An 89,132-nucleotide genomic window follows, 5' to 3' on the forward strand; every position below is an offset into this window, starting at 1 on the left:
AATACGTGCCCTCCAGCCAAGCGTTGGCCACCACCGCGGGACCCCCGTGGCCAGGGCCGGCGATGAACAGCATCTCCTGCCCGTCCCGGCGGATGACGCGGTTGAGATGGGCGTAGACGAAGTTGAGGCCCGGGGTTGTTCCCCAGTGTCCCAGCAGGCGCGACTTCGTGTCGTCAGCCTGAAGGGGCCTGCGCAGGAGCGGGTTGGACCTCAGGTAGATCTGCCCCACGGACAGGTAGTTCGCAGCCCGCCACCAGCGGTCCACCAGGGCCAACCCGGGGTCGAGCGTCGGCTCCTCCTGCCCGGGTTCCTCGTCAGCAGGGCTGCGCGTTCCGCCGGCTGGCGTGTGGTCCGGGTGGCTCATCAGTAAGTCCTCCGCTTCGTTGGAAACTATCAGGGACACGGTCCGTGACCCATAGCAACACCTCCATCCTGTCAGGGCAAGCGGACCCGACGCCTGAGACAGAGCCGGGCTCCGGTTGTCGCGCTGCCCCTTACCTTTCCGGTGATGCATTGTTAGCGTGAGGGGAACGTTGCCTGCCAAAGAATCTGGAGAAGTCATGAGCGCTGAACAGAACGGGACTGAAGAAGACGTACACGACGGCGTACAGGACGGGGCCCCTCCCGTGCCCAAGGATGCACCGGATGGTGGCGAAACGACGGCGGGCGCACCATCCGGTCCCAGTGACAGTACCGATGCTTCGACCAAGGCCACCGGTCCGGCTGAGGAGCAGGACAAGGAGACTCCGGACTCACGGGGCCTGACCACCGATACTGCCCCCGGCGACTAATGCGCCCGCTCCGCAGCAGACACCATCGTTACGAAAGGGCATGACCATGAATGCGGAACAGCGCGGGAACGGCACCACCGGCGAGCGTTCGTTGGGAGCGTACCTGCACAGTCATTTGATCGCCGCGGCAGCTGGCGAGCGTCTCTTCGAGCAGGCGTCTAAGGCCTGGAAGGACACACCGCACGGCGAGACCCTCACCCGGCTCACGGGAGAAGTGGGCGCGGACAAAGCGGCCCTTTACCGCATCGCCGAGGAGCTTGGCTTGGCCATCCCCGCCTACAAGAAGCCGTTTGCCTGGATCAGCGCGCACCTGGCGTCCCTTGACCCGCTTAACCCGCTGCACGGCAGGAGCGGTGCAGCCGGACATCTTGAGCTCGAGGCCCTCATTACTGCCGTCACCGGCAAGTCACTGCTCTGGAAGACACTCATTATTCTGTCCCGCACCGACAGGCGGATCCCGCAGGACAAGGTCGCCCATCTGCTGGATAGGGCAACGGAACAACTGCGCGCACTCGAGAACCTGCTCCTGGAAACCACGACGGACCGGTTCGCAGACACCGGGGCGTGAGCGGTTCTCAGCGCGCCGCGACGAGGGCCTGGGGTGCGGCCTGTTTCATTCGGGTCTGCAGCCAGCGCAGTTGGGTGGCCGTTTCGGCATCGCATTTCGCCACAACCTCGAGCAATTCCTTATCGCGCAGCGCGGAGCCGGCCTGTTTGACCATCGTCCAGGTGATGTCCACGAGGCTTGCCAGCAGGTAAAGGTCCTGCAGGTCGCGCAGGAGCCCCACGGGCCCCTCGCGGGTGGTGGACAGGCCCTCCGCGTGGAGTCGCTCCGGCTCGTTGTCCTCACGGCTTTCGCCGTAGCGCTGCACGACGGGATGCAGGAGTTCCCCGTGCCGGTCACACTGCCCCGCCAGGGTGCGGCACAGAAAGTGGACGTCCGGTTCGGCGCCGTGGCCCTCGGCAACCTGGCGGAACGATTCGGCCAGGGTCTGTTCCGCTTGGTGGAGCATGCCCAGATAGATCTTCAAATTCATGACTGTCGTCCCTCCCGGGCGTCAGGGAACCGGGGTGCCGGTTCGACGCCGGGCATTTCCGTGGCTTGGGCGTAGGCGCCACCGTGCGTGGCCGGGACCTGGGCCGCGCCGGAAGCCGGGGCGGGCCGGGACGCCGTCGTGGTCGGGGCGGGGGCCGGTCCTGTGGCATCGCCGATCTTTTCCACGGCCACCGCCGCGTTCTTGAACATCGGCTGCTTGGATACTGGGTCCCATTCGGTGAGGGTCAGTTCGTTCGCAGCCGTCGGGTGGGGACCGGGCGTGCCGCCGGTTTCCCAGTAGCCGTAATGGAACGGGGCGAACACTGTCCCCGGGGCGATGCCGCTGACCCGCGCGGGCACCTCGATCCTGCCCCGGCGGGAGGTTACCCGGACCAGGTCGCCTTCGGAGATTCCGAGCCGGTCTGCGTCCTCCCGGGCCAGCTCCACCCAGGCCCGCGGTGCCGCCCTGTTGAGCGGCCGGGAGCGGCCTGTCTTGGTGCGCGTGTGGAAGTGGTACGCCGTGCGGCCGGTCGTATACCGGAGTGGATGGTCCTCGTCGGGCTCCTCGTGGGGAGGGTGGAACGGGGCGGCCTTGAGCAGGGCCCGACCGCCGGGCCCCTGCGCGCGGAAAGCCTGGGCCCCCACCGTTGCACCGGTCAGGAGGTCGTGGCCGTAGCTTTCACAGTAATCCGGATCTGTGGGGAAAACGCCGTCGCCGTAGAGCCGGTCTGTTCCCTCCGGATGCTCGTCATTGCAGGGCCAGGGGATGCCGCTGCCGCCGCGCAGCCGGTCGTAGGTGATGCCGGTGTAGTCGCACGGCCGTCCGCGGGAGCAGTTTTTCCAGGCCTCGAAGGCGTCCTCGGGTCCGGTCCAGTCCAGCAGCGGGCCGCCTGCCAGCGTGGCGAATTCCATTCTGCGGGAGTAGTCCAGGAAGATCTCCAGGTCGCTCCGGGCCTCGCCTGGCGGGTCGACGGCCTTATCCGATAGGTGCACGACGCGGTTGACGTTGGTGAACGTTCCGGTTTTTTCGCCCCAGGCCGCCGCCGGCAACACCACGTCCGCGTATTGTGCGGTTTCGGTGAGGTAGAGGTCTTGGACGACGAGGAAGAGTTCGGGTTTGGACAGGATGTCCCGAATGCGGGGAAGTTGGGGCATGGACACGGCCGGGTTCGTGGCGGAGATCCACAGAAAGTTGATGGATCCCTGTTCGGCGTATCGGAAGATCTGCATGGCGTGGGTGGGCGGTGCCCAGTCCGGGATGGTCATCCGGTCCACGTCCCAGAGCCGGGCCAGTTCCTTGATGTGATCGGGATTTTCCCAGTTGCGGAAGCCCGGCAGGTCGCCGTCGGCGCCGCATTCCCTGTTGTTTTGGGCGGTGGGCTGGCCGTTCATCTGGAGGACCCCGCACCCTGGCCGGCCCAGCATTCCGCGCAGCAGATGCAGGTTGTTGACCTGGCAGGACGCGGCCGTGGCCTGGGAGGACTGGTAGAAGCCCTGCAGCACGGTGGAAACGATCCGGTCCGAGGTGCCGAAGATCCGCGCCGCCTCCCGGATGTCCGCAGCCGGGACCCCGCACGTGGCGGCCGCCGCCTCGGCCGTCCACGGCTCGACTGCCTCCCGGAGATCGTCCAGGCCGCGGGTGTGGTCGCGGATGTAGCCGGCATTCTCCCAGCCCTGGGCGAGGACTTCGCGGACCAGGGCGTGCAGCAGTGCCAGGTTGGTGCCGGGCCGGATGGCGAGGTGGACGTCGGCGTGGCGTGCGACTTCCGTATCGCGCGGATCCACGCACACGATTTTGGGCCGGTCCGGGCCCGCGATTCGGTCCAGGACGCGGGACCAGAGCACGGTCTGTGTCTCGGCCATGTTGTGGCCGTAGAGGAACAGCGCGTCACAGCTGTCGACGTCGGTATAGGATCCGGGCTGCCCGTCAGCGCCGAATGACTCCTTCATGGCCGCCGCCGCCGTGGCGGTGCACAGCCGGGTGTTTCCGTCCATGTGCGGGGTGCCAATCCCTCCCTTTCCAATGATGGCCAGGGCGTAGTACTCCTCGAGGAAAAGCTGTCCGCTGGTGTAGAAGCCGTGGCTGAGCGGGCCACGCTCAGCCAGCAGGCTTCGACTCCGGTCCACGATCCGGCGCATCGCCGTGTCCCAGTCACATTCGACCAGCTGCCCGTTGTCCCGGACCAGGGGCCTTGTCAGGCGGTCCCTGTTGGACACGCCCTGCCTGCTGGCGAAGAGCCCCTTCGGTCCCAGCCGGCCGTGGTTGACCAAGTCTTGCGCACGGCCACGGATTCCGACCATCGCGCCGTCCTTGACGGCGATGTCGCAGGCGCAGCCGTTGCTGCACAGCACACAGGCGGACTGCACCCAGCGGTCGACGTCGGCTTCCGCGACGTCGTCGTCGAGGACTTGGTCCACGCGTACGGGCCACAGGCCGTCGCGGGCGTACGGGGTCCGGGACCCCCAGATGTTTGCTATCCGGTCGACCACGTCACTCCTCTACCTTCGGGGCCCCGGGGGCCTGTGCTTCAAGCTCGGATTAGCCGCGTCCTATGCCGGCGGACGGGTCCTGGTCGCCCTCGGACGGGTCGGCGCGGAGCGAGTCCGGGTCCGGGCTCGGCAGCCCCGGCGCCACTTCCCATCAGTTTGCTCCTTCGCTCGGCCTTGACGGTTCCAGAATTATCAGCATGCTTACAAATAGTCCATAGTCGGCACGACACGGAAGGTTCAACCATGAGCACCTACCACCCCGAAAACGACCCTGCCAACCCTGACCGGCAGGCGGCGGAAGACGCCGCGGAGCAGTCGGATCCGGACCGCACGCGTGAGGAAACAACTGATGCCGCCGGTTCGGCCAACCCGGATCCGCTGAGCGGGAAGATCACCGGGCTGGAGCCCGGCGGCGGAGTGCCGCCCGGGGAGACGCCTCCGGCCGAGGACCAGATGAGCCGGGACCAGGGGCACGACGAATAGCTGCCCGGGCCCGCTTCAGTCCTGCTTCATTTCAGTCCTGCTTCAGTCCTTGTCGAGTTCGGCCAGCAGCGATTTTGCTGCCTCGGCGATGTCGTCGTGGTTGTTCTGGGCGGCGCGGCTTTCGATGGCGATAATCGCACAGCGGTGCAGCCGCTGGAAGTCCCCGAAAGGGAAGCTGTAGCGCCCCTTGGTCTCTTGCGTTTTCTCGCTGTCTTCGCCCAAGTGCCAACTCCCGTATGCGGCGTAGCCGTGCTTGTCGATGTAGGCGTTTTCCCGGTCGCTGCCGGGGGCGTGCTCGCTCCAGTCATCACGGGTATCGCGTGCGAATCTGGAGTCTTTGATGAGCTGACGGGCCTGATTGAGCGCCGTCTTATTGAGCCTGATGGTCATGGTGTTCCTCCTCCTGTCGGCTCGGATACCCCGGGGCTAGTGGCCCAGTCCATTCGTTGCCTGCGGCCCTATAATTCAGTATGGACGCCGCCCAAAGTGTGGAGACTGAACGGAAATTTGATGTCCCCCGGCCAGAGCTGACCCCGCCCCTGCAAAACCTGCGCGGCGTGGGCAGCGTTGATGAGCCGGTGGAGCACTTGCTTGAGGCCCAGTACTTCGATTCATCCGACTTGGTGCTGGCAAGACACCGCATCACGCTGCGGCGCCGCTCGGGCGGCGAAGACGACGGGTGGCACTTGAAACTTCCGCTCGACGACGCCGATTCCCGGCGGGAGCTGCAGGAGCCCCTCGGCACTGGGGACACTCCTCCCGAGGCCCTTGTGCGGCGGATCAGGGTGCATCTGCGCGGGAAGAAGCTCGTCCCGGTGGTCAGGTTGAGCACCCGCCGCGTCGTGCACCGGCTTCGGGGCGCAGATGACACGGTGTTGGCCGAAATCGCTGATGACCACGTGCATGCCGAACCCCTCCTGCCGGGACGGGCAGGGCATGACTGGCGGGAGTGGGAAGTTGAACTGGTCTCCGGCGGCCCGGACCTGCTCGATGCGGTCCAGGACAAGTTCGCCGCCGCCGGCGTGCACCGGGCCGGCCACGCCTCCAAACTTGCCCGCGCGCTGGGACGCTCGAACCCCGAGCCGGCAGCGCCGCCGGACCGGACCCGCGCCGGGACTGGCGGGCGAATGCTGAGGACCTACGTGAACGAACAGGTCCAGGCGCTGCAGGAGCAGGATCCGCAGGTCCGCGACCACGTCCCTGATGCCGTGCACCAGATGCGTGTGGCCACCCGGCGGCTGCGCTCGGCGCTGGCCACGCAACGGCGCCTGCTCGAACCCGAGCCCGCTGCCGCCCTGCGCGCAGAGCTGCGGTGGCTCGCCGGGGTCCTTGGCGAGGTCAGGGACACCGAGGTCATGCAGGAACGCCTCCTTGAGCTGCTGGCCACCGAACCGCAGGAGCTCGTCATGGGTCCGGTCGCCCGCCGCATCAACGAGGAACTCTCGGCGGCCTACGGTGACCATTACCGCACCCTGCTCAAGACGATGGACCAAGAGCGGTACTTCCGGCTGCTGGATTCCCTCGACGAGTTCCGGAACGATCCGCCGATGACGGCCAAGGCCGACAAGAAGCCCAAGTCGGCGGCGGCAGCCATTGGGAAGGACGGGAAGCGCCTTCGCAAAGCGGTGAAGGCGGCCCGGGCCAACCGCGGAACCCCCCACGGCGACGAATCCCTCCACGAGGCCCGCAAGGCCGCCAAACGGCTCCGCTACGCCGCCGAAGCCGCTTCAACAGTCGACGCCAAGCAGGCCCGCCGCCTGGAACAAGCAGCGCACAGCATCCAGAAGGTCTTGGGCCGGCACCAGGACAGCGTCGTTGCGCGCGAGGTCCTGCGCCGGCTGGCCGTGGAGGCCTTTTCGCAAGGCGAAAACGCGTTTTCGTACGGCCGTCTCCACGCCCTCGAACAAAACCTGGCCGCCGAAACCGAGGCAGACTTCTACGGCAGCTGGACGACCTTCCCCGCCAAACTCCTCAAATAGCGGCCGCGGGCCGGCCGAACAAGGCTAGCGGGAGCACCATATGACTGATCCCAAACCGGTCCTCGTCGTCGGCGGCACGGGCCACCTCGGCGGCCAGGTCATTGATGAACTGATGAGCCGGGGCAAGAAGGTCCGGGCCTTGGTCCGCCCCGGATCGGATGCCAGCAAACTCGAGGCCAAGAACGTCGGGATTGCCCGGGGCGACATGCTCGCCCTGGACTCCCTCGTCGCTGCCATGACCGGCGTCGATGCCGTAATCACCACTGCCGCCGGCTACACCCGGCGCGACAAGCAGGCGCGGGAGATCGACACCGTCGGCAACGCCCATCTCGCCCAGGCGGCAGGCCGGACCGGCGTGCGGCGCTTCATCCTGACCAGCATCCTTACCTGCGATGAGACGCCAAACATCCCGCATTTCTGGCACAAGAAGCTGGCGGAAGACAAGCTGGAGGAGCTGGGTGTGCCGTTTGTCGCGCTTCGCCCCGGCGCGTTCCTCGACCAGATTGCCCGGAGGGGCGGAGACCCGTTCGCGAAGAAGCGGCTCATGTGGTTCGGAACCAAGACCGTTCCGCTGACCTTCGTCCTCACCGCCGACCTCGCCGGCTACCTGGCGGCCGCGGTCGACGCGGACGTCGCCGACGGCGAACGCATCGACATCGGCTGGAACCGCCCGGTCAGCATGCAGGACGTGGCCGACATCGCCTCGCGGATCGTGGCGGCGCAGATTCGCGTCCGCGCAGTTCCAGCGAGCCTGGTCCGCGCCCTTGGCCTCACGCTCGGGCGGCTCGACCCGATGGTCAAGGACATGGGCGCGATGTTCGGCTGGTTCGGGACCGGCAGGTACGTCGCCGATACCTCCCGGCAGGCCGAAGTGTTCGGGCCGGTCCCCGCCGCGGAGGAGGCAATCGCCCGCTTCGCCAGGAGCCTGGGGCACTGAGCGGGCCGGCCCTTAAAGCACAAGGCCCCCGGCAGCCGGTGCTGCCGGGGGCCCGATGGAACTGAGGGGTGCCGTGGGCTATGCCGCTTCGGCGGCCGGGGCTTCGGCCAGCGCGTCGAAGACGCCCTTGATCTGCTCGACGACCTCTGCGTCGTCCTTCGGGTGGACCTCGGCGAAGCGGACCATCGAGCCGGGAACTGCCAGTTTGACGTTCTCCAGGACCTGGGCGCCGGCGATGCCGACAGCCTTGCGGGCCTCGTCCTGGGCCCAAACGCCGCCGAACTGGCCAAAAGCGGTGCCGACGACGGCGGTGGGCTTGCCGGACAGGGCGCCGGCGCCGAACGGGCGGGACAGCCAGTCGATGGCGTTCTTCAGGGAGGCCGGGACGGTGCCGTTGTGTTCCGGCGTGACCAGCAGGATGGTGTCGGCGTCGTTGGCTGCGGCGCGCAGGGCGGCGGCCGCTGCGGGCACCTGGCCTTCGACGTCGATGTCCTCGTTGTAGAACGGGATGTTGCCAAGGCTCTCGTGAATGATCACGTCGACCTGCTCCGGCGCGTTGAGCTGGATCGCCTCGGCGAGCTTCTGGTTGGTGGAGCCTGAGCGCAGGCTGCCGACGAGGGCGAGGACGGTCTTCTTGGACATGTGGACTCCTATGCATCGTTGCCGGGGAGGGGTACCGCCGGCTGACTGTCGTGGAGGCTTTTGGGGCCTTCATCCATGCTAAACGGACTGCGGTCCGGTTATATTCCCGGGGGCTAGAATCAGCGGTGTGAGCCTCATTCCCATCCGCCCCGGTGCCCAGTCCGGGGGAAGCCGTGCCGCCGGGCCGGCCGCCGACTCCGAGCGGCGCGACGCCGCGCGGAACCGTGAGCTCCTGCTCTGCGCCGCCCGGGAAATCGTGGAGGAATCCGGCGTCGACGCGCTCACCATGGACCGGCTGGCGCAGCGCGCCGGGGTGGGGAAGGGGACCGTCTTCCGGCGCTTCGGCAGCCGTGCCGGGTTGATGATGGCGCTGCTCAGCGGCGCCGAGGCCGACTTCCAGGGCCGGTTCATGTTTGGCCCGCCCCCCGTGGGCCCCGGGGCACCGCCCCTGGACCGCTTGGTTGCCGTCGGCGCGGCGCGTATTTCCTGGGTCCTGGAATTCGGGGAGCTGGCCCGGGCCGCCGAGGCCTCGGTCTACAACCGCTTCGATGTCCCGCCGGCCGTCCTTTGGCACCGCCACCTCGAGATGCTGCTGCGCGAAGCCGGCGTGACGGCGGACCCGTGGCTGCTGGCGTCGTTCCTCGGCGCGGCGCTGGAACCTGAGCTGCTGCTGCATTCCGTCCGGGTGCACGGGATTTCCCCTGACCGCCTCGCCGACACGTGGCGGGAACTGGTCACGCGGATGGTAGGCCGGGGATAGCCGGACCCGCCCGGCGGCCCGAGCGGTAGCCTAGGCAAATGACCAACGATTCAGCGATCGACCAAACAGGTGGGCCCATTCGCACCGCAGTCGCCGGGTTCGGCCTCTCGGGCAGCGTCTTCCACGCCCCGTTCATCGCCGCAAACCCGGCCTTTTCGCTGGACGTCATCTCCACGTCCGACGCCGCCCGGAAGTCTGCCGCCGCCGGCAGTTACCCCGCCGCCCGGATCGTCGACAGTCCGGCCGACATCCTGTCGCTCGCCGACGGGCTGGACCTGGTGGTGCTCGGCACGCCGCCGGCCACCCACTACCCCCTGGCGAAGGCGGCGCTGGAAGCCGGCCTCGACGTCGTCGTCGACAAACCCTTCGCCGTGCGCAGCGCCGAGGGGCAGGAGCTCATCGATCTCGCCGCGCGCCTTGGCCGGGTACTCACCGTGTTCCAGAACCGGCGCTGGGACGGTGACTTTCTCACGGTGAAATCCCTCGTGGAGACGGGAGCCCTCGGTACCGTGACCCGATTCGAGTCGCGGTTCGAGCGTTGGTCGCCCGAGGTCGCCAAAACCTGGAAGGCGGGCGCGACCGCCGACGAGGGCGGCGGTGTGCTCTTTGACCTTGGCACCCACCTGCTGGACCAGGCGCTGCAGCTCTTCGGCCCGGCCACGGTGACGCACGCGGAGCTGTCGGTCCGGAGGGCGGGGGAGAAGGCCGATGACGACGTCTTCGTGGTCCTGCGGCACAGCGCCGGGGTGACCAGCCACCTCTGGATGAACATGCTCTGCGCCCAGCAGGGGCCGCGCTACCGCATCCTGGGCAGCGGGGGCGGCTTCACCAAGCACGGCGTGGACCCGCAGGAGCCGTACATCGTGGCCGGCGGCGGGCCGCTGGACGAAGATTACGGCGTCGAGGATCCGGACTGGGCGGGCCTGCTGGGGCGCGACGGGCATCTGGACCGGCTGCCCACCGAACGCGGCGCCTACCCGGAGTTCTACCGGATCCTGGCGGCCAAGATCGCCGACGGCGGAGCAATCTCGTCGCTTCCCGTGCCGGTCGACCCCGCGGGGCCGGTTGAAGTGCTGCGGCTCATCGAGCAGGCGAGGTCGCTTTAGGGCACCCATCGCCTTAAACACCCATCGACTGCTCCGTAACCGCCGCTTTGTGGGTCCAAAAGGGCCGGTGGGGAACAGTCGACGGGGTGGAACCTACGCGGAGACCAGCTGGTGCCAGTCGGCGACGAGGGGCAGGTTGTGCGCCTCGGAGACCGATCGGTGCGCCACCTTGCCGCCGGCGATGTTGAGGCCGGATGCGAGGGCCGCGTCGCGCTCGAAGGCGGCCTTGACGCCCAGGTTCGCCAGGGCGACGCCGTAGCGCAGGGTGACGTTCGTCAGGGCGTAGGTGGACGTGTTCGGCACGGCGCCGGGCATGTTGGCCACGCAGTAGAAGATCGTGTTGTGGACCTTGTACGTCGGTTCCTGGTGGGTGGTGGGGTGGGTGTCTTCGAAGCAGCCGCCCTGGTCCACGGCGATGTCCACCAGTACGGAGCCGGGCTTCATCCGGGACACAAGCTCGTTGGTGACGAGCTTGGGGGCCTTGGCGCCGGGGATCAGGACCGAGCCGATGACGAGATCGGCGTCGACGACGGACTTTTCGATTTCGTAGGAGTTGGACGCGACGGTCTTCAGGCGGCCCTGGTACTGGGCGTCGAGCTCACGCAGCCGGTTGATGTTGATGTCCAGGATGGTGACGTCGGCGCCGAGGCCCAAGGCCATGGCGGCGGCGTTGGTGCCGGCGACGCCGGCGCCCAGGACAACGACCTTGGCCGGGCGGACGCCGGGGACGCCGCCAAGCAGCACGCCTTTGCCGCCGGCCGGGGCCATCAGGGAGGTGGCGCCGACCTGGACGGAGAGGCGGCCGGCGACTTCGGACATCGGGGCCAGCAGGGGCAGGGTCCGGCCCTCCTGGACGGTCTCGTAGGCGATGGCGGTGACGCCGGAGTTGATGAGCTCCTGGGTCAGTTCCGGCTCGGCGGCCAGGTGCAGGTAGGTGAAGAGGATCAGGCCCTTGCGGAAGCGGTGGTATTCGGCTTTGACCGGCTCCTTGACCTTCATGATCATGTCGGCTCGGGCCCAGACGTCGTCGGCTTCGGCAACGATCTCGGCGCCGGCGATGGCGTATTCTTCGTCCGTGATGCCCGAGCCCAGGCCAGCGCCACGCTCAACGAGGACCGCGTGGCCGTGGGTGCGGAATTCGTGGACGCCGGCCGCCGTGATGGCGACGCGGAACTCGTTGTTCTTGATCTCTTTGGGTACACCGATGATCATTTGTTGGCTCCAGTGCTGGCGGCCTCGTGGGCCTGGATTAGCGGGGGGATTCGTACTTCCAGAATAAATCCGGCTGTGAGGCAGGCGACACGTGCGTCGGCCGCGCCTGGAGCGTGATTCGCGTCATTCCGCGGTTTTTCAAATCCCCAGATAGACATCTGTCGAGGGCGGGGGCGTCAGGTGTCGGCTCGTGTCCGTCGTGGCGGCATTCGCTGGGCGGCCATCCGGGGAAGTAGTGTTGCAGCATGCAGCAGCAGGACGTGGAGCAGCTTGTGGAGCAGGTGGCGCAGCGGCTGGGCCGCGGCCTCTCCCTCGAGGACCTTGACGGTCTGCTCCTTGCTTACAGCTCGAACCAGTCGCACGCCGACCGCGTCCGCGTGAACTTCCTGCTGAGCAAGCGCGTCCCGGTGGACGTGATTGCCTGGCAGCTCTCCCATGGAATTGCGACGGCGGTCCGGCCCGTCGTGGTGCCGGCCAACGCGGACCTAGGCATGCTGGGCCGGGTGTGCGTGCCGCTGCTGGTGCGCGGCTTCAGGGTGGGGTACTTGTGGGTCCAGCTCGACGCCGGGGAGCCTAGTGCCGCGGCCGTCCTCGCCCAGCTGCCGGACGTGGCGCGTGAGCTGGAGCAGCTGTCCTCCCTGCTGCTGGACTCCAATACGGCCGAGTCCGAATTCCGCCGCAAACGGGAACAGGAATTTTTGGCCGCCTGCGCCGGGGAGACCAACGCCGTCGCGGCCGTGGCCGGCTGGAAAGAGGTCCAAGGCAAGGGGCCGTGGCAGCTGGTGACCGTGCTTGACGCCGATGGCTGGGCGGGCGGTTCGGACCCGATCGCTGACACGCTCATCCACCGCTCCGCTGCGCTGCAGGCCACCATCGGTGTGGACGCGGCGCTCTTCAGCGCCGGCACCGAAACCCACTCCGTGGTGCTGTTCAAGGAATCGACAGGGCGGGCGGACCATGCCCAGGTGCTGGTGCACTACCAGCTGGAGCTCGCCAAACGCTCCGGGCGCCCCGTCCGGCGGATCATCCTGGGCACCAGCGAGGGTTTCGCCAAGCCGCGCGAACTCGCCGAGGCCTACCGGCAATCACGGCAGGCGGCCCAGGCCGCGGCAGTGGACCCGCAGCTGGGCGAACTGGTGGACTGCCGGGCCACCGGCGTCTACCAGCTCCTGGCGTCCGCTGGCGGCGGGGCCGGGGCCTGGGCGGACGCGGGATCGGTGTATTTCCGGCTCCTCGAGGACCACGACCGCAACCACGAGCTGCTGCCCGTGCTGGAGCTGTTTTATGACAACGACGGCTCAGTCCAGGAAGTCGCAACCAAGCTGCACCTGCACCGGAGCAGTATCTATAACCGCCTCGGCCGGATCCGCCAGTTGCTGGGCGTGGACCCGCTGAAGGGAATGGTGCGGCTGGAACTGCATGCCGCGCTCAAGGCGAGGCGCTGGGCGGGCCGGCCCCGGATTTAGCCCTCGCGCTTGGAGGCGTCGCCGTCCAGTGTCAGTCCCGGGTCGTTGCCTGGAGTGTCGCCGGCGTCGTGGCCTGCGCTGCTAACTGCGGCGTTGCCGCCCTTGCGGGCAGCGCTCCGGCGGCGGGAGATCCGGCTGTCCACCCAAAGCGACACCGCAACGAATGCCACCCCGCTGGCCATGAAAGTGCCGGTATTATTCAGGCCCATCGCGGTTCCGATGATGCCGGCAAGCAGCATGGCGGCGAGACCCGCCACGATGTGCCATCCTCTGAATTTACCCACGATGCAAGTTTAACCTGCTGCCCGTCCGTGTCTCCGCGCCCGAGCGCGATCGTTGCTTGATCCTTATCACCGCTTCACGAAGCACGGGGGCCGCCGTCATGCTGGCTGACCGGCGGCGCCGTGACCGTACTATCCTTCGTCGGCGTCTTCGGCGGCGCCTTCCCCTGCGTTGCGGGTCTTTTTCTGCGCTTCGAGCCAGGCCATGACGTCGGCCAGCCGGATCCGCCGGTGCGTTCCCCGGTATTCCACCGGGATTTCGCCGCGGTCGGTCATGTTCCGCAGAAACGTGTGCGAGATCCCCGCCAGTTCCGCTGCCCGGGACGTCGTCAGCATCTCCTCGACGCTGCTGACCGTGACCGCCTCGCCGCGGCTGAAGCGGCCCAGCAAGTCGACGACGGCGTCCCTCGCCCCGTCCGGCAGGCGGTGGACAGTGCCGTCGACGAACACCGTGATGTCATGGCTGCCGTCGAGGGCGTACTTGAGTTTCTGCGCGTCCTCGGCCGGCAAGCCGGCCGTCACCCGGGGAGCTATCAGTGCCATGTGTGCATCCTAGCGGCTACTTCCCACGGGAGGATCAGCCAGGGGTCCGTCGGCGCACCCGCCGACGGACCTCCCGCTCACAGCCCCAGGTCCTCCAGGACCGGCAGTTTCGCCCGGACCCAGGCCCGGGCCTCCGTGGCGCTCGGCGCGGACAGGGCCAGCTTGGCAAGCTCCTGCGCTTCGGCCAAGGTGACCGTTTTCAGCACGGCAGCAACGGCCGCGATGGAGCGCGCCGTCATGGACAGTGTGGTGACACCCAGGCCCGTGAGGACGACGGCGAGGGCCGGGTCCGCCGCCGCCTCGCCGCACACGCCCACGGGCTTGTTGTGGCCCTCGGCCGCCGAGCCTTCCACCGTCAGGCCCACGAGCCGCAGCACGGCGGGCTGCCAGGGGGTGTTCAGGGCCGCGAGAGGGCCGAGCTGGCGGTCGGCGGCCATGGCGTACTGGGTAAGGTCGTTGGTGCCCAGGCTCGCGAAGCCGACCTCGCGCAGGATGGTCTCGGCTGTCAGGGCGGCCGACGGGACCTCCACCATCACGCCGGGGGTCTTAATGCCTGCCGCTTCGCACAGCGAGGCAAAGCGGGCGGCCTCCTCAGCGGTGGAAATCATCGGGGCCATCACCCAGACGTCGGCCTCGGATGCCTGCTCGGCCAGGGCGATCGCCTGCAGCTGGCGCTCCAGGACGCCCGGCGTGGTGAAATCGGTCCGGTAGCCGCGGACGCCCAGGGCGGGGTTGGGCTCGGTGGCATCGGTCAGGAACGGCAGTGGCTTGTCCGCGCCGGCATCGAGCGTTCGCAGGACCACTTTCTTGCCCGGGAAGGCATCGAAGACGCCCTTGTAGGCCGCGGCCTGTTCCTCCACCGTCGGTTCGGTGTCCCGCTCCAGGAAGCAGAACTCGGTCCGGAACAGGCCCACGCCCTGGGCGTTGAGGCCGGCCGCGGCCACGGCATCCTTGGCGCCGCCGACGTTGGCCAGAAGCGGGACGAGGTGCCCGTCCGCCGTCGTGCCCGATCCGTCAAAGGCGGACAACAGTGACGCTGTGGCGGTCCAGTGGGCTGCCGCGGCGCGCTCGGTTTCCCCGGGCTCCGCGGTGATGAGCCCGGCAGCGCCGTCGACGTACACCTCGGTGCCGTCGGCAAGCTCATCGACGCCGGCGGCGGCCACAACGGCGGGCAGGCCGAGGGAACGGGCGATGATAGCGGTGTGGGACTGCGGACCGCCGCCGGCTGTGACCAGCGCCAGGATCTTTTCCGGATCCAAGGTGGCGGTATCGGCCGGGGCCAGATCCTCGGCGATGAGGATGAACGGGGTGGCGGACACGGGAATGCCCGGCGCGGGAACCCCGCGCAGTTCAGCCACGATCCGGGACCGGACGTCCAGGACGTCGGTGGCGCGCTCGGCCATGTAGCCGCCTAGGTTGTGCAGCATTTCCGAGACGGAGGCGCCGGCCTCCCAGATGGCCCGCTGCCCCGAGGTCCCGCGGCCGATCAGCTTGGTGGCCGATTTGAGCAGCATGGTGTCAGTGGCCATGAGGGCCGTGGCCTCGAGGACGGCCTTGCCGTCGCCGGAGACCGTCTCGGAGCGCGCCTTGAGCTCGTCGTGCACCGCCTTCGCCGCGGTCTTTAGTGCCGCCGTCGCCTCCTCCGCCGTGACGCCGGCGGCCAACTGCTCACCGGCGGGCGGCTCGCTGATCGGTTTGGGCATCTGCCGGACGGTGCCGATGATGCGGCCTGGGCTTACGCCAACTCCTGGGAAGTTCTGCACTGAAGGTCCTCATTCTCTGTCGTAGGCCAGTGGCCGGTCAGCCGATAAACCAGGTGCCGTCATTGATCCTGCTTATCCCTTGTGCCTGCCGCTGACGGCTACGTCAGCGGCAGATCGGGCACCTGAAAAAATTGTATGTGATGTAGTTCATATAGCGTTGCTATAGGTGCTAGGGTAGCGGTTATGAGTATCGATGGCCAGCTACCACCTAAGGCCCGGCTGCTGCGCGCGGCCGCCGAGCTGCTGGCCAACTCAGGCGGATCTGCAGTCTCGACCCGCCAGATCACGCAGTTGGCCGGTGTTACGGCTCCGACCCTCTACCACCACTTCGGCGACAAGGAAGGGCTGTTCGACGCCGTCGTCGCAGCAGGTTTTGACGAATACGTCGCGGGAGAACGCGACTTTGCGCCCTCTGGCCAGCCGCTGGAGGACATCCGGAGGATGTGGGACAACCACGTGCAGTTCGGGCTGAAGCAGCCGGAACTGTACCTCGTCATGTTCGGCAATATTCGCCCTGAGAGCCGGCCGGCGATCGTCGCCGACGCCGAGGCCCTCATGGAGGAGATGCTGAACAAGGCGGCCGTCTCCGGCCAGCTCAACGTTCCGCCCAGGGAGGCGGCCAGGTCCATCCTGGCGGCCAACGTGGGCGTGACGCTGATGCTCATCGCGGAAAAAGCGCCCGAGCGCAACCTCGAGCTCTCCGCCATGACCCGCGACGCCATGGTTTTTGCGGTTTCCACGGAACGGGCCCGGAACAACGGATCCGTTGACAGTGGGGCATCCTCTGTGGTTGTGGCGGCCATCGCGTTGAACGCGGCTCTCCAGGCGTCCCACTCCGACCAGCTCTCCAGTTCGGAACTCAAGCTCTTCCTCGAATGGCTCCACCGGATCTCCAACAGCTCCACCAGCTAGCTCGGCGTAAATATCGAATCATCCTGCAAGGCAGCGGGAACGACGGTTAGGAAATCACATGGCAACAGAGACAGTTGCGAAACCACGCACCAGCGCGCGGGTACACGTCCAAAAATTCGGGACGTTCCTGTCCGGGATGATCATGCCCAACATCGGTGCTTTTATCGCCTGGGGCTTCATCACGGCACTCTTCATCCCGGCGGGCTTCTTCCCCAACGAGGAGCTCGGTAAGCTCGTCGGTCCGATGATCACGTACCTCCTTCCGCTCCTGATCGGCTACACCGGCGGCCGCATGGTCCACGGGGTGCGCGGCGGCGTAGTGGGCGCGGTGGCCACCATGGGTGTGATCGTCGGTACGGACATCCCCATGTTCATCGGCGCCATGATCCTGGGCCCGCTCACGGCCTGGCTCATGATGAAGGCCGATAAGATTTGGGAAGGCCGCGTCAAGCCCGGCTTCGAAATGCTGATCGACAACTTCTCCGCCGGCATCCTGGGCGCCATCATGGCGGTGGTCGGCATGCTGGTGGTCGGCCCCGTGGTGAAGGCATTCAGCAACGGCGCCAGCGCCGTGGTCGAATTCCTCGTCATCAACGGCCTGCTGCCCTTTACCAGCATCTTCATTGAGCCTGCCAAGGTCCTGTTCCTGAACAACGCCGTCAACCACGGCATCCTCACGCCCCTGGGCACTCAGCAGGCGCTCGAGCAAGGCAAGTCCATCCTGTTCCTGCTCGAGGCCAACCCCGGCCCGGGCCTCGGCGTCCTGCTCGCCTACTCGTTCTTCGGCAAGGGCCTGGCCAAGGCGTCCGCGCCGGGCGCTGCCATCATCCAGTTCGTCGGCGGCATCCATGAGATCTACTTCCCGTACGTCCTCATGAAGCCGATGATGATCCTCGCCGCAATCGGCGGCGGCATGACCGGCATCTTCACCCTGGTGGTCACCGGCGCCGGCCTGCGGTCCCCGGCCGCCCCTGGCAGCATCATTGCCGTCTACGCCGCAACCGCACGCGACAGCTACGTCGGCGTGACGCTGTCCGTGCTGTTCGCCACCACGGTGTCCTTCCTCATCGGCTCGGTGATCCTGAAGGCCAGCAAGGCGCCCGCCGAAGACGAACTTGACCAGGCCACCCACCGGATGGAAGCCCTGAAAGGCAAGAAGAGCTCGGTTTCCGCAGCCCTGATCGGTGAGGGTGTGGGTGCCAGCGGCGTCGCCGTCCTGGCCAACCCGATCAAGAACATCGTCTTTGCGTGCGACGCCGGCATGGGCTCCAGCGCGATGGGCGCCTCCGTGCTTCGCAACAAGATCAAGGCCGCCGGGTTCCCGGACGTCAAGGTCACGAACTCGGCCATTGCGAACCTCAGTGACACGTACGACGTCGTCATCACGCACCAGGACCTGACCGAGCGGGCTAAGCCCGCCACCAGCAGCGCCGTGCATGTGTCCGTGGACAACTTCATGAACAGCCCGCGCTACGACGAGGTCGTGGAACTGGTCAGGTCGAGCAACGCGGACCAGGATGCCGCCGCCGCCGCTGGTGCGCCTGCCGCCGGCGCCGCACCTGCCGCCGGGGCAGCCGCTGCCGCTGCCGCCGTCGACACTTCGGAGGCCCCCACAGAAGCCGCGGCCGGCCCCGCGGACATCCTGGTGGCCGACAGCGTTGTCCTCACGGGCGCTGCGACCACACGCGACGCCGCGATCGACGAGGCCGGGCAGCTCCTGCTGGCCCGCGGCGCCGTCGACTCCGGCTACGTGGACGCCATGCACGAACGCGAGGAATCCGTCTCCACCTACATGGGCAGCTACCTCGCCATCCCGCATGGAACTAACGCCGCGAAGGACCACATCATGAAGTCCGCGGTCTCGGTGATCCGCTACCCGAACGGCATCGACTGGAACGGCAAGGAAGTGAAGTTCGTGGTCGGCGTCGCCGGTGTCAACAACGAGCACTTGCAGATCCTGGCCTCGATCGCCAAGGTCTTCACCAACAAGGCCCAGGTGGCGCAGCTGGAGGCGGCCACGACGGTCGATGAAGTGCTGGCCCTGTTTGGAAAGGTCAATTCCTAGTGAAGGCTGTTCATTTCGGAGCCGGGAACATCGGGCGCGGGTTTGTGGGCTTGCTGCTGCACGGGGCGGGGTATGAGGTGGTGTTCGCGGACGTCGCGGACGCCCTCATCAGCCAACTGGCCGCCGCGGACCGCTATCAGGTCCACGAGGTGGGGGACAACCCTGCCGTCCTCACGGTCGACAACTTCCGGGCGCTGAACTCCGGCACCCAGGAAGCCGCCGTCGTCGCAGAGATTGCGACGGCGGACATCGTCACCACCGCCGTGGGGCCGCACATCCTGAAGTTCGTGGCGCCGCTGATCGCCAAAGGGATCGCGGCCCGCGCCGCCGGGCTGGCGCCGCTGCAGGTGATGGCGTGCGAGAACGCCATCAATGCGACCGACATCCTGAAGTCCGAGGTCGCTGCCCAGTGGGATCCGGCCGCCGGCTCCCTGGACGCTGCCGCCGTGTTCGCCAATACGGCGGTGGACCGGATTGTGCCCAACCAGGAGGCCGGGCAGGGTCTGGACGTGACGGTGGAGACGTTTCATGAGTGGGTGATTGACCGCACTCCCTTCGCCGGGCAGGAGCCGGTGATCCCGGGAGCGACCTTCGTGGACGACCTCGCGCCGTACATCGAGCGCAAGCTGTTCACGGTGAACACGGGACACGCCGCGGCGGCCTACTTTGGTTTCGAGGCCGGCCTCGGCAAGATCGCCGAGGCCATGGCCGACCAGGACGTCGCGGCCGACGTGCGCGCCGTCCTGGACGAGACCAAGGAGCTCCTGGTGGCCAAGCACGGCTTCAACCGGGCCGAACAGGAGGCCTACGTGCAGAAGATCCTGGGCCGCTTCGCCAACCCGCACCTGCCGGACACCGTCAACCGGGTAGGCCGTGCCCCGTTGCGCAAACTCAGCCGGAACGAACGCTTCATCGGACCCGCCGCAGAGCTGGCCGAGCGCGGCATCGTCCCGGAAGCGCTGCTCGGGGCAATCGCCGCGGCCTTGCGGTTCAACGACCCTGCCGACGCCGAGGCCGTGGAGCTAGCTAAAATCCTGTCCGCGTCCACGCCGGACGAGGCCACGGAAAGGATCACCGGCCTGCCCGCGGGCCACCCGCTGTTCGCCGCCGTCTCCTCCCTCATCGAGGAAGCCAAGGCAGTCGTCTAGCCCTAACCGGAAACGCCGAGCACTGACACCGACGCCGCAGCTCACCTGAGCTGCGGCGTCGCCGTGCTTAAACCCACCACCGAACCCGACGCTCCCTGAGATCCGGCGGGTTTTCCGGTGACGCTCCCGCAGGTCATGAGGGTTTCGGGGTGACGCTCCCGCAGATCCGGCGGGTTTTCTTGTGACGCTCCCGCAGATCCGGCGGGCTTTCTGGCGACGCTCCCGCAGGTCATGGGGTTTTTTTGGTGACGCTCCCGCAGATCATGAGGGAATTGGGGTGACGCTACCGCACGCGACGGACGAACGCGGGTATTCCGTCACCACTGATGAGGGATGGCCTGCGTTCCACGTGCGAAACGTGAGGGAGGGTCTGCCCAATCGGTGCGAAACGTGAGGGAGCGTCGTATCTCGGCGGGTGTCTGGCCCTTGACCATTAGGGCGCCTAACTGTTAGGCTACCTAACTATGAACCCCAGTGCACCGGCAGACCCCGGTCTCCTCGGTCTCGCCCAGGATTTCCGCGAGGCCCTCCGCCACAGCATCTACCTCGTCCGCCGCCTGGACGCGGACGGCGAACTCAGCGCCGCCCAGCTCAGCACCCTGAAGATGCTCATGGACACCGGACCCAGTTCGGACGGCGGCACCGGTGTGCGGGTGGGCGAAATAGCCCGGAACCTCGGCGTTAAAGTTCCCAGCGCCACCGAACAGATCATCAAGCTCGAGCGTGCCGGCCTCGCCCGCCGGGAACCGGACCCCAGCGACTCCCGTGCCGTCCGGGTGACCCTGACCGGGGCAGGCCGCGCCGCCGTCGAAGCCGCCAACGAACGCCGCAACGCTGTCATGGCCGGCATCCTCTCCTCCCTGACGGACGACGACCGCGCCGCCCTCGCGGCCGCCCTGCCCGTCATCGGCAAGATCAACGCGACGCTCCAGGCCTAGGTCTCAACCACGAATTCCCACCATTTTTTCCACTGATTAGGAGTGCCCCCATGCACGGCCAGTCCGCCGACACCCTGCCGGCCGCCGAAGTTACCCTCGAGGCCGAGAAAGCCTCACTGCTCAAACAGCCCAAGGCGGTGTGGGCCACGGCGCTCGCCGCGGTGTTCGCCTTCATGGGCATCGGCCTGGTGGATCCCATCCTGCCAGCGATCGCCAAGAACCTGGACGCCACGCCGAGCCAGGTGTCGCTGCTCTTTACGAGCTACTTCTTGGTCACCGCCGTCGCGATGCTGATCACCGGCTACATCTCGTCCCGGATCGGCGGGAAGCGCACACTGCTGATCGGGCTGGCAGTGATCGTCGTGTTCGCCTCGCTGTCCGGCACGTCGGGCAGCGTGGCTGAGCTGATCGGGTTCCGGGCCGGCTGGGGGCTGGGCAACGCGCTGTTCGTGGCCACGGCGCTGGCCGTGATTGTCGGCGTGGCGAGCGGCGGCGCCGGCACCGCAATCATCCTTTACGAGGCCGCCCTGGGCCTGGGCATCTCCCTCGGCCCGCTCCTGGGCGCAGTGCTCGGCGGCTGGCAGTGGCGCGCACCCTTCTTCGGCACCGCCGTGCTGATGGCCTCCGCGTTCATCGCGCTCATCACCCTCCTGCCCAAGACCCCGCTGCCCGAGCGCAAGGTCCGGCTCCGGGATCCGCTGCTGGCGCTGGGCCACAAGGGGCTCAGGACGACGGCGGCCAGCGGCCTGTTCTACAACTACGGCTTCTTTACCGTCCTCGCCTTCACGCCCTTCATCCTGGGCATGGACGCCTACGGGATCGGCGGTGTGTTCTTCGGCTGGGGCGTCGCCGTCGCCGTCTTCTCGGTGTTTGTTGCCCCCGTGCTGCAGAACCGCTTCGGGGCCGTCCGGGTCCTCACCGGCACCCTGGCCCTGCTGATGCTGGACCTCGTGGGACTGGGCCTGGCCGCCGGGCGCTCGGTGCCCGCCGTCGTCGTCCTCGTCGTCATCTCCGGAGCGCTCCTGGGCATCAACAACACCCTCTACACGGAACTGGCCATGGGGGTTTCGGACTCGCCGCGGCCGGTGGCGTCCGCGGGCTACAACTTCGTGCGCTGGATGGGCGGCGCCCTGGCCCCGTTTGCCGCCGCGCAGCTGGGCGAGCACTTCGGCCCGCAGGTGCCGTTCTACGCCGGGGCGCTGGCCATGGTGGCCGCGATGGCCGTGGTCTTCGGCGGACGCCGCTACCTCGCGGCGCACGAACCGCACGTGGTCTAGCGGCCCCGGCGGGATCCGGGTGCCCGCTCCGGGCACCCGGATCCCGCCGCAGGGTCAGGCCCTGGCCGAACCCTTCGCCGAACCCTTGGGCACGAACAGCGTCTCGGCCTGCTCAAGGGACATGCCGTTGGTCTCGGGCACCTTGAACATCACGAAGAAGAACGACGCCGCCGCAAACAGCGCATACATGGCGTACGTCAGGGGCAGCGAGGCCGCAGCCATGACCGGGAAGCTCAGGGTGATGGCGAAGTTTGCCACCCACTGCGCGGCGGCAGCCAGGCCCAGGGCCCGGGCCCGGATCCGGGACGGGAAGATCTCGCCCAGCAGCACCCACACCAGCGGGCCCCACGAGGCGCCAAAGCTGATGACGAAGACGTTGGCGGCGACCAGCGCCGCAGGCCCCCAGGCGCCGGGCAGGGTAATGGAATCACCGGAGCCGGTGGCCGAGCCGAAGGCCAAGGCCATGGTGCCCAGCGAGAGGGCCATGCCGATGGAACCGGCGAGCAGGATGGGGCGGCGTCCGATCCGGTCCACGAGGGCGATCGCCACCAGCGTCACCAGGATGTTCGTGATGGATGTGGCCACGGAGATCGTGAGCGAATCCTTTTCCTGGAAGCCCACGGCCTTCCACAGGGTGGTGGAGTAGTAGAAGATCACGTTGATGCCGACGAACTGCTGCAGCACCGAGAGAATAATGCCGATCCAGACCACAGGCTTCAGGCCCAGGGCGTCGCCGCGCAGGGACCCCTTCTGGCCCGCGAGCTTGTCCTCCTCGATGGCAGCCTTGATCTCGCGCAGGTGGCGGTCGGAGTCCTCGTCCGGGGCGATCGACTTGAAGACTCTCAGGGCCTCGTCGTCCTTGCCCTTGAAGACTAGGAAACGCGGGGATTCCGGCAGGGTGAACGCGATCCAGCCGTAGATGACGGCGGGGACGGCTCCAGCCAGGAACATCCAACGCCAGGCCTCGATGCCGAGCCACAGGCTCTGGTCCGCGCCGCCGGCGGTGTTGGCGAAGACGGCGTCGGAGAGCAGGGCGGCAAAGATGCCGGTGGTGATGGCAAGCTGCTGGAGCGAGGCCAGGCGTCCGCGGACCTGGCGGGGAGAGATCTCCGAGATGTAGGCGGGTGCGATGACGGAGGCCAGGCCGATGCCCAGGCCGCCGATGAGCCGCCAGAAGATCAGGTCCCAGACGCCGAAGCAGAAGCCGGTGCCGACGGCGCTGGCCAGGAACAGCACGGCGCCCAGCTTCATGGCCGGAATCCGGCCGTAGCGGTCGGCCACCTTGCCTGCGAGGTAGGCTCCCACCGCGCAGCCCAGGAGGGCGACGGCTACGGCGAAGCCCGTCACGGCCTCGCTGAGCGCGAACTCCTCTTTGATGGCGTCGACGGCGCCGTTGACCACCGACGAGTCGAAACCGAAGAGGAAGCCGCCGACGGCACCTGCAACGGCCAGCCAGATGACCCGTTTGGGGATCTTGGCGGTGGTCTGGTCCTGGGTGGTGGTCATGGGGCTCCCTCGGCAACTCGCGGTCCACGGCCTGCGCCGCAGCTACCCAGTCTTACACCGGACGCGGTGCGGCGCCTGTCACACGGCCGGAAAATGTAAGCAAGCTTACACATCTGGCGGTGGCGGCTGCCACGCGGCGCAGGCTTTCAGGCCGACGTCGCAAGTTCGGCCGCGTAGTTCAAAGAAACGGCAACGGCAGCCAGCCCGAAAGACTGACTGCCGTGACGCGTCCGGGCTTGTTGCCGAGAGCGGTTGAGCCTAGTGGGCGGCGGCCGCGGCACCCTCCCTGGCGGCCGTCTTCGGGTCCGTGAGTTTCTTGTTCGGCAGGGCGAACGTGATCAGGAAGGCGATGCCGGTGAGCACTGCGGCAGTAAGCATGACGGCGTCGATCGACTGGGCGAAGCCCTCGGTGATGGGACGGGTCAGCGTGGAGTTGGCGGTGTGCAGCCAGCTGGTGTCATTCAGTGAGTCGTTGTTGGCGCCGTTCTTGAAGAAGTCGTAGAGCTTGGCGTTGGCGGGGTCGGCAGCCACAGCCGGATCCTTGAGCACCTTGAGGTAGTCTGCGTTCTGCGCGGCGTCCTTCATGCCGGCGGCGATCTTGTCCGCGGCGAGGCTGAAGAGCATCGAGATGAACACGGCCGTTCCAACCGCGCCGCCCATGGAGCGGAAGAACGCGGCGGACGACGTGCCGACGCCCATGTCCTTGGACGGAACGGAGACCTGCATGGCCAGCGTCAACGGCTGCATGCAGAAGCCCAGGCCCAGGCCGAAGAACACGGCAATGGCGCCCGGAACCCACAGCGGCGTGTCAACGCCGAGGGAGAGTCCCATGACGACGGCGGCGCCGGTCAGGACCGCGGTGCCCAGGATCGGGAAGATCCGGTACGTGCCGGAGGAAGAGATGGTCCGGCCGGCCGTGATGGAGCCGGTCAGGATGCCCACCGTGAAGGTGATCATCATGAGGCCCGCCTCGGTGGGGGTCAGTCCCTTGACCAGCTGCAGGTACATCGGAAGCATCGCGATGGCGCCGAACATGCCGATGCCGATGATGAAGTTCAGCAGCGACGACAGGCCGAAGGTGGTGTTCCGGAACAGCCGCAGCGGAATCAGCGCGTAGTCGCCGGCGCGCTTTTCGGCCAGCAGGAACGCGATGATGCCCACGACGCCCAGCCCGTAGCAAAGGTAGGAGTTGGTGGAGCTCCAGCCCCAACTGCGGCCCTGTTCGGCGACGAGCAGCAGCGGAACGATCGCCAGGGTGATGGCGGCGGCGCCCCAGTAGTCGATCTTTTGCTTCACGTGCTTGGCCGGGAGGTGCAGGTACATGAACACCACGGCCAGGGCGGCGAGGCCGATCGGCAGGTTAATGAGGAAGACCCAGCGCCAGCCGTCGATCCCGAGGATGGTCTCGGTGCCCGCGAAGGCGCCGCCGATCACCGGCCCCAGGACGGAGGAGATGCCGAACACCGACATGAAGTAGCCCTGGAACTTGGCGCGGTCCTTGAGCGCCACGATGTCGCCGATGATGGTCAGCGCGAGGGCCAGGAGGCCGCCGGCACCCATGCCCTGGATGCCGCGGGCAATGGCGAGTTCGGTCATCGAGTGGACCGACCCGGCGTAGAGCGAGCCGGCCAGGAAGATCAGGATGGCGATGAGGTACAGCGGGCGGCGTCCGAAGATGTCGCTGAGCTTGCCGTAGAGCGGCGTGCTCACTGTGGACGTGATGAGGTAGGCGGTGGTGGCCCAGGCCTGCAGCGACAGGCCGTCGAGGTCGTTGGCGATCGTGTAGATCGAGGTGGACACGATCGTCTGGTCCAGCGACGACAGGAACATGCCGAGCATGAGTCCAACCATGACGGTGACGGTCTGACGGTGGGTCAAGACCTCTCCCGCGGCGCGCACGGAGGTGGTTTTGGACATGACTGCTCCAAGGGAAGTGTGGGGTTTAAGCGGATAGTTGCTTTCAGTAACTATGTTACGGCCAGAAATGGTCCCGCTGGTACCACCAGGAGAAGAAAGACCTCAGCGCTCGAGCAGAATTCCGTCCGGATCGCACCAGATCAGGGCGCCGGGGCGGACGGCCACGCCGTCGAGCTCCAGCGGCACGTCGATTTCGCCGGCGCCGGCCTTGGCACTCTTGCGCGGGTTGCTGCCCAGCGCCTTCACTCCAAGCGGCAACTCGGAAATCGCCACCCGGTCCCGGATGGCGCCATTGATGACGACGCCGGACCAGCCGTTCGCCACGGCGCTCGCCGCAATGAGGTCCCCCATCAGGGCCGTGCGGAGGGAACCCGCGCCGTCCACCACCAGGACGGAGCCGTTGCCGGGAGTGGCCAGCACGGACTTGACCAGGGCATTGTCCTCGAAGCACCGGATGGTCCGGACGGGGCCGCTGAAATGGGTGTGGCCGCCCAGGGACTGGAATTGCAGAGACACGGAGTCGAGCTCCGTGCCGCGCTCGTCGTAGAGGTCGGCGGTATTGACGGCGGAAGCGTTCACGGATTCTCCTAGTTGTTGAAAGCGGAAGGTAGCAGCGGTTTCACCCCCGAGACTCGCACATGTGACTGCATTTTGCCGAGTCTCGGGGCGCAGAAGAATCATTTGGAACTATCTTTTGCTGCACGGCCTCCAGGTCTTTCCGCCGGGCGCATAGCAGCGGGGACCGGTGTACCCCGGATACGGGTTGGGCGCCGGAGCCGGAGCCACGTACACCGGTGGCACGTAGGGGGCCGGCGCCGGGGGTACGTAGGGCGCCGGGGCGGGCGCCGGGGGTACGTAGGGCGCCGGGGCGGGGGGCAGATTGCGGATCCGTTCGGCCTCCGCTGCGGCAGCCTGCGCGGCAGCGGCCGCCGCAGCGGCTTCTCGGGCCTTCCGTGCGGCTTCGGCTGCGGCAGCATCGGCGATTTGCTTCTTCTTTGTGCCAATGGCGGTCTGTCTGGCCGACCCGGCTGCAGTCGCCGCGGCCAGCCTGCTGACGAGCGCCGCCATCTTGGCAGGCTTGTATGCCGACCAGTGGATAAGCTTCTTGGCGCTGGACTCGGCTTTGAGCGCCGCCACGGCTGCGAGAGCCGTAACCAGTGCGGCATGGCCCTTGTCTAGATCTGACACGGAAGTCGTAAGAGGGGCCGCAACTAGGGCATCTACAGCAGCCGCGGCGCTCTCAATCCGCTGCGCCGGCAGGCAAGGGATGCTGGCCGAGTTCAGGCCGACCCCCCGAGTCCGGGCCTCGTCGAAGGCCGCAACCACCGGAGGATAGAACTTCCGGTTGGGTTCGAACAGAACGGGAACTCCCAGGCCCAGCCGGGCGATTTCGGCGTTGACTAGCTTGCCGCTTGAGTCAAAGACCCCGGCCAAGGTGCGTCCGTACTTGTCTAGGGGCTCGGCGTCGAGTTCGAGCCTGACCTGGGCGCCAACCGGCAACAGCTGTTCGAGGCCCTTGGTCGCTTCTGGTCCCATACACTCCACGGGCGCGTTCGGGTCCTTAGTTTCCGGAGTGTCAACGTTCAGAAGCCGAACAGTTTTTTCCTCCCCGTTTATTGAGGCCTTGAAAGTGTCGCCGTCGATGATGCGCACGACAGTGGCCGGGGCTGAGCCAGAGCCGGTGTCTGCCTTTGCGGCAGGTTCTGTCTGGGCAGCGGTGCCGGAGTTGCAGCCGCTGAGTGCCAGAACCGCCGCCAGGGCAAGTCCGGCGGCCTGAGTTCGGGCGCCGTAGCCCGACTTTGGTGACAACAAGATAGATTCCCCCGCGGAATGAGTGATGATGACTTACTCCAAAATTGGAGGTTCATCGATGACCTTACTGTGCCGGAACGGAAATCTGCCCGATTCCCGGCCCCGGCAGAAGGCCTCCCCGCGATAGTCTGGCCGCACTGATACGTATGCCTGAACATGTCCGGTCATCAGTTCCAGGGGGAGCCATGAGCATGTCCGATACCACCGCGCCGGCGCTCGCTGAACCTGAACGCCGCGTCCGCCCCGTCTGGACCGCCGGCGTCGTGCTGGTCAACGTCGGCATCAACGCTGCGTTCTTCGGCCCGCTCCAGGTGCTCCTTGGGCAGCAGGCGGCAGCGTTCAGCGAGCCTGACAAGGAAGCCATCCTTGCCCTCGTGACGGGTGCGGGTGCAGTCGTCTCACTCGTCGCCAACCCGCTCTTTGGCGCCTTCAGCGACCGCACCACGTCCCGCAGGGGCCGCCGGGTGCCGTGGGTGATCTTCGGAGCGGTCCTGGGCGCCGCCGCGCTGAGCGGGCTGGCGGAGGCCCCGAATGTCGCCGTCATGACGCTGCTCTGGTGCCTCGTCCAGGCCGGCTGCAACGGCGCCTACGCGGCCATTACCGCCGCCATTCCGGACCGGGTGCCCGTCGCGCAGCGCGGCACGGTGGGCGGTCTTGCCGCCATGGGGCAGACCATCGGGATCCTGGCGGGGGCACTGATCGCCGCCGCCGTCACCGGAGATTTCGCGGCGGGTTACGTCGTCTGCGCCGTGGCGCTGCTCGCCGGCGTCGTGCTTTATTTCTTCAAGAACGACGACGTCCCGTTGCCTCCGGCGGCCAGGCCGCCGTTCGCTCTGGTGACCTTTCTGCGTGGCTTCTGGATTTCCCCGGTCCGCTACCCCGATTTTGCGTGGGCCTGGCTGACGCGCCTGCTGGTGAACATCGGCAACCACATGGTCACCCTCTACCTGCTCTTCTTCCTCAACGACGCCGTGCGTGTCCAAGAAACCGAGGGGATCAAGCCCGAGGTTGGCGTCTTGATCCTGACCGGGCTGTACGCGGTCATGGTGATCGTCACCAGCGTGATCGGCGGCCGGCTGAGCGACCGCATGGGCCGGCGGAAGCCGCTGGTCATCCTCTCGTCCGCGGTGATCGCCGCCGCCGCCCTGATCCTGGCGTTCGCACCGACCTGGCCGGGTGCGCTGGTTGGCGCGTCGGTGCTGGGCATTGGCTTCGGCTGCTATCTGGCGGTGGATTTCGCCCTCATCACGGAGGTGCTTCCGACGGCGCTGAACCGGGGCAAGGATCTCGGCGTCATCAACATCGCCAACTCGCTGCCGCAAGTGCTGGCCCCACTCATCGCGTTTCCCTTCGTGGCCTTCTGGGGCGGCTATGTCGCCTTGTACGTGGCGGCGGCCCTGATCGGGCTTCTCGGAGCCGTGTTCGTGGTGAAGATCAAGGGGGTGGACTGAGGGCGGCGGGCCCTTCCCGGAGGGTACGGAAGCCCCTGCCGGCCAGCCGTCCGCCCAGTTCGGTGGCGTATAGTGGACGGCAATTGCCGCGGCTGCGCTGTGGGGAGATACCTCCGGCTGCCGAGAAAAACGACATCCGGAACGGTGCTGATGCCTGACTTTCACTCAGATCTTCCACCGATGGCCCCTCCGCCCACTCTGCCCCGGCAGCGTCTCCGCTATTTACGGATTTTGGACGTTGCCGCGGGGTTTGCGCGCAAGGGCCTGGACTCGGTGGTCCTTTCCGAGGTGGCGGCCAAGGCGGATGTTCCGCTGGGGACCCTTTACCGCTACTTTCCCTCGGCCACCCAGCTGGTCCTGGCGCTCTACCGCAAACAACTGGGTGACCTGCACGCGGGGAGCTCGCCCCCGGCCGGAAAAGCCGCGGGCAAAGTTGCGGCCCCGGACCTGGCGGGCGTAACGATGGAGATCTTCCACATGCGCCTGATGCAGCCTGCGGTGGAACAGTGCCTCAGCCGAGCGATGTACGTCAAGGATACGGACACCACGCGGCTGCTGCGGGACATCGATGCCACAGCCGAGAAAGCAGTGACAGCTGCGTGCGGCGACGCCGCCGTTGCCCGGGTCCTGTTGCTGACAGTCACGGGACTGGTCCAGGCCGTCCGCTGCCGCCGGCTCTCCCTGTTCGAAGCGGAAGAAGACTTGAAGAAGGCCTGTTCGCTCCTGCAGCGCGCGCAGGAAGCGGCGTAACTGGTCTAGACCAAAGCTGCCACAAAAGTCCCCATACGCGTGATCTGGCTCACTAATCCTACGGAAAACCTTCCCCTGAGCTGAGGGACGGCCCTGGGGTGGCGCAAGCGGCAGAATTCGTTGCTTACCATTACTGGACCGGAGACGGCTGATCAGCAGCTCCGGGGGTTCCGCCGGCTACCGCCACCTCTGGTTGCCACCGACGCCCCGCCAGACCAACTCGGGCACCCCCTGTGCCCGAGCTTCCCCGAGCCGTGCGCCCACGGTGATTCCCAGGAGACAACGACGTGTCCACTGAAACCATCATTCCTGCCGCTTCCGCTTCCCCGGCCGAGACAGTTGCCGCGCTCAGCGACGAGGAAATCTTCGCATCCCACCAGGGCGGGAAGCTTTCGATTTCCAGCACCGTCCCACTCGCCAGCAAGCGCGACCTCTCCATTGCCTACACGCCAGGCGTCGCCCAGGTGAGCCGGGCCATCCACGCGGATCCGGAGCTCGCCAAGACCCTCACATGGGCCCAGCGCCTGGTGGTCGTCGTCAGTGACGGCACGGCTGTTCTGGGCCTGGGCAACATCGGTGCGAGTGCCTCGCTGCCCGTGATGGAGGGCAAGTCCGCACTCTTCAAGGCCTTCGGAGAGCTCGACTCCATCCCGCTGGTCCTCAACACCACCGACGTCGACGAAATCGTCGAGACGCTCGTGCGGCTGCGCCCGAGCTTCGGTGCCGTCAACCTCGAGGACGTGGCCGCTCCCCGCTGCTTCGAGCTCGAGGAAAAGCTCATCGAGGCCCTGGACTGCCCGGTCATGCACGATGACCAGCACGGCACCGCCGTCGTCGTCCTCGCGGCCCTCACCAACGCCGCCAAGGTCACCGGCCGGACGCTCGACAGCCTGCGCGTGGTTGTCTCCGGCGCCGGGGCCGCGGGCATCGCCGTCGCCGAAATCCTGCTGACCGCAGGGATCGGCGACGTCGTCCTCCTGGACTCGAGGGGCGCGATCAGCAAGGACCGTGCGGACATCGCCGCCGACCCGGCCAGCAAGAAGGCCGAACTCGCCGCCCGCAGCAACCCGCGCGGCGTAACCGGCGGCCCGGGCGAGGCGTTGCTCGGCGCGGACGTGTTCGTTGGCGTCTCCTCCTCCCGACTGGACGAGGAACACCTCAAGCTGATGAACCACAGCTCGATCGTCTTCGCCCTGTCCAACCCCGACCCGGAAGTCCTCCCGGAGGTCGCCAGCAAGTACGCGGCCGTCGTCGCCACCGGCCGCAGCGACTTCCCGAACCAGATCAACAACGTCCTGGCCTTCCCCGGCATTTTCCGCGGAGCCCTCGACGCCGGCGCCCGCCGGATCACGCCGGCCATGAAGCTCGCCGCGGCCCGGGCCATCGCCGAACTGGCGGAGGACGATCTGTCCGCCGACTACATCGTGCCCAGCCCGCTCGACCCGCGCGTGGCCCCCGCGGTCTCCGCAGCGGTTGCGGCGGCGGTCGAGGCCGAGTAGTTCAGCACGGTCAGCGGTCAACAGGCCGGACGACGGCGGCGCTTCCCTTGGGGGCGCCGCCGTTGCCGTTCTGCCGCTCTAATGACCCGGTGGGGTGGCCTGGTGCCATCGCGGATGGGGCCCGGTGCGGCGCGGAGGGATGGCGCGGCCTAGACTGGGGCCATGAACCCCGAGGCTGTCGTCACCGCGCTCTGCGGCCTGGCCATTCTGGTGGGCGTGGCAGGAACGGTCATCCCCGTGCTGCCCGGCAGCATCCTGATCGGGTTGAGCCTGCTCGGTTGGGCGCTGTGGGGCGGCGCCGGGACCACGGGCTGGGTAGTCTTCGGGATCGGCCTGGTATTCGTCCTGGCCGGGATGGCCGCCGGCGCCGTCCTGACCGGCCGGAAACTCAAGCAGCACAGCATCCCGAGCCGTTCCGTGATGGTGGGAATCGTGTTCGGCGTGGTGGGCATGTTCATCATCCCTGTCGTGGGGCTGTTCGCGGGCTTCGCGGCAGGGCTCCTGCTCAGCGAGCTGCAGCGCACGCGGGTGGTCGGTACGGCGGTGGCCTCGAGCTGGGCGGCGCTGAAGGCCACGGGCCTGGGCATGATCGTGGAGTTCGGCCTCGCATGCCTCGCCGCGAGCACCTGGGTGGTCGGCCTCTGGGTTGCCTCGACCGCCTAGCAGCGCGCTGCCGGCCGAACTACCATAAGGGCATGAGCGTCGGACATGGAGACTCCGCCTCCTACATGGCCACTGACCACCTCCCCGGCCCCCTAACCGCCGGCCACTCATGCGCGGGGCACACCGGCAACGGCCAATTCGGCGGGGCTCCGCGGCAGCGCAGGCCGTACACCGACGCCCGCGACCTGACGCCTTTCCGCAAAGCCGTAGTCCGCACGCCCGTCCGCGGCTTGGCCGTCGACGTCGGCGGCGTGGTGAACGGACTCATCGCCGGCCGGATCCCCGGAACGTTGGCTGCCGAAGGCGGAGTGCCACGGCTGGGCAGGATCGGCGGCCGGATGCCAGGCCGGACAACGAAAGCGGTGCACGCCGCCGTCTTCGGCAGCACCGACCCGGACCGCCTCATCACGCTGGCCCGCACCTACCCCGGCTGGGCCGGCGTCTGCTACCTCATGGCCGGGCTGCTGGAGTACTCCCACGGCGGCCACTTGCGCGCCGCCGAGCTCCTGCAGCATGGCCTCAGTCTCCGCAACGACACCGACGCCAACCGTTACGCGTCCGTGTACCTCGCCGGCGTGGTCACCAGGGTAGAAGTGGCAGAGCGGATCGAGGTTCCCGTGCTCTTCAGCGAGGAAGCCGTCTTCCTTGCCCTCTCCCACTCCCTGCGCGAAACCGGCCAGCCGGAAGCGGCGCTCGCTGCACTGGACGGCCTGCCGCCCTCGCTGCCGCTGGCGCTGGCACGGTGCTCCCTCGCCGCCGAACTGGGGCGCGACGTGGAGGTGCTGGCTGACACCGAGGGGCTGATGAATGCTGACGATCTGGCCGCCGCGCTTTTGCTGGTACGCGCCCGGTCCTTGCGCAGAATCGGGGCCTACAGCGCGGCCCGCTCGGACCTGCAGGAGGTACTGCGGCGCCGGAAGACGAGCATTGCCCTGCGCAGCGATGCACTGACGGACCGAGCCCTGCTCCTCTTGGACGCCGGCCGCAAAACCCTCGGCAGGGACTGGCAGCGCCGGAAATCGGCGCAGGTGGACGTGGTGAAGGCCATCCGCAAGGACGCGGAAATGCACGAACTCTGGGACCGCGAATACGGGAGCACGGAGAACGACTGACAGGCTCCCGCACCATCCAGGGGTCAAATACGCGTATTGACTACCCTTGCGGGGCTCCGTGACGGGAGGTACAAACAAGGCATGAGAGATGCGGTGGAGCGCTGGATGCAGCACTACATCACGGCGTGGACGACGAATGATCCCGAGGACATCCGGGCGCTGTTTACGGAGGACGCCGTCTATGCGACGAGTCCCGAGGAACCCGAACCCTGGGAGGGCCGGGACGCCATTGTGGAGCACTGGATCGCCGGGCGCGATGAACCGGACGACTGGACATTCGAGTGGAAGCTTCTGGGCGTCGACGGGGGCCGGGCGTTTGTGCAGGGCCTCACCACGTACCGCGGCAACAGCCGGAGTTATGACAACCTGTGGGTCATCCAGCTGACCGCAGACGGCCGCGCGTCGTCCTTCACCGAGTGGTACATGCAGCGCAAGTAACCGCCATGGTTTTCGGCCTCAGGCGTGCTTCATGGCTGCACTGACGGCCGGCACGATCTGTTCGGCGAGCAGCAGGGCACCCAGGATCACCATGATGATCCCGCTGGCCAGCGTCACCCGACTGGCCAGGCCCGGCCGGGCCTGCAGCAGGTTCCTGGCCAGCAGTGCCACACAGCTGTAGATGACCGCCACCAGCAGCACAAACGTGAGCCCGAGCAGCCCGGACTGGACCGGAACCGGCAATGCGGCGTCAGGGCTGACGAACTGCGGAACCAGGGCAACGAAGAACAGCAGGCCCTTGGGATTGATCCCGCTGATGCCCATGCCCTGGAGGAAGATCCGGAATTGGCTCGCGGGGGCGGCCGCCGGCACACCTGCCGTGCCGCTGCCAAAGCTTGCACCGCGCCAGGACCGCAGGGTGCTGAAGCCCAGCCACAGCAGGTAGAGGGCGCCGGCTGCCGTCAGCCAGTCGAGCAGCCCGGGTAGCCCGGCCAGCAGCGCCGCCAGGCCCAGCACGAGAAGCACGGTATGGAGGGCGTAGCCGCCGCACAAGCCGGCGACGGCGGGAGCGAAGCTGCGCTGCCTCAGCCCGGCAGCGATTGAATACGCCCAGTCGACGCCGGGGGTGCAGGCCAGCGCGACGGCGACAACCAGGAAGGCGAGGAAAAGCTGGGGGTTCATGCCGGGCTCCAGAAGTGAGGCACCTCGTAGTAGGTACAGGGAAAACTCTAGGTAATTTCGGCGCGGAAGTGTTCGCGTATCTACCAGGCAGAAACGGTGTTTGGGTAAGATAATTGCGTGATTGACGGTATTGACAGAAGTATTTTGCGCCATCTCAAAACGGACGGGAGAATGACCGCCACGGCTCTGGCGTCAAAGGTGGGGCTGACCGTGGCGCCGTGCCACCGGCGGCTGCGGGATTTGGAGAGCACCGGGGTCATCCGCGGTTACCGCGCCGACATTGACCCGGCCGCCGTGGGGCTCGGGTTCGAAGCGATCGTGTTCGTGACCTTGCGCCAGGTGGACCGCTCCACAATGGAGGTCTTCGAGCGGCGAGTGGCGGACAATGCCAACATCGTGGAGGCGCAGAGGCTCTTCGGCTCGCCCGACTATCTGCTCAAGGTCATCGCGGAAGACCTTCCGTCCTACCAGCGCTTCTACGACAGCGAGCTGACCTCCCTGCCCGGCGTCGAACGCCTGACGTCCACGCTAGTCATGAAGAACCTGAAGGCCAATGCCGGGCCGCCGGTGTAGGCCTTGTCCGCCAGTGCGGTCAGGCCCCCAGCAGTCCCGTGGTCCGGTAGGAGATGACTTCGCGCAGGAACATGCTCGTTGAGGTCCGGATGATGCCGGGGCAGAGCCGGATTTCCTCGGACACGCGGTAGAGATCGTCCGGGCTTTTCGCCACCACCCGGATCAGGAGATCCGTGTCGCCGGCCGGGGCATGGCATTCGAGCACTTCCGGGATGGTGCGCAGGGCCGCGATCGCCTCGTTCAGGTGGCTCTGGTCCAGCTCGGCGCTCACCACGGCCCCCACGCCGCGGCCCAGGGCGGATGGCAGGACCCGGCTGCTGTTGGGCCGCAGCGCACCCGAGGCCGACATCCGCTCCAAGCGGGACTGGACGGTGCCGCGGGCCAGGCCCAGCTTCTGCGCCAGCACCATGATCGGGACGCGGGGGTCCTCGTCCAGTGCGGCTAGGATCCGTCGGTCCGTCGCGTCCAGCTCCTGCAAAATGATCACTTCCTGCTCGCTGTTCCGGCCCCTGTTGGTCATATTGACCACTCGCAATGCCGACCGTTGCACCAACTGTAGGGCTTCTGCTCAAATAATGGCAACAAAGGGCGCGGCTACCGCCACGGCCCGGAAGGCTACGGGCACCCCGGCACACCAACCGGACCCCGGACGAGGCTCCCGCAAAGAACCCGCCGCTGGTTGACTCTTGTTCACGCATCGTCATTCCACACGGCAAGAGCCCCTGAGCTACCGACGTCGGATTTTCCGAAGTCATCGGTAGCTGAGGGGCTCTTGTGCTGTTCGGCATAGGCTGGTGCCATGACCTCAGCCGGCCGCTTTGCCCCCAGCCCGTCCGGTGAACTGCACGTGGGCAACCTTCGGACAGCAATCCTCGCATGGCTTTTTGCCCGTTCCACCGGCCGGAGATTCCTGATGCGGGTGGAGGATCTGGACCGCGCCCGGGCCGGTGCGGAGGCGGAGCAGCTCCGCGATCTTGCGGCGATCGGCGTGACCTGGGACGGCGGCGTCGTACGCCAGACGGACCGCGAGCACTTGTATGCCGGGGCGATCGCCCGGCTGGCAGCGGCTGGCCTGACGTACGAGTGCTTTTGCACCCGCCGCGAAATTCAGGAGGCGCCGTCCGCGCCGCACGCCCCGCAGGGCGCCTACCCGGGGACGTGCCGGAATCTCTCCGAGGCGGAACGCGAGCTTAAGCGGGCCGTCCGGCCGGCGGCCATCCGCCTTCGTGCCGCCGTGGTGGAGGGGACAGTGCAGGATCTGCTGCATGGGAGTTACACCGGGGTGGTGGACGACTTCGTGCTCCGGCGCAACGATGGCGTGACTGCATACAACTTGGCGGTGGTGGTGGACGACGCCGGGCAGGGGATTGACCAGGTGGTCCGCGGCGATGACCTGCTGCCCTCGACGCCGCGGCAGGCCTATCTGGCCAAACTCCTGAATATGCCGCTTCCGGAATATGCCCACGTGCCGCTCGTGGTCAACACCCACGGGGTCCGGCTGGCCAAACGTGACGGCGCAGTCACGCTCGCGGATCTGGCCCTGGCAGGGGTCGGAAACGACGACGTGCGGGACGCGCTCCTGGCGTCCCTCGGGCTTCCGGCCGGTCCGCTGGAGCATGCCCTGGCCCACTTTGACCCTGCCGCGCTCCCGCGGGGACAGTGGGTGTGGCCCGGCGTGGGCAGCCGCGGCGCGTAGGCTGGATTTATGACCGAGTCCCCGCACGCCCAGCACCGCTTCACTGTCGAGACAGCCAAGGTCCTGGCCGAGGTGGCGCACAACCGCCAGAAAGACAAGCTCAAGCGGCCGTACCGGGAGCATGTGCTCGCCGTCGGGGACGCCTTGGCGGACTTCGACGACGACATCAGGATCGCGGGGTACCTGCACGACATAGCCGAGGACACCCCGATGACGCGGCAGGCGTTGCTGGACATGGGAGTGTCAAAGCGGGCGGCCGACATTATTGAGCGCGTCACGAAGCGCTTCCACGAAAACCCTGACGACTACCAGGCGGGCATCCGCTACATCGCCGAAGACCACGACGCCACCCTGGTCAAAATCGCCGACAACGCCCACAACTCGCTGCCCGAGCGGGTCCAGGCGCTGGCGGAGAAGTGGCCGGACAAGCCGCCCGTCACCCGTTACAACGAGGCCCGACCGGTGCTTTTCGCCGCCGTCCCCGTGGCGGAGACCCGCAAGATCCTGGCGCGGATCAACCCGTGGCTGCTTGAGGAACTCGACGCCCTGAGCGGTGCAGCCGACTAGCGGATGCCTTCCCATAAGGCCAGTTCCCAGGCGCGGGGATCGTTCACCACGCTGCGCCTGACGTCGAAGCGCATGGTGGCCCGGCGGCCGGGTCGGTATTCCGGCCAGCCCGGGTCCCCGGTGGCGGCGAAGGACACCCAGGCCGCGTGCATGGAGTCGGCCAGATCCTGCGGAGGGGCCTCGCCCAGGAGCGGGCCGAACAGCCGTTCATTCTTGTCCAGGGTGTCAAAGACAAACGGCACCTCCAGGCCATGGACCGCGCCGAGGCCCGGAGCGGCCCAGGCAAACTCGTACATATAAGTGCCCGCGCCGTTGCCGAGCGCCGCGTTCGCATGGGCCTCGGCCAGGCGGATGGCCGGGATCCGCACCCACCAGTCGGTCTGCACCGCGGCAAGAAGGTCGCCGGGGCCGGCGCCGGGATAGCGGGCCCGGTAGGCGTCGAGCGCGGCCTGGACCGGGAGGCCGTAGGCGGCCGGCGGCGGAAAGCCCTCAATGCTGTCCGTGCCGCTCAGGCTCTCTTCCGTAACCCTGGCCAGCACGCCGGTGATCGCGAGGAACAGTTTCCAGTCCTCGGTGTTGGTGCCGACGATCACGTCGACGTGCGCGCCGGCGCCAGCGCCGATCCGGTCCATCGGGCGGTGCGGAACAACCTCGCCGTCGATTACCGGCTGCCAAGGCATCAGGCTGGCCGCGACGTCGCGGCCCCAGTGCTCGGGGCCTGGATGTGCCAGCAGTTCCGCCTTCAGCTCCGCCTGCGCCGCCAAGAGCCGCTGGACGGGGACCGCCGCGATGGCCTCGCGCGTCTGCGGAACCCCCAGCTTCACAGCGAGGGACCGGCCGATCCGCTCCGCGGCGGGGGCGGGGAGCACGTGATGGGCTGCCCCGCTCTGCAGGATGGCCCGCCGGAACAAACCTTCCGCCCGGGGCATGGAGAGGAGGACGCCGATGCTCATGGCCCCGGCCGACTCTCCAAAGACTGTGACGTTGCCCGGGTCACCGCCGAAGTCAGCGATGTTGTCCCGGACCCACTCGAGGGCCGCGATCTGGTCGAGCAGGCCGAAGTTGGCGTGCCCGTCTCCGAGGCAGAGAAACCCGTCGGCCCCCACCCGCCAATTGATGACGACGCACACGACGCCGTCCCGGGCGAAGTTCCGGCCGTTATAGGAGGCTGTGGAGCCGAATTCGAAGGCGCCGCCTTGGATCCAGACCATCACCGGGAGGCAGGCGGTTCCTGCACCATTCCCCGTCGCACCGGGCGTCCAGATGTTGAGGTTCAGGCATTCGTCCCCGGTCAGGCCGCTGTCCCAGGCTGAGCCCGCACTCAGCGGCGGAGCAACCTGCGGAGGTGACGCGCCGTAGTGGGTGGCGTCGCGCACACCGGTCCACGGCTCAACCGGCCGCGGCGGGAGGAGCCTGTTGGGCCCCGACGGCGGAGCCGCGAACGGGATGCCTAGGAAGGAACGGATGCCGTCGTTTTTCGTCCCGCGTAGCGTGCCGTGCAAGGTGGTGACTACAGCGTCCATGGTCATAGCCGCCACTCTTCTGGGTGCCGGGGGCGCCGGAAAGGGCCGAAGGTCACCGCCCGGAGGGCTGCGGCCCTGGGCTGCCGAATCCTGCATCCAATGCGGACGCCAGGGGGCGCCGCCCGCGCCACAGCAGTGCAATGTAGGCCAGATCGAAGATGCTGCAGAGGCCGCCGAGCCCCAGGATAAGCGGCGAGTTCCCCAGCCAGCCGAACGCGATGGTGGGGGCCAGCGTGCCGATCCATTTGGCGACGCCGATCAGCAGCGACTGCCCGCGGAGCCCGGCGCGCGCCGCGAACATGGCGATGAACAGCCCGGACATCAGCAGGTTCTGCAGGAAGGCCGAGTACCGGGAAGCCTGTGTCCAGTCGAATTCCACTACGAAGAGCCACTGCACCACGAACGAGGTCAGGCCCAGCAGCAGCGCCCAGCCGATGAAGAGCCTGCGCGTCACCCAGGCCGGCAGTTCCGCACGGCCGAACCTCAGGAACGTGAAGACGATGGCGATATCCGCCAGCCCCCACACGATGTTGAAGACCCCCTGGGCCGAGATTCCGGTGGCGACAGCGCGGGACGCGTACAGGACCTCCCAGGCGAAATTCAGCCCCAGGGCCGCCGCGGGAATGGCGTAGCTACGGTCGCGGAAGCCGATCCGGATGGCATCAATGTACACCGCGGTCCAGGCCACGCCGCTAACGATCGTCAGAAAAAGGATCACTTTACCGTGGCTACACTCGGTTGCCTACACCCGGCCCAGGGCGTCGATGTCCTCGAGGAAGTCCTGGTGCACCTCGTCGCTGACTGTGGTCCGGGTATCGCGGATGGCGTCGAGGTAGTCCTGCGTCGAGGGGCCCTTCCGGACCGCCGCGCGGGAGGTGGCATCACCCCCGGACGCCGCGCCGTCGTCGCTGTCCATTCCGTAAACGGCGCTTTCCAGTGCCCGCTGGGAGGCGCTGCGGGCCGCATACTCGATGTCTGCGGGGGAGAAGCCTTCGGTGCGGTCCACCAGGAGCTCGACGTCGACGTCGTCCACCACGGCGCTGGGGATGAAGCGCTGCCACATGGCCTCGCGGGCCTGCCGGTCCGGCAGGCCGATCGGGATGACGTAGTCGAACCGGCCATGCCGCAGGAACGCTGAATCCAGGGCGCGGATGAAGTTGGTGGCGCAGACCAGGAGCCGGCCGGGCTGTTCGCGGAAGGCGGGAATGATCTTGAGGAGCTCATTGGTGACGCCCTGCAGTGGAGACGGCGGTTCGCCCGAGCGCTGCGCGGCGATTTCCTCGACCTCGTCAATGAAGACCACCGCGTGCTCGAGTTCGGCGATCTCGAGGAACGTTTCCCGTAGCGCCCCGGCCAGGCCCTGCGGGTCCGCGGCCAGCCGGGAAGGGAAGACTTCCACGAACGGCCACTCCAGCCGGGACGCGATCGCCTTGGCAAACGTCGTCTTGCCGGTGCCGGGCGGGCCGAAGAGGACGACGGCGCGCGGTGGCACCACGCCGTATTCATCGGCGAGGTCGGCCTCGGCGAGGGGTAGGACCAGTCGGCGTTCCAGCAGTTCCTTTTCCCGCCGCATGCCGGCCACGTTCTCCCACAGGTCCCGCGCCAGGATGCGGCCGCCCAGCAGGCTGAGCGGTTCCAGCTCCTGGCGCTGGACGGGGATTTTCCGTTCGAAGTAGCGCAGGTTCTTCTTCAGCACGAAGCCGCGGCCCAGGAACGCCTCCACCCGGGTTTCGGACTCCGGCATCAGCGCGGAGAGCTTGTTCAGCCCGTGCGGGGCCATCCGGTTCTCCACGGCGGCCAGCAGTGACGTGCCGATGCCGCGGCCCCGGAACTCGGGCAATGTGGCCAGGAAGACGATCCAGCCCTGGTCATGGGCGGCACGTCCGACGGCGGCGCCCACCACCTGCTCACCCTGCACCGCGACGACGGCATGGTCTTTTTCGCACGAGGCCAGGACCTCGGAGAGCGCGTAGACGGGCTCCACGTTGGATTCCTTGAGGGATTCCCAGAGGTGCAGGATGCCGTCGAGATCGGCCGAGTGGAAGTCCCTGATCCGCCAATTGGTCATGAAGTGTCTCCCGGATGGTTCGTCGCTGAGCCGGCCGGCGTCGGTGCAGGCGCCTCTGCTGAGCATATGCGAACCCTCCGGGGTCGGGGATGCTGCGTGCTGTTCCGTTACGCGGAGGTCCGGTAGCGCGGCGCCAAGCGTTACCGGTACGAACGTGCCGCTTTGGCCCTGTTCAGCGCTGCCCGTCCGCCGTAGACTGGAAAAGTCGGAATAACGGCACGTTCGTGCCTGTAACTGACCGGGCCGCGGGGTCCGGTTGATGATCGGGAGGCGGCCATCCAGACCTCGTTTCCGGAGCAACTCGCCGCCCAGGTCCGGGGCCGGCGCGTAATGCTTCGCCTGAGCCAGCGTGACCTGGCCGAACTGGCGGGCGTCTCCGAACGCTTCGTCCGGTTTGTCGAGCAGGGAAAACGCACCGTGCAGTTGGCGTCCTTGCTCGCGCTCCTGGACACGTTGGGGCTGGAACTGCGTGTGCAGACCCGGGCCAGCGCCGCAGCCCACGCGCTCAACAGCCCGCGTGCGCACGGCGAACCGCCAAGCCAGACCGAACAGCGTCGCCGTCCCGAGGCCGGGCCATGAGGCACCGCATCGCCGATGTATACAAGGCCGGGGTGCTGGCGGCCAGGCTGGAACGGCACGACGGGGGCACGAGGTTCAGCTACCTGCCGGCGTACCTGGCCTCCGGGGGCCCCGCCGTCGCGAGCTCCCTTCCGCTGACTGCCGACCCGGTGCTGTCCGCGGCCGGCGCCGCCCCGCCGTATTTCACCGGGCTCCTGCCGGAGGGCCGTCGGCTGAACGCGCTGCGACGTTCCGTAAAAACCAGCGTGGACGATGAGCTGTCCCTGCTGATCGCCGCGGGCGCCAACCCGGTGGGAAACGTGCAAATCGTGGGCCACGGCGAGAAGCTGGACCCGGACGAGCACGCCGTCGAGCTCGACCCCGGAACGCCCGTGAATTTCGACGCCCTGCTCGGCGACTCCGGTCTGATTGACCCGGTGGCGCTTGCCGGAGTGCAGGACAAGCTGTCCGCGGGCATGATCTCCATGCCGGTGGCCAGCGCCGGCCGGCGGTACATCCTGAAACTCAACGCGCCGGAGTTCCCGCACGTCGTCGAGAACGAATTCGTGATGTTCCGCTACGCGGCCCGGCTGCGGATCCCCCTCAGCCGGGTCCAGCTGATCCGCGACGTCGCCGGCCGGCCGGGGCTGCTGGTGGAGCGCTTCGACCGCGTGCCGCTCTCCGGAGAGCCGGGACCAGAGCCGGCGTCGGGGCCACAGGCTGTGGCCCGGTCACCGCACGCGGTGCAGCGGCTCGCCGTCGAGGACGGGGCGCAGGTGCTGGGGCTCTATCCGGCCGATAAGTACAACATCGGGTACGGGCAGGTGTGCCATGCACTCGCGGCGTACTGCGCGGCGCGGCTGCCGGCACTGCGGAATTTGGCCCTCCAGGCGGCCTTCGCTTGGCTTACGGGCAACGGGGACCTGCACGCTAAGAACGTGTCCATGGTGCAGCTGCCCAGCGGGGAGTGGTCCATCGCCCCGGTGTACGACATCCCCTCCACCGTGGTCTACGGCGACAAGACTCTCGCCCTGACCCTGGACGGCAAGCGGACGGGGATCTCGAGGAAGCACTTCCTGGGCTGGGCCGTGGGGATGGGGCTGACGGAACGCGCCGCCGTCCAAGTGCTGGAGCTGGCGTTGAAGGCCTCCGGGCCGCTGCTCGCGGACTTACAGACCGGGGCGGCGTTCGGTCCCACGCGGCTCGGGTCGGGCCGCCCCGCTGCCGGGGACGACGACGGCGCCTCGCCGTTTTCGGCGCCAGTCACCCGCGACTGGATCAAGGAGCTTAAGCACCGGCGCAGGCTCATGGAGGGGTGATAACCCCGGCGCCGGCTGCTGGCGCGGTGCCCGCGCCGGGCTCGGGTGGCTTAGAGGTGCTGGATGCCGGCCCGCTGCATGGCGTCCTTGTAGACCTCAACGTTCTTGGCGAGAAGCTCCTCCTGCTTGGCAGGGGAGACGGCGAAAGCGCGGCCGCCCAGAGCGGTGGCCTTGTAGATTTTGACGCCATGGTTCTTGAGCGAGGAGTGGTAAGTCTTCTCGAACAACGTCAGGAAGGAGTGGGCGTCGGCGCCGTGCGCAATGACTGCCGAGACGCGCTTGTTGATCTTGAGGAACTGGCGGAAGGGTCGCAGGCCGTCCGTCTTCTCCTGGACATTCAGGGCCGAGGCGGCGTCCGGATCGCGGACCCACGGATAGGCGTTCCACGGCATCACGTAACGCGGGTCCAGCTCCGCGGCCTCGTAGATGGAGGTGGCCCGGCGGGCGGCCTCGTCGTCGTTGAAGTGTGAGACAAAGCCCGACTCCGTGCCCTTCCCCGGGCTGATGTGAAGGCTGACGATCCGGCATTCGTCCTCATCGTGGATGGGGTCGATGTAGGGGACGACGGACCCCGGCTTCTTTTCCATGAGTTCATCGCAGAGCTGCGTCACAGCGGCGATGTTCGGCTCCTGCAGCAGGGTCTTTTTTTCGTCCCAGTCAATCGTCACGATTTCTCCCTCAGCACTCGGCGTCCAGAATCAGGCGGCTTCCTCCACTCTACGCTCCCGCAGAAGGGGGTAGTTCGGGCATGGTCCATATGGTCGGGTTGTGAGGCACTGCGCCTATGGTCAGTCCGGTAGGGCGGGCGTACGCTTAAAGCGCCTGCAGGTAACCATCTGATGACGTTGGGTTGTTCGGGACATGACAGTGTCCGAGCCTTCTCTTTAGCGAGATCGCGAAGGTACCTGCAGGCCTCACCTTTGGGCCGCTGCCCGGGTAGCGGACGTCCTTTTTAGGCTGTTCTTTGGCGCTACACCGCTTCCTGGGCGCGCTATTCATCTTCTTCTCTTCTTCGGCGCGCTATTCCCCCATCTTCGTAGCTGGCGAGCTCTTCTTCATAGCTGGCGAGGCAGCATGGCGGACGCGCGGCCGCTTCCTAAGCCGCGGCTACTGCCGTTTGCTTGCCGCGCTTGCGTGCTTTCGCCCGGTTTCCAGCGCGGCGAGGGTGTGGGGCATTTCGGTCACGAGGGCTTTGGCCAGGCCGAGGAGCCGGCCGCCTTTGGCGGGGGATTCGCGCCGGGCCAGGGCGATCTGCGCCCCGACGCCGGCGCCGAGGTCCGCCGCGGGCGCCCCGGCGGCGGCCTGCTCGCGGCGCTGGGACAGGTCGAAGGCAACCGCGATCCGGGCCTGGCGGGCCGTGGCGGGTGTCGGGCTCCTGATTGCCGTCCATGAACAAGTGTCGATGCGACCTACGACAAAATAAGGACGTCCGGGGGCAGGGCACCTGGCCGGGGCCGTGGTGGTTGGCGGGCAGGGCCATCCGGGCCGAGTCGCGTAGCCGGATTTCGCCGCCGGGTGCATACCCCCATCCGGCTCGTCCGTCGTCCGGAAGTATCGCCCTGTCTCAAACCCCGGCGCGGGTCCATCATGGGTAGAAGGTGTCACTGAGGCGTCCCAGTCGGTATCGGACGGGTGTTGACCATGAAGCAAAGGGAATCATTCGTGATGCGGATCTGCTCCGCACCTTCTGACCGCCGCTCGCTGCTGAAAGCGGTCGGCATTGGGGCCGCGGGCCTGGCAGGCGCGCCCCTTCTGGCCGCCTGCACAGACCAAAGCAATCGTCCCGGGGACGCCGCCTCAGCGACGTCCACCGTGTCCAGTACGCCCTCGGCTTCACTCCTCCCCGCACCGGAGCCACAGGTCAAGCCGCTCCTGGATGACCAGAAGGTCAACGACGCCCTAGCCAAGCTCGACGAGACGGTTGAGGCCGCGATGAACAGCACCGGGGTTCCCGGCATCGCGGTCGCCGTGGTCTACAAGGACCACGTGCTGTACGCCAAAGGGTTCGGCGTCCGGGAGGTAGGCAAGCCCGAGAAGGTCGACGCGGCCACGGTTTTCCAGCTGGCCTCGGTGTCCAAACCGCTGGCCTCCACGGTGGCCGCCGTCGCCGTGGGCCGCAAGGCCCTGACGTGGACAGATCCGGTAATCAAGCACAGCCCGGATTTCGCCCTGAAGGACCCCTTCGTGACGGCCAACGCCACGGTCGCTGACCTCATGTCCCACCAAGGCGGCCTGCACACTGGGGCGGGCGACCTGCTGGAGGATCTCGGGTTCGACCAGTCCTACATTCTCAGCCACCTCAACCAGCAGCCGCTCGATTCCTTCCGTGCCAGCTACAACTACAGCAACTTTGGCTATACGGCTGGAGCCAAGGCGGCGGCCGACGCCATGAAAATGCCCTGGGCCGACTTGGCGGACGAGGTTTTGTTCAAGCCGCTGGGCATGAGCTCCACCAGCTATCGCCACGCCGATTACCAAAAGGCCCCGAACAGGGCCCTGATCCATGTGCCCGCCGGCAACAAGACTTGGGTCGCCAAATACAGCCGCGACGCCGACGCCGAGGCGCCCGCCGGCGGAGCGAGTTCCTCTGCGCGCGACCTCGCCGTCTGGATCCGCCTCCAGCTGGCCAACGGCAGCTTTGACGGCAAGGACGTAATCGCCCCGGATGCCCTCGGCATCACACATGTGCCACACGTCGTGAACGGTCCGCCCCCGACGCCGGCCGCCCGCGCCCGCTTCTACGGGCTCGGCTGGAACGTCTCTTACGACGATCACGCCCGGCTCATGCTTGGCCATTCCGGAGCTTTCAACCTTGGGGCAGCGACCGCCGTTTCCCTGCTCCCGGGCGAGCAGCTGGGCATCGTGGCCCTGACGAACGGCCGGCCACAGGGCATTCCCGAGGCCATCTGCGCCGCATTCTTTGACACGGCCCAGAACGGTGCCCCCACCGTGGACTGGTTCGGCTTCACCGCTGCCGCCTTCCAGAAGATCGATGAGGCGGAGAAGCCAAAAGTCGACTACTCCCACGCGCCGCCGGGCGCCAAACCGGCGCGCGGCAACGACTTCTACACCGGCAACTACTCCAACTCCTACTACGGTCCGCTCCGCGTCGCCGTGGAGAACGGCGCGCTGTCCCTGGAGCTGGGCCCCGCCGGCAGGACCACAAGGTTCCCTCTGACCCACTTCGACGGCGACACCTTCAGCTTCGAATCGATCGGGGAGAACGGCAACGGCCTCGCCGGGGCAATCTTCGCCGCCGCCGACGGCGGTGCTGCCGCCGGCGGCGCTGCGCCGAGCGTCAGGCTCGACTTCTACGATGAATCCGGGCTCGGCACTTTCACCCGCCGCTGAGGCCGGCCTTCCGCAGGCGGACTTCGGCAAGCTCCTTCCGTAGACTTCAAGAGACCGTAAGCTGCCCCGAAGCAAGGAACCCATGCCGATCAACAGACACTCGCTCCGGGAAGACGGGTTCACCGGGTTCAGGGCCCTCGCAGCATTGGAGATCAACCGGATTCCGCAGCGGACCGGGATCTTTGCCGTGCTGCAGCCGGCGGGATACCAGCCCCGGTTCCTGCCCAAAAGCACGGCGGGCGTCTTCAAGAAAAAGGACCCCTCCTTACCGGAGGCAGCGTTGACCGCCGAATGGATCGAGGACGCCGCCGTCCTCTATCTCGGAAAGGCGGGTGCCGGCAGCAAGGGCAACCGCGGGCTTCGCCGGCAGATCCAGGAGTTTATCGACTTCGGCCACGGCAAGCCGCCGGGCCACTGGGACGGGCGGCTCATCTGGCAGCTCGCCGACCCCGGTCCCCTTCTGGTCGCCTGGAAGGAGCTCCCGGCGGAGGCGGTGAACGCGGCCGAGGCCGGATACCACGCCCGGTTCCGGGAGGACCACGGCCGGCTGCCGTTCGCCAACCTCGTCCAGGCCCGGGTCAAAGAAACGCAGGTCAAAGGCAAGCCGGCCGTAGGCCATGCGGGCTAAGAGCCGATAGGCGGCGCCCGTCAGGCGCCACCGTGGGTGAACCGCCCCGCCACCAGTGTCGCCGCGACCGGCATCGCGGCAAAGTCCGCGTCCGAAACCGCCAGCGGGTCGCCGTCGAGCACCGCAATGTCGGCCGGGTCCCCGACCCGAAGCCGTCCCCTGCCGCGGGTTGACGCAGTGAGCGCCTCCTGCCGCGTCAAAGCCTGCTCCGAGTGCCAGGGCCCGCGGCCATCCTGCCGGGCGCGAGCCGTGGCGGCGGACATGGCCGTCCACGGATCCAGCGGAGCCACCGGAGCGTCGGAGCCCAGGGCGAGCCTCGCGCCGCCGGCCACCAGCGAACGCAGCGGGAAGGACCGGTCTGTGCGGCCCGCCCAGTTGGCCTCGGCCGCATCCCGGTCATCGAGGGCATGCGCCGGCTGGACGCTCGCGGTGACGCCAAGCCTGCCGAAGCGGACGAAATCCTCGTTTCGGACAAACTGGGCATGTTCCACCCGTCCGCCAATGCCCGCAGCCTCAAAGGCATCCAGGGCCACACGGTTGGCCGCGTCGCCGATCGCGTGGACGGCCGGCACGAAGCCTGCCTGCCGCGCCCGGACCAGCAGCTCGAGCAACTCCGGTCCGCTCACCGTCAGCAGGCCGTGGCCGCCGTCCGGGTACGGGTCGATGCAGTATGCCGTGCGGGTATTGAGCGCGCCGTCGATCAGCACCTTCAAGGGGCCCACGGTCAGTAGGCCGCCGCCGCCGTCCACCGGCAAGCCTGTCCGCAGCCCCTCGGCCACGGCCCGGTCCAGATCCTGCGGATAGACCCCGGCTTCGATCCGGAGCGCATCGAAGCCGCCGGCTATCCTCCGGAGCCACTCGTCGCGGTTCCACGTCATCTCGAAATCCACAATGCCCACGACGCCCCGCGCGGCAGCGGCCCCGGCCGCCTTCTTCACCCACGGGTCCACCAAGGTGTCCGGAAGCCGACCCAGTTCCCGGGTCAGCTCAAACGCCGGTTCTTCGCGGAGCAGCCCGCTGCGGTCCACCGGCACGCCGTATCTTGCCGCCGCCGCAGAGTTCAGCCAGACGCAGTGGAGGTCGTGGCTGATCAGAGCAGTCGGGTGGCCCTGCGTCACGCCATCCAGGAGCTCCAGGCCGGGAAGGTCTGGCCAGACTGCATCGCGGAAACCGACTCCTACCAGCGTCGGGGCTGCTCCAGATGCGGTGTGCGCGGCGCTGCTGGCGTCAGCCGGGGCCACTGTTCCGGCCAGGTAGGACCCGACGACGGCGGCCGCCGCGCGCGCCGAATTGGCACCCGCGAGGTCAACCCGGTTGGAGGCCAGCGCCCACTGCGTCATATGCACATGCTCATCCCACAGGCCCGGGATGGCGTAGCGGCCGTCGAGGTTCACCACGCGTGCCGCCCCGCGGCCAACACCGGCTAGCCGTTTATGCTGCGACGGAATGATCGCAGCCACCACCCCGTCCCGTATATGAATGTCAGAGCATACTTCTGCCCCGGGCTGCCGTGTCGAAGCCAGCACGAGCTCCGGCACCCCGTGTGAATGAATGCTGCTGGAACGGGGCTGTTCAGACATAGCAACACATTAGGCGTGGAACGCCGAAGGACCTAAGACGCCACAAGGGACTTTGGCCCCTTACGCCCGCATTGCGCGGAACGCCAAGCTTAAACCTACGGCGGTTCTTGCGCGGCCGGGGGGCGTATCGCGGCAGAACGGCTTGTCCGACTGCGGCACTGGTCTCGCCGCGAATTGGGGGAAGGAAATGGCTCTTGCACTTTCCGGCAACAGCCGGAATGACAGGAGACCGCAGCGTAATGAAGACACACAGTGCACCTGCGGGGTTGCCCGCCCAGTCCGGAACCGTCAGGGAGCTCTGACGCTTCATGCACCACCATGGTGGGGACCCAAAGCTCAAAGTTCTTATCCGACTCGATGCCGAGGCTGAATGCGCCCGCATCGAGGTGCACGGCGTTGTGACTGCAGCCAACGTGCGGGCGCTCTACGTTGTGTGCCGCCGGGTCACCAGTAAGCTCCCCGGGTTCGAACTAGTGCTCGACCTTGCGCACGCCCGCGTTTCTGCTCCCGCGATCGAAGAGTTGCGTGAACGTGCCCGCCTTTCGTCCCTGTATTCCGGAATAGACGCCTCGGAGACTCCCTGCCGCCTCCGCCTTGTGGACCCGCTGGTCATTCTCAGAACCAAGGAGCACGCATGAAAGCTCTCGTCTACGGCGGTCCCGGAGAGAAGGCCTGGACCGACGTCCCGGATCCCACGATCCAGAGCCCTAGCGACGTGATCGTGAAAGTGGACACCACCACCATCTGTGGCACGGACCTGCACATCCTCAAAGGCGACGTCCCCGCCGTGGCCAAAGGCCGAATACTGGGCCATGAAGGCGTTGGTACCATCACTAAAGTCGGCGCCTCCGTGACCAGCCTCAGGGTCGGCGACCGGGTCATCATCTCCTGCATCAAGTCCTGCGGGCATTGCGCGAACTGCAAGACCGGCCTGTACTCCCACTGTCTGGGAGAGGAAGGCACTTCCGGCATCGGCTGGGTCTTCGGGCACCTGATAGACGGCACCCAGGCCGAATTCGTCCGCGTGCCGTACGCCGAAAACTCCCTGCACCTGCTGCCGGAGGGAGTCAGCGACCAGCAGGCGGTCATGCTCTCCGACATCCTGCCCACCGGCTTTGAGATCGGCGTGCAGTACGGCCGGGTCAAGCCAGGGGACACGGTGGCCGTTATCGGGGCCGGGCCCGTTGGACTTGCCGCGATCGCCACCGCTGGCCTCTACGGCGCAGCGACGATCATCGCCGTCGATCTCGACACCAACCGCCTAGAGAAATCCCGCGAATTCGGTGCCACCGACGTGGTCCTCTCCAGCGATGCTGACTGGAAGGAGCAGGTGATGCTGCTGACGGACGGGCAGGGCGTCGACGTAGCGATCGAGGCCGTCGGTGTCCCGGCGACTTTCACCATGTGCACAGACATCGTGCGGCCCGGCGGCAACGTGGCCAATGTTGGTGTGCACGGCAAGGCCGTGGAACTGCACGTCGAGGACCTCTGGATCCGCAACATCAACATCAGCATGGGCCTGGTCAACACCAACACCACGCCCATGCTGCTCAAACTCGTCGCCCAGCAAAAAGTCCCCGCGGACAGTTTCGCCACACACCACTTCACCTTTGACGAATTCATCGAGGCCTATGACACCTTCGCCCGCGCGGCGGAGACGAAGGCCCTCAAAGTGGTGATCACGGCTTGATCCTCTGAAAGGAGGTCGGCCATGAAAGCAGGCCGGATGGTCATGCTGGTGCTGGGTGCGCTGTGCGCCTTGATGGGTTTGGGACTGCTGGCCGGTGCCGGCGTCACCGGCTGGGCCAACTACCAGCAGCGCGACGGCAGATACTTCACGACGCCGTCGGAGACATTCACGGGCAATTCCTACGCGCTCACGACCCCCCGTCTGGACGTCATGACCGAAGCCGCCCGGCCCGACGGCGTCCCCGTGGATCTCCCCGGCAGCGTGTTGCTCCGGGGCTCAACCACCGACCCGGGCAAGCATATTTTCATCGGCGTTGCCCCGCGCTCCGACGTCGCGACCTACCTGGCAACAGTCCCACACACGGAGATCGTGGACGTCCGGTTTGACCCGTTCCGTGCCCTCTACCGCGACGTGGCCGGCACGAAAGCGCCCGCCAGCCCGACGCAGCAGACTTTCTGGGCCGCGACTGTCACAGGCCCGGGGGAACAGGAACTCAAGTGGGACCTGCGCTCCGGAGCGTGGGCCGTGGTTGTGATGAATGCCGACGCTTCGGGTCCGGTGGCGGTCAATCTGCAGGCCGGGGCGCGCTCCGATCTGCTTTGGCCGGTCTTCATTGGTTTGCTGATCGGCGGTCTCGTGATGCTGCTGATTGGACTGCCGCTCACCGTGCTTGGCGCCGCGGGACTCGGCCGCGCAGCGGGCCCCGGCCGCCCGGCCCCGGGCTACCCGGTCGCGGGCGTGCCGGACCCCGGCGTGCCGGGTACAGCCGGCGCGGGGAGCGGCACTCCGCCGGGCTACCCGGCCCCGCCCGGATTTGCGTATCCCGCGACGCCGGCGTCAGTGCCGTACGTGTATCCGGCGCGCCTGAACGGTTATCTCGACCCGAACCTGACGCGCTGGATGTGGCTTGTGAAGTGGTTCCTGGCCGTCCCGCACTGCATCGTGCTGTTCTTTCTCTGGTTCGCCTTCGGGGTGGTCACCATCGTGGCGTGGTTTGCGATCCTGTTCACGGGCCGTTTTCCGCGCTCACTGTTCAACTTCAATGTCGGTGTTATCCGTTGGAACTGGCGCGTGGCCTTCTACGCTTTCAGTGCGCTCGGCACAGACGTCTACCCACCGTTCACACTTGCCCGGACCGACTACCCGGCGGACTTCGACGTCGACTATCCCGACCGGCTCTCCAGGGGCTTGGTGCTGGTGAAATCGTGGCTGCTTGCCATCCCGCATCTGCTGATCATCGGCGTGCTGACAGGGACTGCGAGCTCCTGGGAGTTCCGGGACGGTCGCTGGGTAGAGCAAGGAGTGGGCATTTCGCTCTTGGGACTGCTGGTCTTCATCGCCGGGGTCATCCTGCTGTTCACCGGCCGATACTGGCCCGGGCTATTCGAGCTTTTGCTTGGCCTGAACCGCTGGATCTATCGCGTCATCACCTACGTGGGGCTTCTGCGGGACGAATACCCGCCATTCCACCTCGACATGGGCCCTGTGGATCCAGGCGGTGCGCTGGCACCGGCGCACACGGGTCCCGCCGTCGGGCCGCCGCCCGGTCCCGCCGTCGGGCCGCCGCCCGGTCCCGCCGTCGGGCCGCCGCCCGGTCCCGCCGTCGGGCCGCCGGCCCCCGGCGGAGCGGGCCCTGCGGAGCCACCCCGCGGAGGGTCTCCCGTGACCTAGCCGCGGGCCGCGCCGCGCTGTCCTCTTGCCACCGGCACTGTGCAAGAACATAGTTGAGGGAATTCACGAACTCCGCGGCACGAGGCAGGCCACCATGCTGAATTACGGGATTCCGGAGAACGGTTTGCTGCACGGCAAGACCGCCCTGATCTACGGCGGCGGCGGGGCCGTCGGCGGGGCTGTGGCGCGGGCTTTCGCGGCTGAAGGTGCCTCGGTCTACATCGCCGGGAGGACTGAATCGCGGCTGGAAAAGGTGGCCCGCGACATTCGCGAGGCCGGCGGCGTCGCCGAGACCGCCGTCGTCGACGCCCTGGACGAAGAGCAAGTGGATGCCTTCGTGGACCGGGTGGCAAAGAAAAGCAAAAGGATTGACATTTCCTTCAATGTGATCTCGTTCGGAGACGTCCAGCAGCCGCTGATGGACATCGATGTGGATGACTTCACCCGGCCCATCACCCTGGCCGCCCGGACGCACTTTCTCACCACGCGTGCGGCCGCCGCCTATATGGTCAGGCAGCGCTCCGGCGTGGTGCTCATGTTTGGTGGCTCGGGGCCGCAGACCATACCGGGCCTCGGCGGGTTCAAGGTGGCGCTCGACGCGATGGAAGGACTGCGCCGGCAGTGGGCCTTGGAACTGGGAAAGCACGGCATCCGGGTGGTCACCATGGTCACCGGCGGCATCATTGAAACCATTCCGTGGCAGGCCGAAGGCAGGGAAGAAATCGTCGTGGAGATTGCCCGGTCCGCGCACCTGAACCGCACAGCCACGCTGGCCGACGTCGGGAACGTGGCCTCGTTTATCGTCTCGGACAGGGCGGCCGCAATCACCGACGCGACCGTCAACATCTCTGCCGGCGCGATCGTGGACTACTAGGACTGGCTAGCCCACGAGGTTGGCGGCGGCGACGTCCATGTGTTCGCGGATGGTTTTGCGGGCCAGGGAGGCGTCCCCGGTTTCGATGGCGCCGACGATGTCGTTGTGCCGGTCCACGCTCATGTTCCGGACACCCTTTTCGAGCCCGGCGAACATGATGGACATCCGGATGGAACCTTCCAGGGATTCCCACGAATGGAGCAGCGTCTCGTTGCCGGTGAGGCGGCACATGGTGCGGTGGAAGTCGAGGTCGGATTCGACCCGGTCCTCGAGGGTCCCGTGGGTGGCCGCCTCCATGGCCTGGATGGCTGCGCGGAGCGAACCGATGACGTGCTGGCGGTCCGGCAGCTCGCACAGGCTGCGGGCCGCCAAGGATTCCAGCGCGGCCCGGACGGAGTAGATGTCACGGATTTCCTTGGCATCCAGGTGCCGCACGGAGAGCCTGCCGCGGGCGCCGGCGGACACGAGACCTTCCTGTTCGAGTTGCCGCAAAGCCTCCCGGAGCGTGCCCCGGCTGATCTGCAGCATCTCGGACAGCTCGGTTTCCACCAGATGGCGGCCCGGCTCCAGTGCCCCACTCGTGATGGCGGTCCGCAGCGCGGCCAGCGCCTGCTCGCGGAGGCTCTTCTTTTCCAGTCCCAGCAGGGTAGCTGTCGCGGCCATCGGTTTCTCCCAAGGTCAGTGGTCAACTGTCTACAGTCGCCGTGTTAACAATGATGCCACGCCAGGGGCGCGGGGTGGGGTGCCGTCCCCGCGCCCCTGCCGGTGCCCGCCCTGGGCGGGCGGCGGCGGGCGCCGGGCCTAGCCAAGCTCGGCGAGGACCTTGGCCACGATCCGCTGGACGGACAAGCCGTAGCGCTCGTGCAGCGTGGGCAGGGCGCCGGCGTCGAGGAACTCGTCGGGCAGTGCCACCGGAACGACGCGCTTGCCGAGGCCGGCGGTGACGACGGCGGAGCCGACGGTTTCGAACAGGCCGCCGACGACGCTGTGGTTCTCCAGGGTGACCGCGAGACGGTCGGTGTTGATTTCGGCCAGGACGGTTTCGGCGTCGAACGGTTTGATGGTGGGCGTGTGGACGACGGCGACGTCCACGTTGTGCGCCGCCAGGGCCTTGGCTGCCTGGAGCGCCCGCATGGTCATCAGGCCGCTCGAGACGAAAACGACGTCGTTGCCGCCGCGCAGGACCTTGGCCTTGCCGAGTTCGAAGGTGTAGTCGTACTCGTCCAGGACCGTGGGGACATTGCCGCGGAGCAGGCGCAGGTAGGTCGGCCCGTCGCTGGCTGCGAGCTGCGGGACGGCCTGTTCGATGTCGAGGGAGTCGCAGGGGTCCACGATGGTCAGGTTGGGCATGCCGCGGAAGATCGCCATGTCCTCGGTGGCCTGGTGGCTGGGGCCGTAGCCGGTGGTGAGCCCGGGGAGGCCGCCGACGATGTTGACGTTCAGGTTGGGTTCGGCGGCGTCCAGGCAGAGGAAGTCGTAGGCGCGGCGGGCGGCGAACACGGAGTAGGTGGAGGCGAACGGGACCAGGCCGGTTTCGGCGAGGCCGGCTGCTGCGCCGAAGAGGAGCTGTTCGGCCATGCCCATTTGGAAGAAGCGTTCCGGGAAGGCCTGGGCGAAGATGTGCATGTCGGTGTACTTGCCCAGGTCAGCGGTGAGGCCGACGATCTTGTCGTTTTCCTGCGCGGCTTTGACCAGGGCGTGCCCGAACGGCGCGGAGGCGGTCTTCTGGCCCGGGTCCGCGAAGGACGCGATCATCGCCGAGGTCTTCAGCTTCGGGGCCGTGCTTGCCGGAGCTGTGCTGGCGGGGGCGGCGGTGGTGCTCATCGGGCGGCCTTTCCTTCGTATCCTGCGGTCAGCTGCTCGCGGCAGAGCTGCCATTCGTGTTCTTCGATGCGCATGAAGTGCGCCTTTTCCCGTTCCTCCAGCAGCGGCACGCCGCGGCCCACCTTCGTGTCGCACAGGATCACCGAGGGACGTCCGACGGCGGCGGCCTGGGCCGCTGCGTTGTCGAAGGCCTGCAGGAGTGCGGGCATGTCGTTGCCGTCCACCCGCTGGGTGTACCAGCCGGCAGCTTCCCACTTTTCCGTAATCGGTTCGGTGCGGAGCACGGTGTCGGTCTTGCCGTCGGCCTGGAGGGCGTTGATGTCCACCATGGCGGTGAGGTTGCCGAGCTGGTGGTGGTGGGCGCCCATGGCGGCCTCCCAGGTGGAGCCTTCGTCCAGTTCCCCGTCGGAGAGGAAGTTGTACACCCGGGCGTCCGAGCCCTGGTGGCGCAGCCCCAAGGCCATGCCGACGGCGATGGTCAATCCGTGGCCGAGGGAGCCGCCGGAGATTTCCATGCCGGGGGTGTAGGTGGACATTCCGGACATCGGGAGCCGGGAGTCGTCGGAGCCGTAGGTCTCCAGCTCCTCGACCGGGACGATGCCGGCCTCGGCCAGGGCCGCGTAGTGCCCGATCGCGTAGTGCCCGGTGGAGAGCAGGAACCGGTCCCGGTCCTCCCAGTGCGGGTCGTCCGCGCGGAACTTGAGCTGGTCGGCGTAGACGGCGGCGAGCATGTCCGCGGCGCCGAGGGCCTGTCCCACGTAGCCCTGGCCCTGGACCTCGCCCATGTTCAGGGCGTGATGCCGGATCCGGTACGCCGCGGCACTGATTTTTTCGATGCGGCCGTCGGGGCGGTCTGCAGCAGTTTCCTGGGTCATTCGTTCCTTCTGGGGGAATTCGTTGCTGTGCACTTTCTGCGGGCCGACTTCGTGGATGGCGGTCATCGGGCGTTCACCGACTGGGGTGTGCTTTTGGTGGCTTCCTCCGCGAGCCGGCGCTCGCGCTTGCCCCAGGTCTCCCGGGTGACAAGGGCGGCCCAAAGGCCGATGGCAGCGTAGGCGCCGAAAAGCAGAGCCGGGCCCATCCAGCCGAGGCTGACGAAGAGGAGCGTGGTGATGAACGGGGTAAAGCCGGAGACCATGGCCGAGATCTGGTAGGCCAGCGAGGCGCCGGAGGCGCGGGTCTTGGCCTGGAAGAGCTCCGGGAACCATGCACCCTGGGCGCCGGCGAGCGAGTTCTGGCACACGGCGTAGGAGATCACCAGGGTGGCGATGATGAAGATGAACAGGCCGGTGTTGACCAGCAGGAACATCGGTACAGCGAAGAGGACGGCGAAGGCGCAGGACCAGACGTAGACGGGTCGGCGGCCGATCTTGTCCGTCAGGCGGCCCCAGGCCTGGGTGGCGAAAATGCCGATGGCCGACGCGATGCAGAGGGCCACGAGGGTCTGGGTCTTGTCCGCCAGGTGCTGGCTGTTGAGATAGGAAATCATGTACGTGATGGAGACGGCGTAGCCGGCGGTTTCGGCGATGCGCAGGCCGATGCCCTTGATGATGTTGCGCCAGTCGGTCTTGATGACCTCGACGACGGGGGACTTGACGATGTCGCCGTGGTCCTTGACCTCGTCGAAGACGGGGGACTCGGGGACCTTGGAGCGGATGATCAGACCGACCACAACCAGCACGATGCTGGCCAGGAACGGGATGCGCCAGGCGAGTTCGCCGCCAAGCTGGACGCTGCCGAGGAAGACGAGGTTGGCCAGGAGCAGGCCCACCGGGAAGCCGGCCTGGACGATGCCGGTGAATTTGCCCTTGGACTTCCACGGGGCGTGTTCGTAGCTCATAAGGATCGCGCCCCCCCATTCCGCGCCGAAGGCCAGGCCCTGGACGATGCGGACGAACACGAGCAAGCCGGGGGCCAGCAGTCCCACCTGGCTGTAGGTCGGCAGCAATCCGATCAGGAACGTGGCGAGGCCCATCAGGATGAGGGATGCCACGAGGACCGGCTTGCGGCCGACCTTGTCACCGAGGTGGCCGCCGATGATGCCGCCGATGGGGCGGGCCGCAAACCCGACGCCGAGGGTGGCGAACGCCGCCAGCGTTCCCGTCACGGGATCGCCGGTGGGGAAGAACGCCGTGCCGAAGTACAGGGCAGCCGCGGTGCCGAAACCGATGAAGTCGTAGGTTTCGATCACCGCGCCGACGCCGGAGCCGATTGCGACGCGTCGGGCGTCCTTCGTGCCGTGCACCGGGCCCCGCATGGTGAGAGCTTCGTTGCTCATGTCAATCCCTTTCGAAGAGAGCCGCTGACGCTTCCGCGCCACCGCTGTCGACTGTTAACAGATGATACGCCAGTGTGACCCAGACAATAAAGCATTGTCAACAGTCGACTCCGAAGGTTGACTGTTGACAGTTGAATTCGATAATGTGGTCCACATCACCACCGCCCTAAAGGCGCGACCAGAGGATCAATGACGATGTTCAATTACCGACTCGGCTGCTCGTCCATCAGCTTCCGTCACCAGGACCTGCCCACAGCCTTGCGCACCATCGCGGACCTCGGCTTCGAAGAAATCGATCTGGGCGCGCTGCCCGGAGTGTGCGATCACGTCCCCTATGACCTGGACGCAGCAGCCGTCGCCACCGTGACGGCCGATGTCCGCGCCTCCGGGCTGCGGGTCCGATCGGTCAACGGGGACATCGGCGACCTGAACGCCGTGCTCGACGACGACGCACAGTCCGCCCGGGACCGGCACCTCGAGGCCCTCCTTTCCCTGGCCGCCGGCACCGGGGCCAAAGCCCTCGTCCTGCCCTGCGGCGCCCTCGGCCATGATCCGGTCCGCAGCCTCGGCGAGGACCTGGACACCATCGCCGCGCAGCTCATCCGGGCCCAACACCGGGCGCAGGAGTTCGGCGTCGAACTCTGGACCGAGTCGCTGCACTTCCTGCGCTTCTGCTGGAACCTTGAGCGCGCAGAACTGCTGGCCCAGCGGCTTGCCGGATCCGGCGTCGGGATCGTCATGGACTTCAGCCACATCGTGGCGGCCTGCGAGGATCCGCTCGAGTACCTCAAGCGTCATCAGGGCCGGATCGAGCATGTCCACCTGCGTGACGCAGTGCCGGGGAACATCAACCTCAGCATCGGCAACGGCGACGCCGATTTCGCCGCCGGCCTGGCCGCGCTCGCAGCCGTTGGCTACACCGGCCACTTCTCGCTGGAGCTGGAAACCCGGGACGTCACCCACGAGGAACGCCCAGCCGCGGCCGCAAAGGCCGCCGGCTTCATCACAGACCTCATCGATCCGCCTAACAAGCAATCAGGAAACCACTCAATGCAAACCCAAGGAGCATCATGACCACCATCCAGCGCACCGCCGTCCTCACCGGGGCAACCTCGGACCGGGGCATCGGTATCACCACCGCACGCCGCTACGCCAGCCAGGGCTGGGCCGTGGTGATCCTGGACCTCGACGGCGAGAAGTCCGCCAAGGTCGCAGCGGAAATCGGCAACGAATTCAACGTCCCCGCTTTCGGCCACGAGATCGACGTCGCCAACGAGAACTCCGTCAACGCCGCCTACACGGCTGTGGCGGCCGAGGTTAAGGCTGGCTCGCTCCCGGCAGTCGGCGCCCTGGCCAACATCGCCGGCATCACCTCGCCCGTACCGTTCCTGGAGACCACCCTTGAGCTGTGGCACAAGGTCATGGACGTCAACGCCACCGGCACCTACCTGGTCACCAAGGCATTCCTGCCGGACATGATCGACAACGGCTGGGGCCGGATTGTGAACATGTCCTCCGTGTCCGCGCAGCGGGGCGGCGGCGTCTTCGGCAAGGTCCCCTACTCCGCTGCCAAGGCAGCGATCCTGGGCTTCACCAAGGCCCTGGCCCGCGAGATCGGCGCCACCGGCGTCACCGTCAACGCCATCACGCCCGGCGCCGTAGACACCAACATCCGCGTGGGCAGCACCGAGGAGCAGGAAGCCGCGATCAACGCCGGGATCCCGCTGGGACGCAACGCCACCACCGAGGAAATCGCGGCCGTCATCACCTTCCTGTCCTCCGAGGAATCCGCGTACCTCACCGGAACCACCATCGACATCAACGGTGGAAGCCACATCCACTAGCCGCCAGCCGGCCAGGACTGAGCGTCAGAAGACCTAGCGCAGCTAAGAGAGCCCACCATGACCAGAATCTTCAACAACCCGTCCGAGTTCGCCGAGGAGGCCCTTGCCGGCTTCTGCGACGTCCATGCCAACCTGGTGCGCCCGGTGCCCGGCGGTGCCGTCCGCCGGCACCGCCCCGGCCACCCGAAGGTGGCCGTGCTGGCCGGCGGCGGGTCGGGGCACTACCCGGCCTTCGCGGGCCTCATCGGCACCGGACTGGCCGACGGGGCCGTGGTGGGGAACATCTTCACCTCGCCTTCCGCGCAGCAGGCGTACTCCGTGGCCAAGGCCGCGGACAGCGGCGCCGGCGTCGTCTTCACCTACGGCAACTACGCCGGCGACGTGATGAACTTCGGCATGGCCAGCGAACGGCTGGCCGCCGAAGGGGTCCAGGTGGAGAACGTCCTGGTCACGGACGACATCGCCAGCGCACCGCCGTCGGAAGCAGATAAACGCCGCGGCATCGCCGGCGACTTCACGGTCTTCAAGATCATGGGCGCGGCAGCCGAAGCGGGTGCCGATCTGGCCAACGTCGTGCGCCTGGGCCGCAAGGCCAACGACGTGACCCGCACCATCGGCAGCGCGTTCGCCGGCTGCACGTTCCCGGGTGCCGAGTCGCCACTGTTCACCCTTACGGACGGACAAATGGGTCTGGGACTTGGCATCCATGGCGAGCCCGGCCTGCACGACACCGACCTGCCCTCGGCCAGGGAGTTGGGCCAGGAACTGGTGGCGCGGGTGCTCTCCGAAGCGCCGCACAACGCCGGCAAGCGGATCGCCGTTATCCTCAACGGGCTCGGATCCACCAAGCATGAGGAACTGTTCGTCCTGTGGGGGACGGTGGCGCCGCTGCTGCGCGCGGCGGGCTACACCCTGGTCATGCCGGAAGTGGGCGAACTGGTCACCAGCCTGGACATGGCCGGCGTCTCGCTGACCATCACGTGGCTGGATGCGGAGCTGGAACCGCTGTGGGTCGCCCCGGCAGAAACCCCAGCCTACCGCCGCGGCAATGCGCCGCGGGAAGCCGGGGCGCCGGGCACCGAGGAAGCGTCCGACGGCGGCACGCCCTCGGACGTGTTCGTTGCGACTGATGACTCCCGCGAGTACGCTTCCCGCTGCGTCGCAGCCATCGGGGCCGCGCAGTCGTCCCTTCACGACGCCGAGGAACGGCTTGGCCGGCTGGACGCCATCGCCGGCGACGGTGACCACGGCCGCGGCATGGTGCGCGGCGTGGATGCGGCAGCCGCTGCAGCAGTTTCGGCTCTGGATCAGGGCGCGGGAGCAGGCGACGTACTTGCCGCCGCCGGCGACGCTTGGGCGGACAAGGCCGGAGGAACCTCCGGGGTGCTGTGGGGAGCCGGGTTGCGCGCCTTTGGCGAGACCATAGGGAACGCCTCGGCGCCGGCAGCAGCTGAACTTGCTGACGGCGTGACCGCGTTCGCGAACCGAATCATCCAGCTGGGCAAGGCCGAAACGGGCGACAAGACCATGGTGGACGCCCTGCTGCCCTTCGCCTCCGCGTTCGGCCGCGGGGTGGCTGAGGGCGTGGCGCCCGGCCGGGCCTGGCAGGGTGCCGCCGGGAACGCGGCAGCCGCGGCCGAAGCGACAGCGGACCTCCTTCCCCTGAAGGGCCGCGCCCGCCCCTTGGCCGCAAAGAGCCTGGGCACGCCGGATCCCGGTGCCACGTCCCTGGCCATGGTGTTTGCCGTGATGGGGCCGCACTTCACCGGCACCGCTGCGGAGAACGGCGGCGGAACGGTACCTCCTGCTGCGGCACCGGCTGGAGCAGAGTAATGACGACGGAAGGACAAGCCATGGGGCTGCGGCTCATTGTCGGCGGAGACGAAGCCGGAGTCGACTACAAGGACAAGGTGCTGGAGGACCTGCGCAACGACCCCCGCGTCAGCGAGGTCATCGACATCGGGGTCAACCGCACCGATGCGCCGGATGACTTCACCAAGCCTTACCCCTATGTGGGAATTGCGGCTGGCGAGATGATCCGGGACGGCGCCGCGGACCGGGCCATCCTCTTCTGCGGCACGGGGATCGGCGTGGCCATCGCCGCGAACAAGGTGGAAGGCATCCGCGCCACCGCGGCGCACGACTCCTTCTCCGTGGAGCGATCCATCCTTTCCAACGACTGCCAGGTCCTCACTATGGGCCAGCGCGTGGTGGGCATCGAGCTCGCCCGGCGGCTCGCCCGGGAATGGATCGGCTACACCTTCGATTCCGCGTCCGCCTCAGCGGCCAAGGTCAAGGTGCTCACCGACTTTGAGGGCTGCTGAGGCCAGCACCAGACTGACCGGCAGCGCACAGGCCCGAGGCGCGCCAAGATTCGGGGTCTTCCAAGATAAGACCACTACCATGGGCCCGTGCCGCCTCTTGATGTAGTCCTCACCGCCTGTCGGATAGACTGGGCCGCCGCCGCCCTGATCGTCGGTTCGGCGGTGCTGTACGCGCTGGGCCTGAAGGCTGCGACGGTGCGCGGCCACCGCCAGTCCGTCTGGCGGACGCTGGCGTTCTATGTCCTGGGTCTGGGGTTCCTCGCGGTGCTGACGTGCGGATTCCCCGGCGTCTACAGCGGGCAGCTCCGCTGGGCCTTCACGCTCAAGATTTCCCTCCTGCTCTTCGTGGTGCCGCTGCTGGTTGGGCTGGGAAGACCGATCTCCCTCGCCCGCGCAGCCCTCCCGCCGCGGGGCGTCGCCAGGCTGAACAAAACGCTCGGGCACCGCGCGGTGCGGTTCGCCGGCAACACCATGGCCGCCCCGCTCCTGGGCCTCGCCCTCTTCTCGACCTTCCTCACCCCGGCGTTCTACACCCTCCGCACGGCCCCGCTGGCCGAGGCGCTGCTGACCGTCGGGGTCCCCCTGCTCGGCATGATGATGGCGCTGCCGATCATCGAGGAGGCCGATTTCCGCCGTTCCAGCGCGTTCTTCGTCGTGGAATTCGTGTTCGTGTTCATTGAGCTTCTGGTCGATGCCGTGCCCGGGATCCTGCTGCGCCTCAACGGCCAGGTCCTCGACCACGTCACGACGGTGCCGTCCGCCGTGGGCTGGTTCCCGAACGCCCTGCGTGACCAGCAACTGGCCGGTGACGTCCTGTGGTTCATCTGCGAAATTGTCGACTTGCCCCTCATCATCCTGATGTTCATCCGCTTCTCGCGCAGCGACAAACGCGAAGCCCGCGGCTTCGATGACCTCACGGACGAGGAACTTGATGAACTGAACGCGGAGCACCTGCGCCGCGGCCGCTAGGCCCCCGCACGTCCTTCCTTACTCCACGCTGACCTGGATCCGCTGCACCACGTTGTTGCCCATGCCCTGGTAGTTCCACACCGGTTCCAGGGGCTGCACGGCACCGCTGGAATCGGTGGCGCGGCAGGCGAGCTGGTGCTCGCCGGGGTCGGCCACCCACGGCATGGACCATGCGCACCATGCAAAAGGCGACGCCGGGTGTTCCAGCTGGGCCGGTGCCCACTTGCCGTCGATCCCGACGTCGACCCGCTGCACGGCGCCCTGCCCGGACCACGCCCGGCCGGTCAGCATGACAGGCCCTGCGGGAAGGTGGCGGCTGCGGCTAAAGAAGTCCGGGACGCCCGGCGGAACCATCAGCGAACGGACCTTAATCCACGTGACCGGGGTGCCGGCGTCGTCCGCGTCCTGCTGGTAGCGGTACGCTACGGCCTGCTGGAAACCCTCGTAGGGCCTGGTCAGAACCTTGATCGAGGACAGCCACTTCACGCTGGCCATGCCGTACCAGCCGGGGACCACCAGCCGCAGCGGATAACCGTGCTGCGGCGGCAGCTCGGCGCCGTTCATCCGGTAGGCGAGTACGACGTCGGGCCGGAGCGCCTCCTCGATGGGCAGGCTTCGGGCGTACTGCTGGGGGACGCCGCCCTGGACGCCGGAGTCCGCTCCGCTGAAAAGCACTTCCACGGCGTCGTCGTCCACCCCCGCCCGGGCCAGCAGGTAGGCCAGCGGGACGCCGGTCCATAAGGCCGTGCCTACCCCCTCCAAGACCCAAGGCTGGCTCAACGGGCGCGGCCGCAGCAGGGACCGGCCGTTGCCGGCGCACTCCAGCGTCACCGGGAGGGTGATACTCGGCGCCCGGAGCAAGGCCCGCAGGCTTAACTCCGTGGACCGCTGCACGGCCCCGCCGATCCGCAGGTGCCAGTGCCCGGCGTCGATGAACGGGATGTCGAAGTGGGTCAGCACATAGTGCAGCCCTGGCGGCGTGGTGTCGTTCCGCAGGGCCTCGAGCGGCATGGAATGATTGCGCACCGCGAGCTGGAGCTCTTCGGCCGTCAGCGGGCCGTGGCTCGGCTCGCCGGAATGCGGCCGCGGGTTTGCAGCCTGGCGGCGCGGACTCTTCAGGACAGAGGAATATCGGGACATTTGCTTTGGCATGGCGCGCTGCGATTCTTCAAAGGGACCAGCCCGGTTGTGGCCGGTGCCACCTGAGTTCAGGTCTACGCCGCCGCCTGAAAGCCGTCAATACCGGCCACGCGCTGCCGGGCCAGGGCCGGCACGCACCGGCGCCGGGGGCTACAGCGTGTGAGCCTCGGCCAGGAACTGTTCGAGGCTCAGCGGCTCGCGGCCCGTCAGCTCATGCACGTCCGACGTCGGGCCGGCCAGTTCGCCGGCCGCGATGGCCGTGTATGTGCTCACCCAGGCATCCACCTGCCACGGCGGTGCACCGTAGGAGGCACGTGACGCGTAGGCCTCCTCCAAGGTTTCGTTGTGGAAGCTGATGGTCCGGCCAGTTTTGGCCGTCAGGATATACGCGCCACGGGTCAACGAGATGTTTTCCGGGCCGGTGAGGTTGTAGGTCCTCCCCACATGCAGAGCCGGGTCCCGCAGCACGGCAACGGCCGAGCGTGCAATGTCCGACCGCGCGACGGCCGCCATTACGCCGTCCCCGGCGGGACCCCGGATGACGCCGTCCTCCCCGGCCAGCAATGGCAGGAAGTCCAGGTAGAAGTTGTCCCGCAGGAATGTGTAGTCCATGCCGGAGGCTTTGATCCGTTCCTCGGTGGCGAAGTGGTCCCGGCCCAGGGTGAACGTGGCATCCGGCGCTGCTCCGAAGAACGAGGTGTACACAATGTGCTGGACCCCGGCTGCGGCGGCCGCGTCGACGAAGGCGTAGTGCTGCTGCAGCCGGTCCTCGGCTTCGGCGGCGGAGACCATGAACAGCGTTTTCGCGCCGACCAAGGCAGCCTTCGTCCGCTCCGCGTCGGCGTAGGCGGTCACGAAGGGGACAGCGCCTTCGAGGTCCGGGGCGCGGGCGGCGTCCCGTACCAGGAGGCGCTGGGCGCTTCCGGCCTGGGCCAGCAGCCTGGCCACCAGGGCGCCGAGTTGGCCGGTGGAGCCGGTGACGGCGAGATCGGGCGCGGCGGTCATGGGCTAGGCCTCGCGGGAGGCGGGAGACTTGGTCTGTGCCGGATCGCGCTCGGCCAGCGAACCGATGACGGCATCGATCTTGTCCATGATCACCGGGTCCAGCTTCACCCCGGCGGCCGCCACGTTCCGCTCGATCTGCTCCGGCCGGGATGCGCCCATGATCGCCGAGGCCACGTTCTTGTTCTGCAATACCCAGGCAATACTGAGCTGGGCCATGGTCAGCCCGGTCTCATCCGCAATCGGTTTGAGCTGCTGGACGCTGTTCAGGACCTCGCTGGACATCCAGCGTTCGATCATCCGCGAACCGCCCTTGGCGTCCGTGGCGCGGCTGCCTGCGGGGGCCGGTTTGCCGGGGTGGTACTTGCCGCTCAGCACGCCCTGTGCCATCGGGGACCAGACGATCTGCGACAAGCCCAGCTCTGCCGAGGTGGGAATTACCTCGGCCTCGATCACCCGCCACAGCATGGAGTATTGCGGCTGGTTGGAGATCAGCTGGAAGCCCAGGTCCTCGGCCAAGGCGTGGCCGTCACGGATCTGGTTGGCCGTCCACTCGCTGACCCCGATGTACAGGGCCTTGCCTTGCCGCACAATGTCCGCGAAGGCCTGCATGGTCTCTTCCAGCGGCGTCTCGAAGTCATAACGGTGGGCCTGGTACAGGTCCACGTAGTCGGTCTGCAGCCGCCGGAGGGAGCCGTTGATGGATTCCATGATGTGCTTGCGGGACAGGCCCAGATCGTTGTGGCCCTTGGGACCGGTGGGGCCGAAGACTTTGGTGAAGATTTCCAACGACTCCCGGCGTTCATCCTTCAGTGATTCGCCCAGGACCGTCTCCGCGGCCGTGTTGGCGTAAACGTCTGCCGTGTCGAAGGTGCTGATTCCGGCGTCGAGCGCCGCCCGGACGCACTGGGTGGCTACGTCATTCCCTACCTGTGAGCCGTGGGTCAGCCAGTTGCCGAAGGTGATTTCCGAAATCTTGAAGCCGCTGTTCCCGAGGTATCTGAATTCCATGGGTCCCAACGTAGTCGACTTGTTTGCCGGGGGTAAGGCCTCAGCCGGCTTTGCGCTCCTGGTCCTGCGGTTTGGCATTGCCGGTTTGAAGAATGCCGCGCAAGGACACGAGCGAGCCGGTGTCGAGCAGGGATTTCGCGGCGGCCATGGGCGGCTTTTTGAACGCGCGGGGGACGACGCCGGGTGTTCCGTTGGCGTCCGTGGCAGATTCCACCAGGGCTGAGACTTTCGTGATGTCCCGCACCGGCGCCTTGGGGCTGGGTAAGTCGCGGACCGAAACCCGGACGGCGGGGCCGGCCTCGGCCCTGGCCCTCGCGGCGGCGCGGGTATCCGCCCGGGCCACGGCAGCCGCCCACTCGGGCGACAGCGCGGGCTCCTTCTTGGCACCGGGCCGAGCGGCGCGGTCCGGCTTGGCCGTTCCCGCCGGCTTCGCAGCCGCTGCCGGCCGGCCAACGGGTCGGTCTGCCTGCTGGTCCCGCGGCTGCTGGCCGCGGCCGGGAACTCTCGCGACGGCCATGACCACAACGGCCGCAAGGCGGCCGATTCCGGCGATCACGAGCGTGGCGGCAAAGACCAGGAAGAGCCCGAGGAACATGACGAACGCCACGCCAAGGGTGCCGAAAAAAGTTAGGTTCAGCGCAATGGTTGTCGGATCTTCCATGTCACCTCTCCTAGCCAGCCTGCTGCAGCGCGGCTCCCTGCCGCAAGCACGTGGCGGGCAGGAGAGCCTCGCTTAACAATACGTACTTTTCGCCCGCTCCGTGCCGCTCCCGGGGGTCCAGGCGAAGATGTGTCGAAGCCGTTATGCGCGAGCAGTGAAGCGGGCGCGGGGGCCGGCAGCTATAGTCGAAGACACCCGCCGGCGTCGTCCGGCCGGCCGGAAGGACACCTTGTGACGCACGCCGCAGCAGCCGGATCCGAGCCAGGCGACAGGTCCCCAGCGGACCGGTCCGCGAGCCCGGCAGCCCTGCCCGATGAGGGCAACTGCCCGTGCCTGTCCGGCGAGCAGTACGGCGACTGCTGCGGACGGTTCCACCGCGGGGACGCCGAGGCGCCGACGGCGGAGCAACTCATGCGGTCCCGGTACAGCGCTTTCGTGGTCGGGGATGAGGAGTACCTGCTGCGCACCTGGCATCCGGACACCCGGCCCGCGGGGCTGGAGCTGGACCCGCACATGCAATGGCGGCGCCTGGATATCCTCTCCACCAGCCGGGGCGGCCCGTTGGACACCGAGGGAGTGGTGGAGTTCGCTGCGCACTACCGGCACGACGGCGACCGTGGCGTCCAGCACGAAACCAGCCGGTTCGTGCGGCAGGACCGGCGCTGGTACTACGTCGGTGCCGACGCCATCAGATAACGCTCAGTCGGCGCCCGGTTCAGGGATCAGTCCCGGTCGGCTATTCCCGGGGCGAAGCCGGCGCGGTCCACTTTCCGGTGGAAGTGCATGCCGGCGAGTCCGCCCAGGACTGCGCCGATCAGCGCCACGACCGCGACCACGACGGCGGCGATGATGCTCATCAGGCTCAACTGGCCCTCATTGATGGGGATGCGGGGAAAGCTGTTCAGGTTGGCCAGGATGTTGAACTGCTGTCCGGCGACGAAGCCCAGCGCGGCTACGACCACGGCGGCGATCAGGGCCCAGATCCAGACCATGAGGCCCTGCCGAGCGCCATTGAACCGGGCCATCCGGCCGGCCACGTAGCCGCCGCAGTAGTAGGCGACCAGCAGGATCACCAGCAGCACGATGATCCCGACGATTCCCACGGTCTGGTTGCTGGACGCCTGGTTGACCGTGGCATTCACATCGCTGTTCGTGGCCAGCCCGACGGCCGTCCCGGCGGCGGCTACCAGTGCGGTCAGCAGGACAGCCGTGCCGGTGGCGGTAAGCCACCCGAAGAACGCCGCGCCGATCTGGATGCCCCCGAACTGTTCCTTTTCGCGGGCGACGACGCTCTGACGTGTCGGAATCTCGTCAACGACGGGTTCCCCCGCAAGCCGGTCCTCCCGGGTCGCCGTGAGGACCCCGGTGTCCGTGCCGGCCGGCGCGGGACGCTCCGCGTGTGCGCCGTCCTGCCGGGCATCATGGATGCGGGCATCTGTGGCCTGGGTTCCGGCATCGGCGCGCGTGTGGCGGGGCGTGCGGTCTTCGGGGTCTACCGTGCTGCTCATGTGGGTGCTCGCTTTCATTGATCCACCCGGAGCAGATTGAACCGGGCACGCAATGCTTCGACCCCCGTCGGGTCTTAACCCCACCTAACCACGGGCACAGCCAGATAGCAAGGGTACTTACTATTTCGTTCCGGCCCAAGCGATCGGCCATGGGCGCGCGTCAGCGGTATTTTCGATGCAGGTCTTTCCGCACTGAGGCGCCCGGGCTGGCGTCAGCAATCCATGGGCCAGTTCCTTCTGACTGGTCCAGGACCCCGGCTTCAAGCCAGGTGTAGTCGCCGGCCAACGCCTTGCGGGCCAGGGCGTGGTCGGCATCGTCGGTGTTCCGCCACAGCCGGTCGAAGTATTCGTCCACACGGACGCGGGCCTGCTCGCAATAGGCCTCGGCAAGCTCGTACGCCGAGGCGCCACGTTCCGGTTGCGTGCGCAGGAGCATCTCGGCCCGGGAGCAGCACGCCGCCATGGCAAAGAGCTCCGCACCGATGTCCACGATCCGGCCCAGGAACACCTGCCTGTGCTCCAGTTTCGCCTGCCAGCGGCCCATGCCGTAGAAGGTCTGCCGTGCCAGCCGCCGGGAGGACCGCTCCACATACCGCAGCTGTTTTGCGAGCCTGCCGAAGTCGCTGTAGGACCTCGGGTCCATGCCGGCGCCGGCCACGAGTTTAGGCAGCCACTTGGCGTAGAAGCCTGAAGCGCCGACGGCGGCCTTCGCCTTATCCGACAGGCCAGCGTCCTCCGAGGCAAGGTCTCCAGCCGCGGCCAGGTGTGCGTCCACGGCTTCGCGCGCGATCAGCAGCCTCATGATTTCCGAGGACCCCTCGAAGATCCGGTTGATCCTCATGTCGCGGAGCTGTTGCTCCGCGGCGACGGCGCGCTCGCCGCGCGCTTCCAGGGAGTCGGCTGTTTCAAAGCCGCGGCCGCCCCGGATCTGCACGAGTTCGTCGGCGATGAGGCAACTGATCTCCGTAGCCCACAATTTGGCCAGCGCCGCCTCGATCCGGACGTCCTTTTGCCCGGCGTCGGCCATTTCCGCGGAGAGTTCGAACACGGCATCCAAGGCGAAGGAACTGGCCGCGATGAACGCGATTTTCTTGCCCACCGCCTCGTGCTGTCCAACCGGCCGCCCCCACTGGGTGCGGGCATTGGACCATTCCCGGGCGATCTTCAGGCTCCACCGGCCTGAGGCGACACACAGCGCGGGAAGCGAGAGCCTGCCCGTGTTCAACGTGGTGAGGGCGATTTTCAGGCCCTGGCCTTCGCGGCCCAGCCGGTTGGCCGCCGGGACCCTGACCTGATGGAAACGGGTGACGCCGTTTTCGATCCCGCGGAGCCCCATAAAGGCGTTGCGGTTTTCCACGGTGATGCCCGGCGAGTCCATTTCCACCACGAACGCGCTGATCCCGCCCTTGTGGGCCGTCCCGTCCGCATCCGTGTGCGACGGCACGACGGCCATGACCACTGCGAGTTCGGCGATGACTCCATTGGTGGTCCACAGCTTGACGCCGTCCAGGACATACGATTCGCCGTCGTCGGAGAGGACGGCGGTGCTGCCCATCCGGGCGGGGTCGCTGCCGACGTCGGGCTCGGTCAGCAGGAACGCGGTGATGGCCCCGGCGGCACACCGGGGCAGGTAGTCCGCCTTTTGGGTTGGCGTGCCGAAGACCTTGACCGGTTCCGGGACACCGATCGACTGGTGCGCGGACAGCAGGGCGCCGAGGCTGGGGTGCACCGAGCCCAGCAGGCCCAGCGCGCGGCCGTAGTACACCAGCGTGAGGCCCAGGCCGCCATATTCGCGGGGTATCTTCATGCCGAACGCGCCGAGCCCGGCAAGCCCGCGGAGATATTCGTCTGGAATCCGGGCGTCGCGCTCGATGGCACGCCCGGAGATGGTACGGCAGTACTCCGTCAGCCGGGCCATGAACGCCTCGCCACGCTCGACGTCGTCTGCCGGGGCCTCGGGCCACGGATGAATCAGGCTCAGGTCGAAGGCGCCAAGGTAGAGGCCCTTCGCGAAGCTGGGCTGGGTCCAACTGGTTTCCCTGGCTGCCTCGGCGATGGCCCGCGCGTCGGCGGCAGTTGCGTCCGGGCCGAGGTGGTCCGGCGGCACGGGGGTCTCAGGGGCTGGCGTCTCCGGTACGGGGGCCTCCGGTGCCGGTGTGCCTTCAGCGGCAGGATCTTCAATGGCGGAGCTCACTGGGCATCTCCTCTAACCGGGTGGCCGGCTTGAGCCCTGGATCCGCCGCGGGTGGAGGACCCTTCAGCTGTCCCGCAATACTACTCGCGGGTAAGTGCCGGTGCTAGGGGCGGTTAGCCCTTGACCATCAGCCAGAAGATCAGCGCCGAAGTCGACCTGGAAGTCGCCAGGCAGCTCGACGTGGCGGACCAGCCGGTCCCAGCCGTGGTTGACGACATGGACCAGGCCCGTCGCGCCACGGGCCAGGAGGTACCAGATGAGCCGACCCACGCCGACCAGGACCATGGCCGCGAACGCGGACACCATCATGAAGAGGCCGATGATCAGGGCGAACACGAGGGTGCCGGTGACCACCAAAGTGCCCGTTTCCACTGCGCTAAGGTCGAACTGCATTCTTCCCCCTGCACCATTGCGTCGGTTGAACCAGTAGCCCGAGCGTAGGGTGCGGGAGGCGTGCGCAACTAGGGCCCGTGGCCCGTTCCGCGCCCCTTGATATGGGATCGAAATGCTACCGAAGCGTAGGTCACGGAGCGGTTGCGGCCGCCTCACCAACCCCGGCCGTCGCCTTGATGCGGCGGAGGCTAATCGTCGTCGTGCTCGGGGGCGCTCTGGCTCAGGACCTTGAAATCCGTTCCAAGTGCAACTTCGACCTGGGTGCCGTTGCCGAGGCGCACTTCCACCTCGTAGGCTGCGCCGTTGTCGTCGCGTTCCACTTCCGTGACGGTGCCCGGGCCGACCTTCGCCAGGGCAGCCTTGGAAGCCATCGCGCGGTCGGCGTCGCTGAGCGCCGGACCGTCGGAGCCGCCGAAATCGTCGTCGGGTTCCAGATTGCCAGCGCCGAGCACCAAAGCGGCCGGATGCCAGAGTGGGAGGTCCCTGGCTTGTTGGGTCGCCGCCACCGCCACCGAGGCTCCGCCCAGCACCACAGCCGCGGTTGCCCCGCCGGTGATCCACATGGTTTTCTTCCGCATGGTCGTCCCCTCTCAGCTGGTTCTTCCAGTGTGCTCCGGATGCGGGGAGCGGACAATGACCAATCTGTCCGGGGGCCTGCGTTAACCTTGTAGCTGGCAGTTTTGCGAATCCGCTGCCCCACCACCCCGATCATCCTCTGGCAGTCGAAGGAGAGCGCGTGTCCCGATCCGCCGGAACGTCGGCCGACGCTATCAGCGCCCGGCTCCGAGATCTCGAGCTCCTCACTAAAGGTCCTGCCTGGGCGCTGACGCGTTCGGCGCCGTGGGTGATCGCCGTGCTGCAGGCATCCTTCACGCGCACCCGCGCCCAGTTGCCGCTGGAAGAATTCCACGCCGACGTCGACGCCTTCCTGGAGCAGCTCCGCCGGCAGGCCCCCGGCACGGGAGAGCAGCCGGGCGGTGCCGGTCCCGGCGCGCCCACCGGGAAGAAATATGCGGACGAGTGGACCCGCAAGAACTTCCTGACCCGTCGGAACCAGTCGGGCGCGATTGTTTATGAAGTCACCGAGCCCGCAGCCCGCGTCCTGGCTTTCCTGGACAGCCTGTCGAGCGAACGCTCCACGCTGAATGGCTCCCGGCTCGGCACCCTGCTCGGCGACGTCGAGAAGCTCGCGCATGAGACCAACCCGGACCAGAGCGCACGCCTCGAGTCCCTCGAGGAGGAGATTGACGAGCGCCGCCAGCTGATCGAGGACATCAGTTCCGGGGACTTCGACGGGCTGCTCGACGATGATGAGGCCGTGGAGGCTGCCGGCAACATCCTCGATCTCGCCGCCAGCCTGCCTGCGGACTACAAGAAGATGCGTGACCGGATCGAAGAGCTCGTGGGGGAGTTGCGCAACCAGATCATCGAGGAATCCCTGAGCAAGGGCGCCACCATGGCCCAGGTGCTCGAGGCCGACAAACGCCTTCGCGAGAGCCCCGAAGGCCGGACTTTCCGTTCCTTCACCGCGTTCTTGGACGACCCGCAGCAGCAGTTGCGGTTCCGGTCCGCGATTGGCGAGGTGCTGGGCCGGCAGTTCGCTGACGAGCTCAGCCACGATGAACGGGAGACCCTCAAGAATCTCGTGGCCGAGCTCCGCAGCCAGCACAGCCAGATCCAGAGGATCTACGGCAAGCTTAGCGAGAGTCTCAATACGTACGTCCAGAGCGACGACTTCCGCCAGTCGGTCCGGCTCCGCACGGTCCTGCGCGAGGCGGAGCAGGCGATCCGGTCCCTGCCGTACGAGCGCGAACGGCCCGGGCTGGTGCGCGGCCCGGTGCTGTTCAGTGCCGGCTTCGAGTCCCTGGCCATGGTCAAGCTCTTCGACCCTGACGAGTTCGCGGCGCCGCCCAAGCTGGCGGACCCCATCTCGTTCTCGGACGCGGACCGCGCCCGCTCGCCGCGGACCGGCAAGGCCAAGCCGGAAGCCATCCGCGCTGCGCTCGCGGGCGCGTCAACCCTCACCGAGGCCTGGGCGCAGCTGCCCGCCGGGGAACGCCACATCAACTCCATCAGGGCCCTGCTCTCGCAGACCCTTCACGACGGCGCCGCCTTCGACCGCGAAGCCTGGGGGCCGGTCGAGTTCGAACAGATCGACGGCAGCACCCGCACCGCCTACCTGCCTGTCGTCACGCTCACGAAGGATTGACCATTGACTGAGTTTTCAAACACCACCACAAACGCCGAGGCGGCAGTTGGTGCTGAACATCCCTTCACGGTCACCCCGCGCGACACTTTCGTCGACGGGGCCGCTCTCTTCCCGGGCGACACGGGCGTGCTCCCGATGAAGGTCCGGCAGGCGCTCGTAAAGCTGCTCAAGGGCCCGTATATTGACGGCGGCCGCGATGAAAAACTGTGGACCACGCTCCTGGACAACCAGCTCATCCTCCGCAGCCGCCTCTCCGAACTGTTCCTAACCATGCAGCTGGACCACGAACGCAAGGTCGCCGTCCTGCGCCCCGTGGACCCCGAGGCGATCGGCGGCAGCACCCGCTCCAGCATCCTGCGCCAGCAGCGGGCCCTTTCCCGGGTCGAAACCATCGTGCTGCTTCGCCTGCGCCTGCTCCTGGACCGCCATGTCACCGCCCAGACCGACCCGACGATCACCCGCGAGGAAATCGCAGAACTCGTTGCCCACTACCAGCCCGCCGGCCAGCAGGACGCCCTCCGCGACTCCGACGTCGTCAACCGTGCCATCACCAAACTCCTGGCCCGCCAACTCCTCCTCACCACAGGCCTGGAGGACGTTTACACGATCTCCAACGCCCTCCCCCTGGCCCTCCCGTTCGACAACATCGGCGACATCCCGGCTCAAATCGAAGCCCTGAAATCAGCCAACACGGACCAGTCCGGAACAGAACCGCTGCTAGACCTCGACGGCGACGCCGCAACGGACGCCCAAGGTGACCTGACCAACGACGACGACGGCGATGCCGCCCCGGGAGTGGCATCGGGCCTGTCGGAGCCGCGCGCTGAGCTGATCGAAGATCAGCTGCGCGGCGAAGGGGCGGGGGCGGCATCGCCGTCGGCGTCCCCCGCAGCCACAACTGACGCAACCGAAGCGGAGGAAGCCAAGTGAGCATCGCAACCATGCTGCCCATGGGCGAGCTCACCAACCCCGGCCAGATGCGCTTGGCACTGGTCCAGGTGGTCAACTGGGGCACATTCCATGGCGCCCACACCATGCGCGTGGACCGCAACGGCACCCTGCTGACCGGTAATTCCGGCGTCGGAAAGTCGACGCTGTTCGACGCCATGCTTCGGGTCTTCGATGCCCGTCCGCGCTCCAACGAAGCCGCGGCGCAGCGGGCCGGTGGCGCCGTGGAGGACAAGCGCACCACGTTCACGTACATGCGCGGCAAGGTCGGCGACAAGGCGGTCGGCGAGGGCTCGGCGAGTGCGTTCCAGCGCCCCGGTGCGACCTGGTCCGCCGTCGCCCTGACATTCGACAACGCCGCTGGCACCAAGGTCACGGTCTCGGCGCTGTTCGACCTGCCCAAGAACGGCACGGAATCCAGCGTCGGCCGGTACTACCTGATCGACAACAAGCCGCTGGACCTCGCGGCCATCGAGGGCATCGCGGACAAGCGGTTCACCAAATCCGCCCTGGACGTGATTTTCCCGGATGCCCAGATCTTCGACGTCCACAAGGCCTTCGCCGAACGCTTCCGGCGCCTCCTGGGGATCAACTCGGATCAGGCCCTGCCGCTGCTGCGTGTCATCCAGGCCGGCAAGGGACTCGGCGGCAGCGTCAACACGTTCTTCCGCGACCAGGTCCTCGATGCCCCGGCGACCCTGGCCGCCGCGGACGACGTCGTCGAGGAATTCAGCAACCTGATGTCCATCCGGCAACGCCTCGAGGACGTCCGGCAGCAGCGCGACCAGCTGGCTCCCATCCCCGGGCTGAACAAGGAGTACGCCCAGGCGCTGCTCGACGCAAACCGGCTGCGGGAACTTTCCGGCGAGGAATTCGAGGCCTACAAGCTGCAACTCGCTGTCACCGTCCACGGGAAGACCCTGGCCCGGTTGAAGGAGCTTGCCCAGGCCAAGGCCGACGACCTCGCGGCCGAACGCGCGGTCCGCGACGGCTTCGCCAAGGAGCTCCGCCAGCTGGAGGGCGAGTACAACAACCAGGGCGGCAACGCGATTTCCGCGATTGAGCAGTCCCTCGAGAACGCCCGCGTGGGGCTCAAGCTCCGCCAGGAGGTCGAGGAATCAACCCGCAAGGCGCTCTCCGACGCGGGCCTGGACCTTCAGTGGTCTGCCGCCGGCTGGGAACAGGCCCATGCCCACGCCGCCGCCCGCTCGGCCGAACTGCGCGACGACTCCGAGGCGCTCCGGGAGCTGCGCTTCGAGGCGTTCGACGGCCACGCGACGAAGAAGCGGGAGCTCGCCGCCGCCCAGCAGGAACTGGTGTCGCTCAAGACGCGCAAGTCGCTGCTGCCGCCGGCAAGCATTGAGAACCGCAGCGCCATCGCTGCGGCGACCGGCGTGCCGGAAGAGCACATGCCCTTCGGCGGCGAACTGATCGACCTCGCGGAAGACCAGGAGCAGTGGCGGCCGGCGGCCGAGCGGGCACTCCGGAGCCTGGCCACCACGCTGCTGGTTCCGGGCGAGCACTTCGGCGCCGTGACCCGGTACCTCAATGACCATTCCGTCCGCGGCGCCCTGCGCGCCGTGGATGTGTCCAAGCCGCTGGTCGGCGGCGCGCTGGCGGTGCAGGACGCAGCTGCCGGGGACCTGCTGACCAAGCTGAGGTTCCTGGCCGACGCCGGCCCGCGCATGGAGGCACTGGCCGAGGCCAGTGCCTGGCTCCGCGAGCGGATTGCGCTCGATTTCGCGTACCCCTGCGTGGAAGACCCGGACGAGCTCGCCGGCCTCGACAGAGGCTTGAGCCTGGGTGGGGTGGTCAAACGAAACCGCCACACGGTGGAAAAGGACGACCGCTTCACGTCCCGCCAGGACTACGTTCTTGGTTTCGACAACGCGGCCAAGCTGGAGCTCGTTGCGGCCCAGGTTGAGGACCTGCAGCAGGAACTGGTCAAGGCCGCCGAGCTCGCGCAAAGCCGGGAAGAGTCACACCAGGGCATGACCCGGCAGCTCGACGCCCTGCGCCGCGTCGCGGACGACCACCGGCCCTGGGATCAGGTTTCCGCCGCGGTGGCTGCGGAGGAGCTGGCGCGGATCGAACAGCGCCTCAAGGACGCCCTTGCCGCGCAGGCCGACCTCGAACCGCTGCGCGCCAACATCGAGGCCGTCCGGCACAAGCACCAGTCCAGCACCGAGGCAGCGGCCGTCCTGCAAAGCGAGTACAAGGCGCTGGATTCGCGAATGACCGCTGCGGATTCACTGCTCGAAGGCGCACGCAGCAGGCTGGCGCAGTCGCCGCCGTCGGAAACGGCCATCGCCGCCCTGGAGCCGTACTTCACCGGGTTCGGCGACGTCACGGAGATGCACGAGCTCGACAACCTTGCCAACCAGGTCCGCACCCGGCTTCTCGCGGAACTGCACGGGGCGGAGTCTCGCGGGCAGGCCACGTCGGAGCGGCTTACCCGCATCTTCGAGGGCTTCGTGCGGGAATGGGGCACGGCGATTTCGGCCGACCACGGCACGTCGATCGGCGCCGCAGGGGAGTTCGAATCCCGTTACCACGCGATCGTCAGCGACGGACTGCCCGCGCAGGAGGCCGAGTTCCGGCAGTTCTTCAACCAGCGCACGCACGAATCCTTTTCCACCCTGCTCCACCTTCTGGATGAGGAACGCCGCTCCATCACCAGCCGCATCCTGCCGTTGAACGGCATCCTCTCCGAGGTCAACTTCCACGAAGGCAGCTTCCTGGAGCTGGACATCAAGCAGACCCTGCCGGCGACGGCGAAGCAGTTCAAGGACGCCGTCCAGAACGCGCTCAAGGTCCGGCACGCCCGGCCGGGCAAATCCGCCGCGGCAGCCGTTGCAGCGGGGGAGCCGGACGACGACGCGGAGCTCACCAACCGCTACAAATCCCTTGAGACGTTGGTGAAACGGCTCGGCTCGCAGACCCCGGAGGACCGGCGCTGGCGTGCCGAGGTGCTGGACGTGCGCGGGCACCTGTTCATCCAGTGCAAGGAGCACCGGGAGATGCCCGGGCGCGGCAAGAGCGGTTCCGCGAAGACCGAGGTCTTCATGCACGCTGACACCGGCTCCATGTCCGGCGGCGAGAGGCAGCGCTTCACGGCCTTCATCATGGCGGCGGCGCTGAGCTACCAGCTGGGCATCGCCGAACAGGGCTTCACCACCTACGGGACCGTGATGATGGACGAGGCCTTCGTCCTCGCGTCGGAGGAGTTCGCGGGGGCGGGCATCAAGGCGCTGCACGAATTCGGCTTCCAGCTGCTCCTTGCCGCCCCGGAAAATGTCATCGACCTCTCCCGCCATCTGGGTTCTGTGACGGAGATCCTGCGGGACAAGCGCACAAACCGCTCCGGGGTGCTTACCGCGCCCGTGATCGGCCCACGGGCCGGCACGGAAGGTCGCTGGCGATCCGAGGCGAACCCGGTGGACATCGTCCTGCGGTAGGAATGCAAATCGGGTCTTCGCGCTCTGTGGAGGGCTGTTACCTGCTTTTAATGGCAGATATATAACAAATCGATGGATTTACTGTCGGAGATCTGTTCCGGGCTTCCTTCCGCGTGCCACTCTTTGGAGCATCATCCCTCTCCCGCGCTCCATAGGGTCCGCACGGAACATGCCGCGAGGCGCCCCAGCCTCACCCCTGCCGAGCTTGGGCGTCCCCAGGAAAGGCACCACCATGCGCTCTCCGCATCGCGCACCCCTCGTAACAGCCCTCGCCACCGCCGCGGCATTCGCACTGGCCGGCTGCGGGTCAGCAGTCACAGGCGGCAACGCCTCACCGCCCCCCGCCGCCGCCCCGTCGGCTACGGCAAGCGCCGCATCTGCCCCCGAAGCGTCGGGGCCGCCGGCTACGACCGATCCATCCACCGCTCCGTCCTTCGCCCCCGCGGTGTCGGACCGTAAAACGTATACCTTCCCGGACGGCCACGTGTCCTTTGCGCATCCGACCGATTGGCGAGTGGAACTCTTCACGGCCGGAAAATCGCCGTTCGTAGGGACCGCCACGGTTTATGACGCGGGCGGCGTCAAGCAGGCCACCATCTATTCCGGGAACATAGCCGATGGCGTGACGAACCCCGTGACCAGAACTGTCTTCGAAGCTGCCCCCGTTCCCGGGCTGCAGGGGCAGCCCGCCCCTCAGGCCCAGTATGCCTTCTACGTGGACCGCGTGAACGGCAGTGCCAAGTACCGCATGCCTCTGAGCGCCGGTGCGCCGATTGCCGGAGCAGAGATGGCCCTCGACGGCATCATCCGGACCGCGACCGGGGTCCTGGTTGCCGACGTCGAATTCATCGAGAAGCCTTTCGCCAGTGACGATGCAGCCAAGACTTGGCTGGCCGGCACGGACGGGCAGACGCTCAAGGCCCTGCTGCTGAGCATCTCCTACCGCTGATTCCTGGCAGCTGAGACAGCCGGAGTAATTACGTTACTCAAACCTTTCTTAATTCATTGGAGGATAGGCTAGCCTTACTTAGGTTTGCTTCACTACCTAAGGAGTCCCGTGCCTTCCGCCGTCTGTTCCCGTTCCTTCACCGCCCGCGCCGCCGCTGTCGTGGCCGCCGTCGCGCTTGCCCTCACCGCCTGCTCTACCAGACCGGCAAACTCGACGGCGGCAGCCATCTCAGGCCAGCCGGCCAGCCCGGCCTTCCCCGTCACCATCAAGAACGTCTTCGGCGAAACCACGATCGAAGAACAGCCCACGCGCGTGGTCACCGTGTCGTGGGTCAACGATGACGTGGCGCTCGCCCTCGGCGTGGTCCCTGTGGGCGTGCCCAAGAATGAGTGGGGCGGCAACGACCACGGATCCACGCCCTGGAAGGACGCCGCACTGGAAAAGCTCGGGGCAGGATTCGGAACAAGCAAGGCGCCAGCGCAGTTCTCCGAGGCCGACGGCATCAACTTCACGGAGATCGCCAAGCTGAACCCCGACGTCATCCTCGGCGCCTATTCCGGCCTGACGGAGGAGGGCTACAAGAAGCTCAGCGAAATCGCTCCGGTCATCGCCCAGCCGGAGGTGGCCTACGGAACGCCGTGGCAGGAGTCCACCAGCATCATCGGCAAGGCCCTGGGCAAGGAAGCCGAGGCCAGCAAACTTGTCGCCGACACGGAAGCCACCATTAAGGAGAAGGTCTCCGAGTACCCCCAGCTCACGGACAAAACATTCATTTACGGTAACCTCGAGCCTGCCAAGAGTGATGGCATCAATGTCTACACCGCGAACGACAACCGTCCGCGCTTCCTCTCCAGCATCGGCATGAAACTGGCCCCGGTCGTGGCGCAAAACTCCGCCGGCTCCAAGGAATTCTTCATTCCGTGGTCCGCCGAGAAGGCCAATGAGCTGGCCTCCGACGTCTTTGTCACCTGGGTTCCGGACGCCAAGACCGCCGACGGCATCAAGGCCGACCCGCTGCTCGGCCAGATCCCGGCCATCAAGAACGGTGCCCTCGTCGCGGACTCGAACAACACGCTCACGCTCTCCATCTCGGCATCCTCGCCGCTGAGCCTGCCGTGGTCCCTGGATACGTTCCTGCCCCAGCTCGGCGCGGCAGCAGACGCCGCGGCGGCCGCGCAGTAGCCGCACGCCATGACAACCCGAACGACGGCGGCGGCGGCCGGGCCGGAAGCCGTCACCGTACCGGTCTGGCGGCTGCCCGTACCGCGTGCCGCCTGGTTGCTGGCCGCCGGCGTCGTTCTCGTGCTGGCCTGCGGGGCTTCGTTGGCTGTCGGCGCCCGGGACTTGCCCCTGGCAGCGGTCTGGGAGGCGCTCGCCCGGTTTAATCCTGACGACGGAAACCACGCCGTGGTCCACGCGAGGATTCCACGCACAGTTCTGGGCCTCCTCGCCGGGGGTGCCCTGGGTCTCGCCGGCGCAGCCATGCAGGGACTGGCCCGAAATCCGCTGGCGGACCCCGGAATCATGGGCGTCAACGCCGGGGCGGCCCTGGCCGTGGTCACCGGGATCTACCTCTTCGGCGTCTCCTCACTCACCGGCTACATCTGGTTCGCGTTCATCGGTGCCGCCGCGGCCGCCGCCGTCGTGTATTTGACCGCCTCCCTCGGCCGTGAAGGTGCCACCCCGGTGAAGCTGGCCCTCGCCGGCGCCGCACTCAGCGCGGGACTGTTCTCCCTCATGAATGTCATTCTCGTATCCAGCCAGGACACCTTGGACCGCTTCCGCTTTTGGCAGGTCGGCGGCATCGCGGGCCGTGACTGGGCGGTGGTCCTCCCCGGCCTGCCCTTCCTGGCCATCGGTGCTCTGATCGTGCTCGCCTCCGGCCGTGCCCTGAACAGCCTTGCCCTCGGCGATGACACCGCCCGTGGGCTCGGCCAGAACGTCGGACTGTCCCGGGGAGTCGCCGCCGCAGGCGTCGTGCTGCTGTGCGGGTCTGCCACGGCCTTGGCGGGTCCGATCGGTTTCGTGGGGCTGGTGGTTCCGCACGCGGTGCGGGCTGTAACCGGCCCCGACTACCGCTGGATTCTGCCGTTTTCACTGGTGCTGGCCCCCGCGCTGCTGATCACCGCCGATGTGATCGGCCGCGTGGTCCTGCTGCCGGGCGAAGTGCCGGCCGGCATCATGACCGCACTGGTGGGCGCGCCGGTGTTCGTCTGGCTGGTCCGCCGGAGCAACGGGGCGGGACTGTGAACCATCCCGACCTCTTCTCCGTGGCGCGCGAACTCGGTGACAACGCGCCCAGTACCCCGCCCCCGGCCTCTCCTTACCGACGCTCGTTGATCCTTCGCTCCTTCAGCCCCCCAGTGCTGCGCCGGCCGCGCCTGGGCCGCACCGCCTGGCTGGCGTTCGCCGTCGTCGTCCTGCTGGCCGTCAGCGTGCTGCTTGGCAGCTATACCGTGACCGTCCCCGACTTCCTCCGGATCGTCACGGCACAGCTGACCGGCGGGAAGAGGATCCCCGGCGCAAGCTTCATCGTTCTCGAAACCAAGCTGCCCCGGGCCGTCCTGGGCGCGATGATCGGAGTGGCCTTCGGCTTGTCCGGCGCGCTCTTCCAGCGGATGCTCCGAAACCCGCTAGCCAGCCCCGACATCATCGGCATCAGCTCAGGGGCGAGTGCTGCGGCCGTCACTGCCATCACCGCCTTCGGCGCCTCGGGCGCTGCGGTGTCCGGGGCGGCCCTCGCCGGCGCACTCGGCGTCGCTGCTCTCATTTACGCGATTTCCCGCGGTCGCCCGGGTGGTGCGAACCCGTCCCGTGGCGCAGGCAACCGGCTCATTCTGGCCGGCATCGGCATCGCGGCCGCCCTTGGCGCCGTCGTCAATTTCTTGCTGACCCGGGCTGACATTCGTACCGCCGCCGAGGCCCTGGTCTGGCTCAACGGTTCCCTCAACCCCGCGAGCTGGGACCGGGCCGGCGTCCTGGGGGCTGCGCTGCTGGTCCTGGTGCCCGGCGTGGCCGCCCTCGCCGGACCGCTGCGCATCCTGGAACTGGGCGATGATGCCGCGGCGGCCCTCGGCGTCCGCGTGGGCCTGACCCGGCTCGCCGTCGTCATGACGGCCGTCGCCCTGGCGGCCGTGGCAACGGCCGCGGCCGGGCCGGTCGCGTTCGTCGCATTCCTGGCCGGGCCCATCGCCCGCCGCTTCACCGGAGGCCCCAGCCTGCCGGCCTCCGCCCTGCTCGGTGCGCTGATTGTCCTTGCGGCGGACTATTTCGCCAGCAACGTCGCCCCGTTGCTGCTGGCCGGCACCGTCTTACCGGTCGGTGTCGTCACCGGCGCGCTCGGCGCGCCGTTCCTGCTGTGGCTGCTGGTCACCGCAAACCGAAAGGATGCTTGAGATGGCAGTACTCAAAGCCCGTGACCTGACGCTGCAGTACGGCCAGCGCCGGGTCACCGACGGCCTCACGACCGAGATTCCGGAGGGAAAGGTCACGATGATAGTCGGGGCCAACGCCTGCGGTAAATCGACCCTCCTGCGCGGCCTGGCCCGGCTGCTCAAGCCGGTCGGGGGCAGTGTGACGCTGGACGGCAAGAACATCCATTCCCGGCCCGCCCGCGAGCTCGCCCGTACCCTGGGGCTGCTTCCGCAGCACCCCGTGGCCCCTGGCGGCATCACTGTCCGGGACCTAGTGGGGCGGGGCCGCTATCCGCACCAGGGATTCTTTCGAAACTGGTCGGAGCAGGACGAGTCCGCCGTGCAGCGGGCGCTCGAGGCCACCCGCACCCTGGAGCTCGCCGGCCGCGACGTGGATGAGCTTTCCGGCGGCCAGCGCCAAAGGGTCTGGATAGCGATGGCACTGGCCCAGGAGACCGACGTCCTGCTGCTGGATGAACCCACCACCTACCTGGACCTCGCGCACCAGGTAGAGGTCCTGGACCTGGTCACGGATCTGAACCGGCAACGCGGCACGACGGTGGCGATCGTGCTTCACGATCTCAACCTGGCGGCACGCTACGCGGACCACGTTCTCGCCCTGAAGAACGGCCGGATCGTGGCCGCCGGTCCGGCCGTCGACGTCGTGACTCAAGAACTCGTCCGCGACGTCTTCGGCCTGGACTCGGTGGTGATACCCGATCCGGTGTCCGGACAACCCCTTGTCCTCCCCCTCGGCAGACACCATGCCGGTTCCCCGTGCCACGACGAAACCCTGGAGCTGGTCCCATGAGAACCGCCAACATTACGAAAGCCCTCGCTTCCCGCCTCCCGACGGAACCGATGACCCTCGCCTTTGAGGTCACGGTCACCGCTGTCCAGACGCTCAGTCCAACCTTCCGCCGGATCACCTTCGGCGGCTACAGCCTCCGGGACTTCGGCGTCCACGGCGACCCCTTGGATCTGCGGATCAAGGTGATGATTCCGTCCACAGCAGCGGACGGCACGGCCGTACCCCTGCCGGCCTTCCAGACTGAGCAGCCGGGCTGGTACCAGGAATGGTTGGCCATGGACCCCGCCGTCCGAGGCTCCATGCGCACTTACACCGTGCGGCAGGAGCGGCTCGACGCCGTCTACCCGGAGATCGACGTCGACTTCGTGCTGCACTTCGACGCGGCCGGCAACGGCGGCCCGGGGGCAAGTTGGGCCTTGAACGCCAAGCCCGGGGACCACCTGGTCCTGATCGGGCCGAATAACCGGGCCGCCCACTGCGTCACGGCGGAAAGCTACTCCGGCATCGAATGGCGGCCGGGTCTGGCCCAGCGGGTCCTGCTGGCCGGGGATGAGACTGCAGTCCCGGCCATCAGCTCCATCCTCGAAAGCCTTCCGCCCTATATGAGCGGCCACGCGATCCTGGAGGTCCCGACCGCTGCCGACTTCCACGACCTCACCTCAGCCGCCGACATCGGTATCACCTGGCTTTCCCGTGGCATGGCCCGCGGCCGGCCGCGGGCTCACGGCGAGTTACTGGAGGAAGCGGTCCGCGCTGCCGTGCCGGTGCCGGGCTGGGTGGGCGTCACCTCGGCGGACCCTGCTGGCGGGTTGGAACACCCTCCAGCCGAGCCGGAACATCCTCCTGCCGGTCCCGAACCCGAGGACGTCAACATTGACCGCGACATTCTGTGGGAGACCCCCGCCCGGATGGACGCCGAGGCGGTCGGCCCCGGCAGGAACCCGGACAGGCCCGCCGGCGCCCTGCCGTTCTACGCCTGGATCGCCGGGGAGGCGGCCTCGGTCAAGGAGCTGCGGCGCTACCTGGTGCGGAACGTGGGGATCGACCGCAAGCAGGTGGCGTTCATGGGTTACTGGCGGCAGGGGAAGGCCGAGCTCTAGGCACGCCCTATGCGACGCTCCCGCAGGTTTGGCGGGCGTGCCGGTGGCGCTCCCGCAGGTTTGGCGGCCGTGCCGCTGACGCTCCCGCAGGTCTGGCGGGCGTGCCGGTGACGCTCCCGCAGGTTTGGCGGGCGTGCCGGTGACGCTCCCGCAGGTTTGGCTGTTCTCGTTGTGACGCTCCCGCAGGTCTGGCGGGCGTCACCTGGGGTTAACTCTCCCTTTCCCTGCCGGTTTTTTGGGGTGGCTAGGGTGCTGGGGTGGCTTCATTTCCTTTGCTTCCGGATCGGGGAGGGCGGCGGGTTTTTGTTGCCTTGGGGGACTCCTTCACTGAGGGGGTGGGCGACTACGATCCTCGTTTCCCCAACGGGGTGCGGGGTTGGGCCGACAGGGTTTCGGAGAAGCTGGCCAAGGCTCAGCCGGGGTGGGAGTACGCAAACCTGGCCGTCCGCAGCAAGCGGCTGCGGCACATCATCGGCGAACAGCTAGAGCCGGCCCTTGCCCTGGAGCCGACGCTCATCACGCTGTACGCGGGCGGCAACGACATCCTGGATTTCGGCACGGACATCGAAGCCCTCATGCGGGACTACGAGTCGCTGGTGGCGGCGCTCGCCGGCACGGGCGCAACGCTTGTGTTGTTCACCGGCTTCGACGTCAAGGTCTCAGCGCTTCTGGAGCCCCTGAAGAAGCGCAACGCCTTCTACAACCGGCGGGTCCGTGAAATCTCAGGCCGCTACGGGGCGGTGCTGGTGGACTACTGGTGCTTCGACGCATTCCATGACCGCCGAATGTGGGATTCGGACCGGCTGCACATGTCCAAGGCGGGCCACAAATACCTGGCCTCGCAGGTTCTTGACCACCTCGGCGTGCCCCATAAGATCAAGCCCAAGGAGTGGGCGCCGCCGGTGAAGCCGGGGCTGCGTGAGTGGGAACGCCGGCAGCGCCGTTGGGTGCATGACTGGGTGCTGCCCCTCTTCGGACGCAAGCTCCGCGGAGTCACCCTCGGCGACCAGCTCCGGCCGCGCTGGCCCCAGCCCGTGAAGGTCCCGCCCAAGGGCGGGCTGAAGAAGCTGGTGCACGCACAGCGCGCCGGCGGCTAGGCCCGTGCCCGGCACTGGTCCGGCATCCGCCCGGATTCAGCTGTCCAACAGGTTCTCGTAGCCCGGGGCCACCCGGTTGGCGTGGAACTCCATGACCTCGAAGTCAGCCACGCCGTTGACGTAGAACGGGTCCTTGGCCAGGGCGGCGTCCAAGCTGGCGCGGTCGGCGTTGGAGAGCAGCAGGCCGCCGGTGCGGGGGATCTTGCGGCCCGCGACCATGAAGACTCCCTCATCGAAGGCCGCCTGCAACCACGTCACGTGTGCCGGGAGATGGAATTCCACGATGTCGTCGGGGACCTTGTAGGTCAGGGAGACTACGTACATGCGGCCAGCCTACCGGTACCCGCTCCCCGACAGGCAGGAACTTTCACGGACTCCCTGCACCGAAGTTGAACCGTCAAGCTTCACGTCTCCTACAATGTAGCCATGACCGATCCCCGCTGGCTCAACGCCGACGAACGCCGGGCCTGGCTCGCCCTGCTGAGCATCAATACCCTGCTCCCGGCCGCCCTGGACACCCAGCTCCATGCGGCGGGCAAGCTTTCGCTGTTCGACTACAACGTTCTGGCGATGCTCTCCGAGGCCGAGGGGCGATTCCTGCCCATGAGCGAGCTCGCTGCGCGCACCAGCGCTTCCTTGTCCAGGCTCTCCCATGTGGTCACCAAGCTGCAGAACCGGGGCTGGCTTGAGCGCCGGCCCCACCCCGGCGACGCCCGCGTCACCACGGCGCACCTGACCGACGCCGGCATGGAGACGATCGTGAAGCTCGCCCCCGGCCATGTCGAGGCTGTCCGGTCGCTGTTCCTCGATGCCTTGCGCCCGGAGGACGTGGCTAATCTGGCCCAGATCGGTGAAAGGATCGTGGGCCGCCTCGACGACGACCACTGGATCCTGCGCCAAAGCTAGCGTCCCCCGCCTGGGCGTCTTTGTTGCTCCCGGCAACTGCTGGCAGACTTGGCTCATGGATTTCACGTCCCGCTATGTAGCCCTTGGAGACTCCTTCACGGAAGGCGTCGGTGACGACGACTCCAACCGTCCGAACGGCGTCCGGGGCTGGGCGGACCGCGTGGCAGAGCAGCTCGGCGCCGCGGACCCGGAGTTCGGGTACGCGAACCTTGCCATCCGCGGCAGGAAACTCCGCCAAATCATGGCCGAACAGGTGGACGCCGCCGTCGCCCTCAAACCCACCCTGGTGAGCATCTACGCCGGCGCGAACGACATCCTCCGGCCCAAGATCGATATCGATGACCTCCTGGTGGAATACGACGCCGGAATCCGCAAGCTCGCTGCCACCGGTGCAACCGTCGTGATGTTTACGGGCTTTGACGCGCGCGGTTCCAAGATTTTCGGCACCATGCGCGGCCGGACCGCCATCTACAACGAACTGGTGCGCGGAATCGCCGGCGACCACGGCGCCCTCCTGGTCGATTACTGGCGCTTCAGCGAGTACTACGACTGGGGCATGTGGGCCACCGACCGGATGCACATGTCCTCCGCTGGCCACGCGAACATGGCCAAGCGCGTCCTCACTGTCCTGGAACACGAGCACTCAATCGACGTCCCGCCCATGACACCGGTGCCGGAGCTGAGCCGAGTGGAGGCCATCCGCGCGAACGCCCGCTGGGTCCGCGAATTCGCCGGGCCCTGGGTTGTCCGGCGAGTCACCGGAAAGTCGTCCGGAGACGGTCTGCGGCCAAGGTACGGCCAGCTCGCACGCCCGGCAGAGGGCCGGTAAGGGCCGGTAACGGACGGTCAGGCGCGGAATCCCGGCGTCGCGAGAAGCTGCCCGCCCCGGCGGACGGCGAGTACATCGATGTCCCAATGCTCCGTGGCGCGGTCCAGCATCGCGGCCCCGCCCGCGACGATCGCCGTCGCCAGCACATCGGCTGTGACAATGTCCGCAGCGGCCACGGAAACCTGGATGAACTCGGCCCCGCCGGTGCCGGTCGTCCAGATGTGGTCGCCCCGCTCTGCGGAACCGGACGTCGCAAGGGCGCGCCGGGCGCTTGTTGTCCAGCAGCCGGGGCCGCCGAGCTCGAGTGCGGACAGCAGTGCCGAGCGGTCCTGCGGGTCCACCACCCCGGCCGTCCATGATGCCGCGCTGCCCGGGACGGGCGAGCCCATCACCAGGATGTCGCCGCCGGCGTTCAAACACCAGTGGCTGATCCCGCGGGAGCGCAGTGCCTCACCGGCCTGGGCGATTGCATAGCCCTTGATGATCCCGGAAAGGTCCAGCACGCCGTCGGGCCGTTCCGGGGAGAACGCACCTTCCGTCGTGAGCCGCCAGCCGAGGGCGTCCGCGTAGCGGTCCCGCATTCCGGCGGATGCTTCGCGCAGCGAAAGCTCCCCGCGCGCCAGCCTGCTGGCCTCGGAATCGGGGCGGTACAGGCTGAAGGATTCATCCATCCGGTCAAAAACCCGTTCGACGGCGGCAGCGGCGTCGTCGAACCCGCCGTCAGCGCCGGCGGCCGTTTCCGGGACGGCCGCTGTTCCCAAGGCTCTGGCAGGAACGGTCAGGCTGACGACGGTGCCCATGGAGCCGAAAGTCCTGGCTCTCAGGGCTGAACTGCCCAGCTCAGAGGTTGGCTGCATCGAGTGCCGCCTGCAGGGAGTTCAAGTACGCGTCGCTGGTTACCGTGGCACCGCTGATGGTCTGCACGTCCGCAGACTGGGCGCTGAGGACCTCGTCGCGCAGCAGCGGGGCAGCCCGGTTGCTGATCTGCACGGACTTGCGTTCGGCGTCGGTCAGCTGCAGCGCCGTGACATCAGTGATTTTTCCTGCCTGAACCGTGATCTGCACCTGCACGGAGCCGAACCGGGTCTGGACGACGGCGCCGTCGTAGGTGGCTACGGCCTTGGCCGAGGCCCCGGTGGCGCCGCCCGCGGTCGACGTACCGGACGAACCCGTTGAGCCGGACGCTCCCGTCGACCCGGTGGACCCAGTGGACCCGCTGGTGCCGGCCGCCGCGCTCGCGACGGAACTGCTTGTGTCGGCCACGTGGATGCCTGATTGCCAGCCCGCAATGAGGATGCCAGCGGAGGCGAGGGCTGCTGAAACTGCTGTGCGAGTTCTCACCAGTCGAACCTTTCGTAGTGGAGTTGGTCTTCCCGGACGCCGGCTGCGCGGGCGTCCTCAAGCACGTATTGCGCCCAGGCGGCGGGGCCGCAGATGTAGACGTCCGCTTCGGCGACCTTCGGGTCGAAGCTGGCCAGCCGGTGGCCGGCGCGTGCGGAGTTCTCCGGCAGCCAGGTCCGGACGCCGGCCGGACGGGAGCCTGTCAGATGGAATAGCGTGGCGCCGCGCTGCCGGCAGAGTTCGAGGATTTCCTCACCCAGATAGAGTTCGGATGCGCTGTGGCCGCGGAGGATGACCGTGGCGTTCCCCGGCTGGAACGGCGTGTTCTCCAGCAGGGCGCGGATCGGAGTGATGCCGATACCGGCGCCGACCATCACGACGTGCTTGCGGCTCCGCGCGGCGGTGCTGAACAGCCCGTACGGCCCCTCCACAGCCACCTTGGTTCCAGGCCTGAGCGACGCAAGCTGGGCCGAGCCCCTGCCGAGGTTGCGGACGGTGATCCTCAGCACGCCCTGGCCCGCGACATCGAACCGGACAGGCTCGGCGGACAAACTGAACGGATGCGGATGCCACCACAGCCCCGGCGCCAGGAACCGCCAGACAAAGAACCGACCGCCACTGCCCGCGAGCAGGTCAAGCCGGAGGCCGGACATTTCAATGCTCACCACTCCGGGGGACACCCGGACCACCCGCTTGACGGTCAGCTGGTGCCGGAAGGTTGCCACCAGCGGCTGGATGACGCGGTAGTAGAGCAGGGCTGCGCCGGTCGCGATGCACAGTGCCAGCCAGTACCAGCGCTGCCAGGTGCCTTCGGCAAAGAGGCCGCCCACGCTGAACTGGTGGGGGAGCGCGGTCAGGACCGCCGCGTACGTCAGGAGATGGACGGCGTACCAGAATTCGTAGGGGAATCGACGTCGCACGGCCACCAGGGAGGTGACAACGACGGCGATGAACAGGAGCATCGAGATGTACGCCAGCCACATGTCCGGCACCAGTACCCACAGCGCCACCGACTCGCTGACTGGGTCCAGCCCTTCCGCCATGCCGTAACCGATCGCGATGAGGATCCCGTGTGCCAGGAGGAGGTAGAGGGCCGGCTTGCCCAGCTTGCGGTGGAACTCCAGGGCGCGGTCGTGGCCGACCGTGTGGTCGATGAGCGGAATCCGCGCCGCCAGGAGCAGCATCAGGAGGACCAGGTCCATGCCGGCGAGGCCGGCCACAATGCCCAGAGCGGTGAAGGTGCCGGCGGGAGTCGAAAGGCCGGCCGCTCCGCCGTCAGCCAGCCACAAGGCTACGGCGCCCGCCAGGGACGCCCAGAAGAGGACGGCCAGCAGATCAGCTCTCAACAACCGCCGTCGATGCTGCCCCTCGAAGGGGTTCGCGGCGCCGCGGGAGCCGGGGCGAACCTCGGGACGGGTCGAAAGAAGTTGTGCGTTCATGGATCCAGATTCGCCCTGATGCCTATCATTTTGCTGTGAAACGGCTTCGTCCGGCATATGACCTGGGACGGCTGCGGCGCTGGCGCGGAGGGGAGCCGCTATACACCATGCGGGGACGGATTGGTCTTTAATTCGTCGAACTCGTAGACTTGGTAGGCGCTAGGTGGCGCGGAGCGTGTGCAATTGCTCCGGTTGGCAGGGCCCGTGATGAGAAATCGACGGTCTTGGCGGCCGGTAGTTAGGGGCTCAAGTTGCGCGCATTCCTGTATTCGCCCAGCATCCCGGCACTTCGCAATGGTTGTCCAATGGACCGTCAACGCCCGGTGCCCATGCCACAATCTTCGCCGCATTGAGGAAGCAGCCGGTCTGTACCGTCTGCCTCGATCCCGCGGAACGGAGCTTGGGGGAGCTGGAAGCGGACGCCGCTTAACGCACGGTCAACGGAACTCTGTTTGCCGTTTCATTTATTTTTTTGAGGAGAGTCGTCATGGCAGCACACTGCCAGGTGACCGGAGCCGAGCCGGGCTTTGGACACAGCATTTCGCACTCGCACCGTCGCAACAAGCGCCGGTTCGACCCGAACATCCAGAAGAAGCGCTACTGGGTTCCGTCCCTGCGCCGTAACGTCACGCTGCAGGTCTCTGCTCGTGGCATCAAGACCATCGACGTACGCGGCATCGACGCTGTCGTCGCCAGCATCCTGGCACGAGGAGTGAAGCTCTAGTGGCAAAGGACAAGGACGTACGTCCGATCATCAAGCTGAAGTCGACCGCGGGCACGGGCTACACCTACGTGACGCGCAAGAACCGTCGTAACGACCCGGACCGCCTGGTCCTGAAGAAGTACGACCCCAAAATCCGCCAGCACGTCGAATTCCGAGAGGAGCGCTAACACATGGCTAAGAAGTCCAAGATTGCTAAGAACGAACAGCGTAAAGTCATCGTCGAGCGCTATGCTGCAAAGCGCCTCGAGCTGAAGAAGACCCTGGTTGACGTCAACGCGACCGACGAAGCACGTGAAGAAGCACGCCTCGGCCTGCAGAAGCTGCCCCGCAACGCGTCCCCGATTCGTCTGCGTAACCGCGACATCATCGACGGCCGTCCCCGCGGTACCTTCCAGAAGTTCGGCATCTCCCGTGTTCGCTTCCGCGACATGGCTCACCGCGGTGAGCTCCCGGGCATCACGAAGTCTTCCTGGTAATTCAGTGCACCTGTTGTCAGTGGCTTGAGCCAATGACTTCTAGAAGGGCCGGCAACCATCTGGTTGCCGGCCCTTCTTGCGTTTAACGCCCGGATGCCCGGGTTTGATGATCGAAGGCCCGGTCCGGGCGACCGGTGTTGCCGGCCTCGGCTATGGTGACGCACCACACAGCAGTGAAGTACGACGGCGCAGCGCCTCCTTCGGGGCCGGGCGGGCGGCTTTGGCGCGTGCTGGCGGGGTTTTTGGCATGGCAGCCGGGCGGGTTGCGGTGGGGGCGTGGGGGGTGTATTGTTTTCTAAGTCGCCGAGAGGGAGACCAGCGGAAAGCTGGGAACCGGAGGCGGCGAATCCCCTAAATTTCAAGACCTGATCTGGTCGGCGTTTTGTGCGCTCCGGGTTTGGTGGGGCGGGTCCGGGTGGTTGCGGTTGGCGGGAATGCTGATTTGCTAAGTGTCCGGGGTTCGGGTAAGTTTGAAAAGTTGCTCCGGAGCGATCCGCGACCGATTGATGGTTGTGGTGGTGCCGGGTG

The 89,132-nt window shown here is 67.4% G+C and carries 87 protein-coding genes and 1 pseudogene (1 of these 88 only partly in view); 51 read left to right on the plus strand and 37 right to left on the minus strand.

Features of this window, described 5'->3' with window-relative positions:
* A protein-coding gene (locus ACFVVK_RS15320) for a phosphoketolase (RefSeq protein WP_390268582.1) crosses the window boundary here: on the minus strand, positions 1-364 show its beginning. Its footprint begins 2,093 nt before the window's first position; only the first 364 of its 2,457 coding nucleotides appear in the window; it begins with the start codon at positions 362-364; the stop codon falls past the left edge of the window.
* A gap of 196 nt (positions 365-560) precedes the next feature.
* Here ACFVVK_RS15320 and ACFVVK_RS15325 point away from each other — a divergent pair, with 196 nt between their 5' ends.
* Positions 561-791 (plus strand): hypothetical protein, encoded by a 231-nt coding sequence (locus ACFVVK_RS15325; protein WP_390268585.1) that lies wholly within the window; start codon positions 561-563, stop codon positions 789-791.
* Between the two features lie 40 nt (positions 792-831).
* Positions 832-1,359, plus strand: coding sequence for a hypothetical protein (locus ACFVVK_RS15330; protein WP_390268588.1), 528 nt, complete (start codon positions 832-834; stop codon positions 1,357-1,359).
* Between the two features lie 7 nt (positions 1,360-1,366).
* Here the strand turns inward: ACFVVK_RS15330 and ACFVVK_RS15335 are convergent, their stop codons facing one another.
* Together ACFVVK_RS15335 and ACFVVK_RS15340 are read right to left on the minus strand one after the other, a co-directional pair.
* Positions 1,367-1,828 carry a hypothetical protein gene (locus ACFVVK_RS15335; RefSeq protein ID WP_390268591.1) on the minus strand — a complete coding sequence of 154 codons (462 nt, stop codon included), beginning with the start codon at positions 1,826-1,828 and terminating at the stop codon, positions 1,367-1,369.
* Positions 1,825-4,317 carry a molybdopterin oxidoreductase family protein gene (locus tag ACFVVK_RS15340; protein ID WP_390268594.1) on the minus strand — a complete coding sequence of 831 codons (2,493 nt, stop codon included), beginning with the start codon at positions 4,315-4,317 and terminating at the stop codon, positions 1,825-1,827. The genes ACFVVK_RS15335 and ACFVVK_RS15340 overlap by 4 nt, the downstream gene beginning before the upstream one ends.
* A 243-nt stretch (positions 4,318-4,560) precedes the next feature.
* Here ACFVVK_RS15340 and ACFVVK_RS15345 point away from each other — a divergent pair, with 243 nt between their 5' ends.
* Positions 4,561-4,800, plus strand: coding sequence for a DUF6480 family protein (locus tag ACFVVK_RS15345; protein ID WP_390268597.1), 240 nt, complete (start codon positions 4,561-4,563; stop codon positions 4,798-4,800).
* Positions 4,801-4,842: 42 nt separating this feature from the next.
* Here the strand turns inward: ACFVVK_RS15345 and ACFVVK_RS15350 are convergent, their stop codons facing one another.
* On the minus strand, positions 4,843-5,190 hold the full coding sequence (locus ACFVVK_RS15350; protein ID WP_390268600.1) for a hypothetical protein: 348 nt from the start codon (positions 5,188-5,190) through the stop codon (positions 4,843-4,845).
* Positions 5,191-5,270: 80 nt separating this feature from the next.
* Here ACFVVK_RS15350 and ACFVVK_RS15355 point away from each other — a divergent pair, with 80 nt between their 5' ends.
* Together ACFVVK_RS15355 and ACFVVK_RS15360 are read left to right on the plus strand one after the other, a co-directional pair.
* A complete protein-coding gene (locus ACFVVK_RS15355) occupies positions 5,271-6,779 on the plus strand; it encodes a CHAD domain-containing protein (protein ID WP_390268602.1) in 1,509 nt (502 codons plus the stop codon).
* A gap of 40 nt (positions 6,780-6,819) precedes the next feature.
* Entirely contained in the window at positions 6,820-7,716 is an 897-nt protein-coding gene (locus ACFVVK_RS15360) for an SDR family oxidoreductase (protein ID WP_390268605.1), read from the plus strand.
* Between the two features lie 78 nt (positions 7,717-7,794).
* On the opposite strand, the gene ACFVVK_RS15365 is transcribed toward ACFVVK_RS15360, so the two are convergent.
* A complete protein-coding gene (locus tag ACFVVK_RS15365) occupies positions 7,795-8,358 on the minus strand; it encodes an NAD(P)H-dependent oxidoreductase (RefSeq protein WP_390268608.1) in 564 nt (187 codons plus the stop codon).
* A gap of 127 nt (positions 8,359-8,485) precedes the next feature.
* On the opposite strand from ACFVVK_RS15365, the gene ACFVVK_RS15370 reads away from it, so the two are divergent.
* Both ACFVVK_RS15370 and ACFVVK_RS15375 read left to right on the plus strand, forming a co-directional pair.
* Positions 8,486-9,118, plus strand: a complete 633-nt coding sequence (locus ACFVVK_RS15370; RefSeq protein WP_390268611.1) for a TetR/AcrR family transcriptional regulator — start codon at positions 8,486-8,488, stop codon at positions 9,116-9,118.
* 38 nt (positions 9,119-9,156) lie between these two features.
* Positions 9,157-10,224 (plus strand): Gfo/Idh/MocA family oxidoreductase, encoded by a 1,068-nt coding sequence (locus ACFVVK_RS15375; protein ID WP_390268614.1) that lies wholly within the window; start codon positions 9,157-9,159, stop codon positions 10,222-10,224.
* A gap of 93 nt (positions 10,225-10,317) precedes the next feature.
* Here ACFVVK_RS15375 and ald read toward each other — a convergent pair whose 3' ends face one another.
* On the minus strand, positions 10,318-11,436 hold the full coding sequence (ald, locus tag ACFVVK_RS15380) for an alanine dehydrogenase (RefSeq protein ID WP_390268617.1): 1,119 nt from the start codon (positions 11,434-11,436) through the stop codon (positions 10,318-10,320).
* A 245-nt stretch (positions 11,437-11,681) separates the two neighbouring features.
* On the opposite strand from ald, the gene ACFVVK_RS15385 reads away from it, so the two are divergent.
* Positions 11,682-12,902, plus strand: coding sequence for a PucR family transcriptional regulator (locus tag ACFVVK_RS15385; RefSeq protein ID WP_390268620.1), 1,221 nt, complete (start codon positions 11,682-11,684; stop codon positions 12,900-12,902).
* Here the strand turns inward: ACFVVK_RS15385 and ACFVVK_RS15390 are convergent.
* The 3 genes from ACFVVK_RS15390 to ptsP form a co-directional block, all read right to left on the minus strand.
* On the minus strand, positions 12,899-13,186 hold the full coding sequence (locus ACFVVK_RS15390) for a hypothetical protein (RefSeq protein ID WP_390268623.1): 288 nt from the start codon (positions 13,184-13,186) through the stop codon (positions 12,899-12,901). The genes ACFVVK_RS15385 and ACFVVK_RS15390 overlap by 4 nt on opposite strands.
* A gap of 129 nt (positions 13,187-13,315) precedes the next feature.
* Entirely contained in the window at positions 13,316-13,726 is a 411-nt protein-coding gene (locus ACFVVK_RS15395; RefSeq protein ID WP_390268626.1) for a helix-turn-helix domain-containing protein, read from the minus strand.
* A 77-nt stretch (positions 13,727-13,803) separates the two neighbouring features.
* Complete coding sequence (gene ptsP, locus ACFVVK_RS15400; RefSeq protein ID WP_390268629.1) at positions 13,804-15,489, minus strand: phosphoenolpyruvate--protein phosphotransferase; 1,686 nt, start codon at positions 15,487-15,489, stop codon at positions 13,804-13,806.
* Positions 15,490-15,672: 183 nt separating this feature from the next.
* On the opposite strand from ptsP, the gene ACFVVK_RS15405 reads away from it, so the two are divergent.
* The 5 genes from ACFVVK_RS15405 to ACFVVK_RS15425 all read left to right on the plus strand — a co-directional run bounded on the left by ACFVVK_RS15405 (position 15,673) and on the right by ACFVVK_RS15425 (position 21,829).
* On the plus strand, positions 15,673-16,401 hold the full coding sequence (locus tag ACFVVK_RS15405) for a TetR/AcrR family transcriptional regulator (RefSeq protein ID WP_390268632.1): 729 nt from the start codon (positions 15,673-15,675) through the stop codon (positions 16,399-16,401).
* Between the two features lie 58 nt (positions 16,402-16,459).
* Positions 16,460-18,466 (plus strand): PTS mannitol transporter subunit IICBA, encoded by a 2,007-nt coding sequence (locus ACFVVK_RS15410; RefSeq protein WP_390268634.1) that lies wholly within the window; start codon positions 16,460-16,462, stop codon positions 18,464-18,466.
* Entirely contained in the window at positions 18,466-19,614 is a 1,149-nt protein-coding gene (locus tag ACFVVK_RS15415; protein ID WP_390268637.1) for a mannitol-1-phosphate 5-dehydrogenase, read from the plus strand. Before ACFVVK_RS15410 ends, ACFVVK_RS15415 begins: the two co-directional genes overlap by 1 nt.
* 464 nt (positions 19,615-20,078) lie before the next feature.
* Positions 20,079-20,552 carry a MarR family winged helix-turn-helix transcriptional regulator gene (locus tag ACFVVK_RS15420; RefSeq protein WP_390268640.1) on the plus strand — a complete coding sequence of 158 codons (474 nt, stop codon included), beginning with the start codon at positions 20,079-20,081 and terminating at the stop codon, positions 20,550-20,552.
* Positions 20,553-20,602: 50 nt separating this feature from the next.
* Positions 20,603-21,829, plus strand: a complete 1,227-nt coding sequence (locus ACFVVK_RS15425) for an MFS transporter (RefSeq protein ID WP_390268643.1) — start codon at positions 20,603-20,605, stop codon at positions 21,827-21,829.
* 54 nt (positions 21,830-21,883) lie between these two features.
* Here ACFVVK_RS15425 and ACFVVK_RS15430 read toward each other — a convergent pair whose 3' ends face one another.
* The 4 genes from ACFVVK_RS15430 to ACFVVK_RS15445 form a co-directional block, all read right to left on the minus strand.
* Entirely contained in the window at positions 21,884-23,335 is a 1,452-nt protein-coding gene (locus ACFVVK_RS15430) for a sugar porter family MFS transporter (RefSeq protein WP_390268646.1), read from the minus strand.
* 258 nt (positions 23,336-23,593) lie between these two features.
* A complete protein-coding gene (locus tag ACFVVK_RS15435; RefSeq protein ID WP_390268648.1) occupies positions 23,594-25,252 on the minus strand; it encodes an MDR family MFS transporter in 1,659 nt (552 codons plus the stop codon).
* Positions 25,253-25,354: 102 nt separating this feature from the next.
* Positions 25,355-25,831: a ribonuclease E activity regulator RraA gene (gene rraA / locus ACFVVK_RS15440; protein WP_390268651.1), complete on the minus strand. Its 477-nt coding sequence runs from the start codon at positions 25,829-25,831 to the stop codon at positions 25,355-25,357.
* A gap of 108 nt (positions 25,832-25,939) precedes the next feature.
* Positions 25,940-26,905, minus strand: coding sequence for a thermonuclease family protein (locus tag ACFVVK_RS15445; RefSeq protein WP_390268812.1), 966 nt, complete (start codon positions 26,903-26,905; stop codon positions 25,940-25,942).
* 344 nt (positions 26,906-27,249) lie between these two features.
* Between ACFVVK_RS15445 and ACFVVK_RS15450 the strand changes: the two genes are divergently transcribed.
* The 6 genes from ACFVVK_RS15450 to ACFVVK_RS15475 all read left to right on the plus strand — a co-directional run bounded on the left by ACFVVK_RS15450 (position 27,250) and on the right by ACFVVK_RS15475 (position 32,977).
* Complete coding sequence (locus ACFVVK_RS15450; RefSeq protein ID WP_390268654.1) at positions 27,250-28,515, plus strand: MFS transporter; 1,266 nt, start codon at positions 27,250-27,252, stop codon at positions 28,513-28,515.
* Positions 28,516-28,665: 150 nt separating this feature from the next.
* Positions 28,666-29,265, plus strand: coding sequence for a helix-turn-helix domain-containing protein (locus tag ACFVVK_RS15455; RefSeq protein WP_390268657.1), 600 nt, complete (start codon positions 28,666-28,668; stop codon positions 29,263-29,265).
* Positions 29,266-29,552: 287 nt separating this feature from the next.
* Positions 29,553-30,764: an NADP-dependent malic enzyme gene (locus tag ACFVVK_RS15460; protein WP_390268659.1), complete on the plus strand. Its 1,212-nt coding sequence runs from the start codon at positions 29,553-29,555 to the stop codon at positions 30,762-30,764.
* 162 nt (positions 30,765-30,926) lie between these two features.
* The gene (locus ACFVVK_RS15465) at positions 30,927-31,427 is read left to right on the plus strand and encodes a DUF456 domain-containing protein (protein WP_390268662.1); all 501 of its coding nucleotides are present in this window, start codon (positions 30,927-30,929) and stop codon (positions 31,425-31,427) included.
* Positions 31,428-31,459: 32 nt separating this feature from the next.
* On the plus strand, positions 31,460-32,539 hold the full coding sequence (locus tag ACFVVK_RS15470; protein ID WP_390268665.1) for a hypothetical protein: 1,080 nt from the start codon (positions 31,460-31,462) through the stop codon (positions 32,537-32,539).
* Between the two features lie 81 nt (positions 32,540-32,620).
* Positions 32,621-32,977, plus strand: a complete 357-nt coding sequence (locus ACFVVK_RS15475) for a nuclear transport factor 2 family protein (RefSeq protein ID WP_390268668.1) — start codon at positions 32,621-32,623, stop codon at positions 32,975-32,977.
* A gap of 18 nt (positions 32,978-32,995) precedes the next feature.
* Here ACFVVK_RS15475 and ACFVVK_RS15480 read toward each other — a convergent pair whose 3' ends face one another.
* The gene (locus ACFVVK_RS15480) at positions 32,996-33,658 is read right to left on the minus strand and encodes a LysE family translocator (RefSeq protein WP_390268671.1); all 663 of its coding nucleotides are present in this window, start codon (positions 33,656-33,658) and stop codon (positions 32,996-32,998) included.
* 117 nt (positions 33,659-33,775) lie between these two features.
* Between ACFVVK_RS15480 and ACFVVK_RS15485 the strand changes: the two genes are divergently transcribed.
* The gene (locus tag ACFVVK_RS15485) at positions 33,776-34,231 is read left to right on the plus strand and encodes an Lrp/AsnC family transcriptional regulator (RefSeq protein WP_390268674.1); all 456 of its coding nucleotides are present in this window, start codon (positions 33,776-33,778) and stop codon (positions 34,229-34,231) included.
* A gap of 19 nt (positions 34,232-34,250) precedes the next feature.
* On the opposite strand, the gene ACFVVK_RS15490 is transcribed toward ACFVVK_RS15485, so the two are convergent.
* On the minus strand, positions 34,251-34,751 hold the full coding sequence (locus tag ACFVVK_RS15490; protein ID WP_390268677.1) for an Lrp/AsnC family transcriptional regulator: 501 nt from the start codon (positions 34,749-34,751) through the stop codon (positions 34,251-34,253).
* Positions 34,752-35,030: 279 nt separating this feature from the next.
* On the opposite strand from ACFVVK_RS15490, the gene gluQRS reads away from it, so the two are divergent.
* Both gluQRS and ACFVVK_RS15500 read left to right on the plus strand, forming a co-directional pair.
* Positions 35,031-35,927, plus strand: coding sequence for a tRNA glutamyl-Q(34) synthetase GluQRS (gluQRS, locus tag ACFVVK_RS15495; protein ID WP_390268680.1), 897 nt, complete (start codon positions 35,031-35,033; stop codon positions 35,925-35,927).
* 9 nt (positions 35,928-35,936) lie between these two features.
* The gene (locus ACFVVK_RS15500) at positions 35,937-36,494 is read left to right on the plus strand and encodes an HD domain-containing protein (protein ID WP_390268683.1); all 558 of its coding nucleotides are present in this window, start codon (positions 35,937-35,939) and stop codon (positions 36,492-36,494) included.
* Here ACFVVK_RS15500 and ACFVVK_RS15505 read toward each other — a convergent pair.
* Genes ACFVVK_RS15505 through ACFVVK_RS15515 form a run of 3 tightly spaced genes read right to left on the minus strand, consistent with a single transcriptional unit; the run spans position 36,491 to position 40,085 of the window.
* On the minus strand, positions 36,491-38,023 hold the full coding sequence (locus tag ACFVVK_RS15505) for a carboxylesterase/lipase family protein (RefSeq protein WP_390268685.1): 1,533 nt from the start codon (positions 38,021-38,023) through the stop codon (positions 36,491-36,493). The two genes, ACFVVK_RS15500 and ACFVVK_RS15505, sit on opposite strands and share 4 nt — an antisense overlap.
* Before the next feature lie 46 nt (positions 38,024-38,069).
* Positions 38,070-38,735 carry a hypothetical protein gene (locus ACFVVK_RS15510; RefSeq protein WP_390268687.1) on the minus strand — a complete coding sequence of 222 codons (666 nt, stop codon included), beginning with the start codon at positions 38,733-38,735 and terminating at the stop codon, positions 38,070-38,072.
* 24 nt (positions 38,736-38,759) lie between these two features.
* On the minus strand, positions 38,760-40,085 hold the full coding sequence (locus tag ACFVVK_RS15515) for an ATP-binding protein (protein ID WP_390268690.1): 1,326 nt from the start codon (positions 40,083-40,085) through the stop codon (positions 38,760-38,762).
* A gap of 276 nt (positions 40,086-40,361) precedes the next feature.
* Between ACFVVK_RS15515 and ACFVVK_RS15520 the strand changes: the two genes are divergently transcribed.
* Entirely contained in the window at positions 40,362-40,664 is a 303-nt protein-coding gene (locus ACFVVK_RS15520) for a type II toxin-antitoxin system Y4mF family antitoxin (protein ID WP_390268815.1), read from the plus strand.
* Positions 40,661-41,962: a type II toxin-antitoxin system HipA family toxin gene (locus ACFVVK_RS15525; protein WP_390268693.1), complete on the plus strand. Its 1,302-nt coding sequence runs from the start codon at positions 40,661-40,663 to the stop codon at positions 41,960-41,962. The genes ACFVVK_RS15520 and ACFVVK_RS15525 overlap by 4 nt, the downstream gene beginning before the upstream one ends.
* Before the next feature lie 50 nt (positions 41,963-42,012).
* Here the strand turns inward: ACFVVK_RS15525 and ACFVVK_RS15530 are convergent, their stop codons facing one another.
* Positions 42,013-42,630: a uracil-DNA glycosylase gene (locus ACFVVK_RS15530; RefSeq protein WP_090955074.1), complete on the minus strand. Its 618-nt coding sequence runs from the start codon at positions 42,628-42,630 to the stop codon at positions 42,013-42,015.
* A 472-nt stretch (positions 42,631-43,102) separates the two neighbouring features.
* Positions 43,103-43,366: pseudogene (locus ACFVVK_RS15535) on the minus strand (hypothetical protein); the annotation flags it as partial.
* Between the two features lie 237 nt (positions 43,367-43,603).
* Between ACFVVK_RS15535 and ACFVVK_RS15540 the strand changes: the two are divergent.
* Positions 43,604-45,313 carry a serine hydrolase gene (locus ACFVVK_RS15540; protein WP_390268696.1) on the plus strand — a complete coding sequence of 570 codons (1,710 nt, stop codon included), beginning with the start codon at positions 43,604-43,606 and terminating at the stop codon, positions 45,311-45,313.
* An 82-nt stretch (positions 45,314-45,395) separates the two neighbouring features.
* A complete protein-coding gene (locus ACFVVK_RS15545; RefSeq protein ID WP_390268699.1) occupies positions 45,396-45,941 on the plus strand; it encodes a hypothetical protein in 546 nt (181 codons plus the stop codon).
* A gap of 20 nt (positions 45,942-45,961) precedes the next feature.
* On the opposite strand, the gene ACFVVK_RS15550 is transcribed toward ACFVVK_RS15545, so the two are convergent.
* Positions 45,962-47,521: an amidohydrolase gene (locus ACFVVK_RS15550; protein WP_390268702.1), complete on the minus strand. Its 1,560-nt coding sequence runs from the start codon at positions 47,519-47,521 to the stop codon at positions 45,962-45,964.
* Positions 47,522-47,829: 308 nt separating this feature from the next.
* Here ACFVVK_RS15550 and ACFVVK_RS15555 point away from each other — a divergent pair, with 308 nt between their 5' ends.
* The 4 genes from ACFVVK_RS15555 to ACFVVK_RS15570 all read left to right on the plus strand — a co-directional run bounded on the left by ACFVVK_RS15555 (position 47,830) and on the right by ACFVVK_RS15570 (position 51,756).
* Positions 47,830-48,159: a hypothetical protein gene (locus ACFVVK_RS15555; RefSeq protein WP_390268704.1), complete on the plus strand. Its 330-nt coding sequence runs from the start codon at positions 47,830-47,832 to the stop codon at positions 48,157-48,159.
* Entirely contained in the window at positions 48,156-49,211 is a 1,056-nt protein-coding gene (locus tag ACFVVK_RS15560) for a zinc-dependent alcohol dehydrogenase family protein (protein WP_390268707.1), read from the plus strand. The genes ACFVVK_RS15555 and ACFVVK_RS15560 overlap by 4 nt, the downstream gene beginning before the upstream one ends.
* Before the next feature lie 21 nt (positions 49,212-49,232).
* Complete coding sequence (locus ACFVVK_RS15565; RefSeq protein ID WP_390268710.1) at positions 49,233-50,882, plus strand: DUF4389 domain-containing protein; 1,650 nt, start codon at positions 49,233-49,235, stop codon at positions 50,880-50,882.
* 94 nt (positions 50,883-50,976) lie between these two features.
* On the plus strand, positions 50,977-51,756 hold the full coding sequence (locus ACFVVK_RS15570; protein WP_390268713.1) for an SDR family NAD(P)-dependent oxidoreductase: 780 nt from the start codon (positions 50,977-50,979) through the stop codon (positions 51,754-51,756).
* 6 nt (positions 51,757-51,762) lie between these two features.
* Here the strand turns inward: ACFVVK_RS15570 and ACFVVK_RS15575 are convergent, their stop codons facing one another.
* The 4 genes from ACFVVK_RS15575 to ACFVVK_RS15590 all read right to left on the minus strand — a co-directional run bounded on the left by ACFVVK_RS15575 (position 51,763) and on the right by ACFVVK_RS15590 (position 55,858).
* Positions 51,763-52,419, minus strand: coding sequence for a GntR family transcriptional regulator (locus ACFVVK_RS15575; RefSeq protein WP_390268716.1), 657 nt, complete (start codon positions 52,417-52,419; stop codon positions 51,763-51,765).
* 138 nt (positions 52,420-52,557) lie between these two features.
* Positions 52,558-53,580 carry a transketolase family protein gene (locus ACFVVK_RS15580; RefSeq protein ID WP_390268719.1) on the minus strand — a complete coding sequence of 341 codons (1,023 nt, stop codon included), beginning with the start codon at positions 53,578-53,580 and terminating at the stop codon, positions 52,558-52,560.
* Positions 53,577-54,455, minus strand: a complete 879-nt coding sequence (locus ACFVVK_RS15585; RefSeq protein ID WP_390268722.1) for a transketolase — start codon at positions 54,453-54,455, stop codon at positions 53,577-53,579. The genes ACFVVK_RS15580 and ACFVVK_RS15585 overlap by 4 nt, the downstream gene beginning before the upstream one ends.
* Before the next feature lie 62 nt (positions 54,456-54,517).
* Complete coding sequence (locus ACFVVK_RS15590) at positions 54,518-55,858, minus strand: MFS transporter (protein WP_390268725.1); 1,341 nt, start codon at positions 55,856-55,858, stop codon at positions 54,518-54,520.
* 195 nt (positions 55,859-56,053) lie between these two features.
* Here ACFVVK_RS15590 and ACFVVK_RS15595 point away from each other — a divergent pair, with 195 nt between their 5' ends.
* The 5 genes from ACFVVK_RS15595 to ACFVVK_RS15615 all read left to right on the plus strand — a co-directional run bounded on the left by ACFVVK_RS15595 (position 56,054) and on the right by ACFVVK_RS15615 (position 60,995).
* On the plus strand, positions 56,054-56,932 hold the full coding sequence (locus tag ACFVVK_RS15595) for a sugar phosphate isomerase/epimerase family protein (RefSeq protein ID WP_390268818.1): 879 nt from the start codon (positions 56,054-56,056) through the stop codon (positions 56,930-56,932).
* The gene (locus ACFVVK_RS15600; RefSeq protein WP_390268728.1) at positions 56,929-57,702 is read left to right on the plus strand and encodes an SDR family NAD(P)-dependent oxidoreductase; all 774 of its coding nucleotides are present in this window, start codon (positions 56,929-56,931) and stop codon (positions 57,700-57,702) included. Before ACFVVK_RS15595 ends, ACFVVK_RS15600 begins: the two co-directional genes overlap by 4 nt.
* Before the next feature lie 57 nt (positions 57,703-57,759).
* The gene (locus ACFVVK_RS15605) at positions 57,760-59,535 is read left to right on the plus strand and encodes a dihydroxyacetone kinase family protein (protein ID WP_390268732.1); all 1,776 of its coding nucleotides are present in this window, start codon (positions 57,760-57,762) and stop codon (positions 59,533-59,535) included.
* Positions 59,535-60,026, plus strand: coding sequence for an RpiB/LacA/LacB family sugar-phosphate isomerase (locus ACFVVK_RS15610; protein WP_390268735.1), 492 nt, complete (start codon positions 59,535-59,537; stop codon positions 60,024-60,026). Before ACFVVK_RS15605 ends, ACFVVK_RS15610 begins: the two co-directional genes overlap by 1 nt.
* Before the next feature lie 87 nt (positions 60,027-60,113).
* Entirely contained in the window at positions 60,114-60,995 is an 882-nt protein-coding gene (locus tag ACFVVK_RS15615) for a cytochrome c oxidase assembly protein (protein ID WP_390268738.1), read from the plus strand.
* Positions 60,996-61,013: 18 nt separating this feature from the next.
* Here the strand turns inward: ACFVVK_RS15615 and ACFVVK_RS15620 are convergent, their stop codons facing one another.
* From ACFVVK_RS15620 to ACFVVK_RS15635, 4 genes are all read right to left on the minus strand, one after another.
* Entirely contained in the window at positions 61,014-62,147 is a 1,134-nt protein-coding gene (locus tag ACFVVK_RS15620) for a sulfite oxidase (RefSeq protein ID WP_390268740.1), read from the minus strand.
* A 138-nt stretch (positions 62,148-62,285) separates the two neighbouring features.
* Entirely contained in the window at positions 62,286-63,140 is an 855-nt protein-coding gene (locus ACFVVK_RS15625) for an SDR family oxidoreductase (protein ID WP_390268743.1), read from the minus strand.
* Positions 63,141-63,143: 3 nt separating this feature from the next.
* Positions 63,144-64,148, minus strand: coding sequence for an aldo/keto reductase family protein (locus ACFVVK_RS15630; protein ID WP_390268746.1), 1,005 nt, complete (start codon positions 64,146-64,148; stop codon positions 63,144-63,146).
* Positions 64,149-64,188: 40 nt separating this feature from the next.
* On the minus strand, positions 64,189-64,809 hold the full coding sequence (locus ACFVVK_RS15635) for a hypothetical protein (protein ID WP_390268749.1): 621 nt from the start codon (positions 64,807-64,809) through the stop codon (positions 64,189-64,191).
* Positions 64,810-65,115: 306 nt separating this feature from the next.
* On the opposite strand from ACFVVK_RS15635, the gene ACFVVK_RS15640 reads away from it, so the two are divergent.
* Entirely contained in the window at positions 65,116-65,505 is a 390-nt protein-coding gene (locus tag ACFVVK_RS15640; RefSeq protein ID WP_390268821.1) for a YchJ family protein, read from the plus strand.
* A gap of 26 nt (positions 65,506-65,531) precedes the next feature.
* On the opposite strand, the gene ACFVVK_RS15645 is transcribed toward ACFVVK_RS15640, so the two are convergent.
* From ACFVVK_RS15645 to ACFVVK_RS15660, 4 genes are all read right to left on the minus strand, one after another.
* Complete coding sequence (locus ACFVVK_RS15645) at positions 65,532-66,317, minus strand: hypothetical protein (protein ID WP_390268752.1); 786 nt, start codon at positions 66,315-66,317, stop codon at positions 65,532-65,534.
* A 160-nt stretch (positions 66,318-66,477) separates the two neighbouring features.
* Positions 66,478-68,424: an acyl-CoA dehydrogenase family protein gene (locus ACFVVK_RS15650; RefSeq protein ID WP_390268824.1), complete on the minus strand. Its 1,947-nt coding sequence runs from the start codon at positions 68,422-68,424 to the stop codon at positions 66,478-66,480.
* A 150-nt stretch (positions 68,425-68,574) separates the two neighbouring features.
* Positions 68,575-68,904, minus strand: a complete 330-nt coding sequence (locus tag ACFVVK_RS15655) for a hypothetical protein (protein ID WP_390268754.1) — start codon at positions 68,902-68,904, stop codon at positions 68,575-68,577.
* A 188-nt stretch (positions 68,905-69,092) separates the two neighbouring features.
* A complete protein-coding gene (locus ACFVVK_RS15660) occupies positions 69,093-69,482 on the minus strand; it encodes a PepSY domain-containing protein (RefSeq protein WP_390268757.1) in 390 nt (129 codons plus the stop codon).
* A 158-nt stretch (positions 69,483-69,640) separates the two neighbouring features.
* On the opposite strand from ACFVVK_RS15660, the gene ACFVVK_RS15665 reads away from it, so the two are divergent.
* The 10 genes from ACFVVK_RS15665 to ACFVVK_RS15710 all read left to right on the plus strand — a co-directional run bounded on the left by ACFVVK_RS15665 (position 69,641) and on the right by ACFVVK_RS15710 (position 82,889).
* The gene (locus ACFVVK_RS15665; protein ID WP_390268760.1) at positions 69,641-71,113 is read left to right on the plus strand and encodes a DUF3375 family protein; all 1,473 of its coding nucleotides are present in this window, start codon (positions 69,641-69,643) and stop codon (positions 71,111-71,113) included.
* Positions 71,114-71,116: 3 nt separating this feature from the next.
* A complete protein-coding gene (locus tag ACFVVK_RS15670) occupies positions 71,117-72,043 on the plus strand; it encodes a DUF4194 domain-containing protein (RefSeq protein WP_390268763.1) in 927 nt (308 codons plus the stop codon).
* Positions 72,040-75,519 carry an ATP-binding protein gene (locus ACFVVK_RS15675; protein ID WP_390268766.1) on the plus strand — a complete coding sequence of 1,160 codons (3,480 nt, stop codon included), beginning with the start codon at positions 72,040-72,042 and terminating at the stop codon, positions 75,517-75,519. The genes ACFVVK_RS15670 and ACFVVK_RS15675 overlap by 4 nt, the downstream gene beginning before the upstream one ends.
* 232 nt (positions 75,520-75,751) lie before the next feature.
* Positions 75,752-76,468 carry a hypothetical protein gene (locus tag ACFVVK_RS15680; RefSeq protein ID WP_390268769.1) on the plus strand — a complete coding sequence of 239 codons (717 nt, stop codon included), beginning with the start codon at positions 75,752-75,754 and terminating at the stop codon, positions 76,466-76,468.
* A 108-nt stretch (positions 76,469-76,576) separates the two neighbouring features.
* Positions 76,577-77,650, plus strand: a complete 1,074-nt coding sequence (locus ACFVVK_RS15685; RefSeq protein ID WP_390268772.1) for an iron-siderophore ABC transporter substrate-binding protein — start codon at positions 76,577-76,579, stop codon at positions 77,648-77,650.
* 9 nt (positions 77,651-77,659) lie between these two features.
* On the plus strand, positions 77,660-78,718 hold the full coding sequence (locus tag ACFVVK_RS15690; protein WP_390268775.1) for a FecCD family ABC transporter permease: 1,059 nt from the start codon (positions 77,660-77,662) through the stop codon (positions 78,716-78,718).
* 113 nt (positions 78,719-78,831) lie between these two features.
* Positions 78,832-79,863: a FecCD family ABC transporter permease gene (locus tag ACFVVK_RS15695; protein ID WP_390268827.1), complete on the plus strand. Its 1,032-nt coding sequence runs from the start codon at positions 78,832-78,834 to the stop codon at positions 79,861-79,863.
* Position 79,864: 1 nt separating this feature from the next.
* Positions 79,865-80,692: an ABC transporter ATP-binding protein gene (locus ACFVVK_RS15700; protein ID WP_390268778.1), complete on the plus strand. Its 828-nt coding sequence runs from the start codon at positions 79,865-79,867 to the stop codon at positions 80,690-80,692.
* Positions 80,689-81,792 (plus strand): siderophore-interacting protein, encoded by a 1,104-nt coding sequence (locus tag ACFVVK_RS15705; RefSeq protein WP_390268781.1) that lies wholly within the window; start codon positions 80,689-80,691, stop codon positions 81,790-81,792. Before ACFVVK_RS15700 ends, ACFVVK_RS15705 begins: the two co-directional genes overlap by 4 nt.
* 257 nt (positions 81,793-82,049) lie before the next feature.
* Positions 82,050-82,889 carry an SGNH/GDSL hydrolase family protein gene (locus ACFVVK_RS15710; protein ID WP_390268784.1) on the plus strand — a complete coding sequence of 280 codons (840 nt, stop codon included), beginning with the start codon at positions 82,050-82,052 and terminating at the stop codon, positions 82,887-82,889.
* A gap of 36 nt (positions 82,890-82,925) precedes the next feature.
* Here ACFVVK_RS15710 and ACFVVK_RS15715 read toward each other — a convergent pair whose 3' ends face one another.
* Positions 82,926-83,213: a YciI family protein gene (locus ACFVVK_RS15715; RefSeq protein ID WP_390268787.1), complete on the minus strand. Its 288-nt coding sequence runs from the start codon at positions 83,211-83,213 to the stop codon at positions 82,926-82,928.
* Positions 83,214-83,315: 102 nt separating this feature from the next.
* On the opposite strand from ACFVVK_RS15715, the gene ACFVVK_RS15720 reads away from it, so the two are divergent.
* Both ACFVVK_RS15720 and ACFVVK_RS15725 read left to right on the plus strand, forming a co-directional pair.
* The gene (locus ACFVVK_RS15720) at positions 83,316-83,795 is read left to right on the plus strand and encodes a MarR family winged helix-turn-helix transcriptional regulator (protein WP_390268790.1); all 480 of its coding nucleotides are present in this window, start codon (positions 83,316-83,318) and stop codon (positions 83,793-83,795) included.
* A 55-nt stretch (positions 83,796-83,850) separates the two neighbouring features.
* Complete coding sequence (locus ACFVVK_RS15725) at positions 83,851-84,624, plus strand: SGNH/GDSL hydrolase family protein (RefSeq protein ID WP_390268793.1); 774 nt, start codon at positions 83,851-83,853, stop codon at positions 84,622-84,624.
* A 17-nt stretch (positions 84,625-84,641) separates the two neighbouring features.
* Here ACFVVK_RS15725 and ACFVVK_RS15730 read toward each other — a convergent pair whose 3' ends face one another.
* The 3 genes from ACFVVK_RS15730 to ACFVVK_RS15740 are packed head-to-tail and all read right to left on the minus strand — an operon-like array spanning position 84,642 to position 87,404.
* Positions 84,642-85,424 carry an FAD:protein FMN transferase gene (locus ACFVVK_RS15730; protein WP_390268830.1) on the minus strand — a complete coding sequence of 261 codons (783 nt, stop codon included), beginning with the start codon at positions 85,422-85,424 and terminating at the stop codon, positions 84,642-84,644.
* A gap of 40 nt (positions 85,425-85,464) precedes the next feature.
* The gene (locus ACFVVK_RS15735; RefSeq protein WP_390268796.1) at positions 85,465-85,965 is read right to left on the minus strand and encodes an FMN-binding protein; all 501 of its coding nucleotides are present in this window, start codon (positions 85,963-85,965) and stop codon (positions 85,465-85,467) included.
* The gene (locus ACFVVK_RS15740) at positions 85,962-87,404 is read right to left on the minus strand and encodes a ferric reductase-like transmembrane domain-containing protein (RefSeq protein WP_390268799.1); all 1,443 of its coding nucleotides are present in this window, start codon (positions 87,402-87,404) and stop codon (positions 85,962-85,964) included. The genes ACFVVK_RS15735 and ACFVVK_RS15740 overlap by 4 nt, the downstream gene beginning before the upstream one ends.
* Positions 87,405-87,891: 487 nt before the next feature.
* Between ACFVVK_RS15740 and rpmB the strand changes: the two genes are divergently transcribed.
* From rpmB to rpsN, 3 genes are read left to right on the plus strand one after another with little or no spacing between them, the layout of a single operon-like run.
* Complete coding sequence (rpmB, locus tag ACFVVK_RS15745) at positions 87,892-88,128, plus strand: 50S ribosomal protein L28 (protein WP_015938871.1); 237 nt, start codon at positions 87,892-87,894, stop codon at positions 88,126-88,128.
* Positions 88,128-88,295, plus strand: coding sequence for a 50S ribosomal protein L33 (rpmG, locus tag ACFVVK_RS15750; protein ID WP_003798558.1), 168 nt, complete (start codon positions 88,128-88,130; stop codon positions 88,293-88,295). Before rpmB ends, rpmG begins: the two co-directional genes overlap by 1 nt.
* A gap of 3 nt (positions 88,296-88,298) precedes the next feature.
* Positions 88,299-88,604 carry a 30S ribosomal protein S14 gene (gene rpsN, locus ACFVVK_RS15755; RefSeq protein WP_090957160.1) on the plus strand — a complete coding sequence of 102 codons (306 nt, stop codon included), beginning with the start codon at positions 88,299-88,301 and terminating at the stop codon, positions 88,602-88,604.
* Positions 88,605-89,132 lie beyond the last annotated feature (528 nt).

Source organism: Arthrobacter sp. NPDC058192, assembly GCF_042883665.1.
Taxonomy (GTDB): Bacteria; Actinomycetota; Actinomycetes; order Actinomycetales; family Micrococcaceae; genus Arthrobacter.

What these genes read in the sequence shown, in the direction of transcription:
- ACFVVK_RS15575 (WP_390268716.1), bottom strand. Translation starts at nt 52,419, where the DNA reads ATGGCCGCGACAGCTACCCTGCTGGGACTGGAAAAGAAGAGCCTCCGC.
- ACFVVK_RS15375 (WP_390268614.1), top strand. Translation starts at nt 9,157, where the DNA reads ATGACCAACGATTCAGCGATCGACCAAACAGGTGGGCCCATTCGCACC.
- ACFVVK_RS15430 (WP_390268646.1), bottom strand. Translation starts at nt 23,335, where the DNA reads ATGACCACCACCCAGGACCAGACCACCGCCAAGATCCCCAAACGGGTC.
- ACFVVK_RS15435 (WP_390268648.1), bottom strand. Translation starts at nt 25,252, where the DNA reads ATGTCCAAAACCACCTCCGTGCGCGCCGCGGGAGAGGTCTTGACCCAC.
- ACFVVK_RS15465 (WP_390268662.1), top strand. Translation starts at nt 30,927, where the DNA reads ATGAACCCCGAGGCTGTCGTCACCGCGCTCTGCGGCCTGGCCATTCTG.
- ACFVVK_RS15595 (WP_390268818.1), top strand. Translation starts at nt 56,054, where the DNA reads ATGTTCAATTACCGACTCGGCTGCTCGTCCATCAGCTTCCGTCACCAG.
- ACFVVK_RS15330 (WP_390268588.1), top strand. Translation starts at nt 832, where the DNA reads ATGACCATGAATGCGGAACAGCGCGGGAACGGCACCACCGGCGAGCGT.
- ACFVVK_RS15720 (WP_390268790.1), top strand. Translation starts at nt 83,316, where the DNA reads ATGACCGATCCCCGCTGGCTCAACGCCGACGAACGCCGGGCCTGGCTC.
- ACFVVK_RS15690 (WP_390268775.1), top strand. Translation starts at nt 77,660, where the DNA reads ATGACAACCCGAACGACGGCGGCGGCGGCCGGGCCGGAAGCCGTCACC.
- ACFVVK_RS15335 (WP_390268591.1), bottom strand. Translation starts at nt 1,828, where the DNA reads ATGAATTTGAAGATCTATCTGGGCATGCTCCACCAAGCGGAACAGACC.
- ACFVVK_RS15730 (WP_390268830.1), bottom strand. Translation starts at nt 85,424, where the DNA reads ATGGGCACCGTCGTCAGCCTGACCGTTCCTGCCAGAGCCTTGGGAACA.
- ACFVVK_RS15470 (WP_390268665.1), top strand. Translation starts at nt 31,460, where the DNA reads ATGAGCGTCGGACATGGAGACTCCGCCTCCTACATGGCCACTGACCAC.
- ACFVVK_RS15560 (WP_390268707.1), top strand. Translation starts at nt 48,156, where the DNA reads ATGAAAGCTCTCGTCTACGGCGGTCCCGGAGAGAAGGCCTGGACCGAC.
- ACFVVK_RS15550 (WP_390268702.1), bottom strand. Translation starts at nt 47,521, where the DNA reads ATGTCTGAACAGCCCCGTTCCAGCAGCATTCATTCACACGGGGTGCCG.
- ACFVVK_RS15740 (WP_390268799.1), bottom strand. Translation starts at nt 87,404, where the DNA reads ATGAACGCACAACTTCTTTCGACCCGTCCCGAGGTTCGCCCCGGCTCC.
- ACFVVK_RS15630 (WP_390268746.1), bottom strand. Translation starts at nt 64,148, where the DNA reads ATGGAATTCAGATACCTCGGGAACAGCGGCTTCAAGATTTCGGAAATC.
- ACFVVK_RS15565 (WP_390268710.1), top strand. Translation starts at nt 49,233, where the DNA reads ATGAAAGCAGGCCGGATGGTCATGCTGGTGCTGGGTGCGCTGTGCGCC.
- ACFVVK_RS15545 (WP_390268699.1), top strand. Translation starts at nt 45,396, where the DNA reads ATGCCGATCAACAGACACTCGCTCCGGGAAGACGGGTTCACCGGGTTC.
- ACFVVK_RS15365 (WP_390268608.1), bottom strand. Translation starts at nt 8,358, where the DNA reads ATGTCCAAGAAGACCGTCCTCGCCCTCGTCGGCAGCCTGCGCTCAGGC.
- ACFVVK_RS15570 (WP_390268713.1), top strand. Translation starts at nt 50,977, where the DNA reads ATGCTGAATTACGGGATTCCGGAGAACGGTTTGCTGCACGGCAAGACC.
- ACFVVK_RS15490 (WP_390268677.1), bottom strand. Translation starts at nt 34,751, where the DNA reads ATGACCAACAGGGGCCGGAACAGCGAGCAGGAAGTGATCATTTTGCAG.
- ACFVVK_RS15410 (WP_390268634.1), top strand. Translation starts at nt 16,460, where the DNA reads ATGGCAACAGAGACAGTTGCGAAACCACGCACCAGCGCGCGGGTACAC.
- rpsN (WP_090957160.1), top strand. Translation starts at nt 88,299, where the DNA reads ATGGCTAAGAAGTCCAAGATTGCTAAGAACGAACAGCGTAAAGTCATC.
- ACFVVK_RS15515 (WP_390268690.1), bottom strand. Translation starts at nt 40,085, where the DNA reads ATGACCAATTGGCGGATCAGGGACTTCCACTCGGCCGATCTCGACGGC.
- gluQRS (WP_390268680.1), top strand. Translation starts at nt 35,031, where the DNA reads ATGACCTCAGCCGGCCGCTTTGCCCCCAGCCCGTCCGGTGAACTGCAC.
- ACFVVK_RS15620 (WP_390268740.1), bottom strand. Translation starts at nt 62,147, where the DNA reads ATGCCAAAGCAAATGTCCCGATATTCCTCTGTCCTGAAGAGTCCGCGC.
- ACFVVK_RS15345 (WP_390268597.1), top strand. Translation starts at nt 4,561, where the DNA reads ATGAGCACCTACCACCCCGAAAACGACCCTGCCAACCCTGACCGGCAG.
- ACFVVK_RS15655 (WP_390268754.1), bottom strand. Translation starts at nt 68,904, where the DNA reads ATGCAGTTCGACCTTAGCGCAGTGGAAACGGGCACTTTGGTGGTCACC.
- ACFVVK_RS15585 (WP_390268722.1), bottom strand. Translation starts at nt 54,455, where the DNA reads ATGACCCAGGAAACTGCTGCAGACCGCCCCGACGGCCGCATCGAAAAA.
- ACFVVK_RS15660 (WP_390268757.1), bottom strand. Translation starts at nt 69,482, where the DNA reads ATGCGGAAGAAAACCATGTGGATCACCGGCGGGGCAACCGCGGCTGTG.
- ACFVVK_RS15425 (WP_390268643.1), top strand. Translation starts at nt 20,603, where the DNA reads ATGCACGGCCAGTCCGCCGACACCCTGCCGGCCGCCGAAGTTACCCTC.
- ACFVVK_RS15395 (WP_390268626.1), bottom strand. Translation starts at nt 13,726, where the DNA reads ATGGCACTGATAGCTCCCCGGGTGACGGCCGGCTTGCCGGCCGAGGAC.
- ACFVVK_RS15525 (WP_390268693.1), top strand. Translation starts at nt 40,661, where the DNA reads ATGAGGCACCGCATCGCCGATGTATACAAGGCCGGGGTGCTGGCGGCC.
- ACFVVK_RS15590 (WP_390268725.1), bottom strand. Translation starts at nt 55,858, where the DNA reads ATGAGCAACGAAGCTCTCACCATGCGGGGCCCGGTGCACGGCACGAAG.
- ald (WP_390268617.1), bottom strand. Translation starts at nt 11,436, where the DNA reads ATGATCATCGGTGTACCCAAAGAGATCAAGAACAACGAGTTCCGCGTC.
- ACFVVK_RS15405 (WP_390268632.1), top strand. Translation starts at nt 15,673, where the DNA reads ATGAGTATCGATGGCCAGCTACCACCTAAGGCCCGGCTGCTGCGCGCG.
- ACFVVK_RS15645 (WP_390268752.1), bottom strand. Translation starts at nt 66,317, where the DNA reads ATGAGCAGCACGGTAGACCCCGAAGACCGCACGCCCCGCCACACGCGC.
- ACFVVK_RS15540 (WP_390268696.1), top strand. Translation starts at nt 43,604, where the DNA reads ATGAAGCAAAGGGAATCATTCGTGATGCGGATCTGCTCCGCACCTTCT.
- ACFVVK_RS15500 (WP_390268683.1), top strand. Translation starts at nt 35,937, where the DNA reads ATGACCGAGTCCCCGCACGCCCAGCACCGCTTCACTGTCGAGACAGCC.
- ACFVVK_RS15635 (WP_390268749.1), bottom strand. Translation starts at nt 64,809, where the DNA reads ATGGAAGATCCGACAACCATTGCGCTGAACCTAACTTTTTTCGGCACC.
- ACFVVK_RS15475 (WP_390268668.1), top strand. Translation starts at nt 32,621, where the DNA reads ATGAGAGATGCGGTGGAGCGCTGGATGCAGCACTACATCACGGCGTGG.
- ACFVVK_RS15385 (WP_390268620.1), top strand. Translation starts at nt 11,682, where the DNA reads ATGCAGCAGCAGGACGTGGAGCAGCTTGTGGAGCAGGTGGCGCAGCGG.
- ACFVVK_RS15450 (WP_390268654.1), top strand. Translation starts at nt 27,250, where the DNA reads ATGAGCATGTCCGATACCACCGCGCCGGCGCTCGCTGAACCTGAACGC.
- ACFVVK_RS15725 (WP_390268793.1), top strand. Translation starts at nt 83,851, where the DNA reads ATGGATTTCACGTCCCGCTATGTAGCCCTTGGAGACTCCTTCACGGAA.
- ACFVVK_RS15605 (WP_390268732.1), top strand. Translation starts at nt 57,760, where the DNA reads ATGACCAGAATCTTCAACAACCCGTCCGAGTTCGCCGAGGAGGCCCTT.
- ACFVVK_RS15700 (WP_390268778.1), top strand. Translation starts at nt 79,865, where the DNA reads ATGGCAGTACTCAAAGCCCGTGACCTGACGCTGCAGTACGGCCAGCGC.
- ACFVVK_RS15680 (WP_390268769.1), top strand. Translation starts at nt 75,752, where the DNA reads ATGCGCTCTCCGCATCGCGCACCCCTCGTAACAGCCCTCGCCACCGCC.
- rpmB (WP_015938871.1), top strand. Translation starts at nt 87,892, where the DNA reads ATGGCAGCACACTGCCAGGTGACCGGAGCCGAGCCGGGCTTTGGACAC.
- ACFVVK_RS15610 (WP_390268735.1), top strand. Translation starts at nt 59,535, where the DNA reads ATGACGACGGAAGGACAAGCCATGGGGCTGCGGCTCATTGTCGGCGGA.
- ACFVVK_RS15355 (WP_390268602.1), top strand. Translation starts at nt 5,271, where the DNA reads ATGGACGCCGCCCAAAGTGTGGAGACTGAACGGAAATTTGATGTCCCC.
- ACFVVK_RS15705 (WP_390268781.1), top strand. Translation starts at nt 80,689, where the DNA reads ATGAGAACCGCCAACATTACGAAAGCCCTCGCTTCCCGCCTCCCGACG.
- ACFVVK_RS15555 (WP_390268704.1), top strand. Translation starts at nt 47,830, where the DNA reads ATGCACCACCATGGTGGGGACCCAAAGCTCAAAGTTCTTATCCGACTC.
- ACFVVK_RS15480 (WP_390268671.1), bottom strand. Translation starts at nt 33,658, where the DNA reads ATGAACCCCCAGCTTTTCCTCGCCTTCCTGGTTGTCGCCGTCGCGCTG.
- ACFVVK_RS15625 (WP_390268743.1), bottom strand. Translation starts at nt 63,140, where the DNA reads ATGACCGCCGCGCCCGATCTCGCCGTCACCGGCTCCACCGGCCAACTC.
- ACFVVK_RS15420 (WP_390268640.1), top strand. Translation starts at nt 20,079, where the DNA reads ATGAACCCCAGTGCACCGGCAGACCCCGGTCTCCTCGGTCTCGCCCAG.
- ACFVVK_RS15325 (WP_390268585.1), top strand. Translation starts at nt 561, where the DNA reads ATGAGCGCTGAACAGAACGGGACTGAAGAAGACGTACACGACGGCGTA.
- ACFVVK_RS15715 (WP_390268787.1), bottom strand. Translation starts at nt 83,213, where the DNA reads ATGTACGTAGTCTCCCTGACCTACAAGGTCCCCGACGACATCGTGGAA.
- ACFVVK_RS15350 (WP_390268600.1), bottom strand. Translation starts at nt 5,190, where the DNA reads ATGACCATCAGGCTCAATAAGACGGCGCTCAATCAGGCCCGTCAGCTC.
- ACFVVK_RS15360 (WP_390268605.1), top strand. Translation starts at nt 6,820, where the DNA reads ATGACTGATCCCAAACCGGTCCTCGTCGTCGGCGGCACGGGCCACCTC.
- ACFVVK_RS15505 (WP_390268685.1), bottom strand. Translation starts at nt 38,023, where the DNA reads ATGACCATGGACGCTGTAGTCACCACCTTGCACGGCACGCTACGCGGG.
- ACFVVK_RS15600 (WP_390268728.1), top strand. Translation starts at nt 56,929, where the DNA reads ATGACCACCATCCAGCGCACCGCCGTCCTCACCGGGGCAACCTCGGAC.
- ACFVVK_RS15580 (WP_390268719.1), bottom strand. Translation starts at nt 53,580, where the DNA reads ATGAGCACCACCGCCGCCCCCGCCAGCACAGCTCCGGCAAGCACGGCC.
- ACFVVK_RS15455 (WP_390268657.1), top strand. Translation starts at nt 28,666, where the DNA reads ATGCCTGACTTTCACTCAGATCTTCCACCGATGGCCCCTCCGCCCACT.